Raw genomic sequence first — 114947 nt, 5'->3', positions numbered from 1 at the left:
TGTCGCCTTCTATGTCGATGCGCCGACGCCGATTGCGCTTGCGCTCACGATGATGGTCTTTGGCTACGGCCAGGGATTGGTGATGGCGCCGCTGTCGGGCGCAGTGCTGTCGAGCGTGAAGCCTGTCGCCGCAGGCTCGGCCTCCGGCATGTACGGCACGACGGCGCAGATCGGAAATGCGGCCGGAGTGGCCGCAATCGGCGCGGTGTTCTTCGCCGTCGAAGCCTTTCAATCAGCGCGCGCAGGATTTCTCGTCTCGCTTGCGCTGTTTGTGACATTAATCATGATCTGCGCCGCATTTCTGGCGTGGATGCGCCGCGCCGCTGCACGTAGTTGAGGCATTGCGGTTAATTCGTGCAGATCCCACGGAAAATCCCTGCGATTTTCGTGAACTGACAGCCCACGGTCTTTTCATTTTGCGATGCAGCAACTATCTGGTTTGGCTGAACGTTGAACGTCGCCCACCAGGAAGTTGCCGTGTCGTTAGCCAGAAATGTCGATCTGTTGAGACGTCTGCCCAAGCTGGACGGTCTGCGCTTCGCCGAGCTCGGCCGCAGCGCGGACTCATCCAGCGCGCTGCAAGAGGTCACGGACTTCGGTGACAATCCAGGGGCCTTGCGCATGTTTGCGTTCGTGCCGGCGCAGCTGCAGAAGCCGCGCGCGCTCGTCGTCGTGCTGCATGGCTGCGGCCAGACCGCGGCCGGTTATGATCTCGGCGCCGGCTGGTCGACGCTCGCAAGGCATTACGGCTTCGCGCTGCTGATGCCCGAGCAGCAGCGCATCAACAACGGCAACACCTGCTTCAACTGGTTCAATCCGGAGGACACGGCGCGGTACAGCGGCGAGGCGCGTTCGATCCGCGAGATGATCGCGCACATGGTGAAGACGCATCGCATCGATCAAAGGCGCATCTTCATCACGGGCCTGTCGGCCGGCGGCGGCATGACGTCGGTGATGCTTGCGACCTATCCCGAAATTTTTGCAGCCGGTGCGGTGATTGCCGGGCTGCCCTATGGCATTGCCTCGAACCTGCGCGAGGCGCTGGACGGCATGTTCCATTCCCCGGCGCGCCCTGCGCGCGAGCTCGGCGATCTCGTGCGCAACGCCACCAGCCATCGCGGGCCCTGGCCCAAGGTGTCGGTGTGGCACGGCAGCGCCGACCGCACCGTCAATCCCGGCAATGCCAACGAGATCGTCAAGCAATGGCTCGATTTGCACGATCTGCCTGACGTGCCGATGGCCGAGACCAGCGTCGACGGCTATCCGCGCCAGGCCTGGTGGAACAAGGACGGCGAGACGCTGGTCGAATCCTACGCCATCACCGACATGGCGCACGGCACGCCGCTCGGCCTTGCCGACAACGACCAGCGCTACGGCATGCAAGGCGCGTTCCTGATCGAGGCCGGCATCTCCTCGTCCTACCACATCGCAAAGTTCTTCGGCCTCACCGGCTGGATTCCGGATGCGGCCAAGAAAGCGGAGGCAAAGCCTGCGAAGCCGGCGCTGACGCCCGCGCCGCATCTCGCCCGCTCGATCCGCACAGCGGTCGCCGCTCAGCCGGCCGAGCCGAAACGCGAAGAGGCTCGCGGCTTCGATCTCGGCCAGATCATCACGCGCGCGCTGACCGCCGCGGGGCTGATGAAGTAGCTTACCGTCGTCCCGGCGCAGGCCGAGACGACGGCGGTGTTTGCGGCGTGCGCTCGCTTCAGCTCAGCGAAGCTGCCGTCGCGCCAATCCATTCGATCGGCGTCACCGTCACCTCGCCGCCGGCGACCTTCCGGGTCATCTCCTGATAAGCCCTGAAGAAGTCACGCGATTGCAGTGTCTTTTGTGCGGCATCGTCGCTGACGCTGGCGAGGTGGAAATAATTGCCGTCGTCGCGGCTCTTCAAGACACGATAACCGATCCGCCCTTTCAGCTCTGGATCGCCGTCGATCGCCTTGACGAAACGGCTGATCTCCTGGTGCCAGGCCTCCGTCGTGCCGTTCCTGAATTCGTACCTGATCATGAAGTGCTTCATGTGACGCTCCCTGTTCGTCTTGTGCGTCATCATCTGCCCCTTACGAACGATCCCGCAAGTATGGACAAAATTGATAGTATGGACTTTTTCGACGTGGCTCCTATCCTCGTCGCCTGCACATGGAGGAGACGTCATGGCCAAGGCAATGGCGAAGGCATCCCCGGCGCGCGCCTGCCCGGTCGCGGCTTTTCAAAAAATGATCAGCGGCAAGTACAAGCTGCGCATCGTCTGGGATCTCAAGGACGGCCCGCGCCGCTACGGCGAGATCCGGAGCGGCCTGTTGCGCGGCACGGCCGGCAGCGCCGAGATCACTCCGCGTGTGCTCAGCCGCGAATTGAAGGCGCTGACGCAAAGCGGACTGATCGACCGCAAGGATTTCGGCGAGGTGCCGCCGAAGGTCGAGTATCGCCTGACCCGCAAGGGCAAAAGCTTCGTGCCTGTCGTCGCCGCGATCCGGCAATGGGGCGAGCGTAACCTGGCCGAACCCGCGGCGCTGGCAGACGCCGCGGAATAGGCGCTCACATCTCGCCGGTGATGAACGGATTGGTCATCCGCTCCTGGCCGATGCTCGAGCCGGCGCCGTGGCCGCAGATGAAGCCGACGTCGTCGCCGAGCGGCAGCAGCTTGGTCTTGATCGAGTTGATCAGCGTGGCGTGACTGCCGCCGGGCAGATCGGTGCGGCCGACCGAGCCCGCGAACAGCACGTCGCCGACATGGGCAAACCGCAAATCCTTGTTGAAGAACACCACGCTGCCCGGCGAATGGCCGGGGCAGTGCAGGATGTCGAACTGCAAGCCGCCGATCGACACGCTGTCGCCCTCCTCGAGCCAGCGGTCCGGCGCAAAGTTACGCCCCCCGGTCATGCCGAAGCGCGCGCCGCTCTCGACCACGTTGTCGAGCAGGAATTTGTCCGCTTGATGCGGTCCTTCGATCGGCACCCTCAGCGCATCACGCAACTCGGCCGCGCCGCCGACATGGTCGATATGGCCGTGCGTCAGCCAGATCTTCTCCACGGCCACGCCGGTCTGCTTGATCGCGTCCAGGATCTTCGGCACGTCCCCGCCGGGATCGATCACGACGGCCTTCTTGGAGGGCTCGTCCCAGACGATGGTGCAGTTCTGCTCGAACAGCGTCACGGGAACGATGATCGCACCCGCCTTGGCTTTGGTGTCATTTTGCTCGGTCATGGCCTCACAATGCCGATTTTTGCCATGCCGCCAAGCAAAAGATTCGTGCCGGTCCGGGGAACGGCCGCACCCGCCGTCACACGGCCGTCCCAATTGGCTTGCCAGTTTGAACCGCGGCGTTCGTTCCGCGTTCTCTCGCGCAAGACGCAGATTTGGGTGGGTTTTCCGACATGGCTCAGGGCGGCGAGAATTGGTGGCGCGACGGCATCTTCTATCAGATCTATCCGCGCTCGTTTCAGGACTCCGACGGTGACGGCGTCGGCGATCTCGCCGGCATCCTCAGACGGCTGCCTTACGTCAAATCGCTCGGCGTCGACGCGATCTGGCTGTCGCCAATTTTCCCGTCGCCGATGGCGGATTTCGGCTACGACATCTCCGACTACACCGGCATCGAGCCGTTGTTCGGCACGATGGCGGATTTCGATGCGCTGATCGCAGCCGCGCACGACAACGGCCTGAAGCTGATCCTCGACCTCGTGCCTAACCACACCTCCGACCAGCATCCCTGGTTCGTCGAGAGCCGTTCATCGCGCGATAATCCCAGGCGCGACTGGTACATCTGGCGCGATCCGGCGCCCGATGGTGGGGTGCCCAACAACTGGCTATCCGAGTTCGGGGGCAGCGCATGGCAGTTCGACGAGACCACCGGCCAATATTATTATCACGCCTTCCTCGCCCAGCAGCCGGACCTCAACTGGCGCAATCCCGACGTCCGCGCCGCGATCTACGACGTGATGCGGTTCTGGCTGGAGAAGGGCGTCGACGGTTTTCGCGTCGACGTGATCTGGCACCTGATCAAGGACGCCGAATTCCGCGACAATCCGCCGAACCCGCACTACGTCGAAGGCCGGCCGCCGAACGAGAAGATCCTGACGCAATATTCCACCGACCAGGCGGAGGTTCACGACGTGATCGCCGAGATGCGGCGCGTCACCGACGGCTTTGGCGCCCGCGTGCTGATCGGCGAGATCTATCTGCCGCTGCATCGCCTCATGGCCTATTACGGCAACGACCTCACCGGCGCGCAGATGCCGTTCAACTTTGCGCTGCTGTCGACGTTCTGGAGCGCGCGCTCGATCGAAAAGATCATCGAGGATTACGAGAAGGCGCTGCCGCGCGGGGCGTGGCCGAACTGGGTGCTCGGCAATCACGACCGCCCGCGCGTGGCAAGCCGCGTCGGTCCCGAGCAGGCCCGCGTTGCCGCCATGCTGCTGCTGACGCTGCGCGGCACGCCGACGCTCTATTACGGCGACGAGATCGGCATGCATCAGGTGACGATTGCGCCCGAGGACGTGCGCGATCCCTTCGAGAAGAACGTGCCCGGCATCGGTGTCGGTCGGGACGGCTGCCGCACGCCGATGCAGTGGGATGCCTCCGAATTCGCAGGCTTCTCGTCGGCGCGGCCCTGGCTGCCGCTGCCGGAACATTGTGTCCGGGACAATGTCGCCAGCCTCGAAGCCGACGGCCGCTCGATCCTTGCTCTCTACAGGCGCCTGATCGCCTTGCGGAAGGCCTCGCCACCGCTGGTGGCCGGCGACTATCACCCGATCGCGGCGCAGGGCGATCTTCTGATCTATCGCCGCGAGGCCGGCGGCCGGGCGGTGGTCGTGGCGCTCAATCTCGGCCCCGATCCGATCGCCGTGACCACCAGCGTAATAAGGTTCGGCAGCGAGATTCTGCTGTCGACGTTTTTGGATCGCGAGGGTGAGAAGCTGGAAGGCGTGCTGGATCTGCGGGGGAATGAAGGCGTCATCGTCGCGTCGCCCTAGCCGTCGATTTCGCCGAGGCAACGGCGAAGCGGAAGACCGACGCTGTATCCGCGTCATTGCGAGGAGCTCTTGCGACGAAGCAATCCAGAATCTCTCCGCGGATGCACTCTGGATTGCTTCGCGGAGCCTGTCATCGGGCCGCGCTACGCGCGGACCCGGTGGCTCGCAATGACGATCGTTGAAATAGCACAGCAAACGACGGCATTTCGGCGTCACCCCGGATGCTTGTTCCCCCGCACCGTACTCTCGTCGATGTCGCTTCGCTTCAACAGGTAATCCAGCCCGCCGACGCGATACCAGCGATACCCGTACGGCTCCAGCACGACATGATGCTGGCCGCGCTTGTCGGCGTGGCTGTGGTCCTCCGCGAGCAGGTTGATGAGATGCGCGCCGGCGTCCCCGGGCAGCTTCGCCGAGAACGCGATCTCGCGCGGCGTCTCGTCCAGATTGTGCACGAACAGCACCGAATTATTGCGCCAGTCATAGCGCATGATGAACACGGCGGGATCGCGCACGGGGATGATCGCGAAATCGCCCCAGCCCACCTCGGGCACCTCCTTGCGCATGCGCACGATGCGCTCGGTCCAGTTTAGCATGGAGTTGGGATCGCGCCGCTGCTTGGCGACGTTGACGTGGTCGAACCCATAAGGTCCTTTGTCGATGACGGGGCAGGCCGGCTTGTTGCTCTTGGTGAAGCCGCCATGCGGCTCGGTCGACCATTGCATCGGCGTGCGTGCGCAGCTGCGTTCGGGCAGCACCAGATCATCGCCCATCGCGATCTCGTCGCCATAGCGGATCACGGGCGTCCCCGGCAGCGTGCACATCAGGCTGTAGGCGAGCTCGAGCCGCCGGCGGTCGCCACCCAGCATCGGTGCGAGGCGCCGCCTTATGCCGCGGTCGTAGAGCTGCATCTCCATGTCTGGTCCGAAGCGCTTGAACACGGTCTCGCGCTGCGCCTTGGTCAGGCGCCCGAGATCGAGCTCGTCGTGATTGCGCAGGAACAGGCCCCATTGCGCCGAGGCCGGCCGCGGTTTGGTTGCTTTCAGCGCCTTGGCCAGAGGGCGGGAATCGCCGGAAGCCAGCGCATAGAACAGATGCTGGTTGACGTGGAAGTTGAACATCATGTGCATGCGGTCGCCGTCATGGCCGAAATATTCCATGTCGGTTTCCGGCAGCACGTTGGCCTCCGCAAGGATGATGGCATCACCTTGCCGCCATTGCAGGAATTCGCGGAAGGCACGCAGCATGTCGTACTGCTCGACCGGCTTCTTCACCTTCGCGCCCTTGGTCGCGATCACGAAGGGCACCGCATCCATGCGGAAGCCGGAGACACCAAGCTGGATCCAGAAGCCCATGATCTTCAGGATCTCGGCCTGGACGTGCGGGTTCGAGGTGTTGAGATCGGGCTGGAAATCGTAGAAGCGGTGGAAGTACCAGGCGCCGGCCTGCTTGTCGCGCGTCCAGGTCGATTTCTGCACGCCGGGAAACACCATGCCCTTGTCGGCGCCGGCGGGCTTCTTGTCGGACCACACATACCAGTCGCGATAGGGCGAGTTCTTGTCACGCCGCGCCTCCTTGAACCAGTGATGCTCATCCGAGGTGTGGTTGACGACGAGATCGATGATGACGCGGATGCCGCGCTGCTTGCAGCCATGGGTGAACTCGACGAAGTCGCCGAGCGTGCCGTAGCGGGAATCGACGCTGTAGAAGTCGGCGACGTCGTAGCCGTCGTCGCGGCCGGGTGAGGTCTGGAACGGCATCAGCCAGATCGTGGTGATGCCGAGCCCGTGCAGATAGTCGAGCCGGCGCAACAGGCCCTTGAAGTCGCCGACGCCGTCGCCATTGGCATCCATATAGGTGCCGACGGAGAGGCAATAGATCACGCCGTTCTTGTACCAGAGATCGTCGATCATGCCGCAGCCTCGGTGGTTCCGCCGAGGAGCGGCGGCTGCGTGATAAGTGCGTGGGAGAGTTGAGGTTCCCCATAGTTGTCGTCCCGGCGAAGGCCGGGACCCATAACCACGCGAAGCAGTTTGGCGGCGTCTCGTTGTTCGGTACTCCTACCGATCGCATCGATAGATTACGCGGTATGGGTCCTGGCCTGCGCCAGGACGACACCGGGGATGGAATCGGCTATCCTCTCTCCATGGACAACACCGCTCGCAACATCGCCCTCGTGCCGCCGCCGGATCGCCGCCAGTCGGAAACGGCGCTTGCGGTCGCGCGTGGCACGGCGCGGCTGTTGCGCTCGCTCGGCTTCTCCTGCATCAGCGAATTGCCGCTGCCGTCGGGCCGGCGCGCCGATCTGGTGGCGCTGAACGAGCGTGGCGAGATCTGGATCGTCGAGATCAAATCGTCGGTCGAGGATCTGCGTGCCGATCAGAAATGGCACGAATACCGCGCCCATTGCGATCGGCTGTTCTTCGCCTTCACGCAGGACCTGCCGTGCGAGATCTTTCCTGAAGACACCGGCCTGATCGTCGCCGACGCCTATGGCGCACACATGCATTGCGAAGCGCCCGAGCACAAGCTTGCTGCCGCCACGCGCAAGCAGATGACGATACGCTTTGCGATGGCGGCGGCGCTCAGGATCAACCGCCTGGTCGATCCGCAAGGGCACGCGGATTTCTGGGAGTAGCGCCCGCCGGCATAGGTGCCGTAGGGTGGGTTAGCCGAAGGCGTAACCCACCACTTCTGTGATCGCGGATATGAAAGAGGTGGGTTACGCCGAGCAGACGCGCTTCGCGCATCTGCGGGGCTAACCCACCCTACGAGACTGTTACCTCGGCGCGCGCTTGGCCAGAATCCGCTGCAACGTGCGCCGGTGCATGTTCAGCCGCCGCGCCGTCTCCGAGACGTTGCGGTTGCACATCTCGTAGATGCGCTGGATGTGCTCCCAGCGGACGCGGTCGGCGGACATCGGGTTGGTCGGCAGCTCGGATTTCTCCGCGCTGGTCGAGAGCAGCGCGGCGACGACGTCGTCAGCGTCGGCCGGCTTCGACAGATAATCGATCGCGCCCATCTTCACCGCGGTCACGGCGGTGGCGATATTGCCGTAGCCGGTGAGCACGATCGCGCGCGCATCGGGGCGCTTCTTCTTCAGCGCCGAGACCACGTCGAGGCCGTTGCCGTCGCCGAGCCGCAAATCCACGACCGCGAAGGCCGGCGCGGACCTCCCGATCTGCGCAAGACCGTCCGAGACGGTGTCGCATGATGTCACGGCAAAGCCCCGTGTCTCCATCGCGCGCGACAGCCGCTCCAGAAACGGCTTGTCGTCCTCCACGATGAGAAGCGAGCGGTCGGTCTGTTCGTTCAGTTCGGCGATGGCGTTCAAGGTGTTGTCCTCTCTCCAGCGCATTGACATATGGCGTCGCGATCGGTCGGTGCCAAGGCGGCAAATAGTCGATCCGCCCCGTTATGCGACGCAAGGTCGCGGCCTATCCTATTGTTTCTTCGAGCGTCTCGATAGCCTCAAAACGCTGCCTGGGCCACGTGATCTGGACCACCGCGCCGTGTTCCGGAAAGGTCCGGTTGGTAAACGAGACCTTGGCGCCGGTGCGTTCGAGCAAGGTACGCGCGATGAACACGCCGAGCCCGAGGCCGCGTCGCTCGCTCCCGCCATCGTCCTGGGTGCGCCGCCGCGACAGATAGGGCTCGCCGATCCGGTTGAGGATATCGGGCGGGATGCCGGGGCCGTCGTCGGAGATCACAAGCTCGATATCGTCCTTGTTCCACCAGGCGTTCACCTCGACGGTGGTGCGGGCGAAATCGACCGCGTTCTCGACGATGTTACCGATGCCGTAGAGGATCGCCGGATTGCGCGAGCCGACCGGCTCGGCCGCGGCAGCCACCGCGATCCGTACCTTGATGTCGACGCCGAAATCGCGGTGCGGCGCCACCACCTCCTCGATCAGCTCGGACAGCTTCATGTGGTCGAACGGCGCGCCGGTGGAGGACAGCTGGGTGATCTTGCTCAGGATGTCGCGGCAGCGCTGGGTCTGCTCGCGCAGGGTTTTCAGGTCGGCGGCGATGCTTGCGTCCTTCACCGTCTTTTCGAGTTCGCGCGAGATCAGGAAGATGGTCGCGAGCGGCGTGCCGAGCTCATGCGCGGCCGCGGCCGCCAATCCGTCGAGCTGGGTCAGATGCTGCTCGCGCGTCAGCACCAGCTCCGTTGCGGCCAACGCGTCCGCGAGCTTGCGGGCCTCCTCGGTGACCTGGAAGGAGTAGAGGCTGGTGACGCCGATCGCGAGCGCGATCGAGAGCCAGACGCCGACGAGATAGATCGGCGGCAGCACCAGGGGATCGTCGGAATCCCATGGCAGCGGCAGATGGCGGAAGAACAGGATCGAGGCGCAGGCAACGGCGAGCAGGCCCAGGCCGAAGGTGAAGCGGGCCGGCAACGCCGTGGCCGAGATCAGCACGGGCGCGAGGAACAGGAACGAGAACGGGTTCTGGAGCCCGCCGGTGAAGAACAGCAGGCCAGCCAGCTCCACGATGTTCAGCGCCAGCAGTCCGGCCGCCTGCACCGGCTCCAGCCGCTGCATCGGATTGGCCGCGGTCTGGAGCGCCAGATTCAGTGCTGCCGACAGCGCGATGATACTGACACAGGGGATGATCTCGACGTTGAACTCCAACCCCTGCGCCACGATGAAGATCGCGGCGAGCTGGCCCAGCACCGCGAGCCAGCGCAGCCGCAGGATCGTGTCCAGCCGGATATGCCGCTGCGCGTGGCGAAAGTCGGACTCGGCGATTTCGGTCATATCGGCCAATGTGGCGGTGCCTTCTCGATCACAAACGCGGGGCTCGCGGAACCGTCCAGGAATTACAAGCCTTGCGCTATCGGCTGCAATAGCAGAAGAACGGCCAGCATGACCGAGAATGACAAGGCTTCAAGTCGGCCGACTGTCGCGGATAGCGGTCCTTCCGTGGCGATTGCGGTCGATCATCTCGTCAAGGTCTATAAGCAGACCCGCGCCGTCGACGACATCTCGTTTTCGCTTCCGCGCGGCAGCATCACCGGGCTCCTCGGCGGCAACGGCGCCGGCAAGACCACGACCATCGCGACGATCATGGGCCTGGTGCTCCCGACCTCCGGCCGCGTCAGGGTGCTCGGGCATCGGATGCCGGAGGAGAGCGCGTCCGTGCTGGGGCGGATGAATTTCGAGAGCCCCTATGTCGACATGCCGATGCGGCTCACGGTGCGGCAGAACCTCACCGTGTTCGGCAAGCTCTATGCGGTGAAGAACCTGGCCGGCCGCATCGCCGAGCTCGCCGACGATCTCGATCTCACCGAATTCATCGACCGCGCCAACGGCAAGCTCTCCGCCGGGCAGAAGACCCGCGTCGCGCTGGCGAAGGCGCTGATCAACCAGCCCGAGCTGCTCTTGCTGGACGAGCCGACCGCCTCGCTCGACCCTGACACCGCCGACTGGGTACGGGCACATCTGGAGCGCTATCGCAGGCGGCACAACGCCACGATCCTGCTCGCATCGCACAACATGCTCGAGGTCGAGCGGCTCTGCGACCGCGTCATCATCATGAAGCGCGGCCGCATCGAGGACGACGACACGCCCGAGGCGATCATGGCCCGCTACAACCGCACCACGCTGGAGGAGGTGTTTCTGGATGTCGCGCGCGGGAGGGTGAACGGTGCGAAGGAGGCTGCGCGATGAGCGAGCTGTCCCTCCATCGCGGCATCTCCCTCCATCGCATCGGCGCGATGATCCTGCGCTATTGGTACCTGTTGATGTCGTCGTGGCCGCGGCTGCTCGAGCTGCTCTACTGGCCGGCGTTGCAGGTCATCACCTGGGGCTTCCTCCAGCTCTACATCGCCGAGAACGCCAATTTTTTCGCGCGCGCCGGCGGCACGCTGATCGGCGCCGTCATCCTCTGGGACATCCTGTTCCGCGGCCAGCTCGGCTTCTCCATCTCGTTCCTGGAGGAGATGTGGGCGCGCAACATCGGCAATCTCATGATGAGCCCGCTCAAGCCCATCGAATTTCTGCTGTCGCTGATGATCATGAGCCTGATCCGGCTCGCGATCGGGGTCATCCCGATGACCCTGCTCGCACTATTCCTGTTTCACTTCAACGTCTATGCCCTCGGCCTGCCGCTGATCGCGTTCTTCTGCAATCTGATCTTCACGAGCTGGTCCGTCGGCATCTTCGTCTCGGGCCTCGTGCTGCGAAACGGCCTCGGCGCCGAGAGCATCGTCTGGACCCTGATGTTCGCGGTCATGCCGCTCGCCTGCGTCTACTATCCCGTCAGCGTGCTGCCCCCCTGGCTGCAATACGTCGCCTGGGCGTTGCCGCCGACTTATGCGTTCGAGGGGATGCGCGCGCTCCTGATCGAGCACACCTTCAGGACCGACCTGATGCTGGATGCGCTGGTCATTAACCTGGTGCTGCTGGTTGCATCTTTTGGGGCATTCCTGGCCCTTTTGCGTAGCGCCAGGGCTCACGGTTCGCTGCTGTCCAGCGGCGAATAAGCTCACTTTCCCGTGGATTCAGGCTGATTTAACCGCGCCGGGCACGTAGATGTACGGAAGCATGCATTGACGCAATATTACGCATTCGGCAGTATGTTGCGATGCGAAGAGGAAAATAACGATGCCTATTGGTGAGTTCGGCGGCGCGCCGCCCCTGGCTGCAGAAGGCAGTCCGGTCCTGACGACGCCGATGTACTGGATGTACGAGATGGCGCATGCCTCTCTCAATCCGGCGCGTGCCGTCACCGACGCAACCAAGCTTCTGTTTCAGAATCCCCTCAATCCCTGGACGCGCACCGAGGTCGGCAAGTCGGTCGCGGCGGCCTGCGAGTTGTTCGAGCGCACCACGCGCCGCTACGGCAAGCCCGAATGGGGTCTCAACGATACCGAGGTTAACGGCATCCACGTCCCGATCGAGATCCGTTCTGTCTGGGAAAAGCCGTTCTGCCGGCTGCTTTACTTCGATCGCAAGTTCACCCGTCCGCTGCGCAGCCCGCAGCCGCGCGTGCTGATCGTCGCACCGATGTCCGGCCATTATGCGACGCTGCTGCGCGGCACCGTCGAAGCCTTCCTGCCGGCGCATGAGGTCTACATCACCGATTGGGCCGATGCGCGCATGGTGCCGCTCAGCGAAGGCCGCTTCGATCTCGACGACTACATCGACTATATCATCGAGATGCTGCACGTTCTCGGCGGCAACACCCATGTCATGGCGGTGTGCCAGCCCTCCGTGCCCGTCGTCGCGGCCGTCTCGATCATGGAAGCGCGGCGCGATCCCTTCGTGCCGACGTCGATGACGCTGATGGGCGGCCCGATCGACACCCGCCGCAATCCGACCGCAGTGAACAAGCTCGCGCAGGAGCGTGGTATCGACTGGTTCCGCAACACCGTCATCACCAAGGTGCCGTTCCCGCATCCGGGCATGATGCGCGACGTCTATCCGGGCTTCCTGCAGCTCAATGGCTTCATCAGCATGAATTTCGACCGGCATATGGACGCCCACAAGCGTCTGTTTGCCAATCTGGTGAAGGGCGACGGCGATCTCGTCGACAAGCATCGCGACTTCTATGACGAATATCTCGCGGTGATGGACCTGTCGGCCGAGTATTACCTCCAGACCGTCGACACCGTGTTCGTGAAGCACGCGCTGCCGAAGGGCGAGATGACTCATCGTGGAACCCGCGTCGATCCGTCGAAGATCACACGCGTTGCGTTGATGACCGTCGAAGGCGAGAATGACGACATCTCCGGTCTCGGTCAGACCGAAGCAACGCACGCATTGTGCAGCTCGATCCCCGATCATCGCCGCGTCCATTACGTTCAAAAGGGCGTCGGACATTACGGCGTGTTCAACGGCTCGCGTTTCAAGTCGGAAATCGTGCCGCGGATTCACGACTTCATGGTCTCCGCTGCAAATCCGAGCTCGTTGCAGGCGCTCGCGGCCGAATAGAGCGTTTTCGAGCGAAGTGGCGACAGGTTCGCGTCAAGAAAACGCGTGAAAAGAGGAATCCAGAGGCGTTCCGATTCTGTCGGAACGGCTCTGAGCGCGTTTTCGGCTTTCCCGTTGAAAAGCCTGCCCCTCTCGGCTGCTCCGGCGGGGGCAAGTTCCTTCCAGATTCGTGGTATTTAGGTAGCTTTGTAGGAGTGAGTCCGTCCTCACCCTTTGGGGGTGCCTCATGCATCCAGAGGGGGCGAAAAAAACGGGTTCCAACCCCAGTCTGTAGGGTCTCCCGGACGCCAGACCCCTGTATATTGGGCAAATGATTTGTTTTTGCGCCGAGCGCTTTCCCTGGCGGCGGTTATGGCAGAATCCGGGCGAACTCCTGCCCCCCGGACTGACAGACATGGCCACTCGCGCGCTCCTCTATCGGCGGCCCCACGAACCGAAGACTCTCGTCATCACCCATGGATCGCAGTTTTTTGCGATTCGATTGCGCCGGCATCGCCGGGCGCGCCGCTACACGCTCAGAATTCATCCGAGCGATCGCGAAGCCATCCTCACCATGCCGCCGCGCGGCACGCTGGTCGAGGCCAAGGACTTTGCGCAGCGTCACGGCGCGTGGATCGCGGCGCGTCTTGGCCGCTTGCCGAAGGCTGCACCGTTCCAGCCGGGCACGGTGATACCGCTTCGCGGCGTTCCCCATCGCATCGTTCATCGCGCCGGCCAGCGTGGTACGGTGTGGACCGAGACGCGCGAGTCCGGTGAACGCATTGTTTGCGTCGCCGGTGGCCTCGATTATGTCGACCGCCGCGTCAGCGACTTCCTCAAGCGCGAAGCGCGCCGCGATCTCCAGCGCGCGGCAGAGGTCTATGCCGGCGAGCTCGGCGTCAGGGTCAAGCGCCTCTCGATCCGCGACCAGTCCAGCCGCTGGGGCTCCTGCACCTCGGCCGGCTCGCTGTCGTTCTCCTGGCGCCTGATCCTCGCGCCGCCCTTCGTGCTCGACTACCTCGCCGCCCACGAGGTCGCCCATCTCGTCGAGATGAACCACTCCGCCCGCTTCTGGCGCGTCTGCGGCAGGGTCTGTCCGTCGATGGAGCGCGCCAAGAAGTGGCTCGACACCCACGGCAACGATCTGCACCGGTATGGTGTCGAGGATTAGGCCGCGAGGCCGCGCTGTCTGCCCAGCGAATGCTGTCGTCGGCCGGCTTGACCGGGCGATTGTCCCAGAGGCGGTTATCGTTTAACCGAGAGGCCACGGCACATTGGATTCCCCGCTTTCGCGGGGAATGACAGCGGACAACGAGGCGCGTGTTCACGCACTGAAATCGGCACTCGTCCCCGCTTGCCCACGTGACGTCAGATACGACGATTGCCGTTGGGCGATGGCCTTCTGGCCCTCGGCGAGCATGGCCTGGAAGGCCGCGTCGAGTTGTTCGCGGCTGTAAGTCGTGGAGCTGCTTTCACGCGGTGTCCATTGCGATTGCGTGATCGCGGTGGGCGCCTTCTCGACGGTGCCGCCGAGCAGCCTCGCGTAGTTGTCGGCGCGCCACTGCGCGAGGTCCGGTCCACTCAGGCCGGGAGGATCCTCGAGCTTGCCGATCTCAGCGGCCGCTGCGTTGGTCATCGTCGAGGAGCCGCCATTGTACAGCGTGGCTACCACCTTGCCGCCGACCTTCACCTGCGCGTAGGTGTTTTCAGGCGTATCGTCCGAGACGAATGATTGCGTGGCGTTGGTGTCGTGAGTCCTCAGCCAGTTTGCCGCCATCAGGTCGCGCACGACCGGAACATCCGCCACCGATATGAGCTTCGCCCCTTGCAGCGGCTTCACCTGCGAGACGTCAATCCGGAGGCTGCTGATCGCCGCGTCAGGCGCCTCTGTCGCGACCGGCTGAAGACCCGATGTCACATGTGAAGTGGACGCCGATGCGGGACGCAGATGGGGCAACGCCGCGCCGGATAGATTTGAAATCATGGAACGCTCCCTGGCAATCGCTCAACCTGTGAGAGCAAATCTCGAGCCGCTGGCGGGAGCTTGAAGAGATTGGTGTTTTTGCTTTCCGGGCGTCGCCTTCCCTGGTCGATCTTGCCGCGATAGGCAGAACTTGCCGAAGCAACGGCGCGATATGCAGGTTGGCGTCGCTCGCCTTCGCGGGGAATGACGGCAGACTGGCAGCGCGCGCTTCAACCCCGCGGTGCTGTGTCCGCAAGCCGTTGATCTTGCTGTTGCCGGCTACTGTGCATGGGGTTGTTTTCGCACTTTTTGTTGCGAAGCCAGATGTCCCCAGCCGGAAACTACCGGTTTCCGCCAAAAAGCCGGTCCATCAGCCAGCCATCGAGCCCTGCCGCCGCTTCCGGCCGCACATTGGTGCGCGTGGGAGGCGGCGGGCGATAACCGCCGGCGTTCGCCGGTGCCGGTCCCGCCGGTGTCGGCGGTGAGATCTGCGAAGCCGCCTGCGCGAGGTTCGACAGGCCCCAGGTGGCTTGCGAGTTCGGTAAGTTCGCCACCGGCACGCCCTCGTGCGCCGTGCGCATGAAGCGCGTCCAGACTTCCACCGGCAGGCCGCCGCCGGTCGCCTTCTTGGTCGGCGAGTTGTCGTCATTGCCGAGCCAGACGCCGGTGACGAGGTTGGCGGTGTAGCCGATGAACCAGGCGTCCCGGTAATCCTGGCTGGTGCCGGTCTTGCCGGCCGCGGGCCAGCCGGGGATCTCCGCCTTCTTGGCGGTGCCTGATATCAGCGTCTCCCGCATCATCGTGTTCATCATGCCGACGTAGCGGGGGTCGATCACCTGGTTGCGCTCGTCCGGTTGCCGCATGTAGAGCAGCTTGCCACTGAGCGTCCTGATGCGCGTGACCACATGCGGCGTCACGGCGAGGCCGCCATTGGAAAAAGGCGCATAGGCGCCGACCAGCTCGACCACCGAGACTTCGGACGTGCCGAGTGCGATCGAGGCGTTGGGCTCGAGTTTCGAGGAGATGCCGAGCCGGTGCGCGGTGCGGACCACGTTCTTCGGCCCGACCTCGAGGCCGAGGCGGATTGCGACCGTGTTGAGCGACATCGCCAGCGCCTGCGTCAGCGTCACCGCTCCGAAATATTCGTGCGTGTAGTTCTCGGGTTTCCAGCCCTTGACCTCGATCGGTGCGTCCTGGCGGACGGTGTCGGGCGTCAGCCCCTGCTCGAGCGCGGTCAGATAGACGAACGGCTTGAACGAGGAGCCCGGCTGGCGCTTGGCGGTGACGGCGCGGTTGTATTGGCTCTCGGAATAGTTCCGCCCGCCGACCATGGCGCGCACGGCGCCGTCGGGCGTCATCGCCACCAGTGCGCCCTGGCTGACGTTGAACTTGACGCTCTTGGCCGCGAGCTCGTCGATGATGGCGGCTTCCGCCACGCTCTGGAGCTTGGGATCGATTGTGGTCTCGACCTTGATGCTTTCGTCGATCTGGCCGACCAGGTCGTCCAGAACCTCGCCGATCCAGTCGGCGACGTAGTTGACGGTGCCGGCGCCGACCGGCTTCACATTGTAGGAGGCATGGCCGATCGAGGCCTTTGCCTGCGCTTCCGCGATGAATTTTGCATCCGCCATCGCCGCGAGCACGATCTGCGCGCGCGCCTCCGCGCCTTCCGGATTGCGGTTCGGCGCAAGGCGCGACGGCGACTTGACGAGACCGGCGAGCATCGCGGCTTCGGCGATCGTCACGTTCTTGGCCGACTTGCCGAAATAGCGCTGCGCGGCGGCCTCGACGCCATAGGCGCCGGAGCCGAAATAGACGCGGTTCAGGTACAGCTCCAGGATCTCGTCCTTGGAATGCTTGCGCTCCAGCCAGATCGCGAGCTCCGCCTCCTGCAGCTTGCGCTGCATGGTGCGCTCCTGGGTCAGGAACAGGTTCTTGGCGAGCTGCTGCGTCAGCGTCGAGCCGCCCTGCGAGACGCCGCGATGGAGCACGTTGGTGACGAGGGCGCGCAGGATGCCGACCGGATCGATGCCGAAATGCGAATAGAACCGGCGATCCTCGATGGCGATGAACGCCTTCGGCAGGTAAGGCGGAAGGTCCTTCAGCGCCACATTGGCGCCGGCCATCTCGCCGCGCTGCGCCAGCATGCTGCCGTCGATGCCGACGATCTGGATCGTCGGCGGCCGCTTGGGAATCTCCAGCGACTGGATCGGCGGCAGATGGGCGCCGACATAGATCACGATGCCGATCACGGCGATCACGCCCCACAGGCCCAGCACCGCGCCCCAATAGACCAGGCGGCCGAGGCTGAACCCGCCGCGCGACTTTGAGCGCCGCTTGGTGTCGCTGCGGCCGGCTTGCGCTTTCCGCTCGCGCGGCGGCTCGTCGCCGGCAGCGTCGCCCTTGCGTTTGCCGGATGATTTTGCCGACTTCTTGGGCTTATCGTCGCCGCCGGGGATGCGGTCCGCTGCGGTGAGGCGCAGGTCGGCGAGCGCCGCGGGCAAGCCGAACAGCGGCTCCTTCCGCCCACCCTTTTTCTTTCCCCACGCCATACGCAAACGCCCGATCAGCCCGTCCCCACGCACGCTAGCTGTCGCTGTTTAAGGCCCGGTTACCCGGACGTTAACGCGCGATTAGGAGGTGCGGCATTCGCCGGCCGCAGTTCCGGTTCGCGGGCGCCGGAGCTAGGATCGTCCGCATCAGGAAAGAGGGAACTCGCATGGGCCACATCGATCCGACCAAGGAGATCTTCGCGCAATTCCGGGAGAACAACCGCCCCGGCCCGATCCACATGCTCAACCTCGTGCGCCTGCGCAAAGAGGCGGCTTATCCGGATGGTCGCAAGGCGAGCGGCGCGGAAGCCTATGCGGCCTATGGCCGCGAGAGCGGCCCGGTGTTCGAACGCCTCGGCGGCCGCATCGTCTGGCAGGGCAAATTCGAGCTGATGCTGATCGGCCCGCAGGAGGAGCGCTGGGACCATTGCTTCATCGCCGAGTATCCGAGCGTCGGAGCCTTCGTCGAGATGCTTCGCGATCCCGTCTATCGCGAAGCAGTGAAGCATCGCCAGGCCGCCGTGGAGGATTCGCGCCTGATCCGGCATGCGGTGCTGCCGATCGGGAAGAACTTTGGGGAGATACCGACCTAGGTGTCGTCATGGCCGGGCTTGACCCGGCCATCCACGCCTTCCTTTGCGGCCCCAAGAACGTGGATGCCCGGGACAAGCCCGGGCATGACGTCGTTGAGGCAGTTGTCGTCGAGAACTAACCCGCCGGCCCCGCATCCTCCAGGATCGGGCCGAACAGCTCCCAGCGCTCGCCGTTGAACTTCATCATCTGAAGCTGCTTGTTGACGCGATAGTCGGTCGCCGAGGTGTTGGCCTTGATACCCGGTAGCGCGATGTCGCCGGTAACGTCCTTCAGCGACGCCGCCTGCTTCATGACGTTCTCGCGCGTCAGGTTGTCGCCGCACTGCTGGAGCACATGCACGAGCAGCTGGGCGGTGCCATAGCCATACGTGTTGAAGCTCGAATCCTTGTCGCCGTCGGGATAATACTTCGCCATGAAGTCGAAATATTTCTTCATGCCGGGATCATCCTTCCAGGCTGGATCGAGCGGGTCCTTGCCGTAGTTGACGCTGATCACGCCCTTGGAGGCTTCCAGGCCCGCCGGCTTCATCACTGCGCCGACCGACGTGGCGTTGATGTCGACGATCTGCACCGGATGCCAGCCGAGCTCGGCAATCTTCTTGATCGCCTGCGCGGCCTGCTTCGGCGTGGTCGCGCTGAAGAACAGGTCGGCGCCGGCATCCTTGATCTTGAGGATCTGCGAATCGACGGTCGGATCGGAAACCTCGTAGGAAGCCTCGGTCACGATCATCTTGGCGGCCTTGTCGCCGAGGCCGGCCTTGATACCGTTCAGATAGTCCTTGCCGAGATCGTCGTTCTGATAGAGCACGCCGACCTTGGCGTTCGGATGCTGCTTCAAGATGTACTGGCCGTAGATGCGGCCCTCGACGAAGTAGTTCGGGTTGTATCCCATCGTCCATGGGAAGTTCTTGGGGTCCGTGAACTTCGAGGCGCCGGTTGCCGCGAACAGCTGCGGCACCTTCTTGGAATTGAGATATTTTTGCACGGCGGCGTTGGACGGCGTGCCGACGATCTGGAACGTCAGGAGCACTTCGTCGCTTTCGACCAGCTTGCGAACCTGCTCCACCGCCTTCGGCGGCGAATAGGCGTCGTCATACTGGATCAGGTTGATCTTGCGGCCGTTGACGCCGCCCTGGTCGTTGATCATCTTGAAATAGGCGGCCTGCGTCTTGCCGATTGTGGCATAGGCCGACGCCGGTCCCGAGAACGGCACGGTCTGCCCGACCTTGATCTCGGTATCGCTGGCGCCCGGATCGTATTTTTTCTGGGCATTGGCCGCGGAGACCGACAGCGCCAGGGTCAGCGCCGTGGCCGTGGCCAGATGCAATATTCCATTCCTCATTCGCAATTCCCTCAGCTTGTTATTGCCGATGGTCTGCCGGGCGCACTGTACGCCCGCCGCCATCGCTGAGGGCAAGTGTGGAGGAGGCGTTGCTGCAACGCAAGGCGGGGAGACGCCCGCAGTTCGTAGGGTGGGTTAGCCCGCGCAGCCGCAGCGCTAACCCACCCTACGAGATTGGCCGTTGGCCTAGCCCGACGGGCCGGAATCCTCGATGACCGGTCCGAACAGCTCCCAGCGTTCGCCGTTGAACTTCATCATCTGCATCTGCTTGTTGACGCGGTAGTCGTTCGGCCCGGTGTTGATCTTGATGCCGGGCAGCGCGAAGCTAGGGGTGAAGTCCTTGATGTTGGCGACCTGCTTCATCACGTTCTCACGCGACAGGTCGTCGCCGCATTGCTTCAGCACTTGCGTCAGCAGCTCGGCGACCGAATAGGCATAGGTGTTGATCGTGTTGAGCTTGTCGCCTTCGGGGAAATACTTGTCCATGAAGGCAAAGAACGCTTTCACGCCCGGATCGTCCTTCCACTGCGGATCGCTGGGCTCTTTGCCGTACTGTGTCGAGATGATGCCCTTGGAGATCTCGAGGCCGGCCGGCTTGAGCGTCGCCGAGATCGGGCTCGCATTGATGTCGAGGATATGCACGGGGTTCCAGCCGAGTTCGGCCACCTTCTTGATGGCTTGCGCCGCGAATTTCGGTGTCGAGGCATCATAGAAAAGATCGGCGCCCAGTGACTTCAGCTTGACCACCTGCGAGTCCACTGTCGGATCGGTGACCTCGTAGGAGACTTCACCGACGATCATCTTGGCGGCCTTGTCGCCGAGGCCGCTCTTGAGGCCCGCGAGATAGTCGCGGCCCATATCGTCGTTCTGGTAGAGCACGCCGATCTTGGCGTTGGGATGCTCCTTGAGAATGTATTTGGCGTAGATCCGTCCCTCGGACACGTAGTTGGGATTGTAGGCGATGGTCCAGGGATAGTTTTGGGGATCGTTGAAGCGCGCCGCGCCGGTCGAGGCCAGCAGCTGCGGTACCTTCTTGCCGTTGAGATATTTCTGCACAGCGGCGTTCGCCGCGGTGCCGATGAGCTGGAAGGTGAACAGCACCTCGTCACCTTCGACGAGCTTGCGAACCTGCTCGACCGTCTTCGGCGGCGAATAGGCGTCGTCATACTGGATCAGATTGATCTTGCGGCCGTTGATGCCGCCCTGATCATTGATCATCTTGAAGTAGGCAGCCTGGGTCTTGCCGATATTGGCATAGACGGAATAGGGGCCGGAGAACGGCACGGTTTGGCCGATCTTGATCTCGGTGTCGCTCGCACCAGTGTCGTATTTCTTCTGGGCGAGCGCTTGGTTGAAGGGGGCTTGGCCGACGGAGAACGCGAAGGCGAGCGCCGTCGTGGCAGCTAGGAAGGCTCTGCGATTGTTCATGTTGGTTGTTCCTCCTGACGGAATTTTCGGTCGACGGTCTTTTCCCGTTGATTGCAACGGTCGCCATCGCTGCCGAGGATTGTGGAGGAAGGCGCAGCGCCGCGCAAGGATCGCGGCGCTGCGCCGTAGCGTCTCAGGTCAAGAGCTAGGCCAGGAACAAGGCCACCAGCGCGACCGCAGCCGGCAGCGCCTGCACCATCAGGATGCGTGAGCTGACGGTCGCGGCGCCATAAGCACCGGCCACGATCACGCAAAGCAGGAAGAATGCCTTGATCTGGAATGCGAAGGCGGGATTGCCGTGGACGAGACCCCAGAACAGGCCGGCGGCGAGGAAGCCGTTGTAGAGGCCCTGATTGGCGGCCAGCACCTTCGTGATCTCGGCCTTATCGGGCGTGTTGCGAAACACCTTCAAGCCCAGCGGCTTGTCCCAGAGAAACATCTCCAGGATCAGGAAGAAGACGTGCAGTGCGGCGACCAGCGCCACCAGAAGATTGGCGATCAAGATCAAGTTGAGCTCCCCCAAAGCGTCAGCTTTCGGGTGGACGTTAGCACGGCTGGCGTGGCAAGTGCGATGGGCGTGTTTCGATGCAATGGTGCCGCAATGCCCGCTCGATCAACCAAGACGTCTGAACGCTTCGGTCTCGACCGCCTGGCGACGCCGATCGGGATCGCGTTGCTCGTCACCGACGCCGGGGGCCTGTTGCGCGCACTCGATTGGGAAGACTACGAGCACCGCATGCGCGAGTTGTTGCGCCTGCACTACGGCGCGGTGGATCTGAGCGCTCAGCCTGCGCCGACACAGATGCGGACAGCGCTGTCGCGGTATTTCGAAGGCGATCTCGGCCAGCTCTCGAGCATTGCATGGCGCATCGCCGGCACGCCGTTTCAGCAGAAGGTCTGGACCGCGCTTGCGCAAATCCCCGCCGGCACCACGATGAGCTACGGCGCGCTCGCCGCGAAGATCGACATGCCCAGAGCGATTCGTGCCGTCGGCCATGCCAACGGCTCCAACCCGATCAGTGTGGTGCTGCCGTGCCATCGCCTGATCGGCGCGGATGGTTCGCTGGTGAAATATGGCGGCGGGCTGGAGCGCAAGCGCTGGCTGCTGCGGCACGAGGGGGTGCAGGTTTAGACGCCGCGCCTGGTCATCGGACTCGGCGCAGATAACCGCCGGACCAATAGCTACCACCCGTGGGTACGCCACGTTCATTGAACGGACAGGGTGGTGCCGTCCGCTCGAAATCCGGATTCTGCGCCAGGAAGGCGTCGATGGCTGAATTCGGATTATTCCAGGTCCAGTCAGGCCGAGCTCCCGGCAAGCCCGTCAGCCTCGCCATCACGCCGTCCGCTATGATGATGAAGCCGCCAGGCCGGACCAGCGACGAGTAGGCCGCGAGCTCAGCAAGAACGTGCGTCTTGCTGTGGTTCGAATCCAGAAGCACCATCACGCTTTCATCGATGCCGATCTCGGCTTTCACCCGGTCTACCGTGGTGTTGGATGCTGAATCGCCCTCGATCAGCGTGATCAGATAGGCGAACTCATGAGCCTCCAGTGCCGCGCGATTGTGCGGCCGTATTTCGACGTCGACGGCAATGACCCGGCCCTTTCCAATCAGCCGGCACAGTCCGGCCAGGAAAACAGCGCTGCCACCATGCGCGACGCCGGTTTCGATGACGACATCGGGTTTGAGTTGATAGACAAGCTCCTGAAGCCGGATCAGATCCTCCGGCAATTGAATGACCGGCCGCCCGAACCAGGTGAAAGTGTAGCTGTAGCGATTGGCCCAACCCGAGCGCAGCCAGGCTTCGGACAGAACCGCGAATCCCTCGGGTGATGACAGTGCATAACGCCGTTCGCCTTCGGGATCGGCAACGCTGATCTCTGCGGCGTCGAAATCCAGCCGGATCATGATGATGCCTCCTCGCTGAGGCCTCTGCGCCAGCTAACGATGCGTGCGGCGCGCTCGTCCCAGCCGATATGCTGCGCCCAACGTTTTGCCCGCCGCAAGCAGGCGATATCCTTGATGATCATGGGGTCCGTCCAATTCCTGAGCTTGACGAGTCCCATAGCGTATTCGGTCCTTGCCGCCCAGAAGCCGCGCAAGATGCGTGGTCACGCTGCGCAGACTGCGAGGCGCGCCGGCAGGCCTCACCGCGCCGGTCGACTTGCAAGCCCGGATTTTCCGCAATATGCAGGCGCGGCCTTCGGACAGCAGCCAAATAAGCAGGTAACCGCCAATGACGAGCGATCCGCCGGAGCCTCCACCCCATCTGACCTTCTATCACAGCATCGAATTTGCCGCGGGGCGGCGCACCGCCGGTTGGCCGGTCATCGTGCCAATCGTCGAGATGATCATCGGCGCGATGAGGCGCCTGAACTTCAACGGCAAGCGCGTGCTCGATATCGGTTGTCGCGATGGTGCTCTGGCTTTCGAAGCCGAGCGCCTGGGGGCAGCCGAGGTGATCGGCATCGACAGCGATCTGCCCGCCGAAAATATCGCCTTCCTCCGTCGCGCCCTGAATTCGAAGGCTCGTTTCGAGAGGCATAATCTCTATGGATTGAAGACCGAAAGCTTCGGCCTTTTCGATATCATCCTTCTTCCCGGCGTGCTCTATCATTTGCGCTACCCGTTCTGGGGATTGCGACTGGTACGCGATCTGCTCGCCGATGGCGGCCTCTTGCTGGTCGAGACGGCGACCTTCGCCGATGCCAACACGCTTCCGTTGCTGCTCTGTCCGACCGGCGCAGATAGTCCGTATGAGCCGACCTCCTGCACCTTCTTCAACATCAAGGGCTTCACCGATACGGTACGAAGCTTTGGCTTTGCCGTCGTCGATCAACGCTCCATGATGAATCTGCCGCCACATGATCCGGCTGTGGCCGCACCTCTGCCGATCGATCGGACTGTCTTCACCTGCATCCGAGACCGTCATCTCGATGATGCGAAGGTGATGGCCTATTGGGACGGCCAGGCAGCCGGATTACCGCAATGGACTGAGCTGCCGCAGTAGCGGATGTATGACGGCGGCGGGAGGTTCACGCCGCCGGCTGAACCGCCTTGTCGCCGACCATCACATGGGTCAGCGCGCTCTTGATCGCGGCCTGGCGGGTCGGCGCGTTGATCTGTGCGCCCAGGAGATCCGTGACGTAGAAAACGTCGCGGGCGCGCTCGCCGAAGGTCGCGACATGGGCCGAGGCGATGTTGAGATTGAGTTTCGAGATCGCCGTGGTCAGCTCGTAGAGCAGGCCGGGGCGATCGAGCCCGGAGACCTCGATAACGGTGTAGCGGTCGGACCATTGGTTGTTGATGGTCACTTCCGGCTCGATCACGAAGGGCTTCGCCTTGCTGCGCACGGTGCGCCGCGCCACCACTTCGGGCAGGCGGAGCTTGCCCTCCAGCACGTCCTCGATCATCTCGCCGATGCGCGTGGCGCGCCTTCCCTCGTCCTCGTCGCGGTCGTATTCCCGGGATATCGAGATCGTGTCGAGCGCGCGGCCGTCGGTCGTGGTGTAGATCTGGGCGTCGACGATGTTGGCGCCGGCCGAGGCACAGGCGCCCGCGATGATCGACAGCAACCAGGGATGGTCGGCGGCGAAGATCGTCAGCTCGGTGACGCCGCGCACCTCGTCGAAGCCGACATTGATCGCGAGCTTGTGGCCGGCCTGCTCGCTGGAGCGGACGAAGCGGGCGTGGCGGATTTTTCGCGGCAGCTCGACCTTGAGCCAGTAGGCCGGATAGTGCCGGCCGATATAGGCATCGAGCTCGTCCTCCGGCCATTCGGCGAAGGCCATGCGGAATTCGCCGTACGCGGCTGCGAGCCGCTTGCCCCGGTCGACTTCCGAGAAGCCGCCGGTGAGCACCGGCTCGGTCTCGTAATACAGCGAGCGCAGCAGCTGCGCCTTCCAGCCGTTCCACACGCCGGGGCCGACGCCGCGGATATCGGCGGTGGTCAGGATGGTCAGGAGCTTCATCTGCTCGACCGACTGGACCACGGCGGCAAAGTTCTCGATGGTCTTGCGGTCCGACAGGTCGCGCGACTGCGCGACGGTGGACATCGTCAGATGCTCCTCGATCAGCCAGGCCACGAGCTCGGTATCGGCAGGGCTGAAGCCGAGCCGCGGGCACAGGCGCCGGGCCACCTTGGCGCCGGCGATGGAGTGATCCTCCGGCCGCCCCTTGGCGACGTCGTGCAGGAGCGTTGCGATGTAGATCACCGCGCGGTGCTCGGGCCGCGTCTTGCGCATGAGGTCGCTGGCGAGCGCGAACTCCTCGATGCCGCCGCGCTCGATGTCCTGGAGGAAGCCGATGCAGCGGATCAGGTGCTCGTCGACGGTGTAGTGATGATACATGTTGAACTGCATCATCGAGACGATCTTGCCGAAGGCGCGGATGAAATGGCCGAGCACGCCGGTCTCGTTCATCCGCCGCAGCACGGTCTCGGCGTCGTTGGAGGTCAGGATCTCCATCAACAGCCGGTTGGCCTCGGGATTCTCGCGCAGCTGCGCGTTGATCAGGTTGAGCGACCGTGTGACGCCGCGCATCGCGTCCGGATGGAAGGCGAGGTTGTTCTTCTGCGCGAGGCGGAAGATGCGGATGAGGTTGACCGGATCGTGCTTGAAGACGTCGGGCGCGGCGACATTGATGCGATTGTTGTCGACGATGAAGTCGTCACTGTCGGGGACGCGCCGCTTCACGGTGCTCGGCCGCAGCCGCGCCATCATCCGACTCAGCACCGGCGCGGGCTTGGCCTGCTGGTCCTCGAGCTTGGCGCAAAGGATGGCGGTTAGGTTGCCGACTTCCTTCGCGACCAGGAAGTAGTGCTTCATGAAGCGTTCGACGTCCTGCATGCCCGGATGCGAGGTGTAGCCGAGCCGGACCGCGATCTCGCGCTGCAGGTCGAAGGAGAGGCGTTCCTCGGCGCGATTGCAGTAGAAATGCAGATTGCAGCGCACCGACCAGAGGAAATCGGCGCAGCGGCGGAAGCTGCGATATTCCTGCGCGTCGAACACGCCGCGCTCGACCAGCTCGTCGGTGTCGCGGACGCGATAGACGTATTTGGCGATCCAGAACAGCGTGTGCAGGTCGCGCAGGGCGCCCTTGCCGTCCTTGACGTTGGGCTCGACCAGATAGCGCGACTGACCGCCGCGGCGGTGCCGCTCCTCGCGCTCGGCGAGTTTTGCGGTGACGAACTCGGACGCGGTGCCCTGCACCACCTCCTTGTCGAAGCGCTCGACCAGCTCGTCATAGAGCGGCTTGTCGCCGGTCAGGAAGCGCGTCTCCAGGATCGCGGTGCGGATGGTCATATCGCCGCGCGCCTGCCGGATCGATTCATCGACCGAGCGCGTGGCGTGGCCGACCTTAAGCCCCATGTCCCAGAGGCAATAGAGGATGGCTTCGGCGACCTGCTCGCCCCAGGCGGTCTGCTTGTAGGGCAGGATGAACAAGAGATCGATGTCTGACTCCGGGGCCATCAGGCCGCGGCCATAGCCGCCGGTCGCCACCACCGCCATGCGCTCGGCGCCGCTCGGGATCGGCGAGCGGTAGAGATGCCTCGTCGCGGCCGAATACAAGATACGGATGATCTCGTCCTGAACGTGGCACAGCCGCTCGGCGCAGCGGCGGCCGTGACGGTCCTTCAAGAGGATCGCCTGTGCCGCGGCGCGCGCCGCGATCAGCTCGGCCTTGAGCAGTTGCGCCACGGCCGTGCGGAACGCATCCTCGCGGCCCTCGTGCTTTTCAGCGAGCGCATCGACCGCGGCGGTGATCCGCACGGTGTCGAAGCGGTCATCCGTCTCTGGCTTTTGCTCGGTCGCGACGCTGTCCATGTCTCACCGGATATAAGAGGCGACAGGCGCTGTCACCCGCCATTCTCTGGCAATAGTCGTTCCATGCTGGAAAGCTGTGGCTTTGGGCAAATCTGTTCTCAGGCCACCCGTCTTCGGGGGCGGATTTTCTCGTTGACCTCCAGATATAACTCATTGAAAAACAATGAAGTTTTAAGGAGGCTGGGCATGATCAGGATTTCACGACGCATTCTGCTTGCGGGTGCAATGGCACTCGCGATGACCCCCGCGGCAAAGGCGGCGGATCCGCTCAAGGAGATCCGCATCGACTGGGCGACCTATAATCCGGTGTCGATGGTGTTGAAGCAGAAGGGCCTTCTGGAAAAGGAGTTCGCCAAGGATGGCATCACCGTCACCTGGGTGCAGTCGGCCGGCTCTAACAAGGCGCTCGAATTCCTCAATGCCGGTTCGATCGATTTCGGCTCGACCGCGGGCTCGGCGGCGCTGGTGGCCAAGATCAACGGCAACCCGATCAAGTCGATCTACGTCTATTCGCGACCCGAATGGACCGCGCTGGTGACATCAAAAGATTCCAAGATCGCTGGCGTTGCCGATCTCAAGGGCAAGCGCGTCGCGGTGACGCGTGGTACCGATCCACACATCTTCCTGGTGCGCGCGTTGCTCGGCGCCGGCCTCACCGAAAAGGACATCACCCCGGTGCTGCTGCAGCATGCCGACGGCAAGACTGCGCTGATCCGCGGCGATGTCGATGCCTGGGCCGGTCTCGATCCCATGATGGCGCAGGCCGAGGTCGAGGAGGGCGCAAAGCTGTTCTACCGCAAAGCGGACGCCAACACCTGGGGCATCCTCAATGTGCGCGAGCAGTTCTTGAAGGACTATCCGGACGCCGCCCGCCGCGTGCTCGCGGTGTATGAGGAAACGCGCAAATATTCGCTGGCGAATTACGACGAGCTGAAGAAGACCTTCATCGCGGTCACAAAACTGCCCGAGGCGGTCGTCGACAAGCAGCTCAAGGAGCGCACCGAGCTCACCCATAGCCGCATCGGCGCGCCCCAGCGCGAGTCGATCCTCGCTGCCGGCCTCGCGCTGCAGCAGGCCGGCGTCGTCGACGCCAAGGTCGACGTCAAGGCAACGCTCGATGCCCTGATCGACGACCAGGTCCCGCTGCCGACGAATTGAGGTCGGCAAGCGCGCGGCACACTCTATGCCGTCCCGGCGAAGGCCGGGACCCATAACCACCGGGAGACGTGGTTACGGGGACTCGGAGTGATCGTCTGCTCGCCAAACTACTCTCTGGGAGTATGGGTCCCGGCCTTCGCCGGGACGACAGGAGAAGGCGCGGCAATAGTAGTGTTGCATTCCCTCGCCAGACGCGCTTCCTACCGGCCATGATTTCCGACGCGCCAGTCCTGCAACATACCTCGGAACCAGCCGAAAGCACCGCCGCGCCCTCGCGGCTGTCGCGCTACGCGCGGCCGTTGCTGGGGGTGCTGCTGTCGCTCGCGCTGGCGCTTGGCTGGGAGCTGGTGGTCTGGTCCGGCTGGTCCAACGGCCGGCTGGTGCCGCCGCCCTCGCGCGTCTTTGCCACCATCACCGAGCTCGCCCGCTCCGGCGAGCTGGTACGCCACATCGCAGCGACGCTGTGGCGCGTCGGGCTCGGCTTCGCGTTCGGTGTCGTCGCGGGCACACTGCTCGGCGCCGTCTCCGGCTATTGGTCGCTGGCGCGGCGGCTGCTCGATCCGACCGTGCAGGCATTGCGCGCGATCCCTTCGCTGGCCTGGGTGCCGCTGTTCATCCTCTGGCTCGGTATTTTTGAGACGTCAAAGATTGCGCTGATCGCGGTCGGCGTGTTCTTTCCGGTCTATCTCGGCGTGATGGGTGCGATCCTCTCGGTCGATCGCAAGATCGTCGAGGTCGGCCGCACCTTCCGTCTCTCCGGCCCGGCGATGATCCGCCGCATCCTGTTGCCCGCGGTGCTGCCGGCCTATGTCGTGTCCCTGCGCGTCGGACTTGGTCTCGGCTGGATGTTCGTGGTCGCGGCGGAGCTGATCGGGGCCTCCGAGGGCCTCGGCTATCTCCTGCTCGACGGCCAGCAGCTCGGCAAGCCCGCGCAGATCCTCGCCGCCATCGTGATCTTCGCCATCCTCGGCAAGCTCACGGACTGGCTGATCGAGGTCGCGGCTGCACCATTCCTGCGCTGGCAGGACGCCTTTGGGCGCGCAAAGGGAGCCTAACGCGATGCTGGCGCTCGACCGGGTCAGCAAGACCTATCCCAACGGTGTGCAGGCGCTGGCGCGCTTCTCCGCCGAGATCCGCCAAGGCGAGATCATTGCCATCATCGGTGGCTCCGGTTGCGGCAAATCAACATTGCTGCGTGCCGTTGCAGGCCTCGATCGCGCCAGTTCCGGCACGGTGACGCTCGACGATGAGGCGATCGCCGCGCCGCATGCCAAGATCGGCATCATCTTCCAGGAGCCGCGGCTGTTGCCCTGGCTCAGCGTCGCCGACAATATCGGTTTCGGCCTTGCCGATTTGCCCGCAGCCGAGCGGCGCGAGAAGGTGGCGCGCGCGCTCGAACGCGTCGGGCTCGCTGATAAGGCACAGGCCTGGCCGCGCGAGCTCTCCGGCGGACAGGCGCAGCGCGTCGCGATCGCGCGCGCGCTGGTGCCGCAGCCCGAGGTGCTGCTGCTCGACGAGCCGTTCTCCGCGCTCGACGCCTTCACCCGCAGGGATCTCCAGGATCACCTGCTCGACCTCTGGGCCGACACGCGTCCGACCTTGATCCTCGTCACACACGACGTCGACGAGGCCGTGGTGCTGGCCGATCGGGTGCTGGTGATGCGGCCGCGGCCGGGCCGGCTGTTTGACCAGATCGAGATCAATCTGGGCCGGCCGCGCGACCGCAATTCGCCGCTGTTCGAGAATTTCAAGCGAAGCGTGCTGACGTCACTCGACCGCTCGCTCGACCGCAACGTGCCCGACCGAGACGCAACCCAGGGTCCCGGCCAGGCCATGTGGTGGTGACAATTTCTCTCTGAGCCGGTACATCGAGAGAAGATTTTTCCGGGAGAGAACAACAATGGATGCCGCCCAACTGCGCCAGATGCAGGCCCCGATCAAGGAACGCTACAAGACCGATCCCAAGACCGCGCTGATCACGTTGAAGGCCAAGGGCTCGACCGACAGCGAAGGCATCGCCTGCAAGGTCGAGACCGGCCGCGCCATCGCGATGGCCGGGCTGCATCCCGCCACCGGCGGCTCCGGCCTCGAGCTCTGCTCCGGCGACATGCTGCTGGAAGCGCTGGTCGCCTGTGCCGGCGTCACGCTGAAGTCGGTGGCGACCGCGATCGAGGTGCCGCTGAAGACCGGCAACGTCTATGCCGAGGGCGATCTCGATTTCCGCGGCACGCTCGGCGTCGATAAGGAGACCCCGGTCGGCTTCGCCGAGATACGCCTGCGCTTCGAGGTCGACACCGATGCGCCGCAGGACAAGCTCGATCTGCTGCTGAAGCTCACCGAGCGTTATTGCGTGGTCTACCAGACCATCAAGAGCGGCCCGAAGGTCTCGGTGTCGATGCAGCGGATGTGACTTTCTTAACCCTCCCCATCGAGGGAGGGGCAACAACAAAAAATGGCCCCCGAGCTTCACTTCATTCTCGTTCTTCTCCTGCGCATGGCGGTCGCGGCGGCGTTCGTCGTGTCGGCGTCGATCATCACCGAACGCGCCGGCCCGGTGATCGGCGCGCTGGTGGCGACGTTGCCGATCTCGGCCGGGCCTTCCTATGTCTTTCTCGCGCTCGACCATGACGCCGCCTTCATCGCGCAAGGCGCGCTGTCGAGCCTTCCGGTCAACGCCGCGACGATCGTCCTTGGTCTCACCTATGTCGTGCTGGCGCAGCGAAACAATCTGCTGGTGAGTGCCGGAAGCGCGGTCGCGGTGTGGATCGTGCTGGCGTCCATCATCCGCCTGTTCGGCTGGACCTTGACGGCCGGCCTCGCCGTCAACCTGGTTGCCTTCGGCATCTGCATTCCGCTGCTGGCGAAATACCGCCATGTGAAGATGCCGCTGGTGACGCGCCGCTGGTACGACATCCCATTCCGTGCCTCGCTGGTGGCAACGCTGGTCGCGATCGTGGTCTCGACCTCGGGCTGGGTCGGCCCACGCGTCTCCGGCGTCATCGCGCTCTACCCGATCGTGTTCACGAGCATCATGGTGATCCTGCATCCGCGCATCGGCGGTCCTCCGACGGCGGCCGTGCTCGCCAATTCCGCCTGGGGCCTGCTCGGCTTCGGGATGGCGATCGCGGTGCTGCACGTCGCCGTCACGCAGTTCGGCTCGGCGATCGGCTTGAGTTGCGCACTCGCCACCTGCATCGGCTGGAACCTGACGCTGTGGTGGATGGGACGACGGAAGCGGGCGGTGCATTAGCCTCGCCGCGCTTCGTAAGGCGCGGTACGCTACGCTTGAGACCTCGGCCCTGCGTCAGGATAGATAGTTACCGGGGCCGGCAGACCCGCTAAGCTGGCAACAGAGCAAGTTCGGGGCGTGTGGTGGAGGGATTGTACAAGGTCGAATATGAGATCAACGACGGCTCCGGCCGCAGCGTGCTGTATGCCCATGCCGGAAAAATGCTTGGCGGCAACACCGCCTTCGCCCACTTCGGCACCTACGAGATTGTGGACGGCGAAATCGTCGCCAGGCTCCGGACGAAGCGTCACAGCCGGTCGCTGCTGCACAGAAGGCTGGTCAGTTCCGACACCGTCACAATCAGCATTCGCGGTCGACAGCGGGGCAAGCTCTACCGCTTCGAGGGAGAAGTGGTCGAGGACGCCTCGGTGTTTCGCGCCGTGATGACGCCGCTCGGCGACGATGACGTTCCCCCGCCCGGTGCGGTCGGCGAGGGTGGCATCGTCAGCGGACTCTATTCGATCGACATCCGGATGCTGGATGGAATCGGCGGTGGCCATACCGGCGTGATGTTGCTGCGCGACGGCCGCATCCTCGGCGGCGATGCCTTCTTCTATTATCTCGGCGCCTATTCTTCGGCAAACGGTCGCTGGAAAGGCGAATTCGTCAATCAGGAACACACGCCGGCGAAGAGCGAGCATCCCTTGTTCGGTGGCTATGAGGTAGGCATCGGCTTCTCCGGCCACTGCGATGACAAGGGCGCCGAAATGGAAGCGACCGCGCTCGCCGGCAAGCGCAGCATCCGTCTCGCCGCCACCTTGAAGCTGGTCGAGCCGTTTGCCAGGGCGGGCCGCTGACGGCCAGTCCGCCGGCGAACATGGCCAAGCCGACGGCGAGGGCGCAGGCAGTGCAGGCGATGGCATGCCTCAGCTTGGCATCACTCTCTGGTCGTTGGAAGGTTCGTTGGCACTACTTCGGCAGCTTGGCCTTCAGCGCATAGAGCGCATCGAGCGCCTCGCGCGGCGACATCTCATCCGGGTGCAGCGCCCTTACGGCTTCCATCAAAAGCTCCGCTTCGCTCGGCGGCGCGGCTTCCGCGGCGGCGCGCGAGGGCACGGCGAACAGCGGCAGGTCGTCGGCAAGGGCGCGGGCGGTCTGGCCGCGGTCCTGCGCTTCCAGTTTCGCCAGCACCGATTTGGCGCGTGTGATCACGGCCGGCGGCAGGCCGGCGAGCTTCGCCACCTGAATGCCGTAGGAGCGGTCGGCCGAGCCCGGCAGCACCTCGTGCAGGAACACGACATTGCCCTGCCACTCCTTCACGCGCACGGTGGCGTTGAACATCCGCGGCAGTTTTGCGGAGAGCGCGGTCAGCTCGTGATAATGCGTCGCGAACAGCGTGCGGCAGCGATTGCTCTCGTGCAGATGCTCGATCGCGGCCCAGGCGATCGAGAGGCCGTCGAAGGTCGCGGTGCCCCGGCCGATCTCGTCGAGGATCACGAGCGCGCGCTCGCCGGCCTGGTTCAGGATCGCGGCGGTCTCGACCATTTCGACCATGAAGGTGGAGCGTCCCCGGGCGAGATCGTCGGCGGCGCCGACGCGCGAGAACAGGCGATCGACGATGCCGATGCGCGCGCGGCTCGCCGGCACAAAGCTGCCGATCTGCGCCATCAGCGCGATCAGCGCGTTCTGGCGCAGGAAGGTCGATTTGCCCGCCATGTTGGGGCCGGTCAGCAGCCAGAGCTGGCCGGATTTTTGTGCGGGCGCAGGCGAGAGATCGCAGGCATTGGCGATGAACGGCTCGCCATTGCGCTTGAGCGCCTGCTCCACGACCGGATGGCGACCGGCCTCGATCGCAAAGCCGAGGGAGGCGTCCACCTCGGGCCGCACATAGTTCTCGTCGACCGCCAGCTTGGCGAGCGATGTCGCGACGTCGAGCAGCGCAAAGCCGTGCGCGGCGGCGCGCAAGTCTTCACTGATCTCGAGCGCCTTGGCGGCGAGCTTCTCGAAGATCTCGAGCTCGAGCCCGAGCGCGCGGTCGCCGGCATTGGCGATCTTGGCCTCGATCTCGCCGAGCTCCGAGGTCGTGAAGCGCACTTGCCCCGCCAGCGTCTGGCGATGGATGAAGGTCGCGTTGAGCGGCGGCGACATCAGCTTGTCGCCGTGCTGTGCGGTAACCTCGACGAAATAGCCGAGCACGTTGTTGTGCCGGATCTTGAGGCCCTTCACGCCAGTCTGGTCCGCGTAGCGGGCCTGCATCGAAGCTACGACCAGGCGCGAGGCGTCGCGCAGGTTGCGCGCTTCGTCCAGCGCCGGCTCAAAGCCCTGTCGAACGAAGCCGCCGTCGCGCTTGATCAGCGGCAATTGCTCGTCGAGCGCACTGGCAAATTCCGCTGCGAGTTCGCGCGACGGACGCTGCAAGGCCGCCATCACCGCGGCGATCTCCTGCGGCGGCTGGTCCAGTTCGCCAAGCCGTGCCAGTGCCTGGTCGGCGGCGATGATGCCATCGCGCAAACCTGCGAGGTCACGTGGACCGCCGCGGCCGACCGAGAGCCGGGCCAGCGCCCGCGACATGTCGGGCGCGCCGCGCAGGATGCTGCGCATGTCCTCGCGCGCAGCGGAATCGGCAACGAACACGCCGACGGCGTCGAGCCGCCGCGCGATCGCCGGCGCATCCGTCAGCGGCGCCGCCAGTCGCTGCGCCAGCAGGCGCGAGCCGGCGGAGGTCACGGTGCAGTCGATGGCGTCGAGCAGCGAGCCGCGGCGCTCGCCCGCGAGCGTTCGCGTCAGCTCGAGATTGGCGCGCGTGGCCGGATCGATCGCCATGGTCGCTCCGGAGGCTTCTCGCGCGGGCGGCGACAGCGGCGGGTGCTTGCCGACCTGGGTGCGGTCGACATAGGTGACGGCGGCAGCCGCGGCAGTGGCTTCCAGCCGCGTCAGCTGCGCCAGCCCGTCCATGGTCGCGACCGCGAAATAATCGCACAGTCGCTTCTCGGCGGTGGCGCCGTCGAACACGTCGCGGGTCAGCGGCGTCACCGCCGGCAGCTCGCGCAAGGTCTGCCCGAGCTCGTTATCGCTATAGAGCGCGTCGGTGACAACAGCCTCGTTCGGATTGATCCGCGCCAGCGTTGCGGCGAGCTCGCCGCTGGAGCATTCCATCACGGTGAATTCGGCGGTGGAGATGTCGATCCAGGCGAGACCAAAGCGGTCGCCGCCGCCGGAGGCGCGGGCGCGCGCGATCGCCAGCAGATAATTGTTGGCGCGTGCGTCGAGCAGCGTGTCCTCGGTCAGCGTGCCCGGCGTGACCAGCCGCACCACGCCGCGGCGGACCACGCTCTTGTTGCCACGCGCCTTCGCCGCGGCGGGATCCTCGGTCTGCTCGCACACCGCGACTCGGTGACCGGCGCTGATGAGACGATGCAGGTAATCCTCGGAGCGCTCGACCGGCACGCCGCACATCGGGATATCCGCACCCTGATGCTTGCCGCGCTTGGTCAAGACGATGCCGAGCGTCTTCGAGGCGATCTCGGCGTCCTCGAAGAACAGCTCGTAGAAGTCACCCATCCTGTAAAACAGCAGCAGGCCCTGATGTGCCGCCTTGATCTCGAGGTACTGTTCCATCATCGGCGTGACCCGCGCGGCGGCCTCCGCCGGCGGTGCGGGCGTGGATTCAGGTTCGGGCGCTTGGATCGGTTGTTGCATTGTCATGGGCGGCGCAACCTACAAAATTTCGCCCCGTGCTCCTATCGCTTTGGCCGGAGAGGTGAGGTTTTCCACGTTGTCCGCATTGCGGCATGCGTCGGAAGCGCCCGCACCCCACGGAACACGCGCGCATCGGTCAATTGACCTGCCGCGGGCACCCTCCTAAAACTCCGCCGTCATTGAAGAATTCTGGCCGAACCGCGGCATTCAGGGAGAACAACCATGCGTGACGTCTTTATCTGCGATGCCGTGCGGACCCCGATCGGCCGCTTCGGCGGCTCGCTCGCCAAGGTGCGCGCCGACGATCTCGCCGCCGCGCCGATCAAGGCCCTGATGGCCAAGCACCCCAATCTCGATTGGGCGCAGGTGGACGAAGTGTTCTTCGGCTGCGCCAACCAGGCCGGCGAGGACAACCGCAATGTCGCACGCATGGCGCTCTTGCTCGCAGGGCTCCCGGATTCGGTTCCCGGCCAGACCCTGAACCGGCTCTGTGCCTCCGGGCTCGACGCGGTCGGTGCGGCCGGCCGTGCCATCCGCTCCGGCGAGATTGAGCTCGCGATCGCCGGCGGCGTCGAGTCGATGACCCGCGCTCCCTTCGTGATGGGCAAGGCGCAGGAAGCCTTCTCGCGCTCCGCCGAGATCTTCGACACCACCATCGGCTGGCGCTTCATCAATCCGCTGCTCAAGGCGCAGTACGGCGTCGATGCGATGCCCGAGACCGGTGAGAACGTCGCCGAGGAATTCCAGGTCTCGCGCGCCGATCAGGATGCTTTCGCAATCCGCTCGCAGCAGCGCGCGGGTGCGGCAATCGCGGCCGGCTATTTCGCCGAGGAGATCACGCCGATCACCATTCCCGGCGGCAAGGCCGGTCCCATCACCGTGGACAAGGACGAGCATCCGCGTCCCGAGACCACGCTGGAGGGCCTCGCCAAGCTGAAGCCGATCGTGCGCAATCCCGGCACGGTCACCGCCGGCAACGCCTCCGGCGTCAATGACGGCGCTGCGGCGATGATCCTGGCGTCGGAAGCCGCCGTGAAGAAGCATGGGCTGACGCCGCGCGCGCGCATTCTCGGCCTCGCCTCGGCGGGCGTGCCGCCGCGCATCATGGGCATCGGCCCGGTGCCGGCGACCCGCAAGCTGATGGAGCGGCTCGGCAAGAAGATCAGCGATTTCGACCTGATCGAGCTGAACGAAGCCTTCGCCTCGCAAGGCATCGCCTGCATGCGCCAGCTCGGCGTCGCCGATGATGCCGATTTCGTCAATCCGCATGGCGGAGCCATCGCGCTCGGCCATCCCCTCGGCATGAGCGGCGCCCGTCTCGCGCTCACCGCCGTGCATGGCATGGAAAAGCGCGGCGGCAAGCTCGCGCTGGCCACCATGTGCGTCGGCGTCGGCCAGGGCGTCGCGGTTGCGATCGAGAAGGTGAATTGAGCTCTCTCTTCTCCCTCTCCCTGCTTGCGGGGAGAGGGTTGGGGTGAGGGGGAGTCTCCGCGAGGACGGTGACAGTTGGACTCGGGGAGAGTCCCCCTCACCCGGAATTTGCTGCCGCAAATTCCGGCCTCTTCCCGCAAGCGGGGAGAGGCGAAGAGTCCGGCGGTTGGGAGGCGAGCATGATCATCGCGCGCGAGCAGGACGTCACGGCCGCGGCCTTGGCGGTGATGGAGCGGACCTCCGATCCGCGGATGCGCCAGATCATGATCTCGCTGGTCAAGCATCTGCATGGCTTCGTCCGCGACGTCCGACTGACCGAGAAGGAATTCCGCGACGCCACGGCTGTGATCGCCGAGCTCGGCAAGCTGACGACCGACACGCATAACGAAGTCGTGCTGATGGCCGGCTCGCTCGGCGTCTCGCCGCTGGTGTGCCTGCTCAACAATGGCGATCAAGGCAATACGGAGACCGATCAATCGCTGCTCGGACCGTTCTGGCGATTGAACTCGCCGCTTGTGGCGAATGGCGGATCGATTGTCCGTTCGGAAACGCCGGGCGCGCCGCTGTTCGTCAAGAGTCGTGTCGTGGACAAGGACGGCCGTCCTGTCGCGGGGGCAGAGGTTGACGTCTGGCATGCGTCGCCCGTCGGTCTCTATGAAAACCAGGACCCTGATCAGGCCGACATGAACCTGCGCGGCAAGCTGACGACCGACGCGGATGGACGCTTCGCCTTCCGTTCGGTGATGATGGTCGGCTATCCCATTCCGACCGATGGCGTGGTCGGCCGTCTGTTGAAGGCGCAGAGCCGACACCCGTATCGACCGGCGCATCTGCACGCCCTGATCTTCAAGCCCGGATTCAAGGTGCTGATCTCGCAGGTTTATGATCCCAACGATCCCCATATTGACAGCGACGTGCAGTTCGGGGTGACACGGGCACTGATCGGCAATTTCGTGCGCCACGAGTCGCCGCATCCGACCGCGTCCGATGTTGCGGCACCCTGGTATTCACTCGACCACACCTATCGGCTCGAGCCCGGCGAGGCCGTATTGCCGCGTCCGCCGATCAAATAACGCGGCGCCTGCCGGATGCAGGCCCCAAACCCGCTTCCCCAAATTAGTTATATCCTATAATGATTGGCGGAAGTGTTGACCGGCTGGAGCAAAATGGCCGGGGAGGAGTTCGCCAATGACATTCATCTATCCCGTCGACAGCAACAAGGCGCATCCGCTGCCGCTGTCGCCTGAGTACAAGAGCTCGATCAAGCGCGCGCCGAACAAGGCCTTGATCCCGATGCGCCATACGCTGTCGGAATTGACCGGCCCGGTCTACGGCCACGAGACCGTGCGCGAGGGCGATGCCGACCTCACCACCCAGCACAGTGGCGAGCCGATCGGGGAGCGCATCATCGTGCACGGCCATGTGCGCGATGAGGACGGCCGCGGCGTGCCGAACTCGCTGGTCGAGATCTGGCAGGCCAATGCCTGCGGTCGCTACGTGCACGTTCGCGACCAGCATCCCGCGCCGCTCGATCCGAATTTCACCGGCGCAGGGCGCACCGTCAGCGATGCCGCCGGCTACTACCGTTTCGTCAGCATCAAGCCCGGCGCCTATCCCTGGGGCAATCACCACAACGCCTGGCGTCCCGCGCATATCCACCTGTCGGTGTTCGGCCATTCCTTCGTCACGCGCCTCGTGACGCAGATGTATTTTCCGAACGACCCGCTGTTCCCGTTCGATCCGATCTTCAACTCGGTGCCGGACGAGAAGGCGCGGGCGCGCATGGTCTCGTCGTTCGACCTCGAGAACACCCAGCCCGAATGGGCGCTGTGCTACCGCTTTGACATCGTGCTGCGCGGCAAGAACGCCACGCCCATGGAGAACCACTAAGTGCAGGGAAGCGAGATGGACAACGGTATCACCCCATCGCAGACGGTCGGTCCGTTCTTCAAATATGGCCTGACGCCGAACGGCGAATATGCCTGGAACGACGCGTTCACCAACTCGACGCTGACGCCCGACGTTTCCGGCAACCGTATCCGCATCGAGGGCCGCGTGTTCGACGGTGACGGCGTCACCGTGCCCGATTGCATGCTGGAGATCTGGCAGGCGGATGCGCAGGGCCGTTTCGCCGATCCGCAGGACAAGCGCGCGCTGCCCAATGCCAGCTTCCGCGGCTTCGCCCGATGCGGCACCGACAAGGACGGCAATTATTCCTTCGATACCATCAAGCCGGGCGTGGTGCCCGATCCCGACGGCAAGCCGCAGGCGCCGCACATCTTGGTCGGGGTGTTTGCCCGCGGCATGCTGCGGCATCTCTATACCCGCATCTACTTCAGCGACGAGACCGGCAACACGACCGATCCCGTGCTGGCGCTGGTGCCGGCTGACCGCCGCGCCACGCTGACCGCGGTGTGCGAGGCCGGCAAGCCGGTTTATCGTCTCGATCTGCGGCTCCAGGGCGACAACGAGACGGTGTTCTTCGACGTCTGAGGCAACGCGCGCCGGGAGGCTAGGGCCCCGGCGCGCGTTTCTCATTCGGTGCATCAAACCCGGTGCTGCGCTACATCGGGCCTAGCTCGTCCACGTATGTGCGTTAGCCTCGCCGACTCAAAACCGATGGCTTGACGTCCAATTCCCGTAGTTGTGCGGAGCTCGCCCGATACAATTCCGGCGCGCAGCAATCCCGTATTTACCGTATTCGTCTAGGGTCGTTGCGGTTTCGACGCATGCCCCGGATTGTTTCATGAAAATTCGTCTGTCGCTTTCCTCCGCGATCATTGCTTTCGGCATCGTTCTGGCCATCGGTTTCACGGCCGTGGTCTCCACCAGCCTGTATGCCTTGAAAGAGCTCAAGGTCGGCGGCCCGCTCTATTCCGACATCAAGCTCGGCAACGACCTCATCGCCGACATCCTGCCGCCGCCGGAATACGTCATCGAGGCCTATCTCGAGGCCACCCTCGCCATGCGCGAGCCGGACCAGCTTGCCGCCCATGGCGAGCGCCTGGTCCAGCTCCGCAAGGATTACGACGAGCGTAAGGCATTCTGGATCGCCTCCAGCCTCTCTTCCGACCTGAAGACCGCGCTGGTGTCGAAATCCGATACCGAGGTGCAGAAATTCTGGAAGGCGTCCGACCAGCTTCTGCCGGCCCTCAAGGCCAAGGACGCGGCTGCGTCCGAGCGCGCCTATGCGCAGCTCAAGGACGCCTATACCGCGCATCGCGCCATCATCGACAGCATCGTCGAGAACGCCAACAAGCAGAATGCCGCCATAGAGAAGATGGCGGCGGACCGCGACAGCTCGATGCTCTTTATCCTGCTCGGCGTCTCCGCCGCCGTCCTCGCCTTCATTGCGGCGGGGCTGCTCGGCGTTGCGCTCGGCGTCGTGCGCCCGATCGTGCGCATGACGGACACGATGCAGAAGCTCGCGACCGGCGATCTCGCCGCCGACATTCCTTTTGCGCATCGTCAGGACGAGGTCGGCTCGATGGCGGGTGCGCTTGTGGTATTCAAGCAGGCGGCGGTCGAGAACTCCCGTCTGCGCGAGGAGCAGTTGCGGCAGGAGCAGGAGGCCGCGCTCGCCAAGCGCGGCGCCCTGCACCAGATGGCGGAGACCGTCGAGCGCGAGACCGGCCGCTCGGTCGACACCGCGAGCGCGGCGACGCATGGCGTCGAGCGCGCCGCCACCAGCCTGTCCGAGATCGCAAGCTCGCTCTCCGCACAGTCGCAGGCGGTCGCCGCGGCCTCCACCCAGGCCCTCGGCAGCTCGCAGACCGTCTCGGCCGCGGCCGAAGAACTGAGCGCCTCGATCCGCGAGATCGCGAGCCAGGTCGCGCGGACCAGCACGGTCACCAAATCTGCGGTCGCCGGCCGCGAGCAGGCACGGTCGACCATCCAGGCGCTGGCCGGTTCGGTCCGGAAAATCGCCGAGGTCTCCGACCTCATCGGCGGCATCGCCGGCCAGACCAACCTCCTGGCGCTGAACGCCACGATCGAAGCGGCGCGCGCCGGCGAGGCCGGCCGCGGCTTCGCGGTGGTTGCCGCCGAGGTGAAATCCCTGTCCGACCAGACCGCAAAGTCCACCGAGGAGATCGCGCGGCTGATTGCCGAGATCCAGACCTCGACGCAGGCCGCGGTTGATGCCGTCGAGACCATGGGAGGACACATCGTCGAGATCGACGGCGTCGCGACCTCGGTCGCCGCCGCGATGGAAGAACAGGACGCCGCCACGCGGGAGATCACGCGGTCGATCTCCGAATCGGCGTTCGCGGCGCAGGAGGTCTCGGCCAAGATCGGCAATGTCAGCCGCGACGCCGCCTCCGTGAACGAACGCGCCGCGGAGGTCAGGCAGGCGATCGCCGGCATGTCGGCCAATCTCGAACAGCTGCGGTCGGTCGTGGTCAAGACCGTACGGGATTCGACAGCGGCGGCTTGAGCGGGCGTGAGGTCAGCCGCTGGTGCGTGGGCTTGTGATCGTGCAGTATGGCGCGGGACAGGGGCATCGTGGTCATGACACCTCCACAATTGCCGGCGGTCGTTGAGCCCGCCCAACTGACGGCCGCGCTACGCAGGGGCGGCGTGCTGGACGCCGGCGCCGTGCGCGAGGTGAAGGTGCTGCATGAGCGCGACACCCTCGTGTCGCATATCATCCGCCTTGGCCTGCGCTATGTGGGGGAATCCGCCGGTGCCCCGCAATCGCTGATCCTGAAGTCCGCGCATGCTGCCTTCGCAAAGACGCTTGCGAATAGTGGTCGGCACGAGGTGGCCTTCTATACCCAGCTTGCGCCGAAGATGCCGCCGAGGCTGGTGCCGCGCTGCTTCGACGGGCATTTCGACGAGGAGACCCTCGCCTGGCACCTGCTGCTCGAAGATCTAACCGACAGCCACGAGATCGCGACCCAATGGCCGCTGCCGCCGTCGCGCGAGCAGGCGATGGCGATCGTCACGACGCTCGCGCGCTGGCATGCGGCCTGGTGGGATCATCCCGATCTCGGCGAGACCGTCGGGAGCTGGATGAGCGCTGACGACTCCGCAAAGGTGATCGAGACGTTCGCCGGTCACTACGATCGATTCGCCGATCTGCTCGGCGACCGCCTCAGCGAAGAGCGGCGCATTCTCTACCGCCGATTCATCGAGCAGTCGGGCCAGCTATTGCAGCGCTATCATTCTCACCGGGACCTCACCATTGCCCATGGCGACGCCCACATCTGGAATTTCATGCTGCCACGCGCCGGCGTCGCCGACACCGTACGCATCTTCGACTTCGACCAGTGGCGCATCAACGTGCCGACCGGTGACCTCGCTTATATGATGGCGGTGCAATGGTATCCGGAGCGCCGGCAAACCCTCGAGCGCGCGCTGCTCAACCGCTATCACGAGACGCTGATCGCGCACGGCGTCAAGGGATATACGCGCGGCGCGCTCGACCAGGACTATCGCCGGTCGGTGCTTTGGCACATCACCAAGCCGGTCTGGCAGTGGAGCGTCAATATCCCGCCGCTGATCTGGTGGAACAATCTGGAGCGGGTGATGATGGCGGTCGAGGATTTGGGGTGTGAGGAGCTGTTGGGGTAGGTAGTGCGCTGTCCGCGCGATGCAGTGTGAGGTGCGATGACGGCTCAACCTTCTCGGTGTCGTCCCGGCGAACGCCGGGACCCATAACCACGGAAAGAGGTTTGGCGAAGGCTCGGAGTTACCAGCTCGCGCTACAACCACTCCCTGGGGTAATGGGTCCTGGATCTGCGCTTCGCTTGTCCAGGACGACAGGGAGATTGCGGCTCGACTGCATCCTACTCCATCACCGCATGCTCCGGCCCGGCCGCCTGCTTGCGCAGCGTGGCCTTGGTGGAGCCGATCAGCAGGGCGAGCGGGATGGTGCAGAGGATGAAGACCATCACCAGCTGGTAGTCGTGTGCGAAGGCGATGATCTGCGCCTGCACGCTGACCATTCTGTCGGCCATGGCGCGGCCGGTGTCGGTGGACAGATTGATCATGCTGCTGACGCTGGGCATCTGGAGCGTGTGGTTGAACGGGTTGATGTGCTCGGAGAGGATCGCGTAGGTCCGCCGCGTTCCCTGCGTCAGCTCGGCGATGACGACGGAAATGCCGACCGAGCTCGCGACGTTGCGCATCAGGGTCAGCATCGCGGTGCCGTCGGTGCGCAGATCGTTCGACAGCGTCAGGAACGCCACCGTCGAGAGCGGCACGAAGACGAGGCCGAAGCCAAAGCCCTGGATGACGCTGACGGTGACGATCTCCGGCACCTGGGTCAGGTCGGTCCAGCCGGTCATCTGGAACAGCGAGCCGGCGGTCAGCGTCAGGCCCGTGATGATCAGCGTGCGCGCCTCGAAATAACGCATCATGCGGCCGACCAGCATCATGGCGAAGAAGGTGCCGAAGCCGCGGCTCGCCAGCAGCAGGCCGGCGGTGATGATGGGATAGCCGATCACGTTCTGCATGTAGGGCGAGGCCAGCGCCATGGTCGAGAACAGCACGAGCCCCATCACGATCATGAACATGCAGCCGGTGACGAAGTTGCGATCCCTGAATAGAGCGAAGCGGATGAACGGCGTCGTGGTCGTGAAGGAGTGCGCAAGGAAGAAATAGAAGGCGACGGCGGAGACGATGAATTCCGCCAGGATCTCGTTGGATTCCAGCCAGCCCAGCTGCTCGCCGCGGTCGAGCGCCAGTTGAAGCGCGCCGATCGCGATCGCCAGCGCGGCGAAGCCGAACCAGTCGAATTTGAGGCTGAGATCCTTCCGGGTCTCGTCCATGAAGACGATGAGGCCGAGCACGGTGATGGCGCCGAAAGGCAGATTGACGAAGAATACCCAGTGCCAGGAATAGGTCTCGGTCAGCCAGGCTCCCAGCGAGGGCCCCATGATCGGGCCCATCATCACGCCCATGCCCCAGATCGACATCGCCTTGGCGCGTTCCTGGAGCGTGTAATAATCGAGCATGACCGACTGCGACAGCGGCACCAGGGCAGCGCCGAACACGCCCTGGAGCAGTCGGAACGCCACCATCTGGTTGATGTCCTGCGCGAGGCCGCACAATACCGACGCCATGGTGAAGCCGGCCGAGCAAATGATGAAGATGCGCTTGCGGCCGAACCGATTGGCGATCCAGCCCACCGGCGCGGTCATGATCGCGGCGGCGACGATGTAGGAGGTCAGCACCCAGTTGATCTGGTCCTGCGAGGCCGACAGCGTGCCCTGCATGTAGGGCAGGGCAACATTGGCGATGGTGGTGTCCAGCGCCTGCATGATGGTCGCGGTCATGGCGCAGATCGTCACCATGTTCCGGCGCAGGCCGGGGACCATCAGGCTGGCATTGGGGCCGGACATCGGATCAGTCCTTGTCCTGGTTCGCCGCCGCCGACAATCCGAACAGGCCCGCGAGCGAGCGCTGATGGCCGGTGTCGATGGTGGCATAGACGCTCATGCCGGCCTTCAGCTTCCGCACGTATTTGTCGTTCTCGTCGAAATAGATCCTGATCGGCACGCGCTGCACCACCTTGACGAAATTGCCGGTAGCGTTCTGCGGCGGCAGGATCGCGAATTGCGCGCCAGTGCCGGGCGAGAGCGAGCCGATCTTGCCCTTGAAGACGTGGTTCGGGAACGCGTCGACCTCGAGCGTGACAGGCTGGCCTTCGGTGACGTAGGTAAGATCGCTTTCCTTCGGGTTGGCGTCGACCCAGGGATGAGCGACGTCGATGATGGAGAACACCGGCGTGCCGGCGGTGACGAAACGGCCGAGCTGGATCTGCTCGACCTGCGTTGCCACGCCGCCCATCGAGGCGCGCACCACCGCGAGGTTGAGATTGCGCTCGGCATTCTCGAGCTTGGCCTTGGCCTCCGCATAGGCCGGGAACTTTTCCAGCGGCAGGTCGGGATCGCCGAGCAGCTGGGTCTTCGCCGTCGAGAGCTGCTGCCTGACATATTGCGCAACCGAGCCGGATGTGACCAACGCATTCGATGCATTGTCGAGATCGAGCTGCGAGCCGTAGTTGTTCTTCACCAGCGCCTGCTTGCGCTCGACGTCGCGCTGCTTCAAATCGACGCCCTGCTGGGCGAGGTTGAGCATGTCGCCGTAGATCTTGATGTTGGCGCGGAGATTGTCGTAGGTCGTCTGCGCCTGCATCAGCTGCGCCCTGGCTTCGTCCACCGCGAGGCGGAACGGCACGGGGTCGATCTCGAACAGCACGTCGCCCTGCTTGACGAGCTGGCCTTCTTTCACGACGACTTTCAGGATCTTGCCGGAGATGTCGGGCGTCACCAGCACCTTCTGCGCGCCGACATAGGCGTCGTCGGTGCCGACATAGCGACCGCCATGCAGATAGAAGGTGATGCCGCCGATGGCGACGACAACAGGCAGCACGACCAGGAGCAGGAGGCGGCGATAGCGGCGCAGGCCCGCCACCAGGCGGCGGCGCGGATCGGTGCCGGCTTTCTTGCTCGGCTTGCCGCTGTCGCTCTTTTGCTCGGGCTGGAACTTGAGAACCTGATCAGCCATAACGCTGCTCCTTACGTGCTTGCTCCGCGCCGCTGGTCTGGGTCGCGTTCCGCACGTTTTCCTTGATTGTTTCGAGCTGGGTGAGGAGACGGTGGGCATCGGCCGGGGTGATGCCGTCGAGCGCGTTGGCGGTGATTTCGGACCTGAGCCCGCTCATCCGGCCGAGCAGCTGCCGGCCGGCCTTCTTCAGGTACAGGCGCTTGACCCGGCGGTCCGAGGCGTCGCTGCGGCGCTCGATCCAGTCGTTGTCGCAGAGCTTGTCGATCAGACGCGTCAGCGTGATCGGCTGCACCTCGAGGAGCTCGGCGAGCTCCGACTGCTTCATGCCTTCGCTGCGCTCGACCTTGGCCAGCACCGCCCATTGCGCGCGGGTGATGCCGAAGCGCGAGGCTTCCTTGTCGGCGTAGACGCGCAACAGGCGGTAGAGTTCGGCGAGCGTAAACAGGAAGTTCTGGTCCACGGGCCCGCGGCTCATGAGCTTGGTCTCCAATAAGCTTGAGATATAATAAGCAAGCTTATGATTATTTCGTGGCGGATTATCGGGACGCTGTCCCGCAGCGAAAGCATGGCTGACAGCCATTCGCAGGGTCGCGCTTTGGGTTCCCTCGCCGAAATGCTAGAATACAGGCCACATGACCCTCGCAAAGCCGGCATTCCCCGCGCCTGACCACGATCACGGCCGCTGCACTGCGGATGCGCTGGCGCATGCGGAAGCGGTCTGTGAGCAGCGTGCGCAGAAATTCACGCCTATACGCCGTCAGGTGCTCGAGGCGCTGCTCTCCAGCCACCGCCCGCTCGGCGCCTATGAGGTGATCGACGAGCTCGCCAAGTCGATAGCGCGGCCGGCACCGATCACGGTCTATCGTGCCCTCGATTTCTTGATGGCCAACGGCCTCGTGCATCGCATCGAGAGCCGCAACGCCTATCTCGCCTGCGCCGCCCATGACCACGACGCGACCTCCGCGGTGGCGTTCCTGATCTGCGAGCGCTGTGGTCTGGTCGGCGAGATCCCCTCGGCATCCTTCGCCAAGGACCTCAATGCCGCCGCGCGCAGCTCAGGCTTCGCCCCCAAATTGTCCGTGGTGGAGATCACGGGCGTCTGCACCCATTGTCAGAAAGCTGCCTAAAGCAACAACGGCACAAAGCCGGTAGTCGGAAAGAGATGTCCTCACCACAAGCCAACCCGTCCGCCGGTCGCCCCCTCAGTGCCGGCGCGATCGCTCTCATGCTGATGCTGTGCCTGACCTGGGGATTCAACCAGATTGCGGTGAAGCTGGTGCTGCCGGACATCCCGCCGATGCTCCAGGCCACTATCCGCTCGATGGGCGCGCTGCCGGTGCTGTTCATCATCGGCACCCTGCGTGGCGTCAGATTCTTTGAACGCGACGGCACCTGGAAGCCCGGAATCATCGCCGGGCTGATGTTCGGCATCGAGTTCGTTCTGATCTTCCAGGGCCTGCGCTTCACCTCGGCCTCGCGGGCGGTGGTGTTCCTGTACACCGCGCCGTTCTTCGTCGCGCTCGGCTCCTACCAGGTGCTCGGCGAGCGGCTTGGCGGCACGCAATGGCTGGGGCTCGCGGTGAGCTTTGCCGGCGTCGCGCTCGCCATCGGTGTGCCGCAGCCGGATGTCGACGCCAAGGTGCTGCTCGGCGACCTCATGATCGTCGGCGGTGCGGCGCTGTGGGCGGCGACAACGCTGGTCGCCAAGGGCACGCGGCTGCGCTTCGCCGCGCCCGAGAAGGCGCTGGGCTATCAGGTCGCGATCTCGATCCCCATCCTGGGACTCGCTGCCTGGCTGTTCGGCGAATCCATCACCCATACGCCCGCGCCCCTGTCCCTCGCCCTCATGGCCTTCCAGGCGATCTGGGTGGTAGGAACCACGTTCACGCTTTGGTTCGCGCTGGTGAAGGCCTATTCGGCCAGCAAATTGTCGGCTTTTACCTTCATCACCCCTTTGTTTGGCGTGGTCGGTAGCTATTTCATCATGCACGACACCCTGAGCCTGACATTCGGGGCCGCAGCGGTCCTTGTAATTGCTGGGCTTTTCCTGGTTAACCGTCCCAGCTCAATGGCTGCGGCGCCGCGTGATGCATTGCTGAACGTCACCAAAACCTGATATTTGGACCCCATGAACAAGCTCGAAAACCCTCTAGATTCCGACATCGCAGGCCCCGCGCCCCGGCACCGGACCACCCAGGTCAAGGTCGGCAACGTCTCAGTTGGCGGCGGCGCGCCGATCGTCGTGCAGTCGATGACCAACACCGACACCGCTGATATCGACGGCACCATCGCCCAGGTCGCAGCGCTCGCGCGCGCCGGCTCCGAGATGGTCCGCATCACCGTGGACCGCGAAGAGGCCGCAGCCGCCGTTCCGCACATCCGCGACGGCCTCGCCAAGCGCGGCATCACCACGCCCTTGATCGGCGACTTCCACTATATCGGCCACAAGCTGCTCGCGGCCTATCCGGCCTGCGCCGAAGCGCTCGCCAAGTACCGCATCAATCCCGGCAATGTCGGCTTCAAGGACAAGCGCGACACCCAGTTTGCCGACATCATCGAGATCGCCAACAAGAACAACAAGCCGGTGCGCATCGGCGCCAATTGGGGTTCGCTCGACCAGGAGCTGCTGACCAAGCTGATGGACGAGAACGCCGCGTCCGCCAATCCGCGTGACGTGCGCGCAGTGACGCGCGAGGCCATGGTGCAGTCGGCGCTGCTCTCGGCGGCGCGCGCCGAAGAGCTCGGCATGCCGAAGGACCGCATCATCCTGTCAGCCAAGGTCTCGGCCGTGCAGGATCTGATCGCGGTCTACCAGGATCTCGCGTCGCGTGCCGACTACGCCATCCATCTCGGCCTGACTGAAGCCGGCATGGGCTCGAAGGGCATCGTGGCATCGTCGGCCGCGCTCGGCATCCTGCTACAGCAGGGCATCGGCGACACCATCCGTATCTCGCTGACGCCGGAGCCCGGCGGCGACCGCACCCGTGAGGTGCAGGTCGGCCAGGAGCTGTTGCAGACCATGGGCTTCCGCACCTTCGTGCCGCTGGTTGCGGCCTGCCCCGGCTGCGGCCGCACCACCTCGACGACATTCCAGGAGCTGGCCCGCTCGATCCAGGATTTCATCCGCGACGAGATGCCGACCTGGAAGACCAAATATCCCGGCGTCGAGGAGCTCAACGTCGCGGTGATGGGCTGCATCGTCAACGGCCCCGGCGAATCCAAGCACGCCAATATCGGCATCTCCTTGCCCGGCACCGGCGAAGCGCCGGCGGCGCCCGTGTTCGTCGACGGCAAGAAGTTCCGCACGCTGCGCGGCCCGACCATCTCCGCCGACTTCAAGGCGCTGGTGATCGACTATATCGAGCAGCGCTACGGTCAGGGCGCGAAAGTGCCGGTGACTGCGGCGGAGTAGGCGTCTCGTTAAGCATTGAATTCGTAGGGCGGGTTGGCGAAGCTAACCCGCCCTCATTTTTTGCGGGTCGTAGCCCGGATGGAGCGCAGAGGCTGGGCAAGTATTTGTTTGGGCGCGGCTTACGCGGCATATCGGAAAATTGGACGGATTTGGGCTCGGATTGGCGCTGGAGCGGGCCGTATCCGGGTGATGATGTCGGTGATGTCGGTGATGGCGTTGAGCAGCAAGAGTGCCAAATGCGGAAGCCGGCTTGCCAGATAGGCCATGAAGGCGTCGAGGCCGAGAATGCTGAGGACTCGGGAGAAATTGTAGCAAAGCGCCATCAGGCTCCATTCGCCACAGACTTTGTCGAAGCCGCGGACGAGGAAGTGGCGGTAGCCGGCCCGGCATTTGATGGTGCCGAAGGGGTGTTCGGCGAGTTCGGCGCGGCGGCGCATCTGGGCCTCGGCGCCCTGCATCCGCGCGCGATGCCGATCCAGCACCGCTTCATGCTCCCAGCGCTGGACGGTGCGCGTCGGGATCTTGACGGTGACACAGCGCGCGCGCAGCGGGCAGGCGTCGCAATCTGACTTGCGGCTGACATACCTGATCTCGATCCGGTTGCCGTTGGTCTTGCGACCGTCCGTGGGACGCAGCTGCTTGCCGGCGGGACAGCGATAGACATCCGCTTCGGCGTCGTAGGCGAACGCCTCATGGCTGATGCGATCCTGCGCTTCGAGCCGCGTGGTTCGCTTGGCCAGCGGAACGTAGGCGGCAATGCCGTTCTCCTCGCAGTCCTTGAGCGTATGGCCGTTGTAGTAGCCGGTATCGGCGAGAACCGTCAGCGTCTCGACGCCAAGCTCGTCCTTTGCGGCCTTGGCCATGTCGTAAAGCTGGCCGCTATCGTTGCCGTCGTTGACGACCTCGCTCGCCGCGATCAGAGCGTGCTTGTCGTCGACGCCGATCTGAACGTTATAGCCTGCCACCACCTGGCCGTTCTTCGACAACAGGCGGGCATCCGGATCGGTTCGCGACAGCTGCGTCTGCCCGCTCTCCTCCAGTCGTGCCAGATCGGCCTGCAAGCTGGCGCGCTTGGCCATCAACGCCGCCACCTCTTGTGCGAGGTCTCCGCCGCGACTGCCATCGCCTCCGCCATCCCGCCCCGCGGGTGGACGTTCCACCTCGGCGCTGTCGTTGGCCTCGAGCGTGGCACCATAGGCTTCAATATCCTGCTCGATCTCCGCCAGCCGCTTGGCGAGCTTGCGCTGCGTTTTGATGCTCGCCTTGCTGGCGTTGCCATCAAAAAACGCACCGTCGATCGCCACAACCTCTCCGCCAATCAGACCGAGTTCGCGCAGCATCAGCACAAACTCCCGGTTCACCGCCTTGAGCGTCTTCCAGTTCTCCTGGCGGAACTTGGCGATGGTGCGATAGCCCGGCACCAGGCGCTTCATCAGCCAGATCAGTTCCAGATTGCGCCGGGCTTCGCGCTCCAGGTTGCGCGACGACCGGATCCGGTTCAGGTAGCCATAAAGATAAAGCTTCAGCAGGTCGGCCGGGTCATAAGGTGGCTGTCCAGCCCCGCCGCTCGATCCGGCATGGCGGAAGCCAAGCTTCCCGAGGTCAAGCGCTGCAACAAAAGCCTCGATCACCCGAACCGGATTGTCGCCGGCCACATAATCTTCCACCCGCGCCGGCAGAAGGCTCGGCTGATCCCGCCTGACGCCGGTTTTGAAGGTACGATTCGTCATGCCGAATCCTACCTTCACTCGATGTTAGAATCTTGCCCAGTCTCGCAGCGCAATCCGGGGCCACTCGCGCGTTGACAGGCCGTTCCCGGATTGCGCTTCGCTCCATCCGGGCTACCATGCTCCCAATCAAGAATGTACCGGGAGCAACCGCCATGAGCTCGCTATCGGGCAAGCAGGGCCCGCGCTATCGCCACACGATTGACGACGGCGCGCCGTATGAAACCATCGCGATCGAAAAGCTCACCCCCATCATCGGCGCGGAAATCTCCGGCGTCGACATCGGCAAGCTCGTCGAGGGCGACAGCCGCTCCAACCGGCAGATGGACGAGATCCACCGCGCGCTGGCCGAAAACCTCGTCATCTTCTTTCGCGATCAGAGCATCACGCCACAGCAGCATCTTGCCTTCGGCCGCAAGTTCGGTGAGCTGCATTTTCATCCCGCGGCGCCGCATGAGGATGAAGACCCCGCGTTGATGAAGATCTACGCCGACAAGAACTCGCCGCGCGCGAATGGCGAGGGCTGGCATTCCGACGTGTCATGCGACCTCGAGCCGCCGATGGGCTCGATCCTCTACATCAAGCAGTGCCCGCCGCGCGGTGGCGACACGCTGTTCGCCAACATGTATGCGGCCTATGAGGCGCTGTCGGACCGCATGAAGGCCTATCTCGACGGGCTCACCGCGCTGCATGACGGCGAGCCGATCTATCGCGGGCTCTATGCCAACTACGGCGTCGCCGACAGGCCGAGCTATCCGCAGGCCGAGCACCCCGTGGTGCGCACGCATCCGGTCACGGCCAAGAAGGCGCTCTACGTCAATCGCGGCTTCACCCGCCACATCAACGGCATCCCGCGCGACGAGAGCGATGCGATGCTGGCTTATCTCTACCAGCACGCCGAGAACCCGTTGTTCCAGTGCCGCTTCCGCTGGACCGAGAACGCCATCGCGTTCTGGGACAACCGCTGCACCCAGCACCGCGCGATGTGGGACTACTGGCCGCATACGCGCTCCGGTACGCGCGTGACGGTGAAGGGCGAGAGGCCGGTGTGAGCAGGCCGTGGCGCGCCATCGCCGCTATTGCTGTTTCGTTGATCCCGTTTTTCCTTTGGTCCATTGACCAAAGCCAGGCGGTCGGGACGCGGAAGGCTGCGAGGCCGAAACCGAGGCCTTCACTGCCAGAGAAATGCGAGCCGCGAAAATTCAGGATCGTCGTGGATGTCGGGCATACCCCGGACTCCTACGGTGCGTTGAGCGCGCGCAATGATCCGGAGTTCGGCTTCAACTTGCGTCTGGCAAGACTGATCACGGCAAAGCTCAACTCCGAAGGTTTTGCCGCGGCCCGCCTGCTCGTCACGGACGGCAAGGCGAGGGCGAGCCTGTTCAAGCGTGTCAGTGCCGCGAATCACGGCCGGGCCGATCTGTTCCTGTCGGTCCATCACGATTCGGTGCCGGACAAGCTGCTCGAGAGCTGGGAATTCGACGGCGCAAACAGCTATTTCAGCGATCGCTTTTCGGGTCACTCGCTGTTCGTGTCGCGACAGAACGCGCACTTCGCCACCAGCCTGATGCTGGCGCGGATGATCGGCCGACAGTTGAAAGAGCAGGGCCTGCACTATGCCAGTCAATACACCTTGCCGGTGATGGGCCGCTATCGGCGCCAGCTGCTCGACAAGGATGTCGGCGTCTATCGCTATGACGGGCTCGTCGTGCTCTCGCGGACAAGGAGCGCCGCAGTACTGCTCGAGGCCGGCTCGATCATCAACCGCGACGAGGAGATGGAGATGAACTCGGCAGAGCGGCAGGAGGCCGTCGCAGGAGCCGTTGCGGCTGCGATGAGGCAGTTTTGCGAGAGGCGGTAGATCGCTCCGCCATTTCGCCATTTGTCATTGCGAGCGCAGCGAAGCAATCCAGAGCCCTTCCGCGGAGGCAGTCTGGATTGCTTCGCTTCGCTCGCAATGACGACGAGACGCTACAGCGGTGCCCCCCGATACTCCCGGTTCGCCAAACTGGCTTCTTCCAGATCGAGATCCCGCTCGATCCGCCGCCTGGTCTCGTCGGTGATCTGGCCGTCGCGCAGGAGGTCGTGGATGAATTTGCGTTCGGCGACGATCAGCTCGCGCGTCAGCGCGGTGCCGGCGGCGGAGACGTCGTGATGCGCGGGATCGAGCGAATCGGGGAGCTGGTTGACGCGAATCTCGTGGCGGGCGCGGAGGAGCCGCATCACCTCGTCCGACACTTCCTTCTCCTCGGTCAGCGCATCCAGAGATCTCAAGGCGGCATCGAGGGCCTGGCGGCGTGCGGCGATCTCCGCCTCGTGCTCGGCGACATGCTCGTTGCGGCCGGCCTCGGCGACGCCCAGCCAGCGCACCACTGGCGGCAGCGTCAGGCCGACGCCGATCAGCGTGATGAAGATGACGCCGAAGGCGACGAACAGGATCAGGTCGCGATAAGGGAAGGCTTCGCCGCCCGGCAACGTGAACGGCAGCGCCAGCGCCGCCGCCAGCGACACCGCGCCGCGCACCCCGGTGAAGGCGAGCGTGAATGCCCATTGCCAGGGCGGCGATGGATCGCGCTCGCGCAGCGACTTGCTGAGAATCCGCGGCAGATAGATCGCGGGGTAGAGCCAGGCGAAGCGCGCGATCACGACGATCACCAGGACCACGGCGGTGGCGATCATGATGTCCTCGAGCGGGAACGCTTTCGACTTCTCGTAGAGCGCGCGCATCTGGAAGCCGGTGAGCAGGAACAGCAGGCCCTCGATCAAATAAATGATGAGATCCCAGAAGAAGATGCCTTGCAGGCGCGTCGCCGAGGAGATCAGCAGCGGGCCGTTCCAGCTCACATAGAGACCGCAGGCGACGGTCGCGATCACGCCGGAGCCGCCGATATGCTCGGGCAGCCAGTAGGAGACGTAGGGCGTGATCAGCGACAGCGTGAGCTCGACCTGCGGATCTCCGGACCATTTGCGGAAGCGCAGCGAAAGCCAGCCGACGCCGATGCCAAAGGCGATCTCGCCGGCGATGATGAGGACGAATTCGCCGGCCGCCAGCGGCAGCGAGAAATGCCCAACCATGATAGCGGCGAGCGCAAAGCGGTAGAGGATCAGCGCGGTGGCGTCGTTGGCGAGCCCTTCGCCCTCGAGCACGACCAGGATCCGGCGCGGCATGTGCAGTCGGCGCGCGATCGCGAGCGGCGCCACCACGTCGGGCGGCGCGACGATGGCCCCCAAGAGGAAGGCAACGGTCCAGGGCAGGCCGATCAGATAGTGTGTGGCGGCCGCCACCATCGCCGCGGTGAAGATCACCGCGCCGACCGCGAGCAGCACGATCGGACGCAGATTGTTCCTGAACTCGCGCCAGCTCATCGCGACGCTCGCCGAGTAGATCAGCGGCGGCAGCACCATCAGCAGCACCAGCTCCGGCGGCAGTTCCACCGACGGCATGCCCGGCACGAAGGCGAGGCCGACGCCGGCCAGCATCAGCAGGATGGCCGGGGCGACGTTGAAGCGGCGCGCGACCAGCGCCACGCCGGCCAGCACGGCCAGCAGGATGAGAAAGGTCTGAAACTTCGCTTCCATGATGGTCTGTCTTGAACCGGAAGCGGTCGCAACGTCAATGTGCGCGGCTTACGCCAGCCGATCGCCCACCATCCGTCCGATCTGCGCGAACACCGCCGCGACCTGCGCCGCGGTCGGCGTGCCGCCTTGGACGTAGGCCGTGATCAGGATCGGCGTGTCGGGCTTCGGCCACACCACCGCGATGTCGCCCGCTGCGTCCTTGCCGTTGTTGCCGGTCTTGTCGCCGATCTTCCAGCCTGCGGGCAGGCCGCCGCGCAGCCGGTTCGCGCCGGTCTTGCAGTTCACCATCCACTCGGTGAGCTGCGTGCGCGAAGCCGGCGCCAGTGCTTCGCCCAGCACCAGCCGACGCAAGTTCCTGGCCATCGCCGCCGGCGTCGTGGTGTCGCGGGGATCCCCCGGCGGTGAGCGGTTGAGCTCGGGCTCGTTGTGGTCGAGCCGCGAGGTGGTATCGCCGATCGATCGCCAGAACGCGGTGAGCACGGCGGGACCGCCGATCCGCGCCAGCAGCAGATTGGCGCAGGTGTTGTCGCTGAGCTCGACGATGGCCTTGCACATGTCGGTGACCGACATCGCGCCGGTTGCGAGGTTTTGTTTGGCGACCGGCGCATACTCCAGGAGGTCGGCCTGGCCGTAGGAAATCATGGCCGCAAGCTGCTCCTCGCCGCGATCGACCCGCGCCAGCACACAGGCCGCGAGCGAGGCCTTGAATGTCGAGCACATCACGAACCGCTCGTCGGCGCGCCAGGCGAGCTTTGCGCCGGTGGCGAGATTTTCCGCATAGACCCCGAGCCGCCCGCCGCTCTCGCGTTCATAGGCTGCGAATTCGGGCGGCGTGTCCGAGGCAAGCACGGGAGAGGCGGCCATCCAGCATAGGGACGCGAGCAGGGAGCGGCGATCGAGAAGCATTGGGGACCTTGGGGTGGGGCGGAGGTGGAAGGGACAATGGAAACGCTATTCGCGTTGTCATTGCGAGCGAAGCGAAGCAATCCAGTCTGCTTCCGCGGAGGGATGCTGGATTGCTTCGTCGCAAGGGCTCCTCGCAATGACGTGCGGGAGAGAGTTGCGCTCGCAATGACGGAGGTTTTCGATGGAGCGTTCGAAGCTCTAGCGGCGGCGAGTGGGGAGAGGCGTCCCCCTCACTCCCTCAGATCATACCGGTACGATTTCGACACGATCTGCCAGCCGTCGGCGAGTTTCATCGCGACCAGATAGTCGGTGAAATAGCGCGGCGGCAGCTGGCATTTGACCTTGATGAAGGCGGTCTTGTCGTCGGAACGGTCGATGGTGACGATGAAATCCTCGCGTGGCTTGCCTTCGGCCTTGCCGGAGGGGCGCTTGCGCACGCGATCGAGCCAGTCCGGCACGGTCAGCACCTGCAACTCGCCCTTCTCGATCCAGCGCAGATCGGCGGAGGGATGGAAGATCGCGCCGAGCTTTTCGGCATCGCCCTCATAGAGGCCGTCAAAATAGGATTGCACGACGGCTTCGACGCTCGCACGGTTCTGGCTCATGGGTCATCCTTTTGCATGATGGCTTGACGCGAACTTAGTCGTACACAGCAAAATGCGCTATGGGTGTGTCAGCCATTTGTGCGAAGGCGTTGCCATGACCGGATCAGAAAATTCGAACGTTCGTATCCTGACCGGCGAATGCTATTGCCGCACCGTTCGCTTTGAAGTCGCCGACGAATTCTCCTATGCAATGAACTGCCACTGCTCGAACTGCCGTCGCACCACCGGCGCGGCCTTCAAGCCGTTCGCCGGCATCGCGCGGGACAAGCTTCGTATCGTCCATGGCGGGGACCAGCGGATGATTTTCGGCGACGATACCACCCATGACGCCCATTGTGCCCGGTGTGGCTCGCTGCTCTATTCCCAGGTGCGTGAAGGCAAATGGGCCCATGTCGCCATGGGAACCCTTGTCGGTACCCCCTCGATCCGGCCGAGCGCCCACATTTTCGTGGGCTCGAAGGCGTCCTGGCACGACATTACGGACGATCTGCCGCAATATCGGGAGCATGTCGGGGGTGGCTGAGGGAACCCGGTTCGCCCGCATGGGTCGGCGAACCGCGACCGCGCTGGCGCGACAAACAGAGGGGGTCGTTCGTTCTGTCGCAGTCGTCGCCTTCGTGACCTCCATCACAAGCGCCGGTGGCGGATCCTGCTAAAGCGGTCCCAAGGGCTCGAAAGGTCCTGAACCTTCGGAAGTCGTGTCATGCGCAATCTGCTCAGACTTTGTCCGCTTCTCCTCGCTCTCGCGCTGCTGCTCGGCGCCGGGCCCGCTTTTGCCGGCAAGCGCGTCGCGCTGGTGCTCGCCAACTCGGCCTATCAGCACGCGCCGTCGCTGACGAACCCCGTCAATGACGGGTCGGTGATGGCCAAGACGCTGAAGGAGGCCGGCTTCGATGTCGTCGAGTCCCGGCACGACCTGTCCGCGCTGGATACGCGGCGGATGCTGCGCGACTTCGCGGATGCGACCCGCGATGCCGACATCGCCGTGGTCTACTATGCCGGTCACGGCATCGAGGTCGAAGGCTCGAACTATCTGATTCCCGTCGACGCCAAGCTCGAGCGCGACACCGACGTGTACGACGAGGCCCTTTCGCTCGATCGCATCCTGGTCGCGGTCGAGCCCGCAAAGCAGCTCCGCCTGGTGATCCTGGATGCCTGCCGCGACAACCCGTTCGGCAAGAGGATGAAGCGCACGATTGCCTCGCGCAGCATCGGCCGGGGCCTTGCCCAGGTCGAGCCGAGCAGTCCCAACACGCTGATCGCCTATTCGGCCAAGGCCGGCTTCACGGCGCAGGACGGCGACGGCGCCAACAGCCCGTTCACGGTTGCATTGTCGAAGTATTTGACGACGCCGGGCCTCGACGTCCGCCGCGCCTTCGGCTTCGTGCGCGACGACGTGCTCAAGTCGACCGGCAACAAGCAGGAGCCGTTTGTTTATGGCTCGCTCGGCGGTGAGGATGTTCCGCTGGTGCCGGTCAAGGTGGCGGCTACAGCACCAGTGGCGCCTGTGGCGAACCCGCAGGCCGATATCCGCCGCGACTACGAGCTCGCGCTCCAGGTCGGCAACAAGGCGGCATGGGATGCCTTCCTCGCCCAGCACCCCGATGGTTTCTATGCGAGCCTTGCCAAGCTTCAGGTCGAAAAAATCGGTGCCGAGCAGGCTCATGCGGCGGCGATCGCGAAGGCAAAGCAGGCCGAGGCCGAGCGCGACCGCCTCGCCGCCCTCGGTGCACAGAAAGACGCGCAGGCCAAGGCCGCGGCCGATGCGAAAGCCGCCGAGCAGGCGCAGCTTGCCGCCCAGAAGGCGAAGGAGCAGGCGCAGCAGCAGGCGGCCGCCGCTGAGCAGCAGCGTGTCGATCTTGCCGCCGCGGCACCGGGCGCCGCGCCCGCCAGCCCGACCGCTCCGGCCGGCACCAACGTCGCTTCGTTGACTCCGGCGGCGACGCCGGCTGATCTCAGCCGTTCGGTCCAGACCGAGCTCGGCCGCGTCGGCTGCTTCTCCGGCCAGGCCGACGGCAATTGGAATACGTCCTCGCAGCGATCGTTGTCGCAGTTCAATCGCTATGCCGGCACCAAGCTCGACGTGAAGGTGGCGAGCACCGACGCGCTCGATGCGGTCAAGTCGAAGCCGTCGCGCGTCTGTCCGCTGGTCTGCGAGCACGGCTTCAAGGCCGATGGCGACAAGTGCAGCAAGATCGTCTGTCGTGACGGCTACGCGGTCAACGACGACAATGAGTGCGAGAAGCAGCGTGCTGCCAAGCCCGCAACGGCCAAGCCGACGACGGCCAAGCGCGACGAGGGCGAAGAGCGTCCCGCACGGCAGCGTCGTCAGTCCGCCGGCGCGGCGGGTAGCTATGGTGCTGCCGCGGCGGCCGGCGCGGGTCGCGCCTCGGGCGGCAGCGGTCAGATTTTTTGCAACGATCTCCTCTGCCGGCCGGTCAGGCGCGGCTGCCACCTCGTATATCGCGGTGGTGGCGGCCCTCACGTCGATGCCAATGTCGAGGTCTGCAACTGAGAAGGGCTGCTTCCCGACATTGTCCCGGCGCAGCCGGGACAATGTCGGGGATCACGTCGCAAGCGCACTGGCCGCGATGTTCACCGTCAGCGCCAGCAACGCCGTGTTGTAGATGAAGGATACGATGCCGTGCGCCGTCGCCGTGCGGCGGATGGTCTTGTCGGTGATGCCGACGTCGGAGACTTGTGCGGTCATGCCGATCACGAACGAGAAATAGACGAAATCCCAATAATCGGCGTGGACTTCCTTGTCGCCGCTCGGAAACTGAAGTCCTCCGGCCGTACCGTGCCGATAATAATCATGTGCGTAATGCAGCGCGAAGGTCGTGTGCACCGCGGCCCATGACAGCGCGATGGTGGTGATTGCGATGGTCAGCTCCAACACGCCGCGATGCGGCGTGCCGAGCTCGGAGACGATCGCCGCGATGCTGGCGAAGGCGCCGGTCGCTGTCACGAGCAGGATCACGAAGCGGCCGTCGTCCTGCATCGCGGCGGCGCGACGGATGTGCTGGTGGTCGTTGCACAGCATCATCGCATAGACCAGCATGAGATAGACCGCGATCAGCGCGTCCCACCCGAACAACAGCCGCGTCACCAGCCGGTGCGGGCCCGGCAGCAGCAGGCAGACGAGGATGCCGGCAGCGAGCGCAATGAACGTTCGCGGCCGGGCATAAAGCAGCCGCATTGGCCGCGACATCTGGCGGAAGCGGACGAGGACGGGATCTTCTTTGTCTGCAGCCATGATGCTGATGGCTTTCTCACAGTTGCCGCGGCGGCGGTCTGCTCCCTCGCCCCGCTTGCGGGGAGAGGGTTGGGGTGAGGGGGAGCTTCCGCAAGGACGGTGAGAGCTGGTTCGCGGAGGGGGGGGGGGGGGGGGGGGGGGGGGGGGGGGGGGGGGGGGGGGGGGCTTCCGCAAGGACGGTGAGAGCTGGTTCGCGGAGGCTTCCCCTCACCCGGATTGCATCTTCGATGCAATCCGACCTCTCCCCGCAAGCGGGGAGAGGTGAAGATGGATCTTCGTCAGTTCTTCCGTTCGGCGACGAACCGCGCCGCAGCCTGCAGCACGGCGGCGCGGTCGCCGAAGATCGAGACGGCGCTGTCGGCCCGCGCGAGCAGGTCGCGGACGCGCTGTTTGGCGCCGTCGATGCCGAGCTGCGTGACGAAGGTGGTCTTGCCGAGCGCGGCATCGGCGCCCGCCGGCTTGCCGAGCGCAGCCGCATCGCCTTCGACGTCGAGCAGGTCGTCGGCGATCTGGAAGGCTTCGCCGAGCGCGCGGCCGTAATCGTCGAGCGCCTGATATTCCTTCTGCGAGGCCTGGCCGAGGATCGCGCCGGCGATGCAGCCATAGCGCAGCAGCGCTCCGGTCTTCATTTGCTGAATACGCGCGACATCGATCGGTTCGTTGCCGCCAAAGCGGCCTTCGCCGGCGAGGTCGAGGATCTGGCCGCCGACCATGCCGCCGATGCCGGCGCAGCGCGCCAACGCGCGCGTCAGCAGCAGTCGCACATTGGCGTCGCGGTGGATCTCGTCGCGGGTGACGATGTCGAAGGCAAGCGTGAGCAGGCCGTCGCCGGCGAGGATCGCGGTGGCGTCATCGGTCTTCTTGTGCAGGGTGGGGCGGCCGCGGCGCAGGTCCGAATTGTCCATCGCCGGCAGATCGTCGTGGATCAGCGAGTAGCAGTGGATGCATTCGAGCGCGGCGCCCACGAGCAGCGCCGCCTCACGGGGAACGCCGAACACGGCCGCGCTCTCGACCACCAGGAACGGCCGCAGACGCTTGCCGCCGTTCAGGCTCGAATAGCGCATTGCGTCCATCAGTCGCTTGGGCCGGGCGATCTCGTCGTGCAGGATGTCGTCCGACAACAGCCGTCCGAGCAGGGCCTCGGTATCATCAGCGGTCTTGTCCAGACGTTTGGCGAAATCGGACGGGGACGTGCCGGTCATCAAGAAGGGCTCCAGAACTAAAATTCGGCCGGACAATCCTTTATGCGCCCGCCCCAGTCAATCGTTTGGAAGGCCTAAAAAGTGCTGGAAAAGACCCGAATTATCACAGACTTAATGGCCCAGCCCGTGGCCGCGTTTGATTTTTTGCGCCGGAAAGGTCGATTTGCGCATCGTTAAGATCCTTCTCCTGGTGCTCGTGGTCGCAGCTCTCGCGCCCTATGTGATCGCGCCGTTTTACCGGACCGGCCATCCGGTTTCGACGCTGATGGCCTGGCGTTGGCTCCGGGGCGCGCCGATGCAGCGGCAATGGATCGATCTGGCGGCGATGTCGCCATATCTGCCGCGATCGGTGGTGGCAGCAGAGGACGCGCATTTCTGCAAGCATCACGGCATCGATTGGGGTGCGCTGCGCGAGGCGATCGATGACGCGCAGGAGGACGGTACGCCGTTCCGGGGCGCCTCCACGATCACCCAGCAGGTCGCAAAAAACCTGTTCCTCTGGCAGGGGCGGGACTTCGTCCGCAAGGCGCTGGAATTCCCGCTGGCGCTTTGGATCGACCTCGTTCTGCCCAAGCCGCGGATCCTTGAGATTTACCTCAACATCGCCGAGCTCGGTCCACAGGGGCAATTTGGTGTCGAGGCGGCCAGCGCCTATGCCTTCGGCAAGCCGGCCGCCAGCCTATCCCCCCGGGAAGCTGCCCTTCTGGCCTCGATCCTGCCGAATCCGGTCAAACGCAGCGCCAGGACCCCGGGACCGGGCGTCCGGCGGCTGGCCGCGACCTATATGGCCAGGGGGCAGGCGAGCTCGCTTGCGACCTGCTGGCGCGAAAATCGCTGATTTCGGGCCCATTCCGGGCGTATTTTCCGGTCCAAGAGCCTAGCTTTACGGCCAGCCTTCCTCTATAAGCCCGGCCTTGATCGGCATTCAGCTCGCCTCGTATTGCGCGGGTGCTGAGCCGTCCCGTCGCGGACGATGCCCTGATGACACCAATCCCTAGAGGATATTGAAATGGCTGTTCCGAGAAGAAAAACCTCGCCGTCGCGCCGTGGCATGCGCCGCTCGGCAGACGCCATCAAGAAGCCGACCTATGTCGAAGACAAGGACTCCGGCGAGCTCCGTCGTCCGCACCATCTCGACCTCAAGACCGGCATGTACAAGGGCCGTCAGGTCCTGAAGAAGAAAGAGTCCTGAAGGCAGGATCTTTCTTCAGGCGGGATGATTGGGCCTGCCTGATTTCGGCCAACCCATGAGATAGACGGTGACGGCGGCGGAGCAAATGCTTCGCCGCCGCATTGTCCTGTCTGGACGTCTTGATCGAGAAGGCATTTTGCCGATGGTCGGTTTCCCGCTGCTTCTGATTCCGCTCGCGGTCTACAACATCATCGCCTTCCTGATGCCGACCGTGTCCTTCACGGACGTGCTGTTCAAGGTACCGATGGTGTCCGGCGAGACCTGGCCGGTCACGCTCGCCGATCTCCTGCTCGCGCTCGGGGTGGTGCTGCTGCTGCTCGAAGTGGTCAAGGGTGCGCGGCCCGGCTCGAAATTCCTGATGGATCATCTGCTGTCGCTGATCGTCTTCGGCGCCGCCGCTGCCGAATTCGTGATGTGGCCCAAGTTCGGCAACTCCACCTATTTCCTGCTGGTGCTGCTCGCGATGGCCGACTTCCTCGGCGGCATCGCCCAGCGCACGCGCCGTCGCGTCACCTATGTCGCCGAGACGACGGCCGCGCCGCCGCGCAAGACCAAGCGCCAGGCCGAAGCCGAAGCGCGGGCGGAGGACGTGGCGTCCGAGCGCAAGTTCGAGCCGGTGGTTGCGCCACAGCCGACAGCGGTGGAGCCGCCTTCACCCTCGGCGCAATCCGTCGCCGAATCCGTGCTGATGGATCATCCGGCACCGAAGCCCGTGCAGGGCGCGCCCTCGCCGGAAATTCCCTCGCCGCATCTTCAGCCGGGTAACAACGGCACGCCGCCCTCGTCGGATACGCCGTCGCGCTGATCAAGCCACCTGCCGAGTGCGCGCGCTGACGCTTCCCAGCGGGTGTTTACTGCCATAGGCGACTTGCGCATCTTCGGAAGAGGCGCGGCGGAGCCGGGTTGTCTGGGGCAACTGCTCGGCATTGGCGATCAGCTGAGTGACGAAGCTGGGATCGGGGCGCGGCAGCGGCGCCTTGTTGAGCCATTGCACAGTCGGGATCAGCGGCACCAGGGCCGTGCCCATGCTGCCTGCCGCCTCGTCCAATCGATCAGTACTCAACATCGCGATCACCGTTGATCCGGCGGATGTTGTCGCGTTTCGGGACGCGGGCGCCGGGTGCGTGTCAGTACTCGCAAGGCCTATGCCGACCGAGCCTAATTGGTTCCTGGGCGCCCTGGAAACGTGGTTTCCAAATTGTTTATGAACTTTGCCTAGGGTCGGGGGCGAATCTGGCTCTATCCTGTGCCGACTCAGGACTCTCCCCGCTGTCCCGAAACGAGGCGATTTTGACCCCTGCATTGCCGCAAGCCTCCGACATCCTGGCCGCGCTCGGTCAGGCCGTGTTCGCCTGGGACATCGCCAGCGACGTCATCGTCTGGGGTGAGCAGGTCAGCGCCGTCTTCCCCAGCATTCCCGCCGAGCGGCTCGCGACCGGGGCGGAGTTCGCCAAGCTGATCGAGCCCGCGCAGTCGCTCAGGGCGGCGGCGCTGGCGCAGACCTTCGCCGTGCATGGCGCCGACGGCACGCCCTACCGGGTCGAGTACGGCGTGCGCATGAGCGCCTCCGATCCCGTGGTCTGGGTCGAGGAGACCGGCCGCTGGTTCGCCGGGCCGGATGGTCGCCCCACGCGCGCGATCGGCTCCGTCCGCATCAACAATGAGCGCCATGCCCGCGACGAGGAGCTGACGAAGCTGGCCCGGCTCGATCCGCTGACCGGCGAGCTCAACCGCTCGCATCTGATCGCAGCGCTTGCCGAAGCGATCGAGGAGACGACCCGCTTCCGCTCGACCGCGGCCTTCATGCTGGTCGGCATCGATCACCTCGCCCGCGTCAACGACGCCTTCGGCTTCGACGTTGCCGATGCCGTGATACTCGACGTCGCCAAGCGCATTCGCGCGCGCCTGCGCGGCGGCGACGTGCTCGGGCGCTTCTCCGGCAACAAGTTCGGCCTGATCCTGAAGAACTGCACGACCGACGACATGAACGTTGCCGCCGAGCGTTTCCTTGCCGGTATCCGCGACGAGGTGGTGCCAACGAAATCAGGCCCGGTCTCGGTCACAGCGTCGATCGGCGCGGTCAGCGTGCCGCGCTATGCCCGCAACACCGACGAGGCCGTCAACCGCGCCCATGAGACGCTGGACGCGGCCAAGCGCCGCCGTGCGGGCTCGTTCGCCGCGTGGCGGCCGGATGCCGCGCGCGACGCGCAGCGCCGCGTCAACATCCGCGTCACCGACGAGATCGTCACCGCGCTGAACGAGCGCCGCATCAAGCTCGCCTATGAGCCGGTGGTCTCGGCCGCCTCGCGTGAACGTGCGTTCCACGAGTGCCTGGTGCGGATGGACCAGGGCAACGGCCAGGTGCTGCTGGCACCCGACATCGTTCCCGTCGCAGAACGGCTCGGCCTGATTCGCCTGGTCGATCACCGCGTGCTCGAACTGGTGGTCGCCGAGCTCGCGGCCGCGCCCGACATCTGCCTTAGCCTCAACATCTCGCCGGATACGACGATGGATCCGGACTGGTGGGCGGGAATCGAATCGCTGATGCAGGCCCATCCCGGCGTTGCCGAGCGGCTGATCGTCGAGATCACCGAGACGGTCGCTATCCAGGACATTGACGATGTCCGCGCCTTCGTCGGCCGGCTCAAGCATTTCGGCAGTCGCATCGCCATCGACGATTTCGGCGCCGGCTACACCTCGTTTCGCAATTTGCGCAAGCTCGGCGTGGATATCGTGAAAATCGACGGCGCCTTCGTGCAGAACGTCGCCCATTCCGCCGACGACCGCGCCTTCGTGCAGACCCTGATCGATCTCGCCCGCCGCCTCGACATCAAGACCGTTGCCGAATGGGTGCAGGACGAAGAAGCCGCTGGCATGCTGCGCGACTGGGGCTGCGACTACATCCAGGGCCGCCTGATCGGGCTTGCCTCGGCAGAGCGCCCGTGGGGCGCGTCGCCGGATCATGCGCTGCCTGCGGCGGGCTAGGGATTGCTGCTGCCTCAGCGTCATGGCCGGGCTTGACCCGGCCATCCACGCGCTACCACGATTGAGGAAGAACGTGGATGCCCGGGTCAAGCCCGGGCATGACGACTGAAACAGCGGTGAGCTAGGCCACGCAAATGCCGGGCACCGCGACCTTTTGAAACAGATGCGGGCTTGCCACGGCGGACGTGGGGTAGACCGCGATCTTCGCGCTGGGAACATGCACGCTGGAGCAAGCCGCTTCTCGTCATGCGACAATTGGTCGTTTGGAGGCGTGCCGAGATACGGAATTTTGAGCGAGCGAAGCCGCTACGCCACGCGCCGGACTGCGCTCAGCGTCTCGATGGTGCGGTCGACCTCGGCCGCCGGGCACGGCTTGCCGAAATAATAGCCCTGCACCGCGGTGCAGCCGCATTCGCGGACGAAATCGAGCTGCTGCTCGGTTTCCACACCCTCTGCCGTGGTCTCGACGCCGAGCACGGAGCCGAGGCTGGCAATGGTGCGGACGATGGCAACGCTTTCCGGGCTTTCGCCGAGGGTGCCGACGAAAGAGCGGTCGATCTTGATGCGGTCGAACGGAAACTTGCGTAGATAGCTGAGTGAGGAATAACCGACGCCGAAATCGTCGAGGCTGACGCGCACCCCTAACGCGCGGAGCTGGTGCAGGATCTCGATCGTCGCCTCGCTGTCGTCGAGCAATGCCGTTTCGGTGACCTCGAGCTCGAGCCGTTGCGGCGGTAGGCCGGCTTCCGCAAGTGCGCTCGTGACCATCGCGACGAGCCCGCGCGCGCGGAACTGCACCGGCGACAGGTTCACCGCGACGGTGACATCGGGCCAGGACACGGCGGTCGCACAGGCGCTGCGCAGCACCCATTCGCCGATCGGGACGATCAGCCCGGTCTCTTCCGCGATCGGGATGAATTCGGCCGGCGAGACGAAGCCGCGCGAGGAATGCTTCCAGCGCAGCAGCGCCTCGAAGCCGGTGAGCTCGGAATTGTCGAGTCGTACCTGCGGCTGGAACACCAGATGGAATTCACGTGCTTCCAACGCGCCGCGCAGATCGTGCTCCAGCGCGTGCCGGCTGCGCGCCTCCTCTTCCATCTCGGGCTCGAACAGCTGATAGGCGCCGCGTCCTTTGGCCTTGGCCTGGTACAGCGCGAGGTCGGCGCATTTCATCAGCTCGTCGGCATCGAGCCCGTGATCGGGCGCGATCGCGATGCCGACGGAGACACCGACATGGATCGACTGGCTTTCCAGCGGCGGTGGGTGACCGATAATCTCGACCAGGCGGCGGGCGAGCATTTCCGCCGATTGCGGCTGCGGTCCGCGCTGGAGCACGGCGAATTCGTCGCCGCCGAGGCGGGCGACGGTGTCGTGCTCGCCGACATTCTCCTTCAGCCGCGCCGCGACCCAGCGCAGCAGCCGGTCGCCGGCAGCGTGGCCGAGGCGGTCGTTGACGGTCTTGAAATTGTCGAGGTCGAAGCACAGCACGGCCATCGCGCCGCCGGCGATCGCGACCTGATTCAGCCCCTCGCCCATCTTCTCGCGGAACAGTGTGCGGTTGGGCAGGTCGGTGAGCGAGTCGTGCTGCGCCATGTGCGCGACGCGGGCCTGGGCCTTGTGGCGCTCGGTGACGTCCTCATAGGTGACGACCCAGCCGCCATGTTCCATCCGCTTGTGATTGAGCTTGATGATGCGGCCGTCGCTCAAATGTCGGTGCAGCGTATGCTCGCCTTCGCGCAGCCTCTCGACATAGTCGGCATAGAGCCGCGCGCCCGTGGTGTCCGGATGGATGCCGAGCTCGCAGCTGTGCTCCATGATCTCGCGCATCGAGACGCCCGGCTTCACGATCTCGGGCGATAGCCCGTGCATCTCGATGTAGCGGCGGTTGCAAACGATCACGCGCAGGCTCGAATCGAGCATGCACAGGCCTTGACTCATGTTGTTCAACGCAGCGTCGAAGCGCCGATACTGCTCGCTCAATTCCTCGACGGCATGTTCGCGCTCGGTGATATCCTCGTAGGTGGCGACGAAGCCACCCTCGGCCAGCGCGCAGTAGCGCACCGAGATGACGGTGTCGTCCGACATGCTTCGGCGCATCGGCGAGGAGTCGCGGCTCGCGATGCGGGCGCGGGCAGTTTCCAGGATTTGCTGTGGGGTATATTCGGAAGCGAACGCCCCGTTGGCCATCGATCGCTCGATCAGGTCGGAAAGATGCGTGCCGGGCCTGGTTTCCTCCTGCGAAAGCCGGTAGATCTTGCGGTAGGTGGTGTTGCAGACGCGAAGCCGCATATCGCTGTCGTAGAAGGCGAGGCCGTGCGCCATGTTCTCCATCGCGGCGTCGAGGATGAAGTTCTGCTGCCGCAGCGTCTCCTCGTATTGCAGCCGCTCGGTGACGTCTTCATGCACGGTCACCCAGCCGCCGTCGGGCAGGAAGCGGGAGACCGCCTGCACCATCCGTCCATCGTAGCGCATCACCAGCAGGATTTTCGCGTTCCTGGCGCGCACATCGTCCAGCCGGCTCGCGTGAAATTCGTCGCTCGACATGCCCGGCAAGTTGCCGCGCGACATCCAGTGCTCGATCACCGCACGGTGCGAGGCCCCCGGTTTCACGATTTCCGGGGCGAGGTTGTAGAGCCGGAGGAACCGTTCGTTGCAGACGACGACGCGGCTGTCGGCGTCGTACATGATGAGGCCGTGCGACATGTTGGCGAGCGCATGCTGGCTGCGCTCGGTCTGCACGCGCAATTCCGCCTCGAGCCGGGCGAGACGGCTGACGTCGTCGCAGATCGTCATCCAGCCGCCGCCAGGCAGCGGTTTCAGCTCGAGCGCCATGACGAGGCCGCTCGCGAGCCGTTGTTCGGTCCGGAACGGTTTGCCGCCTGCGATCTGAGCGATCCGCGCCGAATACAGCGCGTCGAGCTCGCTTTCCGGAAAGTTGCCGCGCATCGCGCTGTGCGCGAGCACCTCGCGATAGCTCGTCCCTACCCGCACGATGTCGGCCGACAGGTCGAAGAAGGAGAGGTAACGCTGATTGACCAGCACGATCCGGTTGTCGGCATCGTAGACGCAGACACCTTGCTCCATGTGGTCGAGCGCAAGCTGGCTCAGCGCGACCAGGGCTTCCGGGCCCTGTTCGCGGCGTGCACCAAGCTCGTTGTCGCGGGTCGACGTCATGGGGTCGGCGGGGATCTCGGCGGGCAATAGACTTAACGCAACGTATTTCAGCCGCCGATCGTAGCGAAGAGGCCGGAAAATTCCCTTAAACGTGGTAGTTTACGGAGGGTGACTGGCGATGCAGAGACGTGAACGACGCGAACGCGCGAGTGCGAAAGTAGCTGCAAGCCAGAGGTGGTCGGGAGTGCGCGACAAATCTCGGTGTCGTCCCGGCGAAGGCCGGGACCCATAATCCCAGGGAGAAGTTTGGCGAGGACTGGTTGTGAAAGGAACTTCCGGCGGGACAAGCAGCCGAGCTAACCGATAAATCCCGCGGTATGGATCCCGGCGTTCGCCGGGATGACGACGGGTGTGTGGCACGCCGTCTCGCCCTACGGCCCGTAGAGCACGAGTTCCGTATCGGTGAGGTCGGCGAGCTGCGGACGGTCCGGACCCTTGAAATATTTGCGGCCGCGGCGCTCGGTATAAATACCGACGAGGCCAGGAATCGGGCCATTGGAATCGACGGCCACCGAGATCTTGCCGAGCCGCAGCAGCAGACGGCCAATGCGGCCCGCGCAGGCGGCGTATTCAGCTGTGTTGCGGCAGTAGATCAGCTTCATCGCGGGCGGGGCGATGAAGCCGCGGCGGATGCGCACCGGTTGCAGGATGAACGGGAAGGTTCCCTTCGGGGTGCGACAGACCAGGCTGAGGCAATTGTAGCGCGCATGTCGCGTCAAGAGCTCGGTTTCCGCGTCGGAAAGCCCCTCGATCGCCTTGGCATGCTGCGAGATGACCTCGATTTTGCTCCAGCGCGGGACCCGCGCCAGCGCAGGCACCGAAAAGAAGATGCCGTGGCAATAGGCGCGGAAACCCTGCGTCTCGATGATCGGCCAGGTCCACGGCGCCGGGCTGATGTTGAGGTAGGTGACGTCCTTGTGCCGCTGCGCGATCTTGGTGAGCAGCGGAGCGTAGTTGCGATAGGCCGGATCGACAAACCAGCTCGACAAATTGCATTGGATGGCGGTCTCTTCGCCGTCCTTGCGCGCCGTGTAGATCAGCAGCAGCACGCCAACCGGCGTGCCGCCATCGTCGAGCATGTATCCGAAGCGCGGATAGCCTTCCGGCACGGACCGGAAGGCCTGCCGGCGCAGGCCCTGGATCCAGTATTCGCGTGAACGCCCGACGAAGCCGCGCGTCAGCAAGTCCGCGATCGCATCGACGTCGGACTCGGCGATTTCGCGGCATCGGACCTTGGTGTGGATCACGCTCGTCTTACCCGTGGAAATGGTCGGCCTCGTGAGTTTCGTTAACGCCAGCCCTCGCCATGGGCATCGGCCGACGCTGGCGGCTGCATGCCCATGATCTCGCGGACCTTGGCGGGCCAGGCGGAAAGATCAGTTCCATGGGTGTGGAACATGGCGACCGCGAGCCGGTCCATGCCGAAGGCGACGCAGCCGGTGTGCGCCGGTTCGCCATTGACGTCCTGGATGCCCCAGGTCGTGCCGAAATGCTCGCGGTGATAGTTGAAGCTCATGCAGGCGGTCGGCTGCTCTTCCGAGCGCAGCGGGATCAGGAGCTCGAACTTGAGCTGCTGCTGCTTCTGGCTCACCGCCTTCATCTGGCCGACACGGCCGAAGAAGGGGTCGCTGGCATAGTCGACGCGGAAGGTGAGGCCGAGGTCGCGGGCGATTGCCTGGGCACGTACCATCCAGCGCTCGCGGAAATCAGCAACATCTTCGGGCGTGCCGATGCAGACATACTCGCGCATGCGGAACGATTGCAGCCGGTCGAGATGCTTTGACGGCTCGCGGCGGAAACAGTCGGCGGCGACGTCGAAACGCAGGCCGCCTTTCGGCAAAGGTCCACGGCTTGCTGCGATCGGATAGACGGGATAGCACGCGGCCGGCGACAGCACGAGGTCGGCCGGCGAGAGCGAGCTGGTCCAGTCGCCCCCGGCATCGAATCGGCTCACTGCGGCGTTGATTTCGCGTTCGGTGCCGTGCAGGCCGCAGACGCAGCCGAGCAGGTTCGGAAAGCTCTTGAGGTAGCCGGATTTCTCGAGCTGAGCCCGGCTCATCACCGGAGGAAAGCGCATCACCTCGGTTCCGGCCTCGCGGTGGCCAGTGATCAGCGCGGCGAGCCGCTCGACGACGCCTTCATAGAGCGAGGTGCGGGCGTAGACGCCGTCCGAGCCCATAGGGTGGAACAGCTTGTCGGCGAGATGGTCGAGCGGATCGATGATCTGCGGCGCGGTCTCGGGCGAATTGGGGAGGACGGCAATGTTCATGGGTCGATGTCCTGCTATCTCAAAATTGTTCTTGTTGGTTCAGTCGCCAAGGCACCTAGTTACGTCAGCCATAAAGGCTCGAAGGCACGCCGCTCATCAGCGTCGATGTGGCAGCGTTAGCCAGGATGCGGTCGTTGTTGATCATGATCGGCGACGACAGCACGTCGCGCAGATGGCGGCCCATGGTAAATTCGCCGTCGTTCCGGTAGCCGGAAAGACCCGCGGTGCGCATGGCATGCATCACGGTCTCGACCGCGAGCTCGGAAGCCTGCACCTTTAGAAGCGTGATCGACGACTGAAAGTCGAGCGAGCCCAGCGCACGCTCGTCATGCTCGGCGCGGGCGAAAGCGTCGATGTTGGCAGCGATCAGCGCGCGCAGCTTGGCCAGCGACATCTTCGCAGCGGTGAAGTGCGCCGCGGCCGGCGGCATTTGGCCGCCGGAGCTGCGCGCCGCCTTGCGGATGAAGGCCTGCGCGCGGGTCACGGCTGCGGCGGCAATGCCGGCCCAGGCTGACGACCAGCACAGATGGGCGAACGGCGTCATGGTCTGGGCATGGATCTTGTCATAGGATTCCGGGAAGACGCGGTCGGCGGGGCAATCGACCTTCAGCTCGAAGCCGGTCGAGCAGGTGCCGCGCATGCCGAGGGTTTCCCAGCCCAGCGTCCGTTTCAGCGAATAATCGTCCTTGGCGAGCGCCAGCAGCACCTGGTCGGAGGCCGCTGCATCGGTGGCGCGGCGGGCGATGGTGACGAGGCCGTCGGCTTCGGCGCCGTAGGAGATCACGGTGGCGTCGCGCACGAGCGAAACGGTGTCGCCGGCGTGATCGACCGCGGCCGCGCTGGCGCGGATGTTGCCGCCGTTCTGGCCTTCGGTGGTCGAGGAGGCGAGCAGCCACTGGTCGCGGGCGACCCGGCGCATCATGGTTTCCATCCAGGGAATGCCGTGACCGTGCCTGACGACGCAGGCGACCTTGGTCTGGTGCATCGCGTAGATCATCGCGGTCGAAGCGCAGGCGCGCCCGAGCGTGTAGCAGATGTCGGTGACGTCGTAGATCGAGGCGCCGAAGCCGCCGAACTCGACCGGGATCATGACGCCCAGCAGCTTCTGCTCGCGTGCGACCTCGAATGCCTTGTGCGGGAAGCGGGCGTCGCGATCGACGCCGTCTGCATCGGTTGCGGCCGCTGCGGCGGTCCGGGCGGCGCGCTCGATCAGGGAGGGACCCTGTTCGAGGAAGTCTGCTTGCGATTCGTCGACAGTGAGGACTGCTTCACGCACGTTCATACTCGTCCGCCTCCGGTTTGCCGTTCGAGATCGCCGACATCATTCGCGATGTCGCTAAGCGATCCTCCGACCATCTTTGCTTATGAGACGAGGCTACGGATTTAATTCAAATTCGTCGATGAAATAGAGGGTAAACAAAGCCCAATTCCGAACGAACAGTTAAGGTCCGGTTGTTTGCATCACCGGAATTTCCACGATCGCGTTAGTGAACTGGAAGAGACCTGAATTTTAGTCAATCTGAGTCATCGTTTACTAAGAAAGGCGAAGTAATCCTCTTGCCCCATTGCGGGATCGACTGGCCGTGCCCATCGTAGCGGCAGTCCGGTCCGCCTCCGATAGACAGATGGGAATTTGCCGATGCAGGCCTTCGATACCGAATTGCGTAATCGCATCATCAAGCTGGTGAAGGGCATCCTCGAACAGAACTCGCTCGTCGCGGCCATCACGCCACAGGCGAAGCTCGTCGACGCCGGCCTGACTTCGATGGACATGGTCAATCTGATGCTCGGTGTCGAAGCCGAGTTCGACTTCACCATCCCGCAATCCGAGATCACGCCGGAGAATTTCCAGTCCGTCGAGACGCTGGAGCGGATGGTCGCCACCCAGTTGCGTTTGGCGAACGCCGCTTAAACGAGGGCGCGCGGCTCCTTCCACGGCGTCGTCCCTGCGAACGCAGGGACCCATACCGCGGAATCTATCGACCTTTGACGGTCGCAGTACCGGACGACGAGTCTTCGCCCAACCACGGCCTGTGGTTATGGGTCCCTGCGTTCGCAGGGACGACACTGGAGTGCGGGCCCCACTCTCCTCACACCACCGGCATCGCCCACCACCCCCGTTTCAAATCCGCCGCAAAACTGGCATAGCTTGACCATGTCGCACGTGGCGAACGGGTGGAGCAGGCATGACGCAGGCGGTATTGGGCATCATCGGCGGCTCCGGCATCTATGATCTGCCGGGACTTGAGGGTGCGCACGAAGAGGTGATCAAGAGCCCGTGGGGCGAGCCGTCGGCGCCCGTGCGGCGCGGCACCATGGCGGGCCTGCCGATCGTGTTTCTCCCGCGGCACGACAAGGGCCATCGCCTGTCCCCCTCCGACATCAACTATCGCGCCAATATCGACGTCCTGAAGCGGGCCGGCGTCACCGATCTGATCTCGCTGTCGGCCTGCGGTTCCTTCAGGGAGGAACTGCCGCCCGGCACCTTTGTTCTCGTCGACCAGTTTGTCGATCGCACCCACAAGCGGGAGAGCTCGTTCTTCGGCAAAGGCTGCGTCGCGCACGTGTCGATGGCGCATCCGGTCTCGCCGCGGCTGCGCATTCACCTGGCGGCAGCGGCCGAGGCCGAGGGTATCGCGATCGCACGCACCGGTACCTATGTCTGCATGGAGGGGCCGCAATTCTCGACTTACGCGGAGAGCATGACCTACAAGACGCTGGGCTATTCCGTGATCGGCATGACCAACATGCCCGAGGCCAAGCTCGCGCGCGAAGCTGAGATTTGCTATGCCACCGTCGCGATGGTGACGGATTTCGATTGCTGGCATCCCGACCACGATGCGGTCACCGTGCAGGACATCATCCGTGTGCTGACCTCGAACGCCGACAAGGCGAAGGCGCTGGTGGCGCGGTTGGCGAAGGATCTCCCGCGCGAGCACGAGCCGTGTCCGATCGGCTCGGATCGTGCGCTCGACACCGCGTTGATCACGGCGCCCGAAGCGCGCGATCCGGAGCTTCTGAAGAAGCTCGACGCGGTGGCAGGGCGCATCCTGCGGGCGTGAAATGAAAGGCAGAATGCCATGAAGGTCGACGGCAAGCATTTCCGCAGCATTTGGCGCGAGCAAGACGGTTGGTCGGTCGGTGCGATCGACCAGCGCAGGCTGCCGCACGAGTTCGTCGTTGCGAAGCTGACGTCCTGCGAAGACGCGGCGGTCGCGATCCGCGACATGCTGGTGCGCGGCGCGCCGCTGATCGGCGCCACCGCGGCCTACGGCATGGCGCTCGCGATGCGCGAGGATGCCTCCGACGCCGGCCTGAAGCGTGCCTATGAGACGCTCGTCGTGGCGCGGCCGACCGCGATCAATCTGAAATGGGCGCTGGACGAGATGCGCACGGTACTCGCGCCGATCGATCCGCTGGAGCGGGCCGAGGCGGCCTATGCGCGCGCCGACGAAATCGTCGAGCAGGACGTCGAGATCAACCGCGGCATTGCCGGCAACGGCCTCAAGCTGATCGAGGCGATTGCGGCAAAGAAGCCGGGCGAGACGATCAATGTGCTCACCCATTGCAACGCCGGCTGGCTTGCAACGGTGGATTGGGGCACGGCGACGGCGCCGATCTACCTTGCGCACGAACGCGGCATCAAGATCCACGTCTGGGTCGACGAGACGCGCCCGCGCAATCAAGGCGCCTCGCTCACCGCCTGGGAACTCGGCCATCACGGCGTGCCGCACACGGTGATCCCTGACAACACCGGCGGGCACCTCATGCAGCACGGCATGGTCGATCTCGCCATCGTCGGCACTGACCGCGTCGCCGCCAATGGCGACGTCTGTAACAAGATCGGCACCTATCTGAAGGCGCTCGCCGCGCACGACAATAACGTACCGTTCTACGTCGCGCTGCCGTCGCCGACGATCGATTTCGCCGTTCATGACGGCATCCGCGACATTCCGATCGAGCAGCGCAGCGGCATCGAGGTCACCGACATGACCGGCCGTACCGCCGACGGCCGGCTGGAGACCGTGCGCATTGTGCCGGAGAACTCGCCGGTCGCGAACTATGCGTTCGATGTCACACCGGCGCGTCTCGTAACCGGCCTGATCACCGAGCGCGGTGTGCTGAAGCCCGACCGTGCCTCGCTCGCCGCCGCCTTCCCGGAGCGAATCGCCGCTGCGGCGGAGTAGCTCTCGTAGGGTGGGCAAAGGCGCGGAAGCGCCGTGCCCACCATCTGCGAGTGGTGGGCACGCTTCCGCTTTGCCCACCCTACGGCTTCGCGCCTCGCAACGATGAGTGGCTTACCCCAGCTTCAGCCCCGTCGCCGCCTCTAGCTCGGCGATCGCCTGCGCGCCGCTGGCGACCTTGATCGTGGTCATGCCCATCTCGCGCGCGGGTTTGAGATTGACGCCGAGATCGTCGAGATAAACGCAATTGTCGGGATCAACCTTCAGGGTCTCGACCATCAGCCGATAGATGCGTGGATCGGGCTTGCGCAAGCCGATCTTGGCGGACTCGATGACATGGTCGAACAGCGCCATCACCTCGGCGACGTAGAGCGTGCGCCCCGTGAGGCTGCCGATGGCGTTGGCGGGCAGGTTGTTGGTGATGCAGCCGGTCTTGAACCTGGCCTTGATGCGCTTCAACGCCTCGACCATCTCGGGACGCAGATCGCCTTGGAGCAGCGGCAGCACGTCGCGGCCGCGCACTTCCGCGCCGAGCGCGCGCGATTCGTCGGCGAACAAATGATCGAACGTGTCGATATCAACCTCGGCGCGTTCAAACTTGGCCCAGGCGTTTTCCAGATGATTGGCGGCGTTGGTGCGCCGGATGATGTCGATGGGCAGGCCGCGCTCGGTCTCGAACCGCGCGAACGCCTCGAACGGCGAGCTCGTCAACACGCCGCCAAAATCAAAGATCACAGCTTCGATCGTCAAGGTCCCGACCTCGTCAATTCCGTACGGAGATAGCTGACAAGACGGCTAGCACGCGCTATCGGCAAGGGCCAGCGCGAAGCAAACTCCGCCCCTGTCCGAATCGACTGCCAAGGCGTATTCCCATGAAGACAATCGCGACATTCGTCACGGCCGCTGCGCTGCTTGCCGCGCCCGCTCATGCCATCGTCGGTGGCGGCACGCCGCAGGCGGATGGTGTCGCGCGCGCCATCGTCACGATCGTCGGCTCGCGCGGCAATTTCTGCACCGGCAGCCTGATTGCGCCAAAGCTCGTGCTCACCGTCGCTCACTGCGTGCAGCCCGGCGCGGACTACAAGATCGTCGATCGCAGTGGCGATAGCCAGCCGCAACTGCTGAACGTGCGCACCGTCGCGATCCATCCGAACTTCAACATGCAGGCGATGCAAGCGCATCGGGCGACCGCCGACGTGGCGCTGCTGCAACTGGAAATTCCACTCAAGGGAAAATCGACGGTGCCGGTCGGTATGCCTAATATTCCAATCCGGGTCGGCAGCCGTTTTACCATCGCTGGCATCGGCGTCACCGTGCGCGGCGATGGCAAGAGCGGCGGCATCACGCGTGTCGCTGCGCTCGTCGTAACCGGCCAGCCCGGAACGTTCCAGATCCGGCTGGTCGATCCCGTAACCAACGGTGTTCGCGACGGAATCGGCGCTTGTACCGGCGATTCCGGTGGTCCCGTATTTGAGGACAAGCCGAACGGTGCCGTGCTCGTCGGCGTCGTCAGCTGGTCCACGGGGCCAAACGGCGCGGCCGGTTGCGGCGGGTTGACCGGGGTCACGCCGCTTACGCTCTACCGGGACTGGATCTTGCAGACCGCACGGAGCTGGGGTGCGGCGTTGTAGTTTGATCGCAGATTGATCTATGTCATTTTGTAGCGGAAGCGCGATGGGTGGGCATGCCCGTCGCGGAGGAAACGCGCCGTCCGGTCAAGGGCGGCCACAAAAACAAGCAAGGCATAGAAGCAACAATGAATGTCGCTGTTCGCAGTCACGCCACCACCAAGCAGGCCACTGAACATTTCGACGTGCTGATCGTCGGCGCTGGCATCTCCGGCATCGGCAGCGCCTACCACATTGAAAAGCAGCTGCCGGGCACGAGCTACGTCATCCTGGAAACGCAGGCGACGTTCGGCGGCACGTGGAGCACGCATCGCTATCCCGGCATCCGCTCGGACAGCGACCTCCACACGTTCGGCTACAGCTTCAAGCCCTGGGTCGGGCCGCCGATCGCCACCGCCGAGGAGATTCTCTCCTACATGAAAGAGGTGATTGACGACAACGATATCGCCCGCCACATCCGCTACAAGCACAAGATCAACTCCGCGAACTGGTCGAGCGAGCAAAATCTCTGGACCATCGAGGCGGTGACGACCGACACCGGAGAGCCCAAGACCTTCACTGCGAACTTCCTCTGGATGTGCCAGGGCTATTATCGCCCTTCCGAAGGCTACACGCCGGAATGGAAGGGAACCGATCGCTTCGAGGGCCGCATCGTCCATCCGCAGACCTGGCCGGATGATATCGATCTCACCGGCAAGAAGGTCGTCGTGATCGGCTCGGGCGCGACGGCGGCGACACTGGTGCCGAACATCGCCGACAAATGTGCGCACGTCACCATGCTGCAGCGTTCGCCGACCTATTTCCGCCTCGGCCGCAACGCCATCGAGATCGCGGAGGAGCTGCGCCGGCTCCAGATCGACGAAGCCTGGATTCATGAGATCGTCCGACGCAAGATCCTGTTCGAGCAGGATGCGTTCACCAAGCTTTGCGTCTCCAAGCCGGAGCAGGTGAAGAAGGACCTGATCGGCCAGATCAGCGCGGTCCTCGGTCCCGACTACGACGTCGAGACACATTTCACGCCAAAGTACCGGCCGTGGCGGCAGCGCATCGCCTTCGTGCCCGACGCCGACTTGTTCAAGGGCATCGCCAGTGGCAAGGCCTCCGTCGTCACCGACGAGATCGAGTGCTTGGTCGAGAACGGCATCCAGCTCAAATCCGGCAAGCTGTTGGAGGCCGATGTCATCGTCACCGCGACCGGCTTCAACCTCGCCGCCCTCGGCGACATCGCCTTCGAGATCGACGGCAAGCCGCTCGCCTTCGGCGACACCGTCACCTATCGCGGCATGATGTTCACGGGCGTGCCGAACCTGGTTTGGGTGTTCGGCTATTTCCGCGCCAGCTGGACGCTGCGCGTCGACCTCGTGGCCGATTTCGTCTGCCGGCTGCTCGGTCATATGAAGGGCAAGGGCGCAAAGAAGGTCGAGGTGAGCTTGCGTCCCGAAGACCACAACATGCCGATCCTGCCCTGGATCGATCCGGAGAACTTCAACCCCGGCTACATGATGCGCAACATGGACCTCTTGCCCAAGCGCGGCGACAAGCCGGAATGGCAGCACAGCCAGGATTATTGGACCGAGAAGGACGAGATTCCGAAGACGGACCTGGATGACAAAGCGTTTGTGTATGGCTAGGCGGCAGTGCCGAGCTGAGGTAACGAATGCCGCATAGCGTCGTCCCGGACGAGCTTAAGCGCAGATCCGCGATCTGTATCGCGGATCTATCGGTCCCGGCTTGATGCCTGGATGATCAGCCATTGATGTGAATGGCCGTCCATATGCGCCGATGGCTTGACGCGTCTGCGCATGCGCGGAATGGGAATAGCGCTCGGCAAAACCGTGGCGCGGTTGCAACATGGGCTGTTGAATCTGCCCAAGTTGCGGCCACGTTGGCGGATTCTCGATGTCCCGTAGTTCTACCCGCCATCCTCATGGCCTAAGTTCCACGCGGCGCCACTGGGGAGCGCCGCGGGTGAGGGGAATTGCGTGGGGGCTTGGTTGCCATCGAGAGGGCGCGGTTGCTCGCGCCGGAGCACCACGGCCATTCGCGCGGCATTCGCGGTGAGCCTCGCCTTGGGGGCGGCTGTCGTGACGACCCCCGCCGGAGCCCAGCAATACTTCAACGGATCGCAAACCACTCCGAACGGCGCCGTCAACGGCGGAGGCGGTGTCTGGGACACCACCACCACCAACTGGACGGACTTCTCCGGCTCGATCAGCACCGCTTACGATCCGTTGTCAGTCGGCACGATATTCGGCAGCGGCGGTCCGTCGACGCCGGCAACGGGCGGCACGGTGACGGTTACGCCTGGCGGCGTGCAGCTCACCAGTCTCATGGGCTTCGATCTCACCGGCGACGGTTCGATCTATACCATCCAGGGCGGTGACCTCAGGCTGGCCCCGGGCGGCACCACGTTCATCACCAACGACGTTACCGGCACCGGAGACCCCTCGGCTGCGATTGTGTCCCGCATCACCGGCAGTGGCGGCATCTCCGTGCAGGGCCCCGGCATCCTGGCGTTGCTTGGCGCGAACACGTATGCCGGCGATACGTTCATCTGCAATTGCGGCTCACTGCAGTTGGGCGATGCAACCCATACCGCCAGCATCATCGGCGTTGTCACTAACGAGGGCCTGTTCAACATCGTCAATGCCGACACGTCGGGCATCACGTCGCTTATCAACGAGTTCTCCGGTCTGACGACGTTCCGCAACGCGACCTCCGCCAGCTCGATGGTGATTACCAACAGAGGTCAGATGTATTTCGGCGATCTGGCCGGAGGCGGGACCGACACCGCGACGGCTGGCCGCGCGACCATCACCAATGATGGCGGCTTCACCGGCTTCTTCGGCCGGACCAATGCGGGCACGGCCAGTATCACCAACCAGAATGGTGGCGGCACCGCCTTCCTCGAGCAATCCTCTGCCGGCTCGGCGACGATCGTGAACGATAATCTCAGTGGAACCATATTCGGTGGGCTGGCCGGATCCGATACTGCGACCGCCGGCAATGCGACGATCATCAACGAGTCCGGCGGTTTGACCAATTTCGGCGCGTTCACCACGGCCGGCAATGCCACCATCATCACCAAGGACGGCGGCAAGACAGAGTTCTTCGACAATTCCACCGGCGGCAATGCGCGTTTCGTCACCACCGGGACAGGCATCGTCGATTTCGGGGTCAGCATCGGCCCGAACAGTGACGGTCGCATCACGGCCGGCTCGATCGAAGGCAACGGCTTCTATTACATCGGTGGCGGCAATACGCTCGTCGTCGGCGGCAACAATCGCTCGACGGAGGTCAGCGGCGTCATCGGTGACTACGACCCCTGCGGTTGCGGTCCCGCCGGTCCGGGTTCGCTGGAGAAGGTCGGCAGCGGCACGCTGGTCCTCTCCAGCACGAATGCCTACACCGGCACCACCACCGTGAACGGCGGTATCCTGCGGGTCGACGGCGACATCTCGCAATCGAGCCTGACCACCGTGAACGCGGGCGGCGCGTTGTTCGGCGCGGGAATCGTCGGCAATACCGTGATCGCCAACGGCGGCATCTATGCGCCAGGCGATGGCGGGCCGGGCTCGAGCATGTGGGTTCAAGGCGACCTCGCCTTCCAGTCCGGTGCGCTGTACCTCGTTCAAGTCGGTAGCGGAACCACCGCGAGCTTTGCCAACGTTTTCGGCAATGTCACCCTGAACGGTAATGTCGGCGTCTCGCTCTACGCGGGCAGCACCATATTGCCCCAATACACGATCATGCAGTTTTCCGGCACCGCAACCGACAATTTTGCCGCCGTTGCCGCGCCCGGTGGTCTTATCGGCACGACCACCGTGGATCCCAGCGGCACCGTCTATCTCAATTTTACGCTCGACTATGGCGCGAAATACGCCCTCAACATCAATCAGAAGAACGTCGCCACGACGCTTCAGAATTTCTTCAACGCGAATGGCTTTCTGCAAGCCGAATTCGCGGGCCTAGGCCCCAATGGCTTGACGCAGGCTTCCGGCGAGTCCGCGACGGGAACGCAGCAGACGACGTTCAACGCGATGAACCTGTTCCTCAGCCTGCTCACCGACGTCTACGGCGCGGGACGCAGCGGCACTTCAGGTGCGACTCCATATGCCGACCACGCGAGCGCAAATGCCTATGCCGCGGCTGGCAAAACCCCGCGTGACGCGTTCGCCTCGATCTACCGCAAGGCACCGGCCGCGACGTTCGAGCAGCGCTGGGATGTGTGGGCGGCTGGCTACGGCGGTTCGCAGACCACCGACGGCAATGCCGGCCTCGGCTCGAACAACACCACCAGCAGCGTCTACGGCACGGCGGTCGGTCTCGACTACCGTTTCTCGCCGTCGACCATCGCCGGTTTTGCGCTTGCCGGCGGCGGCACCAGCTTCGGCGTCAACGGCCTCGGCTGGGGCCGCTCCGATCTGTTCCAGGCCGGCGCTTTCGTGCGTCATACCGCCGGCCCCGCCTATATCACGGCGGCTCTGGCCTATGGCTGGCAGGATGTCACCATCAATCGCGTCGTCACCGCCGCCGGGTTCGACCAGCTGCGCGCCCAATTCAATGCCAACGCGTTTTCGGGCCGCGTCGAGGGTGGCTATCGCTACGCCACGCCATGGGTCGGTGTCACGCCCTATGCGGCGCTCCAGGCCACCATGTTCAGCCTTCCGGACTATTCGGAGTTTGCCGTGGCCGGCAGCAGCGTCTTCGCCCTCAACTATGCCGCCAAGGACGTGACCAGCACCCGCACCGAACTCGGCCTGCGTGCGGACAGGTCGTTTGCCGCGGCCGGCGCCTTGATGACCCTGCGCGGCCGCGTCGCCTGGGCGCATGACTACAATCCGGATCGCACCATCGGCGCGGTCTTCCAGACCCTGCCGGGATCGGCCTTCGTCGTGAACGGCGCCGCGCAGGCGCGCGATTCCGCATTGACCACGGCGGCGGTGCAGATGAACTGGATGAACGGCTGGTCTGCGTCGGCCACCTTCGAGGGCGAGTTCTCGAACGTCACTCGCTCCTATGCCGGCAAGGGTCTCGTGCGCTACGCGTGGTAGGTTCTAAAAGGGCGATGAGGTTGGGATGAATCGTCATCGCGCTTTAGATTGTTGTTTGGGAATGATCTCCGCGCAAACACGTACCGCGTTTGTCGCGAGGGAAAACCGCTACACGCTTTTCCGGATCATGCTCTAACGCCTCTGCTCCGTAGGCTTGCGCGGAGGGCGCGGCGCCACCGGCGTTCCCGCCATCTTGTTGGCGGTCTCGCTGACGTCGAGCAGCGAGCGGCGGATATCTTCGAGGTACCCCGCCGACTTCTTCTTCATGGTGTCGGCGAGCTCGTGCAGTCCCTGTATCTTCTCGAACAGCTCGTCAGCTTTGCCATCGACGAAGCGGGCACGACTCCCTCGATCTTGGTGACTGCCTTGTCGAATCCCGCGAAGGCGCTGTCGACCTTGGCCATGACGGAATCGATCTCGCCGCCCTTGCTCCTGAGGTCGGCGGTATAGGTCTCGAATGTGCGCAGGCCCTCCTTGATTGCAGGGGCGTTGCTCACGATCGTGCGGTCGACGCTGTGCAGGGTTTCCACGATGGACTCGGCGTCGCTGAGATCGGCGGTCAGTATCGGGATGCCGTCCGAATCCAGCGGCACCGGCGGCGCTGAGGGAGCGCCGCCGATCAGCGAGATCGCGGCTACGCCCGTGAGCCCCTGGAACTCGATGCCTGCGACGGTGTCCTTGCGGATCGGTGCGGTGTTGTCGAGCATCACGAGCGCCACGATCCTGCGGGGACTGTCCAATTTGATCGACAGGATCTGCCCTGCAGGCACACCGTCGAAATTGACCGGCCCGCCCCGACGCAGTCCGCTGGCCGAGCCGCCCTCGAAGACCACGCGCAACTGGCTGCGGCTCTGGATGGTGCGCCATTTCTGCACGCCGAGCAGGCCGCCGAACGCCACGGCGATCACCGCCAGCGTCGCCGTTCCGATCACAAGATTGCTCGCGCGTGCCATCAGGCGATTCTACGGCCAAAGCGGGGACGTGGGAAGAAGGCCGCGATGTTAGGGAGGGCGGGTTAGCGAAGCGTAACCCGCCCGACTTGCCGCATGCGCAAAATGGCGGATTACGCTTTGCGCATCCGTCCTACGAGCTACGCGACGTCAATGCCCGGCCGCGCGTTTTGCCGCTGCGTTGTTCAGGACGATGAGGGCATCGACGGCCACGCCGGTTTTGGTGTTGATCAGGAACGGGTTGATGTCGATCGAGGCGATCCGGTCGCCGGCATCCGCAATCAGGCTGGACAAGCCGACCAGCGCCTTCACTGCGGAGGCCTCGTGCAGGGCCGGCTTGCCGCGATAGCCGCGCATCTTGATGCCGGCCTTGGTCCGGCCGATCAGCAACCGCGCCTCGGCCTCGTCCAGCGGGGCGCCGGCGAGCGCGACGTCCTTCATCAGCTCGATGTCGATGCCGCCGGTGCCGAACAGCACGACTGGACCCATTTCGGCATCGAGCGAGGCGCCGACCACGAGCTCGAGCTCGGCCTTGACCTGCTGCGCGATCAGGATGCCGTCGAGCTTCGGCTTGCCCTTCAGCTTGCTCACCCGCGCAGTGATATCGGCGAAGGCCTTCTTGACCTCGGCGGCGCTGTTGAGGTTCAGCACCACGCCGCCGATGTCGGATTTGTGCAGGATCTCGGCGCTGACGAGTTTCGCCACGACCGGGAAACCGATCTGCTTGGCAAGCTTCGCGGCTTCCGCCGCCGTCTGCGCAATCGCCTCCTTCGAGATCGGGATGCCGTATGCCTTCAGGAGCTTCTTGGACGCGACCTCGTCGAGGGCGGCGCCGCTCGCCGATTTCAGCGTCTTTTCCAGCACGGCACGTGCGGCCGGCTTCGAGCGTGAGACGATGTCCGGCACCTCCTTGCGCAATTTCGCATAGTCAAGCAGCGACTTGATCGCGGTTACCGCGCGATCCATGCCCTGCATGACGGCCAGATGCGGCAGCGACTTGCGCAGATTCTTCGTGAACTCGGTGAAGCCGATCGACATCGCGCTGATATAGATCACGGGCTTTGAGGCCCTGCTCGCCATCTCGTTGACGATGCGCAAGTTGCGCTCGCGCAGCTCGTGCGGCGCCTTCGGCAGCTCGGCGTCGATGATGACGATGTCGATGTCGGGATCGTCGATCATCAGCTTGATCGACTTCATGTAGACGGAGGGATCGACCACGGCGGCAAAGCCGGCGTCGAGCGGGTTGCCGACGATCGAGCCCGGCCCGAGCATTTTTGCCAGCTCCGAGCCGACATGCGGGCTCAGCGGCGCAAAGTTCAGGCCCTCAGCATAGAAGGCGTCGAGCAGCATGCCGCGCTTGCCGCCGGAGAGCGTGACCGCCGCGAGTCGATCGCCCTTGGGCACGGCCGCGTGAACGAAGCACTCGGTGGTCTCGATCAACTCGTCGAGCCCGCCGACCCGAATGACGCCTTCGCGCGTTGCAATGGCATCGAAGGTCTCGATCGAGCCGGCGAGCGCGCCGGTATGCGCCATCGCCGCGGCGCGGCCACCTTCGGACGAGCCGAGCTTGAGTGCGATCACGGGCTTGCTTGCGGCGCGCGCCGCCTTGCAGGCGTCGCGGAAGGCCTTGGTGTTGCGCACGCCTTCGAGATAGACGACGATCACCTTGATGCTCGGATCCTCGGCGAAATAGCGCATCAGGTCCGGCGTTTCGAGTCCGGCCTCGTTTCCGGTGGTCACCATGTAGCCGACGCCGACACCCCGATCCTCCAGCGCCTGGCGGATCGCCATGACGATGGCGCCGGATTGGCCGGCGATCGCGACCGCCCCCTGCTCCATGGTGACGATACGGTCGTCGATGTTGGTAAAGAGCTTTTCGCCGGCGCTCAAATTGCCGAGACAGTTCGGCCCAGTGACCGCAAGTCCCGTTTCGCGCACGGCCGCTTGCAATTCGGCAGCGAGCTTCTGGCTCTCATCGTCCTGCAACTCGCTGAAGCCCGAGGTGACGATGGTGGCCGAACGTGCGCCGGCTGCGGCAGCATCGCGGATCACCTGCACGGCAGAGCGCGCCGGCACCAGCACCAGAACGTGATCGGGCTTTTCCGGCAGGCTGGCAAAGTCCTTGTAGCAAGGGACGTCCCAGATGGTGTCGCGCCTGGCGTTGACCGGATAGAGCCCGCCCTCGTAGCCGTACTTGACCAGATTATTCCAGATGCGCTCGGCGTAGTTGCCGGGCTTGTCGGTCGCGCCCACCAGCACGATGTTGTGCGGATGCAGCATGGCGTGGATGCCTTTGACGACGTCACTGGCGTCGGGCGGCGGAGACCATGGGCGCGGAGAAACCGACGCAACAGACACCTGAGCTTCCATGGCACTTCCTCACCTTTTGTTCTTGTTGCAGCGCTCGGTCGAGCACCGGTTCTGGCGGGGTTGATCGCGACGAGCTCCATGCCGCAAGGCGGAATGAGCGAGACTCCGCGACAAGGCTAGCATCACCAGACTTTTGGCGAAAGTGCGAACGATCCGGCGAAATGCTAGGAGTTCGTGACGTTCATCCTCTCGATGGTGATTATGCCGCTCCTGTCAGTCGTGGTGCCGACTCTCGATCGTCCCGATACGCTTCGCCACGCCTTGGCGACCATGGCGTGCCAGCCTGCGCATGCCGATTGCGAGTTCATCGTGCAGAACAATGGCGGCAATCCCGAGATCGCGAGGATGGTCGCAGACCTCCAGGACGAGCGTTTCAGGCATTTTGCCAGCGATACCGTTCTCACCATGACCGACAATTGGGAGACGGCACTCGGCCATGCTTCGGGCGAATACATCGCCTTCATCGGCGACGACGATGGGCTGATGCCCTATGCGTGCGCCACGGCAGCGGACATTCTTTCGGACGGCAAGATCGATCTCCTGAGCTGGCGCGCCTACAGCTACTACTGGCCAAGCTACTACCATCCGGCATTTCGCAACCGGCTGTTCGCCGAAATCGACCTTGTCTCGTCTGCAGAGCGCGTCTCGTCGCGCCGCGAACTGGCACGCATCTTCGGCTTTCAGGCTCACTATGCGCATCTGCCGATGATCTACAATTCGTTCGTCCGGCGCAATGTCATCGATCGGATGCGCACGATCGGCGGCCGCTATTTCATCGGTCTCTCGCCCGATGTGGCATCCGGCATCGCCAACGCCGCGCTGACCGACAGCTTCGTTCGCCTTTCCCGACCGCTGGGCATGGCCGGCTTTTCGCGGCACAGCACCGGTCACGCCCTGTTCTTCGAGACCACTGATCTGCTCGATACGTCGCGAGGGGCGCGCGATTTCGGCACTGTTGACGGCGATCCGCAGCTTCCCGATCTCAATGCGCTCCAGCTCTTCATCGCCAAGGACATGCTCGTCCTCAAGCGCCTGTTGCTGCCGGACGACGACGATGTGCGGCTCGACTTCAGGGCGCTCGCGCAGGCGCTGGCGACCGATATCAACAATCGGCCGCCTCTGTATGATCGGACCGTGCAGGCCATCGGCGAGCTCGCATGCACGCACGGTTTCGACGTCGCCGACATCATCATTCCGGCGCGCCTCGCGGATCGTCCGCCACCCGGCCGGAGCGTCCGCGCAGCCGGGCCGAACCGCATGCGTTACGAGCTCGATGGCTCCGCGCTTGGGCTTGGTTCGATTGCGGATGCGGTGCGCGTGATCGCGCAGTTCGTGCCGGATCAGGAGCCGTTCGATCCGGCTGCGCTGGAAGCGTCTATGTCTGCGCCGATCCTGGGCGCGGAGAAGCTCGAGTTCACGCGTGACGGCGCCGGCGTCGCGGCGCTGATCGAGGGATGGAGCGAATCGGAAGAATGGGGCACATGGTCCATTGCCAGGACCTGCGTGCTCCGCTTCGAGGTCCGTCCAATCCCGTCACGACCGGTCGAAATCGTCCTGGCCTGCCGCGCTTTCGTCTCCGACGGGAATCCGCAGCTGCAGGCCCTCTGCCGCGTCGGCGACGGGGCGCCACAGCGGCTGACGTTCTCGCTGGAGGCGTTCGCGGGCCTGCGCAGGTTGACGCTCGATCCCGCCGCGATTTCCGCCGACGGGACCGTGACCATCCGCCTGGCCCTGTCAGATCCGCGCTCGCCGGCGGATCTGGGGGTGAGCTCCGACGTGCGTCCGCTCGGCATCGGCCTCGAGCGGATCTGGCTCGATGACGATGTCCGCTCCTCTCGGGCTCGCTGATCGCGCTTGCTCAGTACCGCAGCAGGCTCAGCCTGTGGGCGTAGTGATAGGCCAGTTGCTTCGCGATATAGGGCGCGATGGCGCGTCGGATCTGCATCTGCGTCGGATCGAAGCCGAGAACGCGACGCCGCAGGAGGCCCATCTCCCTGACGCCAACTGAGTAGGTTGACGCCGTCTTCTGGGCGTCGTGAATTCGGAAGCAGGCAAGAAATCGCGGCAGGCGTGCGAACTTGAATCCGGCGGCCTGCGCCCGCAGGATGAAGTCCCAATCCATCGCATAATGGAAGCTTTCGTCGATGGGCCCGATCCTGTCCCACACGCGCCTGCGCCAGAACATCGTTTCCTGCGGGATGTAGTCGGCGTATTGCAAGGCCTTGCCGTCGTGAGGCGGCAGCACGGCGCGTCCGACCTCGAGGCCCTCTCGGTCGACGAAGACGCGATGGCCGTAGACGATGTCGACATGCGGATGCGATATGAAGTAACGGGCGACATAGGCGAGCGTCCCTGGCAGCAGCATGTCGTCGCTGTTGAGATAGGCCATGATCTCGCTGTCGACGCCGGCGAAGCCGAGATTGATGGCGCTGGACTGTCCCTTGTCGGGCTCGCTTTTCCAGCTGATGCTGTCGCCGCGGCTCTTCAGGAGATCGAACGTGCCGTCGATCGAGGCGCCGTCCTGCACGTGATAATGCAGGTTCGGATAGTTCTGGCTCACGATGCTCTCGATCGTGGCGCCGAGATATTGCGCGTGATTGTAGCTCGGTGTGACCATTGCGATCCGGGGCGCGCCCGCATCGATCGCGGGCGCCGGCGGGAAAGCCGTCAGGTTGAGAATGCGCGGCGGATATTGTTCGAAGGTCCACATCGGCGGACGCCGCCAGAGGCTGCGAAAGGACGAGCGTCTTTGTCCGGCGGCAACGAGATCCAGATTGCGTTCCAGTAGCGCGACGCGGTTTTCGAGCTGCTCCAACCGCTGTTCGAGACGCAGCCTGAACTCGTCGTCCATTTATCGTTCTGCCTGCAAATAAAGCGTAAGATGATCAATCGGCCTTTCTTATAGGGCTCCCGCCGTCAACGCCAGTTCCGCAGTCTCATCAACCGCAATTATGAGTGATCCAATGGGCTCCGGACGGGCCGATTGCGAACGGCTATTCACCGGTTGCGATCAAGGTGGCATGTAGGACGTAGCGCTCCGGGCCGGACGTCACGGCGTCGAACGGCCAACAGGTCGTGAGCACGAGTTCGAAATCCTGCGCTTTGGGATCGATGCCCGAGGCATCGAAGCGGACCACGGCAGATGAATCCGCGCGATAGCGAAAGTGTTTGCCGTCACTGCGCGTGACATCGATAACGTCGCCGATGGCAACATTCTGCAAGAAACGGAAATGTGTGTCGCGATGTCCGGCATATACAGCAATACCGCGCTCGCCGGCATCAACCGTCTGGTGGATGTGACCGGGCCCGAAGGCAAGCGCCTGACCGCTCGCGCCGTCCAGCGCGATGGCGCTGGCGCCGATCCGCTTCACCTCGATCCGCGCGACCGGCCAGGTGTCGGCCCATGACCATGGCTTGACCATTCGGCCCGTCGCGACGCTTCTGTCGAACGCGCGCTCGAGCAGCACCTGCGCGAGCCACGCCTTGGCGTGGGTGTAGGCGCCGTCGCCGAACAGGATGAGGCCGATCAGTGCCAGGAGCAGGGGAGAGATGAAGCGGGGCATTGGCATCATCGTCATTGCGAGCGAAGCGAAGCAATCCAGAGTCTTTCCGCGGGCGGCAGTCTGGATTGCTTCGCTGCGCTCGCAATGACGGTCGCCAAAAAAAGACGCGCGCGGCCTTGGGTAGGGGACGGGCAGCCGCGCGCGCTGAAGTAGAGGAGTTCGGGGGAGCTCCTCTCTCAAGCAGCGTCGGTGAGCAAGGGCCGACGCCGGTTGAACACGAACAGGATCAGGGCGAGCACGATCAGGATCAGGCCTGCGATCATCTTCAGCTCGGCCGAGGTTGCGGTCTTGGGCAGGCGGATCGCGTCGGGCGCCGTGGGTGAAGGCCGCCGCGCGGTCGGCTGGTTGCGCGCATCCGCGTGGCGTTCGCGCAACTGTGCCGGCAATGGCTGTCGCTCGCCAAAGACCTTCTCGAAATCCCAGCCGGCTGGCAGGTTGATCGGCAGTTCGGCGAGCTTGAGCGGTTCGCCTTCGGGACGGCTCGGCGTCTTGTCGACCGCGATCAGGCTGGTCAACCGTGTGACGATCTGATGGTCGAGCGCCAGCGCCAGGATCGCCTTGTCGGATTCCTCAGGCGTCATCTCGCGCAGCGTTCGCGCCACCTCGGCATCACCGATCTTGCGCCTGGCCCAGAGCTTTGACAGGCCCTTGCCTTCGGCTGCATTTTGCAGCGGCAGCGTCACCGACCATGGGTGATCGCCGACGCGGCCCTTGATCTCGAGCGCGCCCGCGAGCTTGTCGAGCTTTGCCACCAGCACCAGGGGCTCGTTGCGATAGACGTCGGGAATGATCGCCGGGGTGACGTCGGCCTTGGCCTCGGTGAACTTTGCGGTGAGGCCGGTCACGGCCGGATTTTCCAGCTTGGCGAACAGGCCACGCATGCGCTCCTCCACCTCCTCGACGGAGCCGATATGGGTGAAGGCGCCACGGCCGAGTTCGGCGGCGCGCGTCATCAGATAGGTGTTGGGCGCGGACCCGATGCCGACCATGAATACGCGCGAGCGGCCGCGCATCGCCGTGATCGTCTCGAACAATTGCTGCTCGTTGCCGATCGCACCGTCGGTCAGGAACACGACCTGGCGGACCATGCTGGCGTCGCCGAGCTTGTCGGTCAGCGCCGCGCGCATCGCCGGCACCATCTCGGTGCCGCCGCGTGCCTGCAAGGCGCTGACGAAGGAGGTCGCCTCGCCGACATGCGCGGCATCCGCCGGCACGGAGTCCGGAAACAGCACGTCCATGGTGTCGTCGAAGCGGATCACGTTGAAACGGTCGGTCGGCTGGAGGCGAGAGAGGGCGTAAGTCAGGCCGGCCTTGGCCTGGACGATCGAGGTGCCGCCCATCGAGCCGGAATTGTCGATCACGAACACGACCTCGCGCGGCAGCGGCTTCTGCGTTGCCTGCTCGACGCTGGGCGGAGTGACGAAGGCGAGCAGATAATCGGCATCGCCGACATGCTCGCGGAACAGGCCAACCGACGGCGCCTTCTCCGCAGCCGGCTTCCAGCTCAGCTCAAAATCGCGATCGGCCGCGACTGTGCCATCGGCAAGCGTGACGATGCGCGTCGCGTTGTCCGGGCCTTCGATCTTGACGTTATGGTGGTGGCTCCTGACCTCGCCGAGCGCAAAGCCGGACTTCAGCCGCACCGTGATGCTGGTCGGATTGACCGGCGCATTCTGCGTAGGATCCAGCACGGGCGGCGCGATACGGTCGCGGTCCGGAACCGGGTCCGACTTGGTCGCGCCCCAGCCCGAGCTGTCGTTACGGAAGTCGACGCTCTGCACGATCGGCGCCGGATTGTAGCGCGGTCCGACCACCAGCGGCAGGCGCAGCGAATATTCGTTGCCGGATTGATGCACCGGCTCCTGATACTCGATCTGCACCAGCACGGTTTCGCCGGGCCCGATATTGGCGACCGAGTTGGTGAAGATGTTCGGCCGTTCCTGCGCGGTAAGCGCGGCCTTGTGGCCGGCGCGACGTGCCTCTTCGTAGATCACGCGGGCCTGCTGCCGCTCCTTGATGTCGCCGACGATGATGCGGTCGCCGACCACCATCTTCAGCGTGTCCACGGCGCCGTCGCTCGCGAGCGGATAGACATAGGTCGCCTCGACCCAGTCCTTGGTTGGGTTGCGGAAGACCTGCGTGACCCGGGCGCGCAGCGTCGGACCAGACACCGTGACGTCGACGTCGATGCCGAGGCGGACTGCTTCGGTGGTGGCGCCGTCCTGCTTCAGCAGGAGAGTGCCTGAGCGGGCATCGCCCGGCTGGAGCAGGCTCGCTTGCTCCGTCGTCGCCGACCAGCCCGGCTCGAAGCTGACCAGCAGGGCGATGAAGGCGACCACCATCACCGCGATGCCCTGTGCCAGAAGGAACAGTCCGACCACGATGAGTCTGCCCAGCCAGGGGTGTTCGTTGCTGTCGACCGTGTCGTAATTGTCCATTTGGCCTGCTCCCGAAGGGTGATTGACGACGGCGAGCATCGGTCGGGAGGGGGCGATTTCGCGAGCAGAATGATCGGCAATGTTCCGCCGTGGCTGGCCCCGGGCGCGCCGCCACAGCACGGCCATGTGCGGTTTTGTGCTGATTTGTCCGCCCTGCTAGACTGGCGCTTCCAAGGCAGGGTCACGATGCAGACGCAGGACAAATTCACCGACAAGCAGCTTTCGGACGAGCAGAGCCGCGAGATTGCCGAGACCATTCGCGAGGAGCTGGCCAGGCGCCGGATCTCCCGGCAGGCGCTGGCCGAGCAGGCCAAGCTCAGCCTGTCGACGCTGGAGAAGGTGCTCGGTGGCCGGCGGCCGTTCACGCTGGCGACGACAGTCCGGCTCGAGCAGGCGCTGGGGGTGTCCTTGCGCAAAAGTGCCGTCGTCGTGGCGCCGCCGGCCACAAACGATGTCGCGCCCGACAGCCTCGGCTCCTATGCGCATCGCGCGGTGACCTGGCTCGAGGACGTCTACATCACCCTGCGCCCGTCGTTCGGCGACAAGGATGCGATCTTCGCCTACCGCACCGAGATCGTCTGGGAGCCGAAGGTCTCTTCGCTGGTCTTCCGGGAGGGCGAGCGGACGGATACCGCCTACGAGCACACCGGCGAGGTCGCGGTTCCCCACCAGTCCGGCTTCGTCTATCTCGTCATCATCAAGCACGGTCAGCATCGTGTGATCACGGTGTCGCGGCCGACCGTTGCCGGCGAGATGTACGGCATCATTTCGACGCTCCGCGCCGGCCCCGGCTCGCAGCTCACGCCGATCGCGGCGCCGATCGCCTACGTGCCGCTCAAAAACGTCCCGAAGCCGTCCTTGGGGCGTGTTGCGCCCGACGACCCCAACCATGCCTTGTATCGGAAGCATCTGCGGCGCACCGTCGAGGAGCCGTTTGCGATGTTTCTTCCGGTATAGGCTCTCACCCTGGTGGCTTGCCGATAAAAAGATAGCGGCCTCTCGGCCGCTATCTCTCGGGTACGCCCGATCGCCGCGAGCTAGCCGCCCGTTTCGGCGCTGATGATGTCGCCGAACAGCTCCCACTGGCCCTTCTTGAACCGCCACATCTTGAGCTGCTCGATCGGCGCGAAGTCGGTGGCTGAGGTGTTGATCTTGATCCCCGGAATCAGCGTGTCCGGGACGAAGTCTTTCAGGCTGGCGGCCTGCTTCATCACGTTTTCGCGGGTCAGATTGTCGCCTGACTGTTTCAGCACCTGCACCATCGTCTGGGCCGCGGCGTAGGCGTAAACCAGATTGGCGTCCGAAATGTTGGCGCCGGGCATGTATTTGTCGATGAAGGTCATGAACTTCTTCATGCCTTCGTCGTCCTTCCACTGCGGATCCGACGCGTCCTTCAGGTAGCCGGCCGACAGCACGCCTTCAGACGCTTCGAGACCGGCGGGCTTCATCACCGCGCCGATGGACACCGAGACGTCAGTCATCAGGTGCATCGGCTTCCACTCCAGCTCCGCGATCTTCTTGATGGCCTGCGCCGCGAATTTCGGAGTCGCGATGTTCACGAAGACATCGGCGCCGGTGCCCTTGAGCTTGACGATATGGGCATCGATCGACGGCTCCGAGGTCTCGTAGCTCTCTTCGGCCACGATCAGCTTCGATGCCTTGTCACCGAACACGTCCTTGATGCCGGCGAGGTAGTCCTTGCCGAAATCGTCGTTGGCATAGAAGATCGCAACCTTCGCGTCCGGCTTCTCCTTCAAAATGTATTTAGCGAAGATCTGGGCCTCGACCCGATAGCTGGGCTGGAAGCCCATGGTCCAGGGAAAGTTCTTCGGGTCGTTCCACTTGCTGGCGCCGGTGGCGAGGAACAGCTGCGGCACCTTCTTGGAATTGTGATATTTCTGCACGGCGGTCTGGGTCGGCGTGCCCAGCGCGTTGAACACCAGGAACACCTCGTCGCTCTCGATCAGTTTGCGGACCTGCTCCACGGTCTTCGGCGGCGAATAGCCGTCGTCATAGGAGATCCAGTTGATCTTGCGGCCGTTGATGCCGCCTTGGTCGTTGATCATCTTGAAATAGGCTTCCTCGGTCTTGCCGATGATGCCGTAGGCGGAAGCCGGACCGGAATAGGCCTCGACATTGCCGATCTTGATCTCGGTGTCGGTAACACCGGTGTCGTATTTCTTCTGCGCGTAGGCACCCTGGCTCGAAAGCAATGTCAGGGCGGCTGCGGCGGCGAGCAGGACGAGTTTCTTGTTTTTCATGGAAATTCCCTGGAGTTTCTTGTGGGGTGGAGCAGGCACTTCAAAAAAAGAAAAAGCACCCGCGAGGGGCGCTTCAATCAGGCGTTGGCGACTTTCTTGTCGACTTCCGAGGCCACCGAAAATTCCTTGCGCAAGGTCGGCTTGTGGATCTTGCCGGTGGCGTTGCGTGGCAGCGCATCGACGAAGTGGACCTGGCGCGGGCATTTGAAGCGCGCCAGATTAGCCGCGCAATGCGCGAAGATCTCGGCCTCGGTCAGTCGCTGACCGGGCTTGGCCGCGACGATGGCAAAGCCCACTTCGCCCCATTGCGCATCGGGAATGCCGATCACTGCGGCTTCCGCGATGGCATTGAGCTGATGCAGGACGTTCTCGACCTCGGCCGGATAGACGTTCTCGCCGCCGGAGATGTACATGTCCTTCCAGCGATCGACGATGTAGTAGAAGCCCTCCGCGTCGACGCGTGTGGCATCGCCCGTATGCAGCCAGCCGTCGGTGAAGGAGGTCTTGTTCGCTTCCGGCCTGTTCCAATAGCCCGGCGTGATGTTCGGGCCCTTGACCCAGAGCTCGCCGAGCTCGCCGACGTCGGCGTCGCTGCCGTCGGGCCGTACGATGCGCACCTCGGTATGCAGCACCGGCTTGCCGGCGGAGCCGGCCTTGCGCGCCGCATCCTCGCGGTCCAGCACCAGCACCGCGGGCGAGGTCTCGGTCATGCCGTAGCCTTGCTGAAGCGCGACACCGCGTGCCTCCCACACCTTCAGCAGCGGAACCGGCATCGGCGCGCCGCCGACACCGCCGACGATCAGCCGGCCGAGATCGGTCGTTGCGAAGGCGGGGTGTTGCGCCATGAACTGGTAGATCGCGGGCACGCCGAAGAACACGTTGATGCCTTGCGCGGGATCGTCGATCAGGCCGAGTGCCGTGCCGGGATCGAAGGCACGCATGATCATCACGGTGCCGCCGGCATGCAGCACCGGATTGGTGTAGCAGTTGAGCCCGCCGGTGTGGAACAGCGGCAGCACGGTGAGCAGCACCGAGGACGGCCCGATGCAGGCAGGACCGCCGAGATTGACGCAATTCCAGAAGGTCATGCCATGGGTGATGGTCGCGCCCTTGGGATGTCCCGTCGTGCCCGACGTGTACATGATGGTCGAGACGTCATCGAGCGTGACTTCCTCGGCGCGGTCAAGCGGCTTTGCTGCGGCGATTCCAGCCTCGTAAGATCCGCCGGCGCCGACCAGCAGGCGTGTCGCGACCCCGCAAAGCTTCGCCACGCTCAGCGCGGTCTCAGCCAGATCGGCGTCATGGATCATTACCTTTGGTGCGCAGTCGCCGGTGATGAACTGGAGCTCGGGAATGGTGAGGCGGGTATTCAGCGGCACGAAGATGGCCCCTAACCGCCCGCAGGCAAACTGTACTTCCAGCGTATCGGTTGTGTTCAGCGCCAGTACCGCGACGCGGTCGCCGCGTGAAACGTTAAGCGTGTGGCGCAGGAAGGAAGCGAGGCGCGAGACGCGGGCATCGAGCTGCGCATAGCTGAAGCGGCGCTCGCTCGCGAGGTCGATCAGCGCGACCTTGTTCGGGGTGCGGCGGCCATGATGAACGATCCAATCGTAGTAACGAACGGCCAAGACTCCTCCCTCGGCGGTCTTGCACCGCCCGCATCCTTGCTACCGTGCACCATGCCCGGCATGGCCCTGGGGCCAGCCGGAGTTTGTGCATTGCGTTTTTTGATCCGGAGTTGGCCTGCGATGGGTGAAAATCGTCTTGCGTTGAGTTGCTAGACCATGGTTCGCGCTGGAGTGGCTCGTCCGGATCAGCCACTGCGCGCAAGTGAGCCGCTGATGTTCCGGCGATGGTGGCTGAGACCAATCCGTCAATAAGGCGAGACTACGATGAAGAGCCCGTTCTATACCGCCGAGCATGAGGCCTTCCGCGACGTGATGCGTCGTTTCGTCGAGAAGGAGATCGCGCCGTTCGCCCATGAATGGGACGAGGCCGGCGAATTCCCGCGCGCGCTCTATCGCAAGGCGGCCGAGATCGGGCTGTTGGGGCTGGGATTCCCCGAGGAATATGGCGGAATCGCCGCCGATCAATTCATGAAGATCGTCGCGAGCCAGGAGCTCGCGCGGGCTGGCGCCGGCGGTATCAGCGCCAGCCTGATGAGCCACACCATCGGCTCGCCGCCGATCGCGCGGGCGGCGCGGCCCGAGGTGAGGGTGCGGGTGCTGCCGCAGGTGCTGGCGGGCGAGAAGATTTCCGCGCTTGCCATCACCGAGCCCGGCGGCGGTTCGGACGTTGCAAACCTCCGTACCCGGGCGCTGCGCGACGGGGATCACTACGTCGTGAGCGGCGAGAAGACCTTCATCACCTCGGGCATGCGCGCCGATTACTTGACCGTTGCAGTGCGCACCGGTGGCGAGGGTGCCGGCGGCGTCAGCCTGCTCCTGATCGAGGGCGACACGCCTGGCCTGTCGCGGACCAAGCTGAAGAAGATGGGCTGGTGGGCCTCCGACACCGCGACCTTGCATTTCGACGAGTGCCGCGTGCCGGCCGCAAACCTGATCGGCGAGGAGGGGCAGGGCTTCAAGATCATCATGCGGAACTTCAACAGCGAGCGCATGGGCATGGCCGCGGGCTGCACCGCCTTCGCCCGCGTCTGCCTCGACGAGGCGGTCGGCTACGCCAAGGAGCGCAAGACGTTCGGCAAGCCGCTGGCCCAGCATCAAGTGATCCGCCACAAGATCGTGGATATGGCGCAGAAGGTCGCGGCCTCGCAGGCGATGTTGGAAATGCTGGCGTGGCGGCTCGGGCAGGGCGAGAGCCCGGTCGCCGAAATCTGCATGATGAAGAACCAGGCGACGCAGACCATGGCATTCTGTGCCTCCGAGGCCGTGCAGATCTTCGGTGGCGCCGGCTTCATGCGTGGCGTCAAGGCCGAGCGCATCTACCGCGAGGTCAAGGTCAACGCCATCGGCGGCGGCACCGAGGAGATCATGAAGGATCTGGCCTCGAGGCAGATGGGGTTGTAGCCGCGTTATCCGTCATGCCTGGGCTTGTCCCGGGCATCCACGTTCTTTCTGCCGGGTCACCAAGCCGTGGATGGCTGGGACAAGCCCGGCCATGACGAGCACATCAGAGATACCGAGAGCTGAGCTGACAAATATGCTATTCACCCCCGACCACGACGACATCCGCCGGTCCTTGCAGAAATTCATCGCGGGCGAGATCAATCCTCATGTCGATGAATGGGAGAAAGCCGACATCTTCCCGGCGCATGAGCTGTTCAAGAAGATGGGCAGCCTCGGCTTCCTCGGCCTGAACAAGCCCGTGGAGTTCGGCGGCTCGGGCCTCGACTACTCCTACGCGCTGATGATGGCGGAGGAGCTGGGCGCCATCACCTGCGGCGGCGTGCCGATGGCGATCGGCGTGCAGACCGACATGGCGACACCGGCGCTGGCGCGGTTCGGCTCGGACGAGGTGCGGCGCGAGTTTCTCAGCCCCTCGATATCAGGCGATTACGTCGCCTGTATCGGCGTCTCCGAGCCCGGCGCGGGTTCCGATGTGGCCTCGATCAAGACCAATGCGCGCGCCGATGGCGACGATTACGTCATCAATGGCGGCAAGATGTGGATCACCAACGGCACCCAGGCCGACTGGATCTGCCTGCTGGCCAACACCGGCGATGGTCCCGTTCACCGCAACAAGTCGCTGATCTGCGTGCCCATGAAGTCCAAGGGCGTCACCGTCGCGCGAAAACTCGACAAGATGGGGATGCGCTCGTCGGACACCGCGCAGATCTTCTTTGACAATGTCCGCGTGCCCAAGCGCAACCGGATCGGCGAAGAGGGCAAGGGCTTTACCTACCAGATGGTCCAGTTCCAGGAGGAACGGCTCTGGGGCGCGGCGGCCTGCCTGAAGGCACACGAATACATCATCGATCAGACCATTGAGTACACCCGCAACCGCAAGGCGTTCGGGAAATCGATCCTCGACAATCAGGTCGTGCACTTCAAGCTGGCGGAGATGCAGACCGAGGTCGAGCTGCTGCGCGCGCTGATTTATCGCGCCGCCGAACAGCTGGTCGCCGGTGAGGATGTGACGAGGCTCGCGACCATGGCCAAGCTGAAGGCCGGCCGGCTCGGCCGCGAGCTCACCGACGCCTGCTTGCAATATTGGGGCGGAATGGGCTTTACCAACGAGACGCCGGTCAGCCGCGCCTATCGCGACAGCCGCCTGACTTCGATCGGCGGCGGCGCCGACGAGGTCATGCTGATGGTCCTCTGCAAGATGATGGGCACACTGCCCGGCAGCAAAGGGAATGCATCATGATCACGCTCTATCATTGCGACGCCGCGCGCTCGTTTCGTCCGCTCTGGATGCTGGAAGAGATGGGGCTAGCTTACGAATTGAAGATGCTGCCGTTCCCGCCGCGGGTCTTCGCCAAGGACTATCTTGCGCTCAATCCGCTCGGCACCATCCCCTTCCTGATCGACGGCGAAACGCGCATGACCGAGTCGTCGGGCATCTGCCACTATCTCGGCATCAAGCACGGGCCGACGCCGTTGATGGTCGGGCCGGAGGATCCTGCCTATGGCGCCTTCCTGAACTGGATGTATTTCAGCGACGCCACGCTAACCTTCCCGCAGACGCTGGTGCTCAGATACACCCAGCTAGAGCCGGAGGAGCGCCGCAATCCGCAGGTCGCCACCGACTATGCAAAATGGTTCTTGGGACGCTTGCGCGCCGTCGAGGCCGCGACGGCCAATGCCGAAACCTTGTGCGCCGGCCGCTTTACCGCCGCTGACATTGTCATCGGTTATGCACTCCGGCTCGCCGACAACATCGGCCTCGCCAAGGACTTTGGGCCAAATGTCGCAGCCTATTGGGCACGCTTGCAGCAACGTGACGGTTTCAAGCGGGCGGTTGCTGCGGAGCAAAAGGCTGGAAAAGAACAGAACGTTGCTCCGCGCGTGAGGGCCTGATCGTCGTCCTGGCGAAAGCCAGGACCCATTATCACAGGGAGTGGTTTGGCGAAGATCTGCGGTTATCAGCTTCCTGCCGCAACCGCTTCCTGGGGTGATGGGGTGGACGGCCCCCTACGGCATCAGTGTGCCAGAATGAGGTTGTCACACACTCATTCACAGGAGCCGTCCGTGGGTCAGATTATCCGCATTGGAATGGATACGTCGAAGTATATTTTCCAGCTCCATGGCGTTGACGCCTCCGAGCAGGTCGTGTTGCGCAAGCGGCTCAGCCGCAAGGCGATGCTGGAGTTTTTTGCCAAGCTGCCGCCGACGGTGGTCGTGATCGAGGCTTGCGGGGCCGCCCACCACTTGGCACGCGAGCTCGGCCGGCTGGGACACACGTTCAAGCTGATTGCGCCGCAGCTGGTGAAGCCCTACGTGCCGCGCAACAAGAACGACGGGCGCGATGCGGAAGGGCTGTGCGAGGCGGCGAGCCGGCCGCGGATGCGGTATGTGGCGGTGAAGACGGCGGAGCAGCAGGCTGCACTGATGCTGCTGGGCGTCCGCGAGCAATTGGTCGCGCGTCGCACGCAACTCTCCAACACGATCCGCGGGCATGCGGCGGAGTTCGGTCTGATCGCGGCCAAGGGGCTGGACAAGCTCGCCGCGTTCCTGGCGGCGATCAGCCAGGACGAAGGCGTGCCGGCGCTGGCCCGCGAGCTGTTTGCGATGCTGGCTCGCCAATATGACCAGGTGCAGGTCGAGCTGAAGGCGGTCGAGGCCAAGCTGCTGGCCTGGCACCGGGCCGATGCCACGAGCCGGCGATTGGCGCAGATCCCGGGGATCGGTCCGGTCACGGCGGCGGCGCTGGTGATGAAGGCGCCCGACCCACACGCCTTCCGCTCGGGGCGGCTGTTCGCAGCCTGGCTCGGCCTGACGCCCAAGGACCATTCCACTGCGGGAAAGACCCGGCTCGGCAAGATCACCCGGGCAGGTGATGAGAGGCTACGTCAGCTGCTGGTGGTCGGGGCAACCTCGGTGGTGAAGATGGCCAAAACCCGAGATCGCGGGCCTCGCTGGCTGATCGAGCTGTTGAAGCGCAAGACGCCGAAGCTGGCCGCAGTGGCGCTGGCCAACAAGATGGCTCGCATCGCCTGGAAACTGATGACCACGGGGGAAAGCTACGATAGCGCGCGGATCGATGCCCAAATGGCCGTTGCCGCGTAGTTGAGAGATTCGGCCGGCCGGCGACTTAGTCCGCCGACCGAACCGGAGCTGCAGGAGCAGAGGAGATGGTGTGATCGGTCGACCCGAGACGCGAGCAAATCCGTGGGACCCATTGGCCGAGCAAGGTCGCAGCGGTGATTGGAACTCGTGTTGCGGAAACCATCTTGGCCAGCGGCTACAAAGCTGCATCAACAGGCCGCACATATGGATGCAAGCGATCCGATCAAACCTCACAAAGCTCTTGTGCCACGGGGGCCGTCCACATATGGGTCCTGGATCTGCGCTTCGCTTGTCCAGGACGACGATGTTTGGAGTTCCGGAACTGGCACATCGCCGTCCTGGAATGCCAACGCTTTGCGCCTCATGACAGCGCTATCCCGTCGTGACAGCGCCCAAATTTCCGCTAAGGTGACCTCCGTCCGCAGCGGCCAAAGAGCCGCGCGAGGAGGATCCCAATGGAAGATAGCGGTCGCGAATCCGACCATCTGATGCTGATCACGCCGGAGCGGGTGTTTTATGCCGGCCTGCTCGGCCGGCCCCGGAAGCGGACTCCCGGCTGCTGCCATGTCTACGTCGCGGTGAAGGGCAGCCTGTATTTGACGATCGACGATGTGCTCGCCACCGGCGAGCTGTTCGTCACCCTGCCGAACCAGCGGCACTCCATCGCCAGCGACTACCGCACCGCAATCAGCGTGACCCTCGAGCCGGAGAGCATGCCGGATGGCGTGATCGAGGCTTTGGCCGAACGGCTGACCGGACCCGATCGAGCCGCCTATGCCCGAAAAATCCTCGCGGCCTATGCGCTGCTGCGCCAGCGCCGCTACGGCGACATCGCCACCGCCGAATTCGACGAGATGTGCTTTGGCGAGGCGCTGCCGCGCCGCATGCTCGACCCGCGTGTGACGCGCGCGGTCGCGCGCATCGAGCGCTTCTCCGGCGAGCCAGTGACGGCTGACACTTGCGCGGCCGAAGCCGGCCTCTCGGCCTCGCGCTTCCTGCATCTGTTCAAGGAAGAGACCGGCATCTCCTTCCGCTCCTTCCGCGCCTGGAAGCGTGCCCGGCACCTGCTGCATTTCGCCAACCAGGATCTCAACCTCGCCCACCTCGCGCAGGACATCGGCTATCCCGACAGCACCCATTTCAGCCATTCGATCCGCCGCTTCTACGGATTGAAGCCGCGCGCGATCTTCGTCGGCTCGCGCGATCTTGCGATCTATCGCAGCACCGAGACGGTGAGGCTGGCGGAGGCGAGTTAGCGCCGCTCCCGTAGGGTGGGTTAGCTCGCGGCTGCGCGAAGCGCAGTCCGCTAGCGTAACCCACCTCTTTACTTTCCGCGGCAACAGAAGTGGTGGGTTACGCCTTCGGCTAACCCACCCTACGAAGTCTCGCCCTTTTTTCAGCTTCTCCGCGCAAGAAGCCGGATGCCGCGCGTCACATGATCGCAAGCGTTGAATTCTCAACGTGCGAGACATGAGTGGCATGAGCGACAAGGCCGTCATCACCTGCGCGCTGAACGGCGTGCTCACCGACCCGAAGCAGCACAACGTGCCTGTGACGCCCGAGCAGATGGCGCGCGAGGCCAAGGCTGCGTTCGATGCCGGCGCGTCCATCATGCACATCCATCTGCGCCAGCAGGCGCCGAACAAGGGTCACCTGCCATCCTGGGAGGTCGCGGTCAGCAAGGAAATCCAGCAGGCGATTCGCGAGGCCTGCCCCGGCGTCATCATCAACCACACCTCGGGCGTATCCGGGCCGAACTATAGCGGCGCGCTCGATTGCATCCGCGAGACCAAGCCTGAGATCGCCGCCTGCAACGCCGGCTCGCTGAACTACCTGAAAGTGAAGGCCGACAACACCTGGGCCTGGCCGCCGATGATGTTCGACAACGCGGTCGAGAAGGTGAAGGACTATCTCGACGTCATGAACGCTGTCGGCACCATCCCCGAGTTCGAGTGCTTCGACGTCGGTATCGTCCGCTGCGTCGGCATGTACCACCAGGTCGGCATGTACAAGGGCCCGCTCGAATATAATTTTGTGATGGGCGTCGCTTCGGGAATGCCGTCGGACCCGGAGCTGCTGCCGATCCTGATCAAGCTGAAGCGGCCCGAAGCGCATTTTCAGGTCACCGCGATCGGCCGCGAGGAGATCTGGCCGCTGCACCAGCGCTGCGCCGAGCTCGGGGGTCACTTACGCACCGGCCTCGAGGACGCCTTCTATCTCGCCGATGGCAAGAAGGTGACGTCGAACGGCCAGCTGATCGAGGCCATCGCCGCCTGCGCCCGGCGCGCCGGCCGCGAGATCGCGAGTCCCGCCGAGGCGCGGAAGATCTTTGGGACGAATCGGTAAGGTATCGCCTCACCGTCATTGCGAGCGGAGCGAAGCAATCCAGAATCTCTCCGTAGAAGCAGTCTGGATTGCTTCGTCGCTCCGCTCCTCGCAATGACGAGCAGGATCAAGTCATGTCTGTCATCGAAAACACCATTTCCGCCGGCGGCGCCGCCTACCACGCCAACCGTGACGGCATGCTCGCGCTGATCGACCGCATGCGCGCGCTGGAAGAGCGCACGCGGGCGGCGTCGGCGGCAGCAAAGGATCGCTTCCACAAGCGCGGCCAGCTGCTGCCGCGCGAGCGCGTCGCGCTGGTGCTCGATCCCGGCGCACCTTTCATCGAGCTGTCGACGCTCGCCGGCTACATGTTCGACGTGCCGGATGCGAACAAGAGCGTGCCCGGCGGCGGCGTCATCGCCGGCATCGGCTTCGTCTCGGGCGTCCGCTGCATGGTCAGCGCCAACGATGCGGGCATCGATGCCGGCGCGCTCCAGCCCTACGGCCTCGACAAGACGCTGCGGGTGCAGGAGCTCGCGTTGGAAAACAAGCTGCCCTACGTGCAGCTCGTCGAGAGCGCCGGCGCCAATCTCTTGCGCTACCGCGTCGAGGATTTTGTCCGCGGTGGCAACATCTTTCGCAATCTCGCGCGGCTCTCGGCCGCCGGCCTGCCGGTCGTCACCGTGACGCACGGCTCGTCCACCGCGGGCGGCGCCTACCAGACCGGCCTGTCCGACTACATCGTCATGGTACGCGGTCGCACCCGCGCCTTCCTTGCCGGGCCGCCGCTGCTGAAGGCCGCCACCGGCGAGATCGCGACCGAGGAAGAGCTCGGCGGCGCCGAGATGCACACGCAGATCTCCGGCCTCGGTGACTACCTCGCCGAGGACGACCGCGATGCCTTGCGTATCGCGCGTGAGATCATGGCTGCGATGGAATGGGAACGTCCGGGCAGGGCGGCTCCGCAATTCAAGCCGCCACGCTACGACCAGGACGAGCTGCTTGGCATCATGCCGATGGATCACAAGCGCCCCGTGGACATGAAGCAGATTATCGCGCGCATCGTCGATGATTCCGATTTCACCGAGATGGCGCCGAATTACGGCCCGGCCACGATCTGCGGCCATGCCCGCATCGAGGGCCAGGCCATCGGCATCATCACCAACAATGGTCCGCTCGATCCTGCTGGCGCCAACAAGGCGACGCATTTCATCCAGGCCTGCTGCCAGACCCGCACGCCGCTGCTCTATCTGAACAACACCACCGGCTACATGGTCGGCAAATCTTACGAAGAGGCCGGCATGATCAAGCACGGCTCGAAGATGATCCAGGCGGTGACGTCGGCGACGGTGCCGCAGATCACCATCTATTGCGGCGCCTCGTTCGGTGCCGGCAATTACGGCATGTGCGGGCGCGGCTTCCATCCGCGCTTCTGCTTCTCCTGGCCCAATGCCAAGACCGCGGTGATGGGCGGCGAGCAGGCCGCCGAAACCATGGCGATCGTGACCGAGGCCGCCGCCGCGCGCCGCGGCAAGCCGATCGAGAAGGACAAGCTCGATGCCATGAAGGCTGAGATCATCGGCGTGTTCGACGGCCAGATGGACGTGTTCTCGACCAGCGCGCGCGTGCTTGACGACGGCGTGATCGACCCGCGCGACACCCGCGCGGTGCTGTCCGAGGTGCTCGCGATCTGCCGCGAGGGCGACGCGCGGACACCGCAGCGCATGCAGTTCTCGGTGGCCCGCCCATGAGGAACGGATCAGTGCAGCACCGGCCGTTCTTCAAGGTTCTGGTCGCAAATCGCGGCGAGATCGCACTGCGTGTGATGCGCAGTGCGCGGCAGCTGGGCCTTGGCGTCGTTGCGGTCTATTCGGATGCCGACCGCGACACGCTCCACGTCAAGCAGGCCGATCAGGCCGTGCGCATCGGCGAAGCCTTGCCGGCGCAATCCTATCTCAACATCCCCGCGATCATCGCCGCCGCCAAGGCGAGCGGGGCGGACGCCGTCCATCCCGGCTATGGCTTCCTCGCCGAAAACGAGGAGTTTGCGCAGGCCTGCAAGGATGCCGGCCTGGTCTTCATCGGTCCCTCGCCGCAGGCGATCGCGGCAATGGGGAACAAGGCCGGCGCCAAGGAGATCATGAAGGAGGCCGGTGTTCCCTGCGTGCCCGGCTACCAGGGTGCCGAGCAGGGTGACGAGGTCATGCTCGCGGAAGCCAGAAAGATCGGCTTCCCCGTGATGATCAAGGCTGTCGCCGGCGGCGGTGGCCGCGGCATGCGGCTCGTCACCGACGCGGGGGCATTCCCCGATGCTTTGCGCGTCGCGCGATCGGAGGCGAAGGCGGCGTTTGGCGACCCCACGGTCATCCTCGAACGCGCGATCCAGAATCCGCGCCACATCGAGATCCAGGTGTTCGGGGACAGCCACGGCAACGCCATCCATCTCGGCGAGCGCGATTGCTCGGTGCAGCGGCGACACCAGAAGCTGATTGAGGAGGCGCCGTCACCCGCGGTGACGCCGGAGTTGCGTGCCAGGATGGGCGAGGTCGCGGTATCAGCGGTGAAGGCGCTGCGCTACGAGGGCGCGGGCACGCTCGAATTCCTGCTCGATGCGAGCGGCGAATTCTACTTCATGGAGATGAACACACGTCTCCAAGTCGAGCATCCCGTCACGGAAGCCATCACCGGGCTCGACCTCGTCGAGTTGCAACTGCGCGTCGCGCGCGGTGAGCCGCTGCCGGTTAAGCAACAGGACATCAAATTCTTCGGCCATGCCATCGAGGTGCGGCTCTGCTCGGAAGATGCCGCGCAGGATTTCATGCCGCAGTCCGGCCGGATGGCGCGCTGGCAGGTGCCGGATGGCATCCGCGTCGAGCATGCGTTGCAATCGGGCTCGGAGATTCCGCCGTTCTACGATTCCATGATCGCCAAGGTGATCAGCCATGGCGTGAATCGCGAGGAGGCGCGGGGACGGCTGATCGTCGGTCTGGAGCAACTCACTGCGTTCGGTGTGACGACCAATCAGGCCTTCCTGATGTCGTGTCTGCGCCATTCCGGCTTCGCCAAGGGCGAGGCGACGACGGCCTTCATCGGCGCGCATCGCGACGAGCTGCTGGCGCCGCGGGCGGACGCCGCATTCGATACGGCGCTGGTGGGCCTGCTGCTCTACGTCACCAACCCGCGCGCGCCTGCCTGGCAAGGTGGCCGCAGCCTGTCGGCGACGTTCCCGCTCCCTGCGAAAATCGAGATCGCCGGCCACGCGCATGAGCTCGAAATCACCCGCGCGCGCGATGGCGGCTACACCGTCGCCACCGATGGCCGTCAGGCCAGCTTCGAGATCGACCGGCTCGATTCCGACGCCATCCGCTTCAGGCATGACGGCGTCATGGACAGCGCTAAATTCCTGCGCGATGGCGACCGGCTCTACATCCAGCACCGCGGCATCCCGATCGCGGTCAACGATCTCACCCTCGCCGCGCCGACAGCTGCTGCAGCCAATGGCGGTGACGGAAAGGTCCGCGCCGCCATGAACGGCCGCGTCGTCGCCGTGCTGGTCAAGCCGGGCGATTGCGTCACCGCCGGTCAGCCGGTGATGACGCTGGAGGCGATGAAGATGGAGCACGTCCACAAGGCCGGCATCGACGGTGTCGTGGCTGCGATCGACGTCGCCGAGGGCGAGCAGGTGACCACGGGCAGGATCGTGGCGGAAATTGGGGTTGCTTCGTCGGCCGCGTGAAGCGGCTACGAACACTTCTTGAAATACCGATAGGTGTCGGGTGCCCGCATCCAGATAAAATCCTGGGTGAGACCGCCATGGGCATTGATCCAGGACGTGATGTCCGCCGCGTAAGCGGCACGCAGCGTCGCCGTTGCGTCAGTCCGGTGCGCCAGGTGGAAGCCGAAACTTGCCTCTGGTGTCACGCAGATCCGGCTGCGGGGAATGCGACCCAGCAGAACGGTGCAGGCGGACTGGCAGGGGCCGACGATGCGGACATTCACGCCCTGGCTGGCGAGTTCAGTCCAGCGAGCGTTGTAGGCGGCGACCGATCCACCGTGATTGTCGGAGACGTCGATCGTCTCCGCGCGAGCGACGGTGCAACAGGCCAACGTGAAAAGAAGGCCGAGGAGGCCGGTGAGAGATCTGGACAGAAGCATCATCGAATCCATCCGTTGGAGCAGGCGTCGATCGGGACGCATGGACCAGCCTGACACCGAATGGATCGATCGTGTGTGTGCGATCTCACAAGCAGATTTTCCACCAAGTTTCGCTGACCTGAGCGAAAGGTCAGAATTACGAGTGATTTCAGTTACATCCTATGCAAACGCAGCGGAGCGAAATAAGCGTTGAACTTTGTTCATGTTTCGGTTACTAATATTGAACACTGTTCATTTGTAGGCCCCAAATGCGCGCCCATGATCCCGACCACGCGACCGCTGCCAGGCTCCCGTCAATGCCCCGTCGGGTCAGGTTCGGCGCGCCGCAAGCTCGCGAAAAATACCTGATCGGTGCGCTCCTCGTTCTGGCGCTGGCGGCGCTTCTGGCGCCCGCGCTGCCTGTCGCCGCCTGGCACATCCCGCATTTCGTCGACGGCCGCGCCTGGCTCGGCGTGCCCAACACCGGCGACGTGCTGAGCAATCTCGCCTTTCTCGCGATGGGCGTCTGGGGCATCGAGCGGCTGCGCGCCCGTTATGATGCGCCCGTGGGTGCAAGCTGGTTCTTCGTGGGACTGATCCTCACCTGCTTAGGCTCAGGCTTCTATCATCTGGACCCCGACGTGCCGCAACGGCTCGTCGCCGATCGTCTGGGCATGGCGGTGGCGTTCGCGGGATTTCTGGGGATCGCGGCCAGTGAGCGCATCAGCGTGCGCGCCGGCGAGGCGGTGCTGGTGCTGATGATGATTGCCGGCCTGCTCGCGGCCTGGGTGGCATCCGAAAATCTCACGCCATGGGTGGTCGTGCAGTTCGGCGGCGTGGCGGTTGCTGTGGGACTGGCGTTGACACAGCCCCGGCCTGGCGCGCTTGGCGTGCCGCTAGGCGGCGTGATCTTCTTTTATGTGCTGGCTAAGCTGTTCGAGCTGGGTGACGTGACCGTATTCGAAGCGACGGGGCACATTGTCTCGGGCCACACGCTCAAGCATCTGGCGGCCGCGATGGCGGCCTGGCCGGTGATCAGCACGCTCCGCAATCGTAGGGTGGATTAGCGAAGCGTAATCCACCTCTTTGGTCTCAGCGGCAACAAAAGTGGTGGGTTACGCCCAGCGGCCTGCGCTTTGCGCAGTCCACAAGGCTAACCCACCTACGGCATCGCGTTGCTCCGTCCCGTCCCGTCATTCAGCAGGCACGCCACTTGATGCCCGTCGCCCGCGTCCATCAACGCCGGCCGCTCCGTCCTGCACCGCTCCATTGCATACCGGCAGCGCGTGTGAAACGCGCAGCCCGAGGGCGGATTGACCGGGCTCGGCACATCGCCATCCACCAGCGGCGCGAGCTTCTTCGCCAGCGGGTTGGCGATCGGCACCGAGGCAAGTAGCGCCTGGGTATAGGGATGGCGCGGGTTGCGAAACAGCTCGTCCTTGTCAGCGATCTCGACGATGCGGCCGAGATACATCACGGCGACGCGGTGGCTGATATGGGCGACCACGGCGAGGTCGTGCGCGATGAAGAGATAGGAGAAGCCGTGCTGGCGCTGCAGGTCGATCAGGAGGTTGATCACTTGCGCCTGGATCGAGACGTCGAGTGCGGAAACCGGTTCGTCGCAAACGATCAGGCGCGGCTCCAGCGCCAGCGCCCGTGCGATGCAGATGCGTTGGCGCTGGCCGCCGGAGAATTGATGCGGGAAATTGCGCATCTGGTCCGGCCGCAATCCGACCTGCTCGAACAGTTTTGCGACGCGCGCCTCCAATTCCTTGCCGGTTGCGAGACCATGCACGGCCAGCGGCTCGCCGACGATGTCGCCTGCGGTCATACGCGGATTGAGCGAGGCGAACGGGTCCTGGAATACGATCTGCATCGAACGGCGGTGCGGACGAAGATCGGATTTGGAGAGATGGGTGATGTCCTCACCCTCGAGGCGGATCTGCCCCGAGGTCGGCTCCACCAGCCGCAACACGCTGCGCGCCACCGTCGACTTGCCGCAACCGGATTCGCCGACAAGACCTAGGGTCTCGCCGATGCCCAGCGAGAACGACACGCCATCGACCGCATGCACGGTGCCGACCTGCCGGCGCAGCACGCCGGCGCGCACGGGATAGTGCTTCTTGAGGTCGGTGACTTCGAGCAGCGCGTCGGTCATGCCACCTCCGCAATTTCCGCCGCGCGCCAGCACGCCGCGAGATGGCCGCCGCCCCAATCAGTCAGCGGCGGATATTCGGCCTCGCAGCGCTTGATCGCGAGCTTGCAGCGCGGCGCGAAAGCGCAGCCCTTGGGCAGCCGTACCAGCGACGGGACGGTGCCGGGAATTTCGTTCAGACGCGGCGGTGCGGCGACGCCGGACGCCGGCACCGCTGGGATCGAAGCCATCAATCCGCGCGTATAGGGATGCTTTGGCGATGCAAACAGCGCCTCGACGCTGGCTTCCTCGACCTTCCGGCCCGCATACATCACGATGACGCGCTGCGCGGTTTGCGCGACCACGCCGAGATCGTGCGTGATCAGCACGAGGCCGGTGCCGAGCTCCTTCTGAAGGTCGAGGCTGAGCGCCAGGATCTGCGCCTGGATGGTGACGTCGAGCGCGGTGGTCGGCTCGTCTGCGATCAGCAGTGCTGGCCGGCAGGCCAGCGCCATCGCGATCATCGCGCGCTGGCGCATGCCGCCGGAGAGCTGATGCGGATACTCGCGCGCACGTCGCGCCGGCTCGGGGATGCGCACCAGCCGCAGCATCTCGACCGCGATATTCCCGGCCTCCTTGGCCGACAAGTTCCGGTGCAGCCGCACCGCCTCGACGATCTGGTCGCCGATCCGCATCACCGGATTGAGCGATGTCATCGGTTCCTGAAAGATCATGGAGATGCGATTGCCGCGGATCGCGCGCATCCTCGCTTCATCCAGCGCCAGCAGATCGGTGCCTTCGAGTGACACGGAGCCGCCGACGATGCGACCAGGCGGATCGGGCACCAGCCGCATCAAGGACAGCGCGGTGACGCTCTTGCCGCAGCCGGATTCGCCGACGATCGCCAGCGTCTCGCCGCGCTTCACGCTGAACGAGAGATCGTCGACCGCCTTGAACAGACCGGAGTTGGTGAAGAACACCGTCTTCAGGTTCTTCACGTCGAGTATGAGATCGGATTTGTCAGCCATCAGCCGCGCTGCCGGGGATCGAGGATGTCGCGCAGGGCGTCACCGAACAGATTGGCGCCGAACACGGCGAGGCTAATGGCGATGCCGGGAAAGATCACCAGCCACGGCGCGGTGCGGACATATTCGGCGGCGGATTCCGACAGCATGCGACCCCATGACGGATAAGGCTCAGGGATGCCGAGGCCGAGGAAGGAGAGGGAAGCTTCGGTGAGGATGGTCGAGCCGAGCTGCGCGGTCGCGAGCACGATCAACGGTGCCAGCGTGTTCGGCAGCACGTGGCGCAGCGCAATGCGCATTTCGCTCATGCCGATCGATTTTGCGGCTTCCACGAAGGGCTGCTCTCGCAGCGCCAGCGTGTTGGCGCGGATGACGCGTGCAACCGTCGGGATCAGCGGAATGGCGATGGCGAGGACGACGTTCGGCAGCGACGGGCCGAGCGCGGCTGTCATCACCAGCGCGAGCACCAGCAGCGGCAGGGCCTGCAGAACGTCGGAGACGCGCTGGAACACGAGGTCGACCCAGCCGGAGAGATAGCCGGAGGTGAGGCCGACGATCACGCCGATGGTCCCGCCGAGCGCGGTCGAGCCGATGCCGACCGCCAGCGAAATCCGCGCGCCGTGGATGATGCGGCTGAACACGTCGCGGCCGAACGAGTCCGTGCCCATCCAGTGCGCCCAACTTGGACGAGCCAGCGCACGCGCGGCGTCGACCGTCAGCGGATCATAGCGCGCGATGAAGTCGGCGAAGATCGCGGTGAGCACGAACACCGTCATGATAATGAGCCCGGCCGCACCCAGCACATGCCGCTGCGCCAGGAACAGCACGCGCCGCCAGCCCCCGGTCGCATGCGCCCCGGCCCGCCTCAGTTCAACGTCAAAGTCGATCGCGGCCATAGCGCTACCTTCCCCCTCGCCCCGCTTGCGGGGAGAGGGTCGGGGTGAGGGGGGCTCTCGGCGGGGGCGGTGAGAATTGGACTCGTGGAGACTCCCCCTCACCCGAATTTACGCTTCGCGCAAATTCGACCTCTCCCCGCAGGCGGGGAGAGGTGAAGGAAAGCGCATTCGCGGGGTGAGCAAAAAGCATGCGATCAATCCGTGTACCTGATACGCGGATCGAATACCGCGTAGAGCATGTCGACGATGAAGTTCGCGCTCACCACCACCACGGCAATCAGCATCACGAGGTTCTGCACGATCGGATAATCCCGCCAGCGGATCGCCTCGACCAGGAAGCGGGCGACGCCGGGGATGTTGAACACCGTCTCGGTGACGATCAGGCCACCGATCAGGAACGCGGCCTCGATGCCGACCACGGTGATGACGGGCAGGATCGCGTTCTTCAGTGCGTGATGGTAATTGACCGCTGCGTCGGATGCGCCCTTGGCGCGGGCGGTGCGGATATAGTCCTGCCGCAGCACCTCCAGCATCGAGGAGCGGGTGATACGCATGGTCAGCGCCGCGCTGCGGAAGCCGACCGCGGCGGCCGGCACGGCGTAGGTCGCGAACGCCTCGAGCCAGGTCTGCGGATTCGGATTGAAGATCGGCATCTGCCCGAACATCGCCACCGACGCGGTGAGGATGAGCAGGCCGAGCCAGAACGAGGGCAGCGACAATCCACTGAGGCTGACGACGCGAAGCGTGTAGTCGAGCCGTGTGCCCTGCTTCACCGCACTGATGACGCCAAGCGGAATACCGATCGAGGCCGAGAACAGCAGCGCGAGACCGGCGAGCCGCGCCGTGATCGGAATCCGCGGCAAGATCTCCTGCAGCGCAGGCTTCTCCGAGACATAGGAGTAGCCGAAGTCGCCGCGCAGGAAGCCGCTGATCCAGTGCCAATATTGCACCATCAGCGGCTGGTCGATGCCGAGCTCCTTCTCCAGGTTAGCCTTGTCGGCGGGATCGACATAGCCGGCCGCGGCGAACAGGATGTCGACGATGTTGCCGGGGACGATGCGCAGCAGGAAGAAGATGACGATCGAGATCCCGAACAGGGTCACGAGCATCAGGAACAGGCGTCGCACCAGATAGGCAAACATGCATCGCCTCCTGTCGAACCCGTCAGCCGCCTGCGTCCACCGCTACTTGTCCATCCAGACGTCCTCGTACCGGTAACCATTATAGGAGCTGTTCGACATCACCGTCACGCCCTTCACATAGGGCTTCCAGCAAGTGCCGGTGCGCGCGTGGAAGATGATCGGGCGGGCGACGTCCTCCTGCAACTTCTTGTCGATGTCCCACACCAGCTTCTTGCGTTTGCCGACATCGGTCTCCTGCGACTGCGCGTCGAACAGCTTTTCGATCTCCTTGTTGCAGTAGTTGGTGTAGTTGCGTTCCGAGCCGCAGGAATAATTCTCGTAGAAGGACTGGTCGGGATCGTCGACCGCGTTGCCGGTCAGATTGAGGCCGAGCATGTAATCCTTGCGCGCGACCTTCGGGAACCAGTTCGCGGTCTCGACCACGTCGAGCTCGCCGTCGATATAGATGCTCTTGAGCTGATCGATCAGGATCACCGCGGGGTCGCGATACACGGGGATGTTGCGGGTCGAGACCTTGACGGCGAGATGCTTGTCCGGCCCATAGCCGGCCTTCTGCATCAGCTTCTTTGCCTCCTCCCGGTTGGCTTTGACGTCCGGACCATAGCCCGGGATGCTCTGCAACATGTCCTTCGGCATCGCCCAGAGGCCTGCGGGAGCGGGTTCCATCGTGCCGCCGATGTCGGCCTGGCCTTCGAACAGGATGTCGACGAAAGCCTTGCGGTCCAGAGCCATTGCCATCGCCCGGCGGACATCGGCATTGTCGAATGGCGGCGCGGTCGAATTGACGATGATGTTGGTCGAGACGTTGTTGGGCTCGACGACACAAACCGCGCTCGGATCCTGCGACTTGACGTCCTTCAGAAGCGGAATCGAGACTTCCGTCGGGAAGGTCATGTCGAACTTGCCGGCAACGAAGGCGAGGATCGCGGTCGAACGGTTCGGGATGATGGTGAACTCGATGCCGTCGAGGTAGGGCCGGCCCTTGCGCCAATAATCCGTGTTTCGCGTCAGCTTGATCGATTCATTGGCTTTGAACTCGACGAACTTGAACGGGCCGGTGCCGATCGGATGCGTGCGCATGTCGCCGGGCGACACATGGCAGGGATAGACCGGCGTATAGCCGGAGGCCAGCAGCGCCAGCAGCGACGGCTGCGGCCGCTTCAGGTTGAAGGAGACCTCGAAATCGCCGTTGGTCGAGATGTCGTTGACCTCGTTGTACCAGGCCTTGCGCGGATTTTGTCGGAACTTCTGCTGCGACTTGCCCATCAGCATGTCAAAGGTGCATTTGACGTCCGCCGAGGTGAACGGCTTGCCGTCGTGCCATTTCACGCCCTGGCGCAGCTTGAAAGTCAGCGTCTTGTTGTCGTTGACCCAGGCCCAGCTCTCGGCGAGTTCGGGCACGATAGTGTCCATGCTGTTCTGCGCCACGTCCTGCTTGTAGATGACGAGGTTGCTGAACACGGGCATGAAGGGAACGTTGAGCGAGTAGGTCGCGCCTTCATGGATCGAGGCGTTGCCGGGGCTGTCGCGGTGATACATCCGCAGGATACCGCCCTGCTTGGGCTCGCCGGCCAACGTGGCGGTTGAGGTCGTCAGCACAGATAGCGCCGCCATTGCGGCGAGCGCCCACACGCTCCGCATTCTCATCCTCCCTGGACAACGGCCTTTGCGGCCTGTTTGTCAGACGATAGCGACGCGAGTAGAGGGAGGCAACCGGTAAGGCCGCATGCCGCCTCGACAATTCGGATGACGGAAGGCCGCAGGGTTTCACACTTTCATCATGTGAGAGTGCAGGTGCGAAGGGATGTTCCCACGCCCAGCGCGGATGTTGTGCGACGCTGCGTCAACAAACTCCGCCGTCGTCCCGGCCTAGTGCGCAATTGCGCACTAGGCCGGGACGACATCGAATGTGAGGCAACGTGGGTACCAAAGCCGCACCAAAGCAGGGCTCACACGATCCGCGACGCCTTGTTCCCCCAATAGCGGTCCCTGAGCAGCCGCTTGTACAGCTTGCCGGTCGGCAGCCGCGGCAATTCCTTCTCGAAATCGACCGAGCGCGGCACCTTCTGCCGCGACAGCGATGTTCCGCAGAACGCGATCAGCTCTTCCGCGAGCGCGGGGCCTGGCACGATGCCGGGCATCGGCTGCACCACCGCCTTTACTTCCTCACCGAGGTCAGGATTGGGCACGCCGAATACTGCGGCATCGGCGACCTTGGGGTGGGTGATCAGCAAGTTCTCGCATTCCTGCGGATAGATGTTCACCCCGCCTGAGATGATCATGAAGGTTGCGCGATCGGTGAGGTAGAGGAAGCGGTCCTTGTCGACATAGCCGACGTCGCCGACCGTGCTCATGCTGCCGTCGGCAGAGCGCGCATCCCTGGTTTTCTCCGGATCGTTGAAATATTCGAACGGAGAGGCGGTCTTGAACCAGACCTGGCCCGGCGTGCCGGTCGGGCACTCGCGCATGTTCTCGTCGAGGATGTGGAGGTCGCCGAGCAGCACCTTGCCGACGGTGCCGCGATGGCCAAGCCATTCCTCGCTGTTGCAGGCGGTGAAGCCGAGGCCCTCGGTCGCGCCGTAATATTCGTGGATGATCGGTCCCCACCATTTGATGATGTCGTCCTTGACGAGGGCCGGACAGGGCGCGGCGGCGTGGATCGCGATCTCCAACGAGGACAGGTCGTAGCGGCTGCGCACCTCCTCCGGCAACTTGAGCATGCGCGAGAACATCGTCGGCACCAGCTGGGTGTGGGTGATGGCCCATTGCTCGACCAGCTGGAGGTAACGCTCGGGATCGAAACTCTCCATGATGATGACGGTGCCGCCCATGCGGATCGTGAGGTTCACGGCGGCTTGCGGCGCGGAGTGATAGAGCGGTGCCGGCGACAGATACACCATGCCTTCCCGGTAGTGCCAAAGCTTCGTCAGGAAGTCGAACAGCGGTAGATTGTGCTTTGGCGGCTCCTCCGGCAGCGGCCGCAGGATGCCCTTGGGCCTTCCGGTCGTGCCCGATGAATACAGCATGGCGGTGCCGAGCCATTCGTCGGCGACCGGCGCCGCGGGCAGGTCGGCAGTCACCTCCGCAAGGCCGACGATGCGATCGTTCTCACCGGGGCCGTCGACGACGACGCAGAGCTTGATGTCGGGACAGGCCTGGATCGCCTCTCGGGCGATGTCGAGCTTCGCAACCGACGTGATCAGGATCTTGGACTGGCTGTTGACGAGGAGATAGGCGAGTTCGCCCGGTGTCAGGAACGAGTTGATGCAGGTGTAGTAGAGGCCGGACCGCTCGCCCGCGCCGCAGGCTTCGAGGTAGCGCGCATTGTTCTCCATGAAGATCGAATAATGGTCGAGCCGCTTCAGGCCGTGCTTCCGGAACAGATGCGCGAGGCGGTTACTGCGCGCCTCCAACTCGCGATAGGTGACGCTCTCGCCCGTCGCAGCCATGATGAAGGCAGGCTGGAGCGGGCGTAGGCGGGCATGCTGACCTGGGTACATCAGTCCTCCGGCTTTGAATCATGCGGCAAGAAGCAGAATTTCGCGCACGTCGGCGGGGCCGTCGATCCTGCGCGGGTTGCGCGGGATCCAGTTCGTGCGCATCGCCTGCTCGGCGATGCCATCGAAATGCTCCGGCAACACGCGCACTTCGGCGAGGCTGCGCGGCATGCCGAGCGAGCGGATGAATGCATCGAGCACATCGGCGGCGTCACGGCCGGGGAAACCCATCGCGGCCGCGACGATCATCTGGCGTTCGGCATTGTCGCGGGCGTTCCAGCGCATCACCGCCGGCAACATGACGCAGGAGGTGTAGCCGTGCGGCACGTCGAAGGCTGCGCCAAGCACGTAGCCGATGCCGTGGCTCGCGCCCATGGGGACGCCGGCGGAAAGCGCGCCCATCGACAGCCATGTGCCGATCTGCGCGTCCATCCGGGCGTCGAGATCGGCAGGGTCGGCCTTCACCCGCGGCAGCGCATCGGCGAGCATGGCGAGGCCCTTCACCGATTGTGCGTCGGCGTAGGGGTGCGTCTCGCGCGAGCAGATCGCTTCCACGCAATGGTCGACGGCGCGGATGCCGGTGGAGAGGAACAGCCATTCCGGCGTGTGCACGGTGATCGCAGGATCGAGAATGGTCGCGCGCGGCACCGTGACCGGATGCCGCAGCATCTGCTTCACATGCGCAGCTCGGTCGGTGACACCAGCGATTGAACTGAACTCGCCGCCGGCGATCGTGGTCGGCACGCTGATCTGGCGCACGACAGGCGCGGTCAGCTCCGGTGCGACGCCCTTGTGCACACGGATGCGCTCGATGCCGTCGACGTCGTCGATGCCGTTGGCAAGGCAGAGCTGCACCGCCTTGGCGCCGTCGGTGATGGAGCCGCCACCGACGGTGACGATCAGATCGGCGTTCACTTCGCGCGCCGCTTGCGTGGCGGCGATCACCGCTTCGCGCGGCGTATGCGCCGGCATGGCGTCGAACAGTCCGGCGCAGCGGGAGCCCAGCGCCTGCCTGATCTTCGTGATCTCGTCAGTCTGCCGGTTGAGCGTGCCCGACACCATCAGGAAGGCGCGGCGCGTTCCCAGCCGGTCCATCTGCGCGACGACAGCTTCGGCTGCGGGATGGCCGAACACGACCTCCTCGATCGCGCCGTAAACGACACGTCCCTGGTGCACGCCTGTCCTCCCCGGACAATTCGTCTTGCTTTTATTGAGGAAGCCTAGCCGAGCCCGCCGTGCCCGTCATGTGCGAAGACGCTGGCCGCTTGTTCTCCCTCTCCCCGTTCTTACGAGAGAGGGTCGGGGTGAGGGGCTCCCTCGGAGGGCACAGTGACAGTTGGACTCGCGGACGCTCCCCTCACCCGGATCGCTGTCGCGATCCGGCCTCTCCCCGCACGCGGGGAGAGGCGAAGGAAGCCCGCTTCCCTCCCTGTCAACCCGCCATCCGGTCAGGGTCTCTTCCCCAGCATCGGGTCCGCCGTCGTCTTGAAGAGTTCATCATCGCAACACATCTTGTGTCGCCCGCGGGGAGGCGAGTACCCTGTTGCTTCTGCGGCTTTTATGCGAGGACCTGGGGATGAGCGGACCGAACGGAAGCGAGCAGTTTGTCAAAAGGCACGATTTCGTTCAGCACAGCGCAATCGCCGGGCTTCTCGCCGCGGCGTTCGCCCTGTCCGGCTGCGACAAGCCGGCGTCACAGGCCGCTGCTCCGCCGCCGGCGCCGGTCACCGTCGCCCAGCCCGTCAAGCGCACCGTCACGGATTGGGACGAGTTCACCGGCCGCTTCGAGGCTGTCGAGGAGGTCCAGGTCCGCCCACGCGTCGGCGGCTTCGTCAACTCGGTCGAGTTCCAGGACGGCGCCATCGTGCGTCAGGGCGATCTGCTCTACGTCATCGACCCGCGTCCGTTCGAAGCAGTCGCCACGCAGGCGGACGGGCAGCTGTCGGATGCGCGCGCCAAGGTGGAGCTTGCCAAGCGCGAGCTCGACCGTGGCCTCAACCTGGTACAGACCAGCGCGGTCTCGGAGCAGGTCGTCGATCAGCGCCGCCAGGCCTTGCAGGGCGCGCACGCCGCAGTGACGCAAGCCGAAGGTGTGCTGAAGGCTGCGCGGCTCAATATCGAATTCACGCATGTGACGGCGCCGTTGACGGGCCGCGTCAGCCGTCATCTCGTCAGCCCCGGCAATCTCGTGCAGGGCAGCGACACTGGCACCTCGACGCT

General features: G+C 64.4%; 96 protein-coding genes and 2 pseudogenes (2 of these 98 cut by a window edge). 53 read left to right on the top strand and 45 right to left on the bottom strand.

The window, feature by feature from the left end; all coding sequences use genetic code 11:
- Both NLM27_RS31485 and NLM27_RS31480 read left to right on the top strand, forming a co-directional pair.
- Positions 1-337: the final stretch of an MFS transporter gene (locus tag NLM27_RS31485; RefSeq protein WP_254146978.1), read on the top strand. Its footprint begins 1076 nt before the window's first position; only the last 337 of its 1413 coding nucleotides appear in the window; its start codon lies off the left edge, out of view; it ends in the stop codon at positions 335-337.
- A gap of 140 nt (positions 338-477) precedes the next feature.
- Entirely contained in the window at positions 478-1647 is a 1170-nt protein-coding gene (locus tag NLM27_RS31480) for a PHB depolymerase family esterase (protein WP_254146977.1), read from the top strand.
- Positions 1648-1705: 58 nt separating this feature from the next.
- Here NLM27_RS31480 and NLM27_RS31475 read toward each other — a convergent pair whose 3' ends face one another.
- Positions 1706-2020 (bottom strand): hypothetical protein, encoded by a 315-nt coding sequence (locus tag NLM27_RS31475; protein ID WP_254146976.1) that lies wholly within the window; start codon positions 2018-2020, stop codon positions 1706-1708.
- Between the two features lie 133 nt (positions 2021-2153).
- Here NLM27_RS31475 and NLM27_RS31470 point away from each other — a divergent pair, with 133 nt between their 5' ends.
- Entirely contained in the window at positions 2154-2534 is a 381-nt protein-coding gene (locus tag NLM27_RS31470; RefSeq protein ID WP_254146975.1) for a helix-turn-helix domain-containing protein, read from the top strand.
- Positions 2535-2538: 4 nt separating this feature from the next.
- On the opposite strand, the gene NLM27_RS31465 is transcribed toward NLM27_RS31470, so the two are convergent.
- On the bottom strand, positions 2539-3207 hold the full coding sequence (locus NLM27_RS31465) for an MBL fold metallo-hydrolase (RefSeq protein WP_254146974.1): 669 nt from the start codon (positions 3205-3207) through the stop codon (positions 2539-2541).
- A 170-nt stretch (positions 3208-3377) separates the two neighbouring features.
- Here NLM27_RS31465 and NLM27_RS31460 point away from each other — a divergent pair, with 170 nt between their 5' ends.
- Positions 3378-4976, top strand: coding sequence for an alpha-amylase family glycosyl hydrolase (locus NLM27_RS31460; protein ID WP_254146973.1), 1599 nt, complete (start codon positions 3378-3380; stop codon positions 4974-4976).
- Positions 4977-5188: 212 nt separating this feature from the next.
- Here the strand turns inward: NLM27_RS31460 and NLM27_RS31455 are convergent, their stop codons facing one another.
- Positions 5189-6889: an alpha-amylase family protein gene (locus NLM27_RS31455; RefSeq protein WP_254146972.1), complete on the bottom strand. Its 1701-nt coding sequence runs from the start codon at positions 6887-6889 to the stop codon at positions 5189-5191.
- 233 nt (positions 6890-7122) lie between these two features.
- Between NLM27_RS31455 and NLM27_RS31450 the strand changes: the two genes are divergently transcribed.
- Positions 7123-7614 carry an MmcB family DNA repair protein gene (locus tag NLM27_RS31450; RefSeq protein ID WP_254148979.1) on the top strand — a complete coding sequence of 164 codons (492 nt, stop codon included), beginning with the start codon at positions 7123-7125 and terminating at the stop codon, positions 7612-7614.
- A 141-nt stretch (positions 7615-7755) separates the two neighbouring features.
- Here NLM27_RS31450 and NLM27_RS31445 read toward each other — a convergent pair whose 3' ends face one another.
- Together NLM27_RS31445 and NLM27_RS31440 are read right to left on the bottom strand one after the other, a co-directional pair.
- Positions 7756-8310, bottom strand: a complete 555-nt coding sequence (locus tag NLM27_RS31445; RefSeq protein WP_166812136.1) for an ActR/PrrA/RegA family redox response regulator transcription factor — start codon at positions 8308-8310, stop codon at positions 7756-7758.
- A 103-nt stretch (positions 8311-8413) separates the two neighbouring features.
- Entirely contained in the window at positions 8414-9736 is a 1323-nt protein-coding gene (locus NLM27_RS31440) for an ActS/PrrB/RegB family redox-sensitive histidine kinase (protein ID WP_254148978.1), read from the bottom strand.
- Positions 9737-9844: 108 nt separating this feature from the next.
- Here NLM27_RS31440 and NLM27_RS31435 point away from each other — a divergent pair, with 108 nt between their 5' ends.
- The 4 genes from NLM27_RS31435 to NLM27_RS31420 all read left to right on the top strand — a co-directional run bounded on the left by NLM27_RS31435 (position 9845) and on the right by NLM27_RS31420 (position 14063).
- Entirely contained in the window at positions 9845-10648 is an 804-nt protein-coding gene (locus NLM27_RS31435) for an ABC transporter ATP-binding protein (RefSeq protein WP_254146970.1), read from the top strand.
- Positions 10645-11463 (top strand): ABC transporter permease, encoded by an 819-nt coding sequence (locus NLM27_RS31430; protein ID WP_254146969.1) that lies wholly within the window; start codon positions 10645-10647, stop codon positions 11461-11463. The genes NLM27_RS31435 and NLM27_RS31430 overlap by 4 nt, the downstream gene beginning before the upstream one ends.
- Before the next feature lie 121 nt (positions 11464-11584).
- Positions 11585-12913 carry a polyhydroxyalkanoate depolymerase gene (locus NLM27_RS31425; protein WP_254146968.1) on the top strand — a complete coding sequence of 443 codons (1329 nt, stop codon included), beginning with the start codon at positions 11585-11587 and terminating at the stop codon, positions 12911-12913.
- 310 nt (positions 12914-13223) lie between these two features.
- A complete protein-coding gene (locus tag NLM27_RS31420) occupies positions 13224-14063 on the top strand; it encodes a M48 family metallopeptidase (RefSeq protein WP_254146967.1) in 840 nt (279 codons plus the stop codon).
- 153 nt (positions 14064-14216) lie between these two features.
- Here the strand turns inward: NLM27_RS31420 and NLM27_RS31415 are convergent, their stop codons facing one another.
- Both NLM27_RS31415 and NLM27_RS31410 read right to left on the bottom strand, forming a co-directional pair.
- Positions 14217-14876, bottom strand: coding sequence for a hypothetical protein (locus NLM27_RS31415; RefSeq protein ID WP_254146966.1), 660 nt, complete (start codon positions 14874-14876; stop codon positions 14217-14219).
- 320 nt (positions 14877-15196) lie between these two features.
- A complete protein-coding gene (locus tag NLM27_RS31410) occupies positions 15197-17407 on the bottom strand; it encodes a transglycosylase domain-containing protein (RefSeq protein ID WP_254146965.1) in 2211 nt (736 codons plus the stop codon).
- A 167-nt stretch (positions 17408-17574) separates the two neighbouring features.
- On the opposite strand from NLM27_RS31410, the gene NLM27_RS31405 reads away from it, so the two are divergent.
- Positions 17575-18000 (top strand): DUF1330 domain-containing protein, encoded by a 426-nt coding sequence (locus NLM27_RS31405; protein ID WP_254146964.1) that lies wholly within the window; start codon positions 17575-17577, stop codon positions 17998-18000.
- Between the two features lie 115 nt (positions 18001-18115).
- On the opposite strand, the gene NLM27_RS31400 is transcribed toward NLM27_RS31405, so the two are convergent.
- The 3 genes from NLM27_RS31400 to NLM27_RS31390 form a co-directional block, all read right to left on the bottom strand.
- Positions 18116-19342, bottom strand: coding sequence for an ABC transporter substrate-binding protein (locus NLM27_RS31400; RefSeq protein ID WP_254146963.1), 1227 nt, complete (start codon positions 19340-19342; stop codon positions 18116-18118).
- Between the two features lie 186 nt (positions 19343-19528).
- The gene (locus tag NLM27_RS31395; RefSeq protein ID WP_254146962.1) at positions 19529-20770 is read right to left on the bottom strand and encodes an ABC transporter substrate-binding protein; all 1242 of its coding nucleotides are present in this window, start codon (positions 20768-20770) and stop codon (positions 19529-19531) included.
- A 145-nt stretch (positions 20771-20915) separates the two neighbouring features.
- Complete coding sequence (locus NLM27_RS31390) at positions 20916-21272, bottom strand: DUF1304 domain-containing protein (RefSeq protein ID WP_254148977.1); 357 nt, start codon at positions 21270-21272, stop codon at positions 20916-20918.
- 99 nt (positions 21273-21371) lie between these two features.
- Here NLM27_RS31390 and NLM27_RS31385 point away from each other — a divergent pair, with 99 nt between their 5' ends.
- Positions 21372-21902 carry a methylated-DNA--[protein]-cysteine S-methyltransferase gene (locus NLM27_RS31385; RefSeq protein ID WP_254146961.1) on the top strand — a complete coding sequence of 177 codons (531 nt, stop codon included), beginning with the start codon at positions 21372-21374 and terminating at the stop codon, positions 21900-21902.
- A 13-nt stretch (positions 21903-21915) separates the two neighbouring features.
- On the opposite strand, the gene NLM27_RS31380 is transcribed toward NLM27_RS31385, so the two are convergent.
- Together NLM27_RS31380 and NLM27_RS43675 are read right to left on the bottom strand one after the other, a co-directional pair.
- Positions 21916-22680 carry a cephalosporin hydroxylase family protein gene (locus NLM27_RS31380; RefSeq protein WP_254146960.1) on the bottom strand — a complete coding sequence of 255 codons (765 nt, stop codon included), beginning with the start codon at positions 22678-22680 and terminating at the stop codon, positions 21916-21918.
- Positions 22677-22802, bottom strand: coding sequence for a hypothetical protein (locus NLM27_RS43675; protein WP_256570044.1), 126 nt, complete (start codon positions 22800-22802; stop codon positions 22677-22679). Before NLM27_RS43675 ends, NLM27_RS31380 begins: the two co-directional genes overlap by 4 nt.
- Before the next feature lie 206 nt (positions 22803-23008).
- Here NLM27_RS43675 and NLM27_RS31375 point away from each other — a divergent pair, with 206 nt between their 5' ends.
- Positions 23009-23782 carry a bifunctional 2-polyprenyl-6-hydroxyphenol methylase/3-demethylubiquinol 3-O-methyltransferase UbiG gene (locus NLM27_RS31375; RefSeq protein WP_254146959.1) on the top strand — a complete coding sequence of 258 codons (774 nt, stop codon included), beginning with the start codon at positions 23009-23011 and terminating at the stop codon, positions 23780-23782.
- 25 nt (positions 23783-23807) lie between these two features.
- Here the strand turns inward: NLM27_RS31375 and NLM27_RS31370 are convergent, their stop codons facing one another.
- Positions 23808-26597 (bottom strand): [protein-PII] uridylyltransferase, encoded by a 2790-nt coding sequence (locus NLM27_RS31370; protein ID WP_254146958.1) that lies wholly within the window; start codon positions 26595-26597, stop codon positions 23808-23810.
- Positions 26598-26783: 186 nt separating this feature from the next.
- Between NLM27_RS31370 and NLM27_RS31365 the strand changes: the two genes are divergently transcribed.
- The 6 genes from NLM27_RS31365 (at position 26784) to NLM27_RS31340 (ending at position 31841) form a co-directional block, all read left to right on the top strand.
- Positions 26784-27755 (top strand): aliphatic sulfonate ABC transporter substrate-binding protein, encoded by a 972-nt coding sequence (locus NLM27_RS31365; protein WP_254146957.1) that lies wholly within the window; start codon positions 26784-26786, stop codon positions 27753-27755.
- A 209-nt stretch (positions 27756-27964) separates the two neighbouring features.
- Positions 27965-28810, top strand: a complete 846-nt coding sequence (locus NLM27_RS31360) for an ABC transporter permease (RefSeq protein ID WP_254146956.1) — start codon at positions 27965-27967, stop codon at positions 28808-28810.
- A gap of 4 nt (positions 28811-28814) precedes the next feature.
- Positions 28815-29600 carry an ABC transporter ATP-binding protein gene (locus tag NLM27_RS31355; RefSeq protein ID WP_254146955.1) on the top strand — a complete coding sequence of 262 codons (786 nt, stop codon included), beginning with the start codon at positions 28815-28817 and terminating at the stop codon, positions 29598-29600.
- Positions 29601-29655: 55 nt separating this feature from the next.
- Positions 29656-30165, top strand: a complete 510-nt coding sequence (locus NLM27_RS31350; RefSeq protein ID WP_254146954.1) for an OsmC family protein — start codon at positions 29656-29658, stop codon at positions 30163-30165.
- Between the two features lie 42 nt (positions 30166-30207).
- On the top strand, positions 30208-31005 hold the full coding sequence (locus NLM27_RS31345) for a hypothetical protein (protein ID WP_254146953.1): 798 nt from the start codon (positions 30208-30210) through the stop codon (positions 31003-31005).
- A gap of 119 nt (positions 31006-31124) precedes the next feature.
- Positions 31125-31841: a hypothetical protein gene (locus tag NLM27_RS31340; RefSeq protein WP_254146952.1), complete on the top strand. Its 717-nt coding sequence runs from the start codon at positions 31125-31127 to the stop codon at positions 31839-31841.
- A 112-nt stretch (positions 31842-31953) separates the two neighbouring features.
- Here NLM27_RS31340 and mutS read toward each other — a convergent pair whose 3' ends face one another.
- Complete coding sequence (mutS, locus tag NLM27_RS31335) at positions 31954-34689, bottom strand: DNA mismatch repair protein MutS (protein ID WP_254146951.1); 2736 nt, start codon at positions 34687-34689, stop codon at positions 31954-31956.
- Between the two features lie 216 nt (positions 34690-34905).
- On the opposite strand from mutS, the gene pcaF reads away from it, so the two are divergent.
- The 6 genes from pcaF to NLM27_RS31305 all read left to right on the top strand — a co-directional run bounded on the left by pcaF (position 34906) and on the right by NLM27_RS31305 (position 41688).
- Positions 34906-36114, top strand: coding sequence for a 3-oxoadipyl-CoA thiolase (gene pcaF, locus NLM27_RS31330; RefSeq protein ID WP_254146950.1), 1209 nt, complete (start codon positions 34906-34908; stop codon positions 36112-36114).
- A gap of 179 nt (positions 36115-36293) precedes the next feature.
- Positions 36294-37187 (top strand): dioxygenase, encoded by an 894-nt coding sequence (locus NLM27_RS31325; protein ID WP_254146949.1) that lies wholly within the window; start codon positions 36294-36296, stop codon positions 37185-37187.
- A gap of 115 nt (positions 37188-37302) precedes the next feature.
- Positions 37303-38004, top strand: a complete 702-nt coding sequence (pcaH, locus tag NLM27_RS31320) for a protocatechuate 3,4-dioxygenase subunit beta (RefSeq protein ID WP_254146948.1) — start codon at positions 37303-37305, stop codon at positions 38002-38004.
- Between the two features lie 15 nt (positions 38005-38019).
- On the top strand, positions 38020-38607 hold the full coding sequence (gene pcaG, locus NLM27_RS31315) for a protocatechuate 3,4-dioxygenase subunit alpha (RefSeq protein WP_254146947.1): 588 nt from the start codon (positions 38020-38022) through the stop codon (positions 38605-38607).
- A gap of 253 nt (positions 38608-38860) precedes the next feature.
- Positions 38861-40549, top strand: a complete 1689-nt coding sequence (locus tag NLM27_RS31310) for a methyl-accepting chemotaxis protein (RefSeq protein WP_254146946.1) — start codon at positions 38861-38863, stop codon at positions 40547-40549.
- A gap of 47 nt (positions 40550-40596) precedes the next feature.
- A complete protein-coding gene (locus NLM27_RS31305; protein ID WP_254146945.1) occupies positions 40597-41688 on the top strand; it encodes an ecdysteroid 22-kinase family protein in 1092 nt (363 codons plus the stop codon).
- Positions 41689-41903: 215 nt separating this feature from the next.
- Here NLM27_RS31305 and NLM27_RS31300 read toward each other — a convergent pair whose 3' ends face one another.
- Genes NLM27_RS31300 through NLM27_RS31290 form a run of 3 tightly spaced genes read right to left on the bottom strand, consistent with a single transcriptional unit; the run spans position 41904 to position 45103 of the window.
- Positions 41904-43460, bottom strand: a complete 1557-nt coding sequence (locus NLM27_RS31300) for an MDR family MFS transporter (protein ID WP_254146944.1) — start codon at positions 43458-43460, stop codon at positions 41904-41906.
- A 4-nt stretch (positions 43461-43464) separates the two neighbouring features.
- Positions 43465-44628 (bottom strand): HlyD family secretion protein, encoded by a 1164-nt coding sequence (locus NLM27_RS31295; RefSeq protein WP_254146943.1) that lies wholly within the window; start codon positions 44626-44628, stop codon positions 43465-43467.
- Positions 44621-45103 (bottom strand): MarR family winged helix-turn-helix transcriptional regulator, encoded by a 483-nt coding sequence (locus NLM27_RS31290; protein ID WP_254146942.1) that lies wholly within the window; start codon positions 45101-45103, stop codon positions 44621-44623. The genes NLM27_RS31295 and NLM27_RS31290 overlap by 8 nt, the downstream gene beginning before the upstream one ends.
- A 157-nt stretch (positions 45104-45260) precedes the next feature.
- On the opposite strand from NLM27_RS31290, the gene NLM27_RS31285 reads away from it, so the two are divergent.
- The 3 genes from NLM27_RS31285 to ispG are packed head-to-tail and all read left to right on the top strand — an operon-like array spanning position 45261 to position 48040.
- Entirely contained in the window at positions 45261-45755 is a 495-nt protein-coding gene (locus NLM27_RS31285) for a Fur family transcriptional regulator (RefSeq protein WP_254146941.1), read from the top strand.
- A gap of 35 nt (positions 45756-45790) precedes the next feature.
- Positions 45791-46744: a DMT family transporter gene (locus NLM27_RS31280; RefSeq protein WP_254146940.1), complete on the top strand. Its 954-nt coding sequence runs from the start codon at positions 45791-45793 to the stop codon at positions 46742-46744.
- Between the two features lie 12 nt (positions 46745-46756).
- Positions 46757-48040 carry a flavodoxin-dependent (E)-4-hydroxy-3-methylbut-2-enyl-diphosphate synthase gene (ispG, locus tag NLM27_RS31275; RefSeq protein WP_254146939.1) on the top strand — a complete coding sequence of 428 codons (1284 nt, stop codon included), beginning with the start codon at positions 46757-46759 and terminating at the stop codon, positions 48038-48040.
- 119 nt (positions 48041-48159) lie between these two features.
- Here ispG and NLM27_RS31270 read toward each other — a convergent pair whose 3' ends face one another.
- Complete coding sequence (locus tag NLM27_RS31270) at positions 48160-49770, bottom strand: IS1182 family transposase (protein ID WP_254142551.1); 1611 nt, start codon at positions 49768-49770, stop codon at positions 48160-48162.
- 152 nt (positions 49771-49922) lie between these two features.
- Here NLM27_RS31270 and NLM27_RS31265 point away from each other — a divergent pair, with 152 nt between their 5' ends.
- Positions 49923-50819 (top strand): TauD/TfdA family dioxygenase, encoded by an 897-nt coding sequence (locus tag NLM27_RS31265; protein ID WP_254146938.1) that lies wholly within the window; start codon positions 49923-49925, stop codon positions 50817-50819.
- A 38-nt stretch (positions 50820-50857) separates the two neighbouring features.
- A complete protein-coding gene (locus NLM27_RS31260; protein WP_254148976.1) occupies positions 50858-51628 on the top strand; it encodes an N-acetylmuramoyl-L-alanine amidase in 771 nt (256 codons plus the stop codon).
- Positions 51629-51738: 110 nt separating this feature from the next.
- On the opposite strand, the gene NLM27_RS31255 is transcribed toward NLM27_RS31260, so the two are convergent.
- From NLM27_RS31255 to NLM27_RS31245, 3 genes are all read right to left on the bottom strand, one after another.
- Positions 51739-53346, bottom strand: a complete 1608-nt coding sequence (locus NLM27_RS31255; protein WP_254146937.1) for a Na+/H+ antiporter — start codon at positions 53344-53346, stop codon at positions 51739-51741.
- A gap of 48 nt (positions 53347-53394) precedes the next feature.
- Positions 53395-54252: a class A beta-lactamase gene (bla, locus tag NLM27_RS31250; protein ID WP_254146936.1), complete on the bottom strand. Its 858-nt coding sequence runs from the start codon at positions 54250-54252 to the stop codon at positions 53395-53397.
- Between the two features lie 230 nt (positions 54253-54482).
- A complete protein-coding gene (locus NLM27_RS31245; protein ID WP_254146935.1) occupies positions 54483-54857 on the bottom strand; it encodes a nuclear transport factor 2 family protein in 375 nt (124 codons plus the stop codon).
- A 94-nt stretch (positions 54858-54951) separates the two neighbouring features.
- On the opposite strand from NLM27_RS31245, the gene NLM27_RS31240 reads away from it, so the two are divergent.
- Both NLM27_RS31240 and NLM27_RS31235 read left to right on the top strand, forming a co-directional pair.
- Entirely contained in the window at positions 54952-55380 is a 429-nt protein-coding gene (locus NLM27_RS31240; protein ID WP_254146934.1) for a GFA family protein, read from the top strand.
- 180 nt (positions 55381-55560) lie between these two features.
- Positions 55561-57372, top strand: coding sequence for a caspase family protein (locus tag NLM27_RS31235; protein ID WP_254146933.1), 1812 nt, complete (start codon positions 55561-55563; stop codon positions 57370-57372).
- A 51-nt stretch (positions 57373-57423) separates the two neighbouring features.
- Here the strand turns inward: NLM27_RS31235 and NLM27_RS31230 are convergent, their stop codons facing one another.
- Positions 57424-58113, bottom strand: a complete 690-nt coding sequence (locus NLM27_RS31230) for a DUF1345 domain-containing protein (protein ID WP_254146932.1) — start codon at positions 58111-58113, stop codon at positions 57424-57426.
- Between the two features lie 278 nt (positions 58114-58391).
- Positions 58392-59315 (bottom strand): polyprenyl synthetase family protein, encoded by a 924-nt coding sequence (locus NLM27_RS31225; RefSeq protein WP_254146931.1) that lies wholly within the window; start codon positions 59313-59315, stop codon positions 58392-58394.
- Between the two features lie 163 nt (positions 59316-59478).
- Here NLM27_RS31225 and mtgA point away from each other — a divergent pair, with 163 nt between their 5' ends.
- From mtgA to NLM27_RS31210, 3 genes are all read left to right on the top strand, one after another.
- On the top strand, positions 59479-60153 hold the full coding sequence (gene mtgA / locus NLM27_RS31220; RefSeq protein ID WP_254146930.1) for a monofunctional biosynthetic peptidoglycan transglycosylase: 675 nt from the start codon (positions 59479-59481) through the stop codon (positions 60151-60153).
- 171 nt (positions 60154-60324) lie between these two features.
- The gene (gene rpmF, locus NLM27_RS31215) at positions 60325-60507 is read left to right on the top strand and encodes a 50S ribosomal protein L32 (RefSeq protein ID WP_007598106.1); all 183 of its coding nucleotides are present in this window, start codon (positions 60325-60327) and stop codon (positions 60505-60507) included.
- A gap of 142 nt (positions 60508-60649) precedes the next feature.
- Positions 60650-61312 (top strand): hypothetical protein, encoded by a 663-nt coding sequence (locus NLM27_RS31210; protein ID WP_254146929.1) that lies wholly within the window; start codon positions 60650-60652, stop codon positions 61310-61312.
- Here the strand turns inward: NLM27_RS31210 and NLM27_RS31205 are convergent, their stop codons facing one another.
- Positions 61313-61573, bottom strand: a complete 261-nt coding sequence (locus NLM27_RS31205) for a hypothetical protein (RefSeq protein WP_254148975.1) — start codon at positions 61571-61573, stop codon at positions 61313-61315. It abuts the gene before it with no gap.
- A 224-nt stretch (positions 61574-61797) separates the two neighbouring features.
- Between NLM27_RS31205 and NLM27_RS31200 the strand changes: the two genes are divergently transcribed.
- Positions 61798-63492, top strand: a complete 1695-nt coding sequence (locus NLM27_RS31200) for a bifunctional diguanylate cyclase/phosphodiesterase (protein ID WP_254146928.1) — start codon at positions 61798-61800, stop codon at positions 63490-63492.
- Positions 63493-63613: 121 nt separating this feature from the next.
- Here the strand turns inward: NLM27_RS31200 and NLM27_RS31195 are convergent.
- The 5 genes and pseudogenes from NLM27_RS31195 to NLM27_RS31175 all read right to left on the bottom strand — a co-directional run.
- Positions 63614-63700 (bottom strand): annotated as a pseudogene (locus NLM27_RS31195) (antibiotic biosynthesis monooxygenase); the annotation flags it as partial.
- Positions 63701-63798: 98 nt separating this feature from the next.
- Positions 63799-66666, bottom strand: a complete 2868-nt coding sequence (locus NLM27_RS31190; protein ID WP_254146927.1) for a PAS-domain containing protein — start codon at positions 66664-66666, stop codon at positions 63799-63801.
- Positions 66667-67037: 371 nt separating this feature from the next.
- Positions 67038-67913 (bottom strand): acyl-CoA acyltransferase, encoded by an 876-nt coding sequence (locus NLM27_RS31185; RefSeq protein WP_254146926.1) that lies wholly within the window; start codon positions 67911-67913, stop codon positions 67038-67040.
- Positions 67914-67954: 41 nt separating this feature from the next.
- Positions 67955-68935, bottom strand: coding sequence for an amino acid--[acyl-carrier-protein] ligase (locus NLM27_RS31180; RefSeq protein ID WP_254146925.1), 981 nt, complete (start codon positions 68933-68935; stop codon positions 67955-67957).
- A gap of 64 nt (positions 68936-68999) precedes the next feature.
- Positions 69000-70217 (bottom strand): acyl-CoA dehydrogenase family protein, encoded by a 1218-nt coding sequence (locus tag NLM27_RS31175; protein ID WP_254146924.1) that lies wholly within the window; start codon positions 70215-70217, stop codon positions 69000-69002.
- 357 nt (positions 70218-70574) lie between these two features.
- Here NLM27_RS31175 and NLM27_RS31170 point away from each other — a divergent pair, with 357 nt between their 5' ends.
- The 3 genes from NLM27_RS31170 (at position 70575) to mtnA (ending at position 73122) form a co-directional block, all read left to right on the top strand.
- The gene (locus NLM27_RS31170; protein ID WP_254146923.1) at positions 70575-70847 is read left to right on the top strand and encodes a phosphopantetheine-binding protein; all 273 of its coding nucleotides are present in this window, start codon (positions 70575-70577) and stop codon (positions 70845-70847) included.
- Between the two features lie 274 nt (positions 70848-71121).
- On the top strand, positions 71122-71997 hold the full coding sequence (locus NLM27_RS31165) for an S-methyl-5'-thioadenosine phosphorylase (protein WP_254146922.1): 876 nt from the start codon (positions 71122-71124) through the stop codon (positions 71995-71997).
- Positions 71998-72015: 18 nt separating this feature from the next.
- Positions 72016-73122: an S-methyl-5-thioribose-1-phosphate isomerase gene (mtnA, locus tag NLM27_RS31160; RefSeq protein WP_254146921.1), complete on the top strand. Its 1107-nt coding sequence runs from the start codon at positions 72016-72018 to the stop codon at positions 73120-73122.
- 111 nt (positions 73123-73233) lie between these two features.
- On the opposite strand, the gene NLM27_RS31155 is transcribed toward mtnA, so the two are convergent.
- Entirely contained in the window at positions 73234-73869 is a 636-nt protein-coding gene (locus tag NLM27_RS31155; RefSeq protein ID WP_254146920.1) for an HAD-IA family hydrolase, read from the bottom strand.
- Between the two features lie 122 nt (positions 73870-73991).
- On the opposite strand from NLM27_RS31155, the gene NLM27_RS31150 reads away from it, so the two are divergent.
- The 3 genes from NLM27_RS31150 to NLM27_RS31140 all read left to right on the top strand — a co-directional run bounded on the left by NLM27_RS31150 (position 73992) and on the right by NLM27_RS31140 (position 79801).
- Positions 73992-74750, top strand: coding sequence for a trypsin-like serine protease (locus NLM27_RS31150; RefSeq protein ID WP_254146919.1), 759 nt, complete (start codon positions 73992-73994; stop codon positions 74748-74750).
- A gap of 125 nt (positions 74751-74875) precedes the next feature.
- Positions 74876-76378 carry an NAD(P)/FAD-dependent oxidoreductase gene (locus tag NLM27_RS31145; RefSeq protein ID WP_254146918.1) on the top strand — a complete coding sequence of 501 codons (1503 nt, stop codon included), beginning with the start codon at positions 74876-74878 and terminating at the stop codon, positions 76376-76378.
- Positions 76379-76831: 453 nt separating this feature from the next.
- Entirely contained in the window at positions 76832-79801 is a 2970-nt protein-coding gene (locus NLM27_RS31140) for an autotransporter domain-containing protein (protein WP_254146917.1), read from the top strand.
- A 132-nt stretch (positions 79802-79933) separates the two neighbouring features.
- On the opposite strand, the pseudogene NLM27_RS31135 reads toward NLM27_RS31140, so the two are convergent.
- Positions 79934-80754, bottom strand: a pseudogene (locus NLM27_RS31135) (MlaD family protein).
- 147 nt (positions 80755-80901) lie between these two features.
- Positions 80902-83121, bottom strand: coding sequence for an acetate--CoA ligase family protein (locus NLM27_RS31130; RefSeq protein ID WP_254146915.1), 2220 nt, complete (start codon positions 83119-83121; stop codon positions 80902-80904).
- 174 nt (positions 83122-83295) lie between these two features.
- Here NLM27_RS31130 and NLM27_RS31125 point away from each other — a divergent pair, with 174 nt between their 5' ends.
- Complete coding sequence (locus tag NLM27_RS31125; protein WP_254146914.1) at positions 83296-84969, top strand: glycosyltransferase; 1674 nt, start codon at positions 83296-83298, stop codon at positions 84967-84969.
- 10 nt (positions 84970-84979) lie between these two features.
- Here the strand turns inward: NLM27_RS31125 and NLM27_RS31120 are convergent, their stop codons facing one another.
- The 3 genes from NLM27_RS31120 to NLM27_RS31110 form a co-directional block, all read right to left on the bottom strand.
- Positions 84980-85972, bottom strand: coding sequence for a glycosyltransferase family 2 protein (locus NLM27_RS31120; protein ID WP_254146913.1), 993 nt, complete (start codon positions 85970-85972; stop codon positions 84980-84982).
- Positions 85973-86114: 142 nt separating this feature from the next.
- Positions 86115-86684 (bottom strand): class GN sortase, encoded by a 570-nt coding sequence (locus NLM27_RS31115; protein ID WP_254146912.1) that lies wholly within the window; start codon positions 86682-86684, stop codon positions 86115-86117.
- Positions 86685-86860: 176 nt separating this feature from the next.
- On the bottom strand, positions 86861-89122 hold the full coding sequence (locus NLM27_RS31110; protein ID WP_254146911.1) for a marine proteobacterial sortase target protein: 2262 nt from the start codon (positions 89120-89122) through the stop codon (positions 86861-86863).
- A 186-nt stretch (positions 89123-89308) separates the two neighbouring features.
- Between NLM27_RS31110 and NLM27_RS31105 the strand changes: the two genes are divergently transcribed.
- Entirely contained in the window at positions 89309-90079 is a 771-nt protein-coding gene (locus NLM27_RS31105; RefSeq protein WP_254146910.1) for a helix-turn-helix transcriptional regulator, read from the top strand.
- 80 nt (positions 90080-90159) lie between these two features.
- Here the strand turns inward: NLM27_RS31105 and NLM27_RS31100 are convergent, their stop codons facing one another.
- Both NLM27_RS31100 and NLM27_RS31095 read right to left on the bottom strand, forming a co-directional pair.
- The gene (locus tag NLM27_RS31100; protein ID WP_254146909.1) at positions 90160-91383 is read right to left on the bottom strand and encodes an ABC transporter substrate-binding protein; all 1224 of its coding nucleotides are present in this window, start codon (positions 91381-91383) and stop codon (positions 90160-90162) included.
- A gap of 77 nt (positions 91384-91460) precedes the next feature.
- Complete coding sequence (locus NLM27_RS31095; RefSeq protein ID WP_254146908.1) at positions 91461-93011, bottom strand: long-chain fatty acid--CoA ligase; 1551 nt, start codon at positions 93009-93011, stop codon at positions 91461-91463.
- A gap of 264 nt (positions 93012-93275) precedes the next feature.
- Here NLM27_RS31095 and NLM27_RS31090 point away from each other — a divergent pair, with 264 nt between their 5' ends.
- The 8 genes from NLM27_RS31090 to NLM27_RS31055 all read left to right on the top strand — a co-directional run bounded on the left by NLM27_RS31090 (position 93276) and on the right by NLM27_RS31055 (position 103635).
- The gene (locus tag NLM27_RS31090; RefSeq protein WP_254146907.1) at positions 93276-94412 is read left to right on the top strand and encodes an acyl-CoA dehydrogenase family protein; all 1137 of its coding nucleotides are present in this window, start codon (positions 93276-93278) and stop codon (positions 94410-94412) included.
- Positions 94413-94545: 133 nt separating this feature from the next.
- Entirely contained in the window at positions 94546-95712 is a 1167-nt protein-coding gene (locus tag NLM27_RS31085) for an acyl-CoA dehydrogenase family protein (protein WP_254148974.1), read from the top strand.
- The gene (locus NLM27_RS31080) at positions 95709-96365 is read left to right on the top strand and encodes a glutathione S-transferase family protein (protein ID WP_254146906.1); all 657 of its coding nucleotides are present in this window, start codon (positions 95709-95711) and stop codon (positions 96363-96365) included. The genes NLM27_RS31085 and NLM27_RS31080 overlap by 4 nt, the downstream gene beginning before the upstream one ends.
- 171 nt (positions 96366-96536) lie before the next feature.
- Positions 96537-97574 (top strand): IS110 family transposase, encoded by a 1038-nt coding sequence (locus NLM27_RS31075; protein WP_254144077.1) that lies wholly within the window; start codon positions 96537-96539, stop codon positions 97572-97574.
- Between the two features lie 455 nt (positions 97575-98029).
- Positions 98030-98830: a helix-turn-helix domain-containing protein gene (locus NLM27_RS31070; RefSeq protein WP_254146905.1), complete on the top strand. Its 801-nt coding sequence runs from the start codon at positions 98030-98032 to the stop codon at positions 98828-98830.
- A gap of 223 nt (positions 98831-99053) precedes the next feature.
- Positions 99054-99920 carry a 3-keto-5-aminohexanoate cleavage protein gene (locus NLM27_RS31065; RefSeq protein ID WP_254146904.1) on the top strand — a complete coding sequence of 289 codons (867 nt, stop codon included), beginning with the start codon at positions 99054-99056 and terminating at the stop codon, positions 99918-99920.
- A 113-nt stretch (positions 99921-100033) separates the two neighbouring features.
- A complete protein-coding gene (locus NLM27_RS31060; protein ID WP_254146903.1) occupies positions 100034-101650 on the top strand; it encodes an acyl-CoA carboxylase subunit beta in 1617 nt (538 codons plus the stop codon).
- Positions 101647-103635: an acetyl-CoA carboxylase biotin carboxylase subunit gene (locus NLM27_RS31055; protein WP_254146902.1), complete on the top strand. Its 1989-nt coding sequence runs from the start codon at positions 101647-101649 to the stop codon at positions 103633-103635. The genes NLM27_RS31060 and NLM27_RS31055 overlap by 4 nt, the downstream gene beginning before the upstream one ends.
- A gap of 5 nt (positions 103636-103640) precedes the next feature.
- Here NLM27_RS31055 and NLM27_RS31050 read toward each other — a convergent pair whose 3' ends face one another.
- Positions 103641-104057, bottom strand: a complete 417-nt coding sequence (locus tag NLM27_RS31050) for a hypothetical protein (RefSeq protein ID WP_254146901.1) — start codon at positions 104055-104057, stop codon at positions 103641-103643.
- Positions 104058-104302: 245 nt separating this feature from the next.
- Here NLM27_RS31050 and NLM27_RS31045 point away from each other — a divergent pair, with 245 nt between their 5' ends.
- The gene (locus tag NLM27_RS31045) at positions 104303-105100 is read left to right on the top strand and encodes a hypothetical protein (RefSeq protein ID WP_254146900.1); all 798 of its coding nucleotides are present in this window, start codon (positions 104303-104305) and stop codon (positions 105098-105100) included.
- 95 nt (positions 105101-105195) lie between these two features.
- On the opposite strand, the gene NLM27_RS31040 is transcribed toward NLM27_RS31045, so the two are convergent.
- The 7 genes from NLM27_RS31040 to NLM27_RS31010 form a co-directional block, all read right to left on the bottom strand.
- On the bottom strand, positions 105196-106191 hold the full coding sequence (locus tag NLM27_RS31040; protein ID WP_254146899.1) for an ABC transporter ATP-binding protein: 996 nt from the start codon (positions 106189-106191) through the stop codon (positions 105196-105198).
- Positions 106188-107195, bottom strand: a complete 1008-nt coding sequence (locus NLM27_RS31035) for an ABC transporter ATP-binding protein (protein ID WP_254146898.1) — start codon at positions 107193-107195, stop codon at positions 106188-106190. Before NLM27_RS31035 ends, NLM27_RS31040 begins: the two co-directional genes overlap by 4 nt.
- Complete coding sequence (locus tag NLM27_RS31030; protein WP_254146897.1) at positions 107195-108088, bottom strand: ABC transporter permease; 894 nt, start codon at positions 108086-108088, stop codon at positions 107195-107197. Before NLM27_RS31030 ends, NLM27_RS31035 begins: the two co-directional genes overlap by 1 nt.
- A gap of 194 nt (positions 108089-108282) precedes the next feature.
- Positions 108283-109230, bottom strand: a complete 948-nt coding sequence (locus NLM27_RS31025; RefSeq protein ID WP_254146896.1) for an ABC transporter permease — start codon at positions 109228-109230, stop codon at positions 108283-108285.
- Positions 109231-109272: 42 nt separating this feature from the next.
- Positions 109273-110871 carry an ABC transporter substrate-binding protein gene (locus NLM27_RS31020; RefSeq protein ID WP_254146895.1) on the bottom strand — a complete coding sequence of 533 codons (1599 nt, stop codon included), beginning with the start codon at positions 110869-110871 and terminating at the stop codon, positions 109273-109275.
- 308 nt (positions 110872-111179) lie between these two features.
- Complete coding sequence (locus tag NLM27_RS31015) at positions 111180-112730, bottom strand: AMP-binding protein (protein WP_254146894.1); 1551 nt, start codon at positions 112728-112730, stop codon at positions 111180-111182.
- An 18-nt stretch (positions 112731-112748) separates the two neighbouring features.
- Complete coding sequence (locus NLM27_RS31010) at positions 112749-113903, bottom strand: iron-containing alcohol dehydrogenase (RefSeq protein WP_254146893.1); 1155 nt, start codon at positions 113901-113903, stop codon at positions 112749-112751.
- Between the two features lie 400 nt (positions 113904-114303).
- Between NLM27_RS31010 and NLM27_RS31005 the strand changes: the two genes are divergently transcribed.
- A protein-coding gene (locus NLM27_RS31005; protein WP_254146892.1) for an efflux RND transporter periplasmic adaptor subunit crosses the window boundary here: on the top strand, positions 114304-114947 show its 5' portion. 556 nt of this gene lie beyond the right edge of the window; the window shows 644 of its 1200 coding nt (coding positions 1-644); the start codon lies at positions 114304-114306; its stop codon lies beyond the right edge, outside the window.

It is taken from the genome of Bradyrhizobium sp. CCGB12 (genome assembly GCF_024199845.1).
Lineage (GTDB): Bacteria > Pseudomonadota > Alphaproteobacteria > Rhizobiales > Xanthobacteraceae > Bradyrhizobium.
The sequence above is the reverse complement of the archived record's forward strand: the minus strand, read 5'-3'. Positions and strand labels throughout refer to the sequence as shown.

What these genes read in the sequence shown, in the direction of transcription:
- NLM27_RS31475 (WP_254146976.1), bottom strand. Translation starts at nt 2,020, where the DNA reads ATGAAGCACTTCATGATCAGGTACGAATTCAGGAACGGCACGACGGAG.
- NLM27_RS31470 (WP_254146975.1), top strand. Translation starts at nt 2,154, where the DNA reads ATGGCCAAGGCAATGGCGAAGGCATCCCCGGCGCGCGCCTGCCCGGTC.
- NLM27_RS31465 (WP_254146974.1), bottom strand. Translation starts at nt 3,207, where the DNA reads ATGACCGAGCAAAATGACACCAAAGCCAAGGCGGGTGCGATCATCGTT.
- NLM27_RS31460 (WP_254146973.1), top strand. Translation starts at nt 3,378, where the DNA reads ATGGCTCAGGGCGGCGAGAATTGGTGGCGCGACGGCATCTTCTATCAG.
- NLM27_RS31455 (WP_254146972.1), bottom strand. Translation starts at nt 6,889, where the DNA reads ATGATCGACGATCTCTGGTACAAGAACGGCGTGATCTATTGCCTCTCC.
- NLM27_RS31450 (WP_254148979.1), top strand. Translation starts at nt 7,123, where the DNA reads ATGGACAACACCGCTCGCAACATCGCCCTCGTGCCGCCGCCGGATCGC.
- NLM27_RS31440 (WP_254148978.1), bottom strand. Translation starts at nt 9,736, where the DNA reads ATGACCGAAATCGCCGAGTCCGACTTTCGCCACGCGCAGCGGCATATC.
- NLM27_RS31435 (WP_254146970.1), top strand. Translation starts at nt 9,845, where the DNA reads ATGACCGAGAATGACAAGGCTTCAAGTCGGCCGACTGTCGCGGATAGC.
- NLM27_RS31430 (WP_254146969.1), top strand. Translation starts at nt 10,645, where the DNA reads ATGAGCGAGCTGTCCCTCCATCGCGGCATCTCCCTCCATCGCATCGGC.
- NLM27_RS31425 (WP_254146968.1), top strand. Translation starts at nt 11,585, where the DNA reads ATGCCTATTGGTGAGTTCGGCGGCGCGCCGCCCCTGGCTGCAGAAGGC.
- NLM27_RS31420 (WP_254146967.1), top strand. Translation starts at nt 13,224, where the DNA reads ATGATTTGTTTTTGCGCCGAGCGCTTTCCCTGGCGGCGGTTATGGCAG.
- NLM27_RS31415 (WP_254146966.1), bottom strand. Translation starts at nt 14,876, where the DNA reads ATGATTTCAAATCTATCCGGCGCGGCGTTGCCCCATCTGCGTCCCGCA.
- NLM27_RS31410 (WP_254146965.1), bottom strand. Translation starts at nt 17,407, where the DNA reads ATGGCGTGGGGAAAGAAAAAGGGTGGGCGGAAGGAGCCGCTGTTCGGC.
- NLM27_RS31405 (WP_254146964.1), top strand. Translation starts at nt 17,575, where the DNA reads ATGGGCCACATCGATCCGACCAAGGAGATCTTCGCGCAATTCCGGGAG.
- NLM27_RS31400 (WP_254146963.1), bottom strand. Translation starts at nt 19,342, where the DNA reads ATGAGGAATGGAATATTGCATCTGGCCACGGCCACGGCGCTGACCCTG.
- NLM27_RS31395 (WP_254146962.1), bottom strand. Translation starts at nt 20,770, where the DNA reads ATGAACAATCGCAGAGCCTTCCTAGCTGCCACGACGGCGCTCGCCTTC.
- NLM27_RS31385 (WP_254146961.1), top strand. Translation starts at nt 21,372, where the DNA reads ATGCCCGCTCGATCAACCAAGACGTCTGAACGCTTCGGTCTCGACCGC.
- NLM27_RS31380 (WP_254146960.1), bottom strand. Translation starts at nt 22,680, where the DNA reads ATGATCCGGCTGGATTTCGACGCCGCAGAGATCAGCGTTGCCGATCCC.
- NLM27_RS43675 (WP_256570044.1), bottom strand. Translation starts at nt 22,802, where the DNA reads ATGATCATCAAGGATATCGCCTGCTTGCGGCGGGCAAAACGTTGGGCG.
- NLM27_RS31375 (WP_254146959.1), top strand. Translation starts at nt 23,009, where the DNA reads ATGACGAGCGATCCGCCGGAGCCTCCACCCCATCTGACCTTCTATCAC.
- NLM27_RS31370 (WP_254146958.1), bottom strand. Translation starts at nt 26,597, where the DNA reads ATGGACAGCGTCGCGACCGAGCAAAAGCCAGAGACGGATGACCGCTTC.
- NLM27_RS31365 (WP_254146957.1), top strand. Translation starts at nt 26,784, where the DNA reads ATGATCAGGATTTCACGACGCATTCTGCTTGCGGGTGCAATGGCACTC.
- NLM27_RS31360 (WP_254146956.1), top strand. Translation starts at nt 27,965, where the DNA reads ATGATTTCCGACGCGCCAGTCCTGCAACATACCTCGGAACCAGCCGAA.
- NLM27_RS31355 (WP_254146955.1), top strand. Translation starts at nt 28,815, where the DNA reads ATGCTGGCGCTCGACCGGGTCAGCAAGACCTATCCCAACGGTGTGCAG.
- NLM27_RS31350 (WP_254146954.1), top strand. Translation starts at nt 29,656, where the DNA reads ATGGATGCCGCCCAACTGCGCCAGATGCAGGCCCCGATCAAGGAACGC.
- NLM27_RS31345 (WP_254146953.1), top strand. Translation starts at nt 30,208, where the DNA reads ATGGCCCCCGAGCTTCACTTCATTCTCGTTCTTCTCCTGCGCATGGCG.
- mutS (WP_254146951.1), bottom strand. Translation starts at nt 34,689, where the DNA reads ATGACAATGCAACAACCGATCCAAGCGCCCGAACCTGAATCCACGCCC.
- pcaF (WP_254146950.1), top strand. Translation starts at nt 34,906, where the DNA reads ATGCGTGACGTCTTTATCTGCGATGCCGTGCGGACCCCGATCGGCCGC.
- NLM27_RS31325 (WP_254146949.1), top strand. Translation starts at nt 36,294, where the DNA reads ATGATCATCGCGCGCGAGCAGGACGTCACGGCCGCGGCCTTGGCGGTG.
- pcaH (WP_254146948.1), top strand. Translation starts at nt 37,303, where the DNA reads ATGACATTCATCTATCCCGTCGACAGCAACAAGGCGCATCCGCTGCCG.
- pcaG (WP_254146947.1), top strand. Translation starts at nt 38,020, where the DNA reads ATGGACAACGGTATCACCCCATCGCAGACGGTCGGTCCGTTCTTCAAA.
- NLM27_RS31310 (WP_254146946.1), top strand. Translation starts at nt 38,861, where the DNA reads ATGAAAATTCGTCTGTCGCTTTCCTCCGCGATCATTGCTTTCGGCATC.
- NLM27_RS31305 (WP_254146945.1), top strand. Translation starts at nt 40,597, where the DNA reads ATGGCGCGGGACAGGGGCATCGTGGTCATGACACCTCCACAATTGCCG.
- NLM27_RS31300 (WP_254146944.1), bottom strand. Translation starts at nt 43,460, where the DNA reads ATGTCCGGCCCCAATGCCAGCCTGATGGTCCCCGGCCTGCGCCGGAAC.
- NLM27_RS31295 (WP_254146943.1), bottom strand. Translation starts at nt 44,628, where the DNA reads ATGGCTGATCAGGTTCTCAAGTTCCAGCCCGAGCAAAAGAGCGACAGC.
- NLM27_RS31290 (WP_254146942.1), bottom strand. Translation starts at nt 45,103, where the DNA reads ATGAGCCGCGGGCCCGTGGACCAGAACTTCCTGTTTACGCTCGCCGAA.
- NLM27_RS31285 (WP_254146941.1), top strand. Translation starts at nt 45,261, where the DNA reads ATGACCCTCGCAAAGCCGGCATTCCCCGCGCCTGACCACGATCACGGC.
- NLM27_RS31280 (WP_254146940.1), top strand. Translation starts at nt 45,791, where the DNA reads ATGTCCTCACCACAAGCCAACCCGTCCGCCGGTCGCCCCCTCAGTGCC.
- ispG (WP_254146939.1), top strand. Translation starts at nt 46,757, where the DNA reads ATGAACAAGCTCGAAAACCCTCTAGATTCCGACATCGCAGGCCCCGCG.
- NLM27_RS31270 (WP_254142551.1), bottom strand. Translation starts at nt 49,770, where the DNA reads ATGACGAATCGTACCTTCAAAACCGGCGTCAGGCGGGATCAGCCGAGC.
- NLM27_RS31265 (WP_254146938.1), top strand. Translation starts at nt 49,923, where the DNA reads ATGAGCTCGCTATCGGGCAAGCAGGGCCCGCGCTATCGCCACACGATT.
- NLM27_RS31255 (WP_254146937.1), bottom strand. Translation starts at nt 53,346, where the DNA reads ATGGAAGCGAAGTTTCAGACCTTTCTCATCCTGCTGGCCGTGCTGGCC.
- bla (WP_254146936.1), bottom strand. Translation starts at nt 54,252, where the DNA reads ATGCTTCTCGATCGCCGCTCCCTGCTCGCGTCCCTATGCTGGATGGCC.
- NLM27_RS31245 (WP_254146935.1), bottom strand. Translation starts at nt 54,857, where the DNA reads ATGAGCCAGAACCGTGCGAGCGTCGAAGCCGTCGTGCAATCCTATTTT.
- NLM27_RS31240 (WP_254146934.1), top strand. Translation starts at nt 54,952, where the DNA reads ATGACCGGATCAGAAAATTCGAACGTTCGTATCCTGACCGGCGAATGC.
- NLM27_RS31235 (WP_254146933.1), top strand. Translation starts at nt 55,561, where the DNA reads ATGCGCAATCTGCTCAGACTTTGTCCGCTTCTCCTCGCTCTCGCGCTG.
- NLM27_RS31230 (WP_254146932.1), bottom strand. Translation starts at nt 58,113, where the DNA reads ATGGCTGCAGACAAAGAAGATCCCGTCCTCGTCCGCTTCCGCCAGATG.
- NLM27_RS31225 (WP_254146931.1), bottom strand. Translation starts at nt 59,315, where the DNA reads ATGACCGGCACGTCCCCGTCCGATTTCGCCAAACGTCTGGACAAGACC.
- rpmF (WP_007598106.1), top strand. Translation starts at nt 60,325, where the DNA reads ATGGCTGTTCCGAGAAGAAAAACCTCGCCGTCGCGCCGTGGCATGCGC.
- NLM27_RS31210 (WP_254146929.1), top strand. Translation starts at nt 60,650, where the DNA reads ATGGTCGGTTTCCCGCTGCTTCTGATTCCGCTCGCGGTCTACAACATC.
- NLM27_RS31205 (WP_254148975.1), bottom strand. Translation starts at nt 61,573, where the DNA reads ATGTTGAGTACTGATCGATTGGACGAGGCGGCAGGCAGCATGGGCACG.
- NLM27_RS31190 (WP_254146927.1), bottom strand. Translation starts at nt 66,666, where the DNA reads ATGACGTCGACCCGCGACAACGAGCTTGGTGCACGCCGCGAACAGGGC.
- NLM27_RS31180 (WP_254146925.1), bottom strand. Translation starts at nt 68,935, where the DNA reads ATGAACATTGCCGTCCTCCCCAATTCGCCCGAGACCGCGCCGCAGATC.
- NLM27_RS31175 (WP_254146924.1), bottom strand. Translation starts at nt 70,217, where the DNA reads ATGAACGTGCGTGAAGCAGTCCTCACTGTCGACGAATCGCAAGCAGAC.
- NLM27_RS31170 (WP_254146923.1), top strand. Translation starts at nt 70,575, where the DNA reads ATGCAGGCCTTCGATACCGAATTGCGTAATCGCATCATCAAGCTGGTG.
- NLM27_RS31165 (WP_254146922.1), top strand. Translation starts at nt 71,122, where the DNA reads ATGACGCAGGCGGTATTGGGCATCATCGGCGGCTCCGGCATCTATGAT.
- mtnA (WP_254146921.1), top strand. Translation starts at nt 72,016, where the DNA reads ATGAAGGTCGACGGCAAGCATTTCCGCAGCATTTGGCGCGAGCAAGAC.
- NLM27_RS31150 (WP_254146919.1), top strand. Translation starts at nt 73,992, where the DNA reads ATGAAGACAATCGCGACATTCGTCACGGCCGCTGCGCTGCTTGCCGCG.
- NLM27_RS31145 (WP_254146918.1), top strand. Translation starts at nt 74,876, where the DNA reads ATGAATGTCGCTGTTCGCAGTCACGCCACCACCAAGCAGGCCACTGAA.
- NLM27_RS31130 (WP_254146915.1), bottom strand. Translation starts at nt 83,121, where the DNA reads ATGGAAGCTCAGGTGTCTGTTGCGTCGGTTTCTCCGCGCCCATGGTCT.
- NLM27_RS31120 (WP_254146913.1), bottom strand. Translation starts at nt 85,972, where the DNA reads ATGGACGACGAGTTCAGGCTGCGTCTCGAACAGCGGTTGGAGCAGCTC.
- NLM27_RS31115 (WP_254146912.1), bottom strand. Translation starts at nt 86,684, where the DNA reads ATGCCCCGCTTCATCTCTCCCCTGCTCCTGGCACTGATCGGCCTCATC.
- NLM27_RS31110 (WP_254146911.1), bottom strand. Translation starts at nt 89,122, where the DNA reads ATGGACAATTACGACACGGTCGACAGCAACGAACACCCCTGGCTGGGC.
- NLM27_RS31105 (WP_254146910.1), top strand. Translation starts at nt 89,309, where the DNA reads ATGCAGACGCAGGACAAATTCACCGACAAGCAGCTTTCGGACGAGCAG.
- NLM27_RS31100 (WP_254146909.1), bottom strand. Translation starts at nt 91,383, where the DNA reads ATGAAAAACAAGAAACTCGTCCTGCTCGCCGCCGCAGCCGCCCTGACA.
- NLM27_RS31090 (WP_254146907.1), top strand. Translation starts at nt 93,276, where the DNA reads ATGAAGAGCCCGTTCTATACCGCCGAGCATGAGGCCTTCCGCGACGTG.
- NLM27_RS31085 (WP_254148974.1), top strand. Translation starts at nt 94,546, where the DNA reads ATGCTATTCACCCCCGACCACGACGACATCCGCCGGTCCTTGCAGAAA.
- NLM27_RS31080 (WP_254146906.1), top strand. Translation starts at nt 95,709, where the DNA reads ATGATCACGCTCTATCATTGCGACGCCGCGCGCTCGTTTCGTCCGCTC.
- NLM27_RS31070 (WP_254146905.1), top strand. Translation starts at nt 98,030, where the DNA reads ATGGAAGATAGCGGTCGCGAATCCGACCATCTGATGCTGATCACGCCG.
- NLM27_RS31065 (WP_254146904.1), top strand. Translation starts at nt 99,054, where the DNA reads ATGAGCGACAAGGCCGTCATCACCTGCGCGCTGAACGGCGTGCTCACC.
- NLM27_RS31060 (WP_254146903.1), top strand. Translation starts at nt 100,034, where the DNA reads ATGTCTGTCATCGAAAACACCATTTCCGCCGGCGGCGCCGCCTACCAC.
- NLM27_RS31055 (WP_254146902.1), top strand. Translation starts at nt 101,647, where the DNA reads ATGAGGAACGGATCAGTGCAGCACCGGCCGTTCTTCAAGGTTCTGGTC.
- NLM27_RS31050 (WP_254146901.1), bottom strand. Translation starts at nt 104,057, where the DNA reads ATGATGCTTCTGTCCAGATCTCTCACCGGCCTCCTCGGCCTTCTTTTC.
- NLM27_RS31045 (WP_254146900.1), top strand. Translation starts at nt 104,303, where the DNA reads ATGCGCGCCCATGATCCCGACCACGCGACCGCTGCCAGGCTCCCGTCA.
- NLM27_RS31040 (WP_254146899.1), bottom strand. Translation starts at nt 106,191, where the DNA reads ATGACCGACGCGCTGCTCGAAGTCACCGACCTCAAGAAGCACTATCCC.
- NLM27_RS31035 (WP_254146898.1), bottom strand. Translation starts at nt 107,195, where the DNA reads ATGGCTGACAAATCCGATCTCATACTCGACGTGAAGAACCTGAAGACG.
- NLM27_RS31030 (WP_254146897.1), bottom strand. Translation starts at nt 108,088, where the DNA reads ATGGCCGCGATCGACTTTGACGTTGAACTGAGGCGGGCCGGGGCGCAT.
- NLM27_RS31025 (WP_254146896.1), bottom strand. Translation starts at nt 109,230, where the DNA reads ATGTTTGCCTATCTGGTGCGACGCCTGTTCCTGATGCTCGTGACCCTG.
- NLM27_RS31020 (WP_254146895.1), bottom strand. Translation starts at nt 110,871, where the DNA reads ATGCGGAGCGTGTGGGCGCTCGCCGCAATGGCGGCGCTATCTGTGCTG.
- NLM27_RS31015 (WP_254146894.1), bottom strand. Translation starts at nt 112,730, where the DNA reads ATGTACCCAGGTCAGCATGCCCGCCTACGCCCGCTCCAGCCTGCCTTC.